Here is a 115,343-nt window from a genome sequence, read left to right as displayed (position 1 = left end):
GTCATGAACGCGTTGAAACCGGATGCCATGACCGGCCACTGGGAATTCACCTACGGCGAGGACCGGGTTCAGGAGATCATCGACGACCTTCCTTTCGCGTTCCTTGGTTCCAACATTTACGACAATGAATGGGACGAGCCGGCGTTCGAAGCCTGGAAAATGTTCGAACGCGGCGGCTCCAAAGTTGCGGTCATCGGTCAGGCCTTCCCCTACACGCCGATCGCCAATCCTCGCTGGATGATACCGGGCTGGTCCTTCGGCATCCGCGAAGAAGACATCGTCAAGCATGTCGAGGAGGCCCGCGGCGAAGGGGCTGAGGTTATTGTCCTTCTCTCTCACAACGGTTTTGACGTTGACCGGAAACTTGCTTCAAATGTCAGTGGCATTGATGTCATCCTGACCGGACACACCCACGACGCCTTGCCCGAGCCCGTGATTGTGAATGACACATTGGTTATCGCGTCAGGTTCCAACGGCAAGTTTGTCTCCCGCGTCGATCTGGATGTCAAAGATGGCGCAGTCGTCGGATACAATTACCGTCTGATCCCAATCTTCTCCGATGTGATCACTCCCGATGCTGAGATGGCAGCGCTTATCGACGAGGTACGCGCGCCCTACGAGGCAGATCTCTCGCGGGTTCTCGGCAAGACCGAAAGCCTCCTTTACCGGCGCGGTAACTTCAACGGAACCTTCGATGACCTGATTTGTCAGGCGCTTCTAGAGGAACGCGACGCCCAGATTGCACTGTCCCCCGGCTTCCGCTGGGGCACCAGCCTCCTGCCCGGTCAAGACATAACCTTTGAAGACCTCCACAACGCCTGTGCCATGACCTATCCGGCCGCTTATCGCTCCACCATGAACGGCCAGATGCTGAAAGACATTCTCGAAGACGTTGGCGACAACCTCTTCAACAAGGACCCGTATTACCAACAAGGCGGTGACATGGTCCGCGTTGGCGGTATGGGCTACACAATCGATCCCAAGATGGAGATCGGCGAACGCATCTCCGGCATGACGCTTCTGGCAACCGGCGAGCCGATCGACCCGGCGAAAGACTACGTCGTTGCCGGCTGGGCTTCGGTCAATGAAGATACCGAGGGCCCGGCAATCTGGGACGTCGTTGAAAACCACATCACCAAAAATCCGACCGTGAAGCTTCCGGACAATGAGTCCGTGAAGGTGATCGGTGTCTAAATTTGTTTAAGACCTGAGGACAGAAACATGACTGAGACAAAGGACAAGGGCACTCCCTCCCTCTCTCGGCGGTCCCTTCTCAAGGCCGGCCTCACAAGCGGTGTTGCCGCAGGTGTCGCCGGAGCTGCAGGTGCAGCACGCGCAGCAGGTGACCCGCTGATCACGGAAATTCAGGACTGGAACCGGTATCTCGGCGACGGCGTCGATGCAGCACCGTACGGTCTGCCATCGGAATTTGAATCGGAAGTCGTCCGGCGCAACGTGCCCTGGCTGACTGCTGATGCCGTCGCCTCAATCAATTTCACGCCACTCCATGAACTCGACGGGATCATCACGCCGAACGGGCTGTGTTTTGAGCGCCACCATGGCGGCGTCGCGCAGATCCGGCCGCAGGATCACCGTCTGATGATCAACGGCTTGGTCGACACACCTCTGGTCTTCACCATGGAAGACCTCAAGCGCTTCCCGCGCGAAAACCACGTCTACTTCCTGGAATGCGCGGCCAATGGCGGCATGGAATGGCGCGGGTCTCAGCTGAACGGCTGCCAGTTCACCCATGGCATGGTGCACAACGTGATGTACACCGGCGTGAAACTGAAAACACTTCTGGAAGAAGCAGGCGTCAAGACCAACGGCAAATGGGTGCTTCCGGAAGGCGCAGACGCCGCCCACATGACCCGCTCCATCCCGATGGAAAAGGCGCTGGATGACTGCCTGGTCGCCTGGAAAATGAACGGCGAAGCCCTGCGCGCTGAACAGGGCTACCCGCTGCGTCTCGTGGTTCCAGGCTGGGAAGGCAACATGTGGGTCAAATGGCTGCGCCGCCTGGAAGTCGGCGATCAGCCATGGCACCACCGCGAGGAAACGTCTAAATACACAGATCTCCTGGAAACAGGAAAAGCTAGGCGCTTTACCTGGGTGATGGATCCGAAGTCCGTCATCACCAGCCCAAGCCCGCAAATGCCGGTTTCCCACGGCAAAGGTCCGATGGTGATTTCAGGCCTCGCCTGGTCCGGCAACGGCCGCATCACCCGTGTGGACGTATCTCTGGACGGCGGCCGGAACTGGAAGACGGCGCGGATTGACGGGCCAAGCCTGTCGAAATCTCTGCACCGCTTCTACCTCGACATTGATTGGGACGGATCGGAAATGCTGATCCAGTCCCGCGCAATGGATGAACACGGGTTTTACCAACCAACCAAGAACGAGCTGCGGGCCGCCCGAGGCGAAAACTCCATCTATCACAACAACGGCATTCAGACCTGGTATGTCCAAAAGAACGGGGCGGTTGAAAATGTTGAAGTCTCTTAAAGCGCTTTCGCTCGGCACCGTTCTCGTCGCACTTGCATCAACTGCAACCGCAGGCGATGCGGCAAAGGGCGAGAAGGTTTTCAAGAAATGCCAAGCCTGCCATGCAGTCGGTGACGGGGCCAAAAACAAGGTTGGTCCGCATTTGAATGACCTGTTTGGGCGCTCTGCTGGCGAGATCGATGGCTACAAGTACTCGAACGCCATGGTCAAGGCGGGAGAGGATGGATTGGTTTGGGACATGGAAACCACCCGAACCTATCTGGTCAAACCGAAAGCCATGATCAAAGGCACCAAGATGGCCTTTGCGGGGCTCCGCAAGGATGCGGATCTGGACAACATTCTGGCTTACTTGGCGACTTACTCTGAAAATGCAGACGGCGGCTCAGAACAATCTGAAGCGCCTTCACAAGATAACGGAACTCAAGTCACTGCGGCTCCTGCAGCAACCGAACCCGTTGCCGCCGCTGTCTCGAACACACGAGACGGTGGCGTCTTTGGCCTCGGCCGTGTTGCTTTGGCTGAAGAAGTGGCTTCGTGGGACATTGATATCCGGCCAGATGGACAAGGCCTTCCAGAAGGCTCAGGGACCGTAGCCGACGGTGAAGTTCTTTACACGGACAATTGCGCCATGTGTCACGGTGATTTTGGCGAGGCGGTGGACCGCTGGCCGGTTCTCGCAGGTGGCCATGACACCCTGACCGACGATCGCCCGGAAAAGACAATCGGTTCCTACTGGCCCTACTTGTCGACAGTCTATGACTATGTCCGCCGGGCCATGCCTTTTGGCAATGCTAGGTCCTTGTCCGACGACGAGGTCTACGCCATCACCGCGTATCTGCTTTATCTGAACGACCTGGTGGATGATGAGGAGTTCGAACTCTCCAAGGACAACTTCCTCGATATCCGCCTGCCCAATGAGGAGAACTTCATTGCGGACGACCGGGCCGAAGAAGTGCATTACGCAGAGAAAGGCGAACCGTGCATGACCGACTGCAAGCCCGGTCCTGTGGAGATCACCATGCGGGCGCGCATTCTGGATGTGACGCCGGACGACGGCGGCGATGACAACGCCGGTGTTGGCGCTGTAGACTGATACATACCGGGTCACGGGAGGAACCGGCATGGACCAGACGCAGAAAAACACCGCAGGGTTTTGTGCCGGCTCTCCAGATTGGAAACATGCGGCATGGACACAGGCAACGATCTGGATCGCAGGCGCAATGCTTTTATTGGCGGCGCCGGCCATGGCATCGGACGGCGATCCAATAAAAGGTGAAAAGCTCTTTAGAGCCTGCAAGGCATGCCACCAGGTTGGAACCAACGCGCGAAATGGCGTTGGCCCTCATCTCGACGGGCTTTTTGAACGCCCGGCCGGAACCCTGGAAGGGTTCAAGTATTCCAGTGCGATGAAGAAACTCGGCAGTGAAGGCATGGTCTGGAACGAGTTCTCGTTGGACCTTTATCTCGAGAAGCCGCGTGAATATGTGCCCGGAACCCGTATGTCCTATCGCGGCATGCCGGGCCGTCAGGATCGCACACACATTATCGCCTACTTGAGAGAGCTTTCCAAAGCTGAGCCGGCGTCAAAACCAGAGCTGGAAACTGTTACGCCGGAAATGGGTGCTGTTGCCATGCAGATCAACGGCGACATGGCCTATGGCGAATATCTTTCTAGTGAATGTGTCACCTGTCATCAGGTCTCCGGCCGGGCCGATGGCATCCCGTCCATTATCGGCTGGCCTAAGAAACCATTCATCCGGGCGCTCTTTGAGTACAAGACAAATGTCCGCAGTCATCAGGTCATGCAGAACATGACAGTCAACCTCGGCAACGAGGAAATCGCAGCCTTGGCCGCCTATTTCGGGTCCATCGACCCGCAATGAGGTTTAGTCAATAGCAGAGGCCAAACTGCTTACTTGGGAGGAAATGACATGCCAAATCTCACACGCCGTAGTTTTGGGCTTCTGGTTGGCGCTGGGGCGACATCCCTGGCCCTGCCGTACTACGCCCGGGCGCAAGGGAAACCGAAAGCCGTCGTTATCGGCGGCGGCGCCGGAGGCGCAACGGCCGCCCGGTACATGGCCAAGGATGCCGGTGAGGATCTTGACGTCACTCTGATCGAAGCCAACCCGGCCTACACCACCTGCTTCTTTTCCAACCTATATCTCGGCGGTTTCCGCGACTTCGACTCCATAACGCACGGCTACGACACACTTGCTTCGAACTACGGCATCACGGTTGTAAACGGCATGGCAGATGCGGTTGATCGGGATGCCAAGATGGTCGTTATGGCGGACGGTTCCAAAGTGCCCTATGACCGACTGGTCGTGTCCCCGGGCATTGATCTCATCTACGACAGTGTGCCTGGCTATTCAGAAGAAGCGGCTGAAATCATGCCGCATTCCTGGAAGGCTGGTCCTCAGACCCAGCTTCTGAAAGCCAAACTGGATGCTATCGAAAACGGCCAGCAAATCGTGATGGTGGCCCCGCCGAACCCGTATCGGTGCCCACCGGGACCGTATGAGCGCGTGTCGATGATGGCGCATATTCTTAAATCCAAGGGGCTGAACGACAGCAAGATCGTCATCATTGATCCCAAGCCGAAGTTCTCCAAACAGGCGCTTTTCCAGGAAGGCTGGGACAAGCACTATCCCGGCATGATCGAATGGTATGGACCGGATGTGCATGGCGGCATCGTCAAGGTCGATGCGTCAACCGGGGAGGTCGAAACGGACCTGGACACCTTCCAGGGCGATTTGGTGAACGTCATCCCGGCGCAAAAGGCGGGCATGATCGCTTCCAAGGCCGCACTTGCCAATGACAGCGGGTTCTGTGCCATTGATCCGGCATCCATGCGCTCCAAGGAAGACGATTCCATCTTTGTTATCGGAGATGCCTGCATCGCCGGCGACATGCCAAAGTCCGGCTTCTCGGCGAACAGCCAGGCCAAGGTGGCAGCCATGACCATTCGCGGTGACCTCACCGGGTCCCGTGTTTTCCCGGCAAAATACTCCAATACCTGCTGGAGCCTGATCGAGACCAACGACGGCGTAAAAGTCGGCGCACAATATGCCCCGGCAGAAGAAAAAATCGCGTCCACCTCGAAATTCATCAGCCAGACCGGTGAAGATGCAGGTCTCCGTCAAGCGACCTATGAAGAGTCGATCGGCTGGTACAAAGGCATCACCACCGACATGTTCGGCGCCTAATTCCTCCCCCACCTTGCTTGCGGCAGCGCAGCCTGCCGCAAGCCTCTTTTTCATCAGCACTTCAGTCCATACTTCACATCACCTGCCTTTAGTGCGAAGACAGCGTCCCCCTCCATCGACATTCCGAAACAGTGTTGCTTGGAAAAAACCAGCCAAATGGAGACGCAATGACCTGGACCGCATCGCCCGACCGTTACACCAGCATGGACTACCGCCGCTGTGGTAGGTCCGGATTGAAACTGCCGCTCATTTCTCTGGGGCTTTGGCACAATTTTGGCGATGACACCCCGCACCAGCGCAAACAGGAAATCGCGCGGACCGCTTTTGATCTCGGCATCACCCACTTCGACCTTGCCAACAATTATGGTCCGGCAAAGGGCTCCGCGGAAAGCGCATTCGGCGAACTCCTGCGCACCGACTTTGCGCCGTATCGGGACGAGATGATCATTTCGTCCAAGGCCGGCTACGACATGTGGCCTGGGCCTTATGGCGAATGGGGCAGCCGAAAATACCTGATTGCGTCCTGCGACCAATCCCTTAAGCGCATGGGTCTCGACTATGTCGACATCTTCTATTCACACAGGTTCGACCCGGACACGCCATTGGAAGAAACCATGATGGCATTGGACCACATTGTCCGCTCCGGACGAGCGCTATATGTCGGCATCTCCTCCTACAACACCAAACGGACACAAGAGGCAGCGGCAATCCTGAAGGAGCTCGGCACTCCATGTCTGATCCATCAGCCGAGCTATTCCATGATCAACCGATGGGTGGAAGAAGACGGGCTTCTGGACACCTTGGACGATCTCGGCATTGGTTCCATTGCCTTTTCCCCACTCGCCCAAGGCATGCTGACAAACAAGTATCTGAAGGACATTCCTGAAGGCAGCCGGGCCACGCAGGGCAAATCCCTGCAGGACCAATTCCTCAGCGATGAGAACCTTGCGACCATCCGGACACTCAACGCCATCGCCGAGCGGCGCGGGCAGACACTGGCGCAGATGGCACTCGCCTGGGTTTTGAGAGGCGGCCGCGTCACGACAGCCCTGATTGGGGCAAGCCGTGCAGCCCAAGTGATTGACTGTGTCGGCGCGCTTAACAATCTCGAATTCACTGAGGCCGAGCTTCAGGAAATCGATGCGACAGCCAAAGACGCCAACATCAATCTTTGGGCGGCCTCGTCTGAGCGCGAAGGCCCCTCGCGGAAGAAATAGATCCGGACACCGGGCGGTTTCGGCCGCCCGTTTTTTCTTTGAATTTTTAATAGAGCCAGCGAGGCAGCCAGGTCGCGATGATCGGGAACATCCAAAGAATCGCAACAGCGGCGATTTGCAGTCCGATAAACGGAACAACACCACGATAGATCTGTCCGGTGGTGATTTCCTTCGGCGCAGCGCCGCGCAGATAGAATAGCGAGAATCCGAAAGGCGGCGTCAGGAAAGACGTTTGCAGATTGATTGCGATCAGAACCGTGAGCCAGATCGGATCAATACCCATCAGGATGAGCGGCGGGATCAAGACGGGCAGCAGGATCACCGAGATCTCGACAAAGTCTAGGAAGAAGCCCAACACGAAGACGAACAGCATGGCGAAGATCAGCGCGCCCGTGGCGCCGCCAGGCATTTCCTTCAAAAGCTCATGAACCCGGTCTTCCCCGCCCAGGCCGACAAATACCAGACTGAAAAAGCTCGCCATCAGGATGGTTGCAAAGATCATCGATGTTACGGTCAGGGTCGACAGCAATGACGACTTCAAAAGCCCGTCGGCAAATGCCGCGCGCAAGATTTTGAGGACGACGCCCAGCGAAAAGAGGGCGAGCCCGGCATAGATCGCGGCAAGCACATAGCCACCAATCGTCACGTCTGATCTTTGAAGGCGAACGGGAAAGGCCGCAGCCGAAACTGCAAGTACCAGCAAGGCAAACGTCGCCAGAACGATGAGTTTGACCGGCACGCCCAACCGCCGGCCAGCCAGCAAGATAGCTCCAACGGCGCCGACAGAAGCGGCTTCATTCGGAGATGCTACACCGCCAAGGATCGAGCCCAAGACAGCAATAATTAGTAGGATCGGCGGCACGATTGCGGATGCGATTTCAACGCCGCTTGGTGGCTCAACACTCTCCTTCATTGCAGGAGCGTCGCCCGGAAAAAGCTTCGCCCGACCAATGATATAGACGCAATAGACTGCTACGAGCAAAAGTCCGGGTACCATCGCAGCGGCAAAGGTCTGACCAACAGAGATGGTTTCGATCGTGAACTTGCCTTGCGCATATTGCGCCTGCTGGAAGGCATTCGACATGACATCGGCAAGGATGATCAAAAGGGTCGAGGGCGGGATGATCTGACCAAGTGTACCGGCTGTGCAAACCATGCCGGAGGCCAATTTCGGATCATACCCGTTGCGCAACATGGTCGGCAGGGCGATCAAACCCATTGCAACGACCGTTGCGCCGACAATACCGGTCGAGGCGGCCAGCAGAGCGCCAACCAGAACGACGGAGACACCAAGGCCGCCATTCATCTTGCCGAACAGTCGGCCCATCGTTTCAAGAAGATCCTCGGCAATCCGGCTTTTTTCAAGTATCACCCCCATCAACACGAACAGTGGGATGGCGGTGAGCACAGGGTTGGTCAGAACTCCAAAGAACCGCTGACCCATGGCGCCCATAAGCTGAATGTTGAAGTCCCCAAGCATCCAGCCAAGAAGCGCGAAGCCGGTTGCAACGCCGGCAATCGTGAAGGCCACCGGATAGCCCAAAAGAATAAAGGCGATCAGCGCCCCGAACATCATCAAGTCAAGAGGAAGGCTCATGCAGCGGTGGCTTTCAGACGGGAGATATCACGGATCAGGGCAGCTGCGCCTTGAACGAGCAAAAGAATACAGTAGGCCGGAATGAGGGTCTTCAACAGGAAGGAGGCCGGGATCCCGCCAACAGAAATCGGCCCCTCGAGTATTGCCCAGCTGCTGCGCACAGTCGGCCAAGAGAACCACAACAGAATAAGCAACGCTGGCGTCAGCAGGAACAGATGGCCAAAGATGTCGATCCAGGCCTGTGTGCGCTCGCTTGCCTTGGCATAGAAAATATCCACCCGTACATGGGCATTGACCAGGAACGTGTACCCTGCGCCGAGCATGAAGATGGCTGCATGGAAATACAAAACGCCTTCGTCGAGAAAGATAAAGCTGTAGCCAAAAACATAGCGCAGAAGCACAATCACGAACTGCAACATCAGCATGCCCAGCGCGGCCCAGCACAGGGTGTTGCCTATAAACGAGTTCAAGCGCTCCAGCACACCCGCAAACTTTTCCATCGCGGTTGGTTCCTGTTTTTCTTACTTGGTCACCCCTCATCGTGAGGAGCCGGACCAGATGGTCAAGTCATGCTGTAGCGACCGGAGAGGGTTTCCACTTCTCCGATCGCTGAAGGCAAGGCTGTGCCTTACATTGCCGACGATCAGTCGTACTTGTAGTCCAGCAGACGCGCGTTCATCTGGCCATTGTCAGCGTAGGGCATGTAATCGCGCATCAGTTTGCGATAGCCGAGGAAGCTCTCCGTGATCTGCTTGACCAGATCGTCGCTGTCTGCACGCAGGTCCGCGATCACTTCACCAGCTGCATTCCCCATCGCCACGATCACATCGTCCGGGAGCTTACGCACCATCACGCCATGATCGTTGACGAGACCCGTCAAAGCCTGTGCGTGCTTGGTGTTGTACTCGGTCAGGACATCGTTGTAGAGGCTGGAACACGCTTGCGTGACGACCTCTTTGAGATCATCCGGCAGTTCGTTGTAAGCATCCAGATTGACCGCGCATTCTTCAGCGGAAGACGGTTCACCAACCCCAGGCCAATAGTAGTTCTTGGCGATCTGGTAGTAACCGAGCGCGCTGTCCGTCCACGGGCCGATGAACTCGCCAGCATCAAGGGCGCCAGACTGAAGTGCCTGGAACATAGCCGGGCCGCTCATGGCCTGTACAGCCATGCCGAGCTTGGAGCACATTTCTGACGCAAGACCCGTTGAGCGGAACTTCAAGCCTTTGAGATCGTCAACACTGTTGATCTCGTTGCGGAACCAGCCAGCCCATTGCGGACCGGAGTTGCCGCACAAGAACGGCTTCAGATTGAAGCGTCCGTACATTTCATCATAAAGCGCCTGGCCACCACCATGGATCAACCAGCCGGCTTGTTCGGGAGCCGTAAGACCAAACGGCTGGGACCCAAACAGCAGGATGCCCTTGGACTTGGAACCCCAGTAGGCCGGGACCGCATGATAAAGCTCAGCAGTTCCCTGCCCGACGGCATCGAAAACGCCATTGCCCGGAACGATTTCCCCGGCGGCAAACAGCTTAACCTCGATGCGCCCGCTTGAAAGCGTCGTGATACGGTCCGCAAGCATCTGCGCAGCAACGCCTGGTCCTGGCAGGTTCTTCGGCCAGGCTGTAACCATGCGCCACTGGCGGACATCTTGAGCAATGGCAGGTGCTGCGAGCGTAGTCGCTGCTGCACCTGTTGCGCCGATTGCACCGGCTTTCAGAAAATCACGTCTTTTCATCTTGTCCTCTTTGTCAAAGGTGATTGGAGGGCTGTCCGCCGTTGTTTTTATCTCTCAAGGATACCCGGCAGGTTCAATCCCTGTTCTTTTGCGCAATCCAGCGCAATTTCGTAACCCGCATCGGCATGCCGCATCACACCGGTCGCCGGATCATTCCAAAGCACACGCTCAATCCGGCGCGCGGCATCATCCGTTCCATCACAGCAAATGACCATGCCCGAATGCTGCGAGAACCCCATGCCGACACCACCACCATGGTGCAAAGACACCCAGGTTGCGCCAGACGCAGTGTTCAAAAGTGCGTTCAAAAGCGGCCAATCTGACACCGCGTCTGAGCCATCTTTCATGGATTCAGTTTCCCGGTTCGGAGACGCCACGGACCCACTGTCCAGATGATCGCGGCCAATGACGACCGGGGCCTTCAGCTCACCGTTGCGGACCATTTCGTTAAAGGCAAGACCCAACCGGTGGCGTTGGCCAAGACCAACCCAGCAAATCCGGGCTGGCAGTCCCTGGAACGAAATCCGTTCCCTGGCCATGTCGAGCCAATTGTGAAGATGCTCATCATCCGGAATGAGTTCCTTCACCTTGGCGTCGGTCTTGTAGATATCCTCAGGATCGCCGGAAAGCGCACACCAACGGAACGGACCAATCCCGCGGCAGAAGAGCGGCCGAATGTAGGCAGGCACAAAGCCCGGGAACGCGAATGCGTTTTCAAATCCCTCTTCCAAGGCGACCTGGCGGATGTTGTTGCCGTAATCCAGCGTTGGCACACCGGCATTCCAGAAATCGACCATCGCCTGAACATGGACCTTCATCGAGGCGCGGGCGGCTTTCTCGACGGATTTTGGATCTGTCTCTGCTTTTGAGCGCCATTCGGCAACGGTCCAGCCTTGCGGCAGGTACCCATTGACCGGGTCATGCGCAGACGTTTGATCGGTGACGATATCCGGTTTGACACCGCGTCTGACGAGCTCTGAGTAAACGTCTGCAGCGTTGCCGATCAACGCAACGGATTTCGCGTCGCCCGCCTTCGTCCAGCGCTCGATCATTTCCAGCGCTTCGTCGAGGGAATGCGTTTTTTCATCGACATATTTTGTGCGAAGGCGGAAATCAGCGCTCTTTTCATCGCACTCGACCGCAAGACAGCAGGCTCCGGCCATGACCGCAGCAAGCGGTTGCGCACCGCCCATGCCGCCAAGTCCACCGGTGAGAATCCAGCGGCCTTTCAGGTTGCCCTCATAATGCTGGCGGCCGGCTTCCATGAAGGTCTCATAAGTGCCCTGAACGATGCCCTGCGTGCCAATGTAGATCCAGGAGCCCGCAGTCATCTGGCCGTACATAGCCAGGCCCTTTTTATCGAGTTCGTGGAAGTGGTCCCAGTTCGCCCAGTTCGGCACCAAGTTGGAATTCGCGATCAGAACGCGCGGCGCATCCTTATGGGTCTTGAACACACCAACCGGTTTGCCGGATTGAACCATCAAGGTTTCATCATCTTCCAGAGACTTCAAGCTCGCGACGATCTGGTCGAAATCATCCCATGTGCGCGCAGCACGGCCGATCCCGCCATAAACGACCAGCTCGTGGGGATTTTCAGCAACATCTGGATGCAGGTTGTTCATGAGCATCCGCAACGGAGCTTCCGTCAACCAGGACTTGGTATTGAGCTCCGTCCCCGTCGGCGGGAAAACGTCATGTGCATTGTGGCGGCGGTCAACCATGGTTGGCTCCCTCGGAATTTTTGCTGTGTTGGACGAGCGCAGGCGCGAGATCAGCCAATGCGCTGAGAATTTCTTTGAGATGGACCCGCAAACGCCCGGCTTTCACCTCGTCATAAGCAAAGGGCGTGTCTTCGCTCACAAGATGCGTGGATTGAGCCAGCTCCATCTGGATGGCATGGAAGCCGCGTGCCGGCTGGCCATAGTGGCGGGTGGTCCAGCCGCCCTTGAAGCGGCCGTTCAGGATAGACGAGTAGCCTTCAGCCTTCGAAGTGAGATCGACAACGGCTTTTTCGATTGTCGGTGCGCATGTTGCGCCACCATTGGTTCCGGTGTTGAAATCCGGCAGCGTGCCCTTGAACAGGTAGGGCACAACGGAGCGGATCGAGTGGCAATCGTAGAGAATTGCGATGCCATGTTTCGCGTATACCCGATCCAGTTCGGCCTTCAGTGCAGCATGATAAGGCGCATGCCAGGCCAGCCGCCGCTTTTCGATCTCTTCTGGATCCGGCTCGCTGCCGTCCAGATAAATCGGGCGTCCGTCAAAGTCCGTTGTTGGACAGAGCGTTGTCGTGTTCTGTCCAGGATAAAGGCTGACGCCTTCCGGGTCCCGGTTGGCATCGATGACATAGCGGTGAAAATTTGCCTTCACCATCGTCGCGCCTGGCAGGAGGTCAGAATAGAGTTGGTCAACGTGCCAATCAGTATCGGCAAGCTTTTGGCCGACTTCGTTCAGGTCGGACCAAATCTCAGGCGGCACGTACGTTCCGGCATGAGGCACCCCAAGCACCACCGGTCCGTCACCTTGAAAGACCTCAACCGGCTGCATAGGCACCTCCAAGAACCAAGGTGGCATTGTCATCAAGAAACGCAACCAGACTCCGGGACTCGATCAACTCTGCCGCGGTCTCCAGGTCCGGTGCCAGGTACCGGTCCTTCTCCAGTGCAGGGATTTTTTGCCGAAGCTGTTCCAACGCGTTTTGCAGCGGTGCACTCGTCTTGAGCGGCGCGCGATGTTCGATCCCTTCGGCAGCACAAAGCAGTTCAACACCCAGGATATGAGCCAAGTTCGCGTTCATGCGTGCCAATCGGCGTGCGCCGTGCGCAGCCATCGACACATGATCTTCCTGATTGGCACTGGTGGGCGTGGAATCTGTTGAGCATGGATTTGCGAGATGTTTGTTTTCGCTCATCAATGCAGCAGTCGTCACCTCGGCGATCATAAGCCCGGAATTCAAACCTGGATCGCGCGCAAGAAACGGAGGCAAATCGAAAGACAGAGCAGGATCTACCATCAAGGCAATGCGCCGCTGGGCAATTGCCCCGAGTTCAGCTATCGCAAGCGCAATCTGGTCTGCGGCAAAAGCAACAGGCTCTGCGTGAAAGTTGCCACCGGAAACAATCCGGTCTTCCTCTATCAAAACCAGAGGGTTGTCGGTTGCCGCATTGGCTTCAATCTCAAGTGTGTTGGCCGCCGTCCGTAGAAGATCAATACAGGCACCTGTCACCTGCGGCTGGCAGCGGATGCAGTAGGGATCCTGAACACGGATATCGCCTTCCCGGTGGCTCTCACGGATTTCGGACCCCTCCATGACTGCGCGCATTGCGGCAGCCACTTCGATCTGACCACGATGGCCACGCAATTCATGGATTTCTGGAAGAAGCGGCGCCGTGGACCCCATAATGGCATCGGTTGACATGCTTGCGGTCAGGACCGTTGCTTCGGCAAGACGCCAGGCTTCAAAGAGACCGACAAGCGCGCACGCTGTCGAAAACTGTGTACCGTTGATAAGGCCGAGGCCTTCCTTGGGGCCCAAAACGACCGGCTTGAGCCCGGCCCTTTCGAGCGCGGCCCCACCCGGCATTCGCTCGCCGCCGAATTCTGCTTCGCCTTCGCCAATGAGAACGGCGGCCATGTGGGCCAAGGGTGCCAAATCACCGGAAGCTCCAACAGAGCCTTGAGATGGCGTGACAGGCGTAACACCCTTTTCAAGGCAAGCTTCGATCAGCTCCAACACTTCAAGCCGAACCCCGGACGCACCGCGTCCGAGGGAGAGAAGCTTTAGGACCATCATCAAACGGGTTGTGGCCGTGTCAAGCGGCTCTCCAACGCCGCAGCAATGCGACAGGATCAGATTACGCTGAAGTGTCTCTGTGTCTTCAGCGGCAATCTTTACACTCGCCAGCTTCCCGAACCCTGTGTTGACGCCATAGACGGCCTCTTCACCGCGTGCGGCTTTACCAACCCGCTCCGCAGCCAACCGGATTGCAGCTTCTGCAGCCCGGTCGACCCGGACGGGAAGGCTTTCACGGTAGACGCGTTCCAGATCGGCAAGGCGAACAGCGCCCGGAGACACAACAAGAGCACTCATGCGGCTCCTCCAAAAATTCGTTTTTCAAGGGCGTTAAAGCCGATGCGATAGCTGAGTTCTGCCGGGTGTTGAACGTTCCAGATGGCGAGATCGGCTCGTTTTCCGGCCTTCAACGTACCGCGGTCCGTAAGACCCAGCGCCTTGGCCGCCTCGCGGGTGACACCGGCAAGTGCTTCTTCCGGTGTCATACGGAACAATGTGCACCCCATATTCATGGTGAGAAGCAGCGAAGCGAGCGGCGAGGACCCAGGATTGCAGTCGGTCGCAAGCGCCATGGGCACTTCATGCCGACGCAGAAGTTCAACCGGCGGGGCTTGCGTTTCGCGCAGGGTGTAGAATGCTCCCGGCAGGATGACAGCAACCGTGCCGCTGCTGGCCATAGCCTTGACGCCAGCTTTATCCAGGTATTCCAAATGATCTGCCGACAGAGCCCCATAAGAAGCCGCAAGGGCGGTTCCGCCAAGGTTTGACAGCTGCTCGGCGTGGAGTTTGATCGGCAGGCCCAGCTCGACCGCCTTATCGAACACTTTCGCGATCTGGGCCGGGGAGAAGGCAATGCCTTCACAAAAACCATCGACCGCATCGACCAAACCTTCGGCTTGGGCAGCTTCAAGCGCCGGCAGGCAAACCTCCGAGAGGTAAGCGTCCGCCCTGTCCTTATAGTCTGCCGGAACAGCATGGGCACCGAGGAACGTCGTGCGTATTGTGATCGGGCGCAAGCTGCCGACCTTGCGGGCAACTCTGAGCATCTTAAGTTCGGTCTCCTGATCGAGGCCATAACCCGATTTGATCTCGATCCCGGTAACACCTTCGGCAATCAGCGCATCCACGCGGGACAGTGCGCCTTTAAGCAATTCGCCTTCACTGGCTGAACGCGTTGCTTTGACGGTCGAGACAATGCCCCCGCCCGCCCGGGCGACTTGCTCGTAGGATGCCCCTTCGAGCCGCATTTCGAATTCACGGGCCCGGTCGCCGCCAAAGACAACATGGGTGTGGCAATCGATGAGACCCGGCGTGACCAGACGCCCGTTCAAGTTCTCATTTGGAAAATCAGCGAATGATTCCGGCAGATTTGCAGCTGGGCCAGCATAGCCGATTGTCTCGCCGTCGATGGCAAGCATACCGTCTTCAATCAAGCCGTACGAATCTCCCGTCTCGGTGAGTGTTACCAGTTTGGCATTTGTAAGCAGGCGCTGTGGCACCGGACATCTCCCGCTTGATTAGATTGCGATAAAAGATAATATGCATGCACATATTAACGTGTCAACGAGGGAAAGAGACCGGCATGCCCACGGCGCAAGACAGCACCATTTTTGCAGACAAGGCGCTGCTTCCCACTGGCTGGGCGGAAAACGTCCGCGTTTACTTCTCGGCTAACGGCGAGATTTCTGCGGTCGAAACAAATGCCCCTTCACTAGCTGGAGAGGGGCACCGGGTCGCGATCCTGTTACCTGCGCCGTCCAACCTGCACAGCCATGCCTTTCAGCGCGCGATGGCCGGAATGAGCGAACGCCGGGGTCAGGAGAGCCACGACAGCTTCTGGACCTGGCGGCAAATCATGTTCCGGTTTCTCGACACGCTCACACCAGATGATGTCGAAGAAATTGCCGCCTTCGTCCAGATGGAAATGCTTGAGGCCGGCTATGCGGCTGTTGGGGAATTCCATTACCTTCATCATCAGCCTGGCGGCGCGCCTTATGGCAATCTTGGCGAAATGTCCGAGCGGATTGCAGCGGCTGCGAGCGAGACCGGCATTGGGTTGACCTTGTTGCCGGTGCTTTACACGTATGGTGGCTGCGACCGGCGCCCGTTGGCGCCGGGACAAATCCGCTTCGGCAATGATTTCGAGCAGTTCCAAAAACTCCATGAACAGGCGGGCGACACCCTGCGGTCCCTCGATAACGACAGCGTATTGGGCGTCGCTCCCCATTCGCTGCGCGCAGTCGATTCAGATGCGTTGAAAAACGCTATCGTACTCGCGGGGCAAAAACCCTTGCACATGCATCTGGCGGAACAAGCCGCCGAAGTCGAAGAAGTTCTTGAAGCGACCGGTAAGCGGCCAGTCGGCTGGCTTTTGGACAACCACGATGTATCGAAAAACTGGTGCCTGATTCACTGCACGCAGATGACGCCTGAAGAGACCGTTGGACTGGCGCGGACCGGCGCAGTTGCCGGGCTTTGTCCAATCACCGAATCGAGCCTCGGAGACGGGATCTTCGACGGCGTCCGGTATTTGGATACCGGCGGCCGGTTCGGAGTTGGATCTGATTCCAACATTCGAATTTCATTGTCAGAAGAATTGCGCACACTCGAATATTCGCAGCGCCTTCGCGACGAATGCCGCGCGTCGGTGGCAAATCCCGAAAATTCGACGGGCCGCGTGTTGTTTGATGGTGCTGTTGCCGGAGGTGCGCAAGCGTGTGGACGCAGTGCTGGACAGATCGCTTCCGGTCACCTTGCCGACATGGTCGCCCTGGATGCAAATGCCATCGACCTTGAAGACCGCGAGGGCGATGAGATTCTGGATGCCTACATCTTCGCGGGCGATGACAGGATGGTCCAGGATGTCTGGTGTGCAGGCCGCCATGTTGTTACCGGTGGAATCCATGTAAAAGGCGAGAAAATCCGGGCGCGCTACCGAGCGACGATGAAGGCGTTGCGCAGCCGCATCTAAACAAGGAACTGATCGTCTGTGGCCCTTACTGATACGAACTCCTGGACTGGCATTCGCGAAGAGCTTCTTCGCCGGATACACGACCGCGTCTGGGAACCGGGTGCGCAGATCCCGCACGAAGCGGACCTGGCAGAGGAATTCGGCTGTGCACGCACGACCGTCAACCGGGCACTCAGGGATCTGGCTGAAAGCGGGTTGGTTATCCGCAAACGCCGCGCGGGCACGCGTGTTGCGCTTAATCCGCCGCAGCGGGCAACACTCACGATTCCGATCATCCGGGAAGAGGTGGAAGCGCTCGGCAAGACCTACCGGCACAGTCTTCTGGAACGGGACTATCAGCCGGTTCCACCAATGCTCCACGGGGTATTTTACGCATCGCTCGGCGATGACGTGCTTTATCTGAAAACGCTTCACTTTGCGGACGACCGTCCTTATGCGTTTGAAGAGCGTTACATCAATCTTGATACCGTTCCCGAAGCTCGGCAGCGCAAGTTCGAGGTCTCCAGCGCGAACGAATGGCTGGTCCACAATGCACCGTATAGCCGGGGCGACCTTTCTTTTTCAGCCCTCAATGCCAATGAAGAAACCGCCCGGATCCTTGATTGCACACCGGGGACAGCACTGTTTGCCATGGAGCGCATCACTTGGACCGGCGATGCGCCGATCACAAATGTGAAACTCATCTTTGCTCCAGGCTACCGAATGCGCAGCCACATATAAAAGCTGGACGTATTCTTTGAGGCAAAGGCACCTTCATTCTTACGAAAAAACCCTGTGCAAGAAGCATGTCGCGGTTTATTGACTCAACGTTCCAGAACCTCTTTGAAAGACGCGAATTCCAGATGGTGACCTCGTTCGACATCGGCGGCAGCTTCATTCGGTACGCGCATCCGAGTGCTCGTGGTCCGGTGGAAGAAACTGGGCGGGTTCCAACGCCGTTGCACTCCTGGTCTGAGTTTGTCGAGGCACTGCGCAAGTGTCTACCGGAGACTCGCGGCCCGGCTGTTATCTCGCTTGCAGGGGCGTTCGATGCACAAACTGGCATCGCAGACGTCGCCAACATTCCCTGTCTGAACGGCCGCCCGATCGCTTCGGATCTGACGAAGGAACTCGGCACCCCGGTCGAAATCATCAATGATGCCGATGCCTTCGCTCTGGCAGAAGCTGTTGAGGGATCAGGCGCTGGCAAAGAGACTGTCTTCGCCATCATTCTTGGCTCAGGAGTCGGCGGTGGCTTGGTTCACAACGGCAGTCTTGTCTCAGGACGTGGTGGGATCGCCGGAGAGTGGGGGCACGGTCCGGTTGTCGATCCAACCGCGGGCGGGACGATTTCAGGCATTCCGCATTTCCTATGCGGGTGCGGTCAAATCGGTTGCCTGGATGCTTACGGTTCGGCGCGAGGTCTGGAGAAAATACACGCCGCTCTTCACAACACATTATGCTCAAGCATTGAAATTACGACCGCTTGGCACGCCGGAGAGCCACAAGCGGCAAGGACCATCGACGCCTTTACAACTATTCTGGCCCGAGCGCTCAGCATGGTGATCAATCTCCTCGGCCCCGACGTGATCCCTGTCAGTGGAGGTTTGAGCGCCGACGCCCGGCTTCTGGCAGAAATCGATCGCAAGACCCGCGCAATAACACTTGCGAATTACAGCGAACCTCTTCTGGTGCGTGGTGTTTTTTCCAGGACCGGCGGCCTGCAAGGTGCAAGTATTCACGCCCGTCGCGCGTTTCCAAATAAATTTTCGAGTTGATTTCCTGCTTTCACGGTCCAGGAAAAGTCACGCGCCAGCGTTTCAAGAAAGTCTCCCGAGTCAGCTGATCCCGCGCAACCATGAGCGCCGGAGACAAACCGATCGGGCGAAGCGCTGTCGAACTTAATGTCTCCCCTTCGGCCCCCTCTTCCGTCTCGAGGAGCGGACTGATAAGCAATGCCTGACGCAAGATCCTGCGCCCATCTGGCGACAACAAGAAGTCCAGAAAATCAGCAGCCGCAGCACCGTTGTTTGCCCCTTTCGGGATCATCAGGGCACGGGACAGAACCAATGTATAATCAGTCGGCAACACAATTCCGATCCGGTCATCTTGCTGCTGGTATCCTTGAGCATAAGATCCCAATACGTTGTAGGCGATCAGATAGCGGCCATCGGCCACGCTCCGGATGATATCGGAGGAGCAGCACGACCGGACGGCTTGGGTGCGCACAAAGGCTTCCTGCAATGCGCCAAAGGTCGATGCCTCTTGTGCGTCGACAAAAGCAAAAAGATACCCGAGGCCGGAGCGCTCGATGTCATAGGTGGCAACGCGTCCTGCGTAAGGGGTATTGGCTGGCCGGAGCAAATCGAGAAGATCAAACCGCGACTTGGGCACCTCAGCGGGCGGAACCAAGTCCTGATTATAGATTACGACAGCGGGTTCTCTGGAAATGCCCCACAATTCGTCGCGCCACCGCAGCGCAGCTGGCAACTGCTCGGTTTCCCGCGACACATGGCTTTGGGCACAGGCTTCGTTGACCAGCTTGACCATTTGATGAACGCCGGAACTGATCACGACATCGGCAACCGGTGCCCCTTCCCTGCACTCTGCGCGGGATTGGGTGTAGAGATCGTTCGATCCCCACTGCTCATAGATAAGTGTCAGACCGGAGCGCGTTTCCAGGAAAGCTTCAACAACAGGCGCAAAAACCGAAATGTCGGCAGTCGAGCGCACAATGAGGGTCTGCTCGGCAGCGGCAGCCCCATATTGTTCGACCAACTCAGGTTCGGCCGCTGTTACAGGGACATCGAAGGCTGCCAACATCCAAAGACCAAAAGCAACTGACTTGCACTGAGTATCCTTCATGCAGCCTCCGCCTTGATTTCCGGAAAACATAGAGCTGCGCGAAAGGTCCTGTCGCCGTGTGTGTCCAAAACCAACTGTCCTTCAAAAGACCGGGCAACAGCGTGCGCTATGGCTAGCCCTAAACCGGAACTGTTCTGACGAGACAAACCAGACTGATTGAAGCGTGTTCCCAGAGCGGAAAGGATTTCCGGATCGGGCCCGCCGCCAACATCTTCCACCCAGATTGAGGCAACACCGTTTTCGGTCGTAGCACCAATGCGCACCGGTGCCCGTCCATATTTCAGAGCATTGCTCAGAAGGTTCTTTACCGCTTCTTGAAGGGAAGTCGTATCCGCAAGCACATAAACCGGTTGGTCTGCCAATTGCGGAACGACAGCAATATCCGGCCGCAGAACTGCATGGTCGCCCTCCTCGAAAACGTCCAGCACAACATCCCGAAGATCGATTTTTTCCCGGCGGACACTGTCTCCGCGATGGATCACCAACGCCTGGCTCAACATTTGATCGAGCAGCCGGCCGAGACTTGCGGACCGGGTCTGAATACGTTCAACAATGCGATCCTTGCGCTCAGGATCCTCCTCATCTGAAAAGAGATCTGCCTGTGCCCTGAGCGCCGCGACGGGTGTCCTCAATTGGTGAGCCGTGTCCGAAATCAGATGCCGCATTGAATTCATCTGCCGGTCCAGCCGCCCCATAAAGGCATTCAACGCCTGGATCATCACGGCGGTTTCCCGCGGCACATCTGTATCAAGCGGTGTCAGGTCATGAGGATCACGTTCTGCCAATCCACCCGCGATCCGCTTCAGTGGATTGAAAACAGCACGCACCACCAGAACAGCCAACAGCATCATCGCCAAACCGGACGCCGCCAACACGTAGAGCGCTTTGCGCGTAATATCCACGGCCATGGCGTTGCGCGCCTGCAGGGTTTGGCCGACCGCGACCCGGATGGTCCCGCTCCAAGTGCGTTCGGCAAATCGCCGGGAGACAACAACATATCTGGCCGCTTCGCCAAAAAATGCGCCGTCAAAGAAAACGTCGCTGTACCCAGAAAGCCCAGCAGGCAAGGCAATGTCATCGTAACCGGTCAGGGTTTGGCCGTTAGGACCAACGATCCGGTACCCAATTCGGTCATCAGGCGCGAGCGCCAGAAGCTCAAATGCAGAATGCGGTAACTCAAGGACGGGATTGCCATCAACGACAGTAATCGCCGAAGCAATGTCATTGGCCGCCCCTACCAGCAAGCGGTCATAAGCCGAGCGGGCAGCTTCGCGGCCATATGCAAAGGCCGCGATCGAGACGATAATCCCACCAAACGTCAAAAGGAACGTTACGCCCAAAGCCACACGCGCTGTGAGAGATGTCGCACCAAACCGGCTGAGCAAGCTAGTCATGGACCTCAAGCTTGTAACCAAGCCCTCTTTGCGTCTCGATCACTACAGAACTTCCGGAGAGTTTTTTACGCAGGCGCGCAACATAAAGCTCCAGCGCATTCATGCTGACATCCGTGTCCTGAAAGCTGAAAATGCCTTCAAAAAGCCGTTCCTTGCTCAGAACCTTTCCGCGATTGCGAATGAACAATTCCAGCAGCGAGAATTCTCGCCGTGTCAGGTTGACCGGTGTCTCTTTCAACCGGACAACGCGGGCTGTCGCATTAAAGGTCAGATCCCCGATCGCCAGTTCTTCCGCTTTGTCTCCTTGCTCACGTCTGTAGAGCGCCTGTATGCGCGCTTCCAGCTCGCGATGATCAAAGGGCTTCACCAGATAATCGTCAGCACCGGAGTTGAGCGTCGATACGCGATCATCCACGGAGAACTCTGCGGTCAGCACCAAAACCGGCGTGCGATCGGATTTTAGCCGCAACTCTTTCAAGAGATCGGTTCCAAGCCCGTCCGGTAAATTCAGGTCCAGAACAATGACATCATACCGCTGAACATCCAAAAGAGAACGGGCTTCCTCTAGTGTCTTCGCAAGATCACAGGCTATACCGCTCCGGTCCAGCCGGATCATGATGGCTTCAGCCATGTCAAAGGTGTCTTCAACGAGCAATAGCCGCAAATCTAGATCCTCCTGCCCTCACTCTTGCCCCGCCTCATAACTTGTTGCAAGCGCATAGACAGCTGGTGACAGGTTGGTGACAGGGTTTGCCGCTAGGTTCAATTCAAGCCCAAAGGGAGGCTCCGCAATGCGGACCTGAGGCTGAATAGGCTCATGCAATGAGCCAGTTTATGTGGAGGAAAACATGACACTCATGAAAATGACCCGCCGGGTCGTTCTAGCTGCGGCTGCAGCTTCTATGACATTCGCAACTCCGGCCTTGTCCTCGGACCAGGCGGTTGAATCCATCCATTTCCTAATCCCGGGCGGCGCTGGCGGCGGCTGGGATGGCACGGCACGCGGCACCGGCGAAGCCCTCACCAAAGCAGGACTGGTCGGTACGGCATCTTACGAAAACATGTCCGGCGGCGGCGGCGGCAAAGCGATCGGTTACCTAATTGAAAATGCTGCGTCGAACCACGGCACGCTGATGGTCAACTCGACCCCGATCGTAATCCGTTCCTTGACCGGCGTCTTCCCGCAAAACTTCCGTGACCTGACGCTCGTCGCAGGAACCATCGGCGACTATGCGGCCCTGGTGGTTGGCAAGGACAGCCCGATCAACTCCATGACCGACCTCATCGCAGCCTACAAGGCTGATCCGTCCGGCACAGCGATTGGTGGCGGTTCGGTTCCAGGCGGTATGGATCACCTCGTTGCGGCCATGGCAATGGAAGCTGCTGGCGAAGATCCGACGGCATTCAAGTACATTCCGTATGATGCTGGCGGCAAAGCAATGGCCGCGCTGCTGTCCGGCGAAATTGCTGCTCTGTCCACCGGGTTCTCCGAAGCTGTGGATCTTGCCAACGCTGGCGAAGTCAAGATCATCGGCGTGACTTCTGATGAGCGCGTGGATGCCTATAAAGACGCCCCAACCATGAAGGAACAGGGCATCGACACCACCTTCGTCAACTGGCGCGGTTTCTTCGCAGCACCGGGCCTGCCGGAAGAGCAGCTGGCCGCTTATCAAGCTGCTCTGACTGCAATGTATGAAACCCCGGAGTGGGAGGAAGTTCGTGCCCGCAACGGCTGGGTCAACATCCACAACAATGGTGATGACTTCCGCTCCTTCCTGGAAAACCAGGAGCAGGTTATCGGCGATCTGATGAAGAAGCTGGGCTTCCTCTAATTTGAGCGGCATGACGGCGCAGACCCAGTCTGCGCCGTCTCTGCATATGAAGATGATCTGAACTGCCGCACGAGCGGACATCTAACGAAACAAATCAAGACTTGGGGAGGAGGCCATGGCGCTCGATCGATGGATCGCCATGATCATTTTGTTGATCTGTCTCGCATATGGCTATGCGGCATTCTTTACGATGGACGATACGCTTGCGCCTTTCATGCGGCGCAATCCAATCTGGCCGTCGACCTTTCCCAAAATCCTCTCGGTCATGGCGATCATATGTTCTTTGCTGATCCTTCTTGGATTTGAGAAGAGCAGCGGCGAACCCAAGCCGACCGAAATCAACTATCGGCGTTTGACCGATTACAAACTCGGACAGGCAATCGCCTTGTTGGGGTTGATGGTGGCTTATGCGCTGCTACTGCGGCCGGCAGGTTTCCTGTTTTCCACGTTCGGCTTTTTGTTCATCGGGTCGTTCATCCTTGGTGAGCGCAAATTCATTGTCATGGCACTTACATCGGCTATCGCCGCAGGTGTCGTCTGGTATCTGGTCGATCGGGTCCTCGGGATCTTCCTGAGCCCGCTGCCATTCTTCATGGCTAACGGAGGCTGATATGCTCGAAGGAATCCTGATCGGGCTGAGCACAGCCTTTTCTGTCACCAATTTGCTGATGGTTGTCGGCGGCTGTTTGATCGGCACATTCATTGGCATGCTCCCGGGCCTAGGGCCGATGTCGATCATTGCCATCATGATCCCGGTTGCAATTTCGATTGGCGATCCATCCGCCGCCCTCATTCTGCTTGCCGGTGTTTACTACGGGGCGATTTTCGGCGGCTCGACGTCCTCAATCCTCATCAATGCGCCCGGTGTAGCTTCGACTGTTGCGACGAGTTTTGACGGCTACCCCCTTGCAAGACAGGGCAAGGCCGGTAAGGCGTTGACCGTTGCAGCCATCTCGTCTTTTGCAGGCGGCTCCATCGGTGCAGTTCTTCTGATGATCTTCGCTCCGGCTCTTGCAACCGTCGCACTTCTATTCCATTCGGCCGAATATTTCGCGCTGATGGTCGTTGGTCTTTCTGCGATCGCAGCTTTTGCCGGAACTGGCCAGGTTATCAAGGCACTTCTGATGACCATCCTGGGCGTGATCATGGCGACGGTCGGCGAAGGTGCGCTTTTTAATATGCCGCGCTTCACCATGGGGATGATGGACCTGCAATCCGGTTTCGGCTTCATCACCCTGGCCATGGCCATGTTTGCCTTGCCGGAAGCCCTCTATCTCGTCCTCGATCCAAACCGTTCGAAAACTGAGAGTGGCAGCAACGAGATCAAGGATCTCAGGATCACCAAGGAGGAAGCCAAGGCGATCGCACCGGTTATTGGACGCCAATCCATCCAGGGCTTCCTGATCGGCGTCTTGCCGGGTGCAGGGGCAACAATCGCATCTTTCCTCGGCTACGCGGTGGAACGCAACATCGCAACCAAGGAAGAACAAGAGCAGTTCGGTAAAGGCTCAGTCAAAGGATTGGCAGCGCCGGAAAGCGCCAACAACGCCGCCTGCACAGGCTCCTTCGTTCCGCTCCTGACCCTTGGTATTCCCGGATCCGGCACAACAGCCATTTTGCTTGGTGCACTGATCGCCCTCAACGTATCTCCAGGCCCACGTTTGATGGTCGATCAGCCGGAGATCTTCTGGGCGGTGATTATCTCCATGTATCTCGGCAACGTGATCCTTCTGATCCTGAACCTGCCGTTGATCCCGTATATTGCGAAGATCCTCGCAGTCCCGCGCAACTTCCTGATCCCCTTCATTTTGTTCTTCACCTTGATGGGCGCCTACATCGGGCAGAACAATTCGACCGAACTTCTGATCCTGGTAGGCTTCGGAATTTGCGCGACCGTCCTCCGCTTCGCCGACTACCCGCTGGCGCCGCTGCTGATCGGTTTCATCTTGGGCCGGATGCTGGAGGACAACTTCTCCCGCTCCATGCAGCTTTATGACGGGATCGGCTTCATCTTTGCGCGGCCAATGACGATGGGCCTCTTGATCCTGGCCGTCATCCTCGTCGTCCTGCCGAGCTATCGTGCCCGCCGGGCGCGTGCGCGGGCGGAAGGCGTGGCCGACGGCGATTGAGAATGACCGCAACGAGGACCCGGATATGACAAAACCCCTTCATGGAATCCGGGTTCTCGACCTGACGAATGTGCTTGCTGGTCCTTTCGCCTGCCACCAGCTGGCCCATCTCGGCGCGGAAGTCATCAAGGTTGAAGCTGTAGGGCGCGGTGATCTTGCGCGCAATCTCGGCGCCGATCCGGAGCTCTCGGCTAAGGGCATGGGCATTAGCTTCCTCGCCCAGAATGCCGGCAAGAAATCCCTCACCCTCAATCTCAAGGACCCGCGCGGTAAAGACGTTCTGAAGCGTCTTGTTGCCGGAGCGGATGTGCTCGTGGAGAACTTTCGCCCGAGGGTCATGGATCGTCTGGGGCTCGGTTATGAAGTTCTGAAAGCGGAGACCCCGCATCTTATATACTGTGCGATCTCCGGGTTTGGGCAAGATGGGCCATGGGCTCACCGCCCCGCCTATGATCAGATTGTCCAAGGGGCTTCGGGCGTCATGTCGATCACCGGCGATGCTGACAGTGCACCTCTGCGCGTCGGGTATCCGCTGGCAGATACTGTGGGTGGTCTGACAGCTGCGATGGCGATCTGCGCATCCCTCAATGCCGAAAAGCGCGGCGCCTTCATTGACGTGTCCATGCTGGAGTCTGTTCTTGCCACCATGGGCTGGGTCGTCTCAAATCACCTGATCGGCGGCGTTAACCCGACGCCCAATGGCAATGAAAATCCGACGTCTGCGCCATCCGGTGCGTTTCAATGCTCGGACGGCTTGATCAACATCGCGGCCAATAAGGACGAGCAATGGGAACTTCTGGCGACACATCTTGGCCGGGAAGATCTTGTTGGACACGCTGATTTTGCCTCTCGGGAAGACCGGAAACGCAACAGAATGCGGTTGAAGGCAGAATTGGAAACCGTTCTCACCACAAGACCTGCGCGGGAATGGGCACGCGAACTCAACAAGCTGGGCGTACCGGCCGGCGCGGTCCTGAGCGTGCCTGAAGTCCTTGACCATCCCCAGATCAGAGACCGCGATTTTTTGGCGCGCTTCGACGAAACGCCAGGGGTTGGAAAACCCGTCGATCTCTTGCGGATCGGTGCCATGATTGACGGCACACGCCCATCTGTGGACACCCCGCCTCCGGCCCTTGGTGCTGACACCGACCGTATTTTGACAGCCCTTGGATACGCTGCAGAAGACATTGAGACCTTGCACAAGGAGAACGTGGTGTGAGCGAGAACACGGATGTCGCCGATTGGTGGCGCACGTCGATCATTGACATGGAACCCGGCCGCATCGCTCTTCGAGGACACCCGGTCGAAGAGCTGATCGGCAACCGGGGCTTTGCTCAGATGATATGGCTGATGGTCACCGGCAAGGAAATATCCGGGCAACGAGCCAGTCTTTTTGAAGCAGCACTCGTTGCTGCCGTTGATCATGGACCTCAAGCCCCATCGATCGCGGCAGCACGGATGGCGACAACCTGCGGCATCGGTCTCCAGTCCGCTATGGCTACGGGCCTCAACATGCTCGGCGATGTTCATGGCGGTGCCGGCGAACAGGCGGTGGAGCTTTACCGTGCGATAGAGACCGCCGGACTTGATGAACTCGGTACAACGCTTGATACTTGGCGGCAAGCCAATGGGCGTTTCATTCCAGGCTTTGGACATCGCTTCCACAAACCCGTCGACCCGCGGGCACCGCGCCTGCTCGGGCTGGTCGATGAAGCCGCAGCCGCTGGCGAGGTCTCCGGGGCGTACGCTGAGATCGGTCGGGCCATCGAGGCGCATCTGGCCAATGAACGCGGCAAGCCGGTGCCGATGAACATCGATGGCGCGACCGCGGTGATTTATGCCGAACTTGGCTGTCCAGCTCCCCTTGCCCGCGGGTTCTTCGGATTGTCCCGATCTGTCGGGATTTTGGCCCACGCGTGGGAACAGACTGAACAGGGCGGGCGCAACAAAGGTCCGACCCCACCGCATTACCGCTGGACCTACAACGAAGGCTCCAGCTCCGACTGACAGGCGTCCCTTTGGCCGGACCGCTTTACCTACTCCGGCCAACCTTAGAGCCCTGCTGAATCCGAAGCAGGGCTCTTTTTTGACAAACCTGGAATTGAATGGCCGTCGCCCTCCGACCGGCAACAATTTCGAACTATGCGCTTTTATGTTTTTTGTGTTATTTTCTCCGAAAGCTGGGAGGAAAAGCGCATATGGACAGTTTCTGGAACGTGCTGGCAAGTGCCATTGGCCTTGTTTTCGCGTTTGATCCAGACCTCATGGAGATTGTTGGCCTGTCAATGCAGGTCACCTTGAGTGCTGTCGCAATCGCATGCCTGATCGGCTTTCCACTCGGTGCAATCGCAGGCGCCTTCCGATTCCCCGGCCGAACCTTATTGTCGATTGTCCTCAATGCCTTGATGGGTCTACCACCTGTCGTCGTCGGGCTTTTGGTATACCTCATGCTGTCGGCCTCTGGCCCGCTCGGACCACTGGGACTCCTCTACACCCCAACTGCCATGATCATCGCCCAGACGGTTCTGGTAACCCCGATCGTTGCGGCATTGACGAAGCAGGTGGTGGAGGACCTCTACCGGGAATATGGCGAGCAGTTCACTTCGCTCGGCGTCGGACCACTCGACCGCGTCATGGCACTCCTTTGGGATGCCCGTTACAGCCTGCTCACCGTCGCGTTAGCCGGGTTTGGCCGTGCAGTCGCTGAAGTTGGCGCAGTGATCATTGTCGGCGGCAACATCAACCATGTCACTCGTGTCATGACCACAACGATTGCTCTGGAAACTTCCAAGGGCAATCTTGAGCTTGCTTTGGCGCTCGGGGTGATCCTTCTGGCGATTGCATTTGCGGTCAATGCTCTTGTCATGACCCTGCGCGCGTCCGCTGTGAGAGCTGCTTATGCGTAATCTTGTGCAAGACACCCCGTCCGCTCCATCCATAACAGCAATGCCCGATGCGCGAGAGGTCCTTCTTGAGACCCGCGGGCTCGGATTTGAAACCAATGGGCACCGCTTGCTCTTTGATGTTGATCTCAAGATCCGGCGCGGCTCCCGCACCGTGATCATGGGGCCGAACGGCGCCGGTAAAAGCCTGCTTCTGCGGCTGATGCACGGACTGATTTCTCCAACGCACGGTGACGTTTTATGGCGTGGCCACGCGCTGAACAAAACTGGCCGGAAAGACCAGGCAATGGTCTTCCAACGGCCCGTGCTACTCCGGCGGTCTGCGAAGGCAAACCTGAAGTTTGCACTCGGGGTTCGCGGCGAAAAGGGCGAAAAACGTAACGGGTTGATCCAGAAGGCCTTGGCGGCAGCCGGGCTCAGCCATCTTGCGAACCGTCCCGCCCGCGTCCTGTCAGGCGGCGAACAGCAGCGCCTAGCAACCGTCCGCGCGCTCGCTTGCCAACCGGACATTCTGTTTCTGGATGAGCCGACCGCAAGCCTCGATCCGACCTCGACCGCCGCCATTGAGCAACTCATCCTGGAAGCAAATGCAAATGGTATCACCATCGTACTTGTGACCCACGATGCAGGACAGGCGAGCCGCCTGGGGCAGGAATTGATTTTCCTACAAGATGGAGAAATCGCTGAAACCGGCCCTGCGCAACGGGTGTTAAAGATCCCTCGAAGCGCGCCTGCACGTGCGCTGCGTGATGGCCAGCTTTACGTAAAGAATTAAAACAAAAGCACTTTTGGAGGAAAACATGATCAGACGAACAATCTTAAAACTCATTGCCGCCACGTTGCTGTCAACCGTCGTTATTCATTCTGCCCAGGCGGAAAACCCGTTTATCATCGTTCAATCAACCACCTCGACCCAGAATTCCGGCCTGTTTGACGACTTGCTGCCAAAGTTCACCGCCAAGACAGGCATTGACGTCCGCGTGGTTGCAGTCGGGACCGGACAAGCCATCCGCAACGCAGCAAATGGCGACGGCGATGTCCTGTTTGTGCACTCCAAACCATCTGAAGAAAAATTCGTGGCAGACGGGTTAGGCGTCTCCCGCGCTGATGTCATGTACAACGATTTTGTGATTGTTGGACCAGCCAACGATCCGGCCGGCGTCGCCGGCACCAACAACGTTGCAAAAGCTCTCACCAAAATCGCCTCAAGCAAATCGATCTTCGCGTCCCGCGGGGATGACAGCGGCACCCACAAAGCAGAGCTCCGCCTTTGGAAGGCCTCAGGGATCGACCCGTCAGAAGACTCAGGAACCTGGTACCGCGAAACCGGCTCCGGGATGGGGGCAACCCTTAATACGGGAACCGGTATGGGCGCTTACGTGATGACCGACCGGGCAACCTGGATCGCCTTCGGCAACAAAGGCACGCATCAAATCGTTGTTGAGGGAGATCCCAACATGTTCAACCAGTATGGTGTCATCCTGGTGAATCCTGAAGCTCATCCCCACGTCAGGGCCGACATGGCTCAGAGGTTTATCGACTGGCTTCTCTCTTCTGAAGGTCAGGCGGCAATCGCAGACTATCAGGTGGACGGGCAGCAACTGTTCTTCCCCAATGCCGGATCCGGCCCAAGCTAAGCCGCAAAGATGCGCAAAATTACATCGCGGCCTTGAAGAAATCCGAAACCATAGTCCCTACGCAGAATTGACATGATCACCCGCTTCCGGGCACCTTGACTGCAGAAACACAGGAAAGGAGACAGACCGTGGAGGCCCGGGGTCCAGAGACGAAAGGCTCTACGAACCCCATTGAGCCAAACGGGGACGTGAGAGCGAAACGAATACTGTTGTTCGGCGCAACAGGAACCATCGGACGCGCCACGCTAAACGAGTTGCTGCGCCAAGGTCATTATGTCGTTTGTTTCGTCCGGCCACAGGCAGCTGCAAAGATACAGCGGTTCGCGCCAGAGACAGTTGTTCGAACTGGTTATGTGACCAATCCACAGTCCATCCGCCAGGATGCTTTCCGCGGCGATGAGTTCGACGCGGTCATTTCCTGCCTGTCCTCGCGAACGGGTATTCCCGACGACGCCTGGAAAATCGATCATCAGGCGAACAGCGATATCCTTAAAATCGCGAAAGAAACCGGAAAGCCACACTTCATTTTACTGTCGGCAATATGCGTGCAAAGACCAAGACTTGCATTTCAGCACGCCAAACTCGCATTCGAAGCGGAGCTCCAAGCGTCAGGCCTACCGTATTCGATCATTCGGCCTACCGCTTTCTTCAAGTCGCTTTCCGGCCAAGTGGAACGTGTTAAAGCCGGCAAACCATTCCTGATCTTTGGCGATGGAACGCTAACGTCCTGCAAGCCGATCAGCGATCATGATGTCGCGTCCTTCATTGCCGAATGCTTCGAGAATCCGGCGATGAAAAACAAGGTCCTGCCGGTTGGCGGCCCGGGTGAGGCGATAACGCCCCGGGCACAGGGAACGTACTTGTTTCAAAGCTTGGGGCTAGAACCGCGGTTCCGGAAAGTGCCGGTCGCGCTGATGGACTGGATCATCAGGGCACTTGAGTTTGCGGGCCGGTTTGGGCCGAAATACCGGGACAAGGCGGAGCTTGCCCGCATCGGCCGCTATTACGCAACCGAATCCATGCTGGTGCTCAATCCGAAGACCGGACTGTATGACGCCGACGCGACGCCTTCGTTCGGAAAAGAAACGCTTTTCGAGTTTTATAAGAAACTTGCGAACGGAGACGAAACCCCGTCCTTGGGAGACCACGCAGTTTTCGACCGGAAGTCACGCGTCTGAAACCGGCCTTTAACTGCCGCTAGCCTCAATCTCCAAGGCGTACAGATGAGCTGCTGCCCTGCTCAGCACTTGAGAAACCTGCCCTATCCAGAACTTGGCTTGCGCCGATGGTCAACACGATCAGGGCCGCAAAGGCCGTCAGCATGGCTTTCATTGTTGTCCTCCCTCCGCTTCTTTTGGCGCGGTTGCCACCTTAAGATAGTCAACTAGATCTTTCCGGTTTTCCGGCAAGGCAATGACCTGCATCGGCATTTTGGAGCCAGGAATATAATGGTCCGGACCGTCCAGAAACAATTGGTCGATCGTCTCTTCTGACCAGATGATATCAGATCCGTCCAGGGTTGCAGAATAGCTGTAACCCGGCAGGGTGCCAGCCTTTCGCCCAAACACCTTGTAGAGAGTCGGCCCCGCGCGCCGCACACCATCATCGGTCAACGAATGGCAAATGGAGCACTTGCGCGCGAACTGCCGCTCGCCGTTGGACATTTCTTCTGGTTTGCGCAGGAACGCGGGTGTTTGGGTTGCCATCGGATCAAAACTCGAAAGGTCGGCAACCGGCCAAGAGTATACAATATTCTCAATACCGGCGGCATGCAAAACCGATCCGTCATTTGAGAAAGCCAATGCCCAGATGGGTCCTTTGAGCGCGGCGCGGAAATCAGTCTCAATCCCCCAAGACCCGGTCTCGAACACAGTGATGTAACCTTGACCATCTCCGCTCGCGAGCCGCGTACCATCGGGGCTGACATCAAGTCCTAATATCGGCCGGCGTTCGAGTGAAAACTCGTAAAGCCTGTCCCCTGTCTCAAGATCGAGGATCCGAGTCACGCCATCTTGTGCCCCGTAGGCAAGCCATGTATCGGGTCCGTCTGCCGGGCCACCAAGCTTCAGAACATTGATGCCGAACCCGTTGCGATCGACAACCCGCTTTTCCGCGCGTTCTTCAACATCCCAGAGAATGATCGAGCCATCCATAGAGGCCGAATAAAGTGATTTACCGTCTTTTGTAAAAGCAACCGCATTGACACCCGCATTATGCCCGCTCAGGAAAATCGGCTCACCGCCGTCAACTGGCCAGAGCCCGACCCGAGCATCCCAGCTCGCGCTGGCGATCAGGCTTTTGTCCGGCGAAACGGCAAGCCCCTGAACTTTGGCGGTATGCCCTTCCAGCCTCTGCTGCGTTCCCGAAACACGATCCCAGAGGATGAGATCATTGTCGTCTCCGGCCGAAACAAGACGGCCGGTATCGATGAACTCGACCACTTTTACAGCAGCTTCATGACCATCCAGCCATGCCGGGTCTCTCCCCGTCCAAAGACCTACAGAATTGTCGAAACTCGCTGTAGCGACGACACCGGTCTCGCGTTCCACCGCAATATCCATCACAGGGCCGCCATGCCCTTTAAGGGTCTGGAATTCAGTCGCGAGAGCCGCTGAAACTGCCCACACCGAGCAGCACACGTAAATCGCAATTGCCACGACGGTGTTTTGTCCAACCGCCGCGAATGACCTTTGGATGAGGGACGCGCACATCGAACTGATCGCCTGAACGACTATTCAGCAGGAACAGCGTTTTTGGCTTGCCGGTCTTTCTCGGCGGCTTCGACTTCCGCAACCCAAAGTCCGTGGTGCTCCTTCGCCCACTGCAGCTCGACCTCTCCGGACCCCATTGCGTCGTAGGCGCCTTCCATGCCAACCGATCCGATATAGATGTGGGCCAGAATGATTGCCATCATCAGGAATGCGACAATGGAGTGCCAAAGCTGGGCGTACTGCATTTCCTCATGCGGCGCGAGCTGGGTCGGCAACTCTCCGAATCCAATGAGCTGTGGCAATCCCGTCGAGTTCAGCACGTTGAATGTCGCCGCAAACATTGGGTATTCAAACGGGAAAAGAAGCGAAATACCGGACGCGGAAATAGACGCACCGAGAACAATCACGCTCCAGAAGATCATCTTCTGACCGAAATTGAATTTTTTCGCCGGCGGGTGCACACCTTTTTTGAGGAGCCCGCCCCCAACAGCAATCCATTTCAGATCAGTTTTGTTGGGGATGTTGTGGACCGCCCACATCACGAACACCATCACCAGCGCGATCATGAATGCCCAGGACACATTGTTATGGATCCACTTTGAGGCCTGCGCGATCGGGGCAAATGCGTCGTGACCGATCAGCGGGATAATGGCCATCCGGCCGAACAAGGTTATCAGACCGGTAATACCAAGCAGAATGAACGAACCGGCAAGCAGCCAGTGACCAAACCGCTCGACCGCCTTGAAACGGGTAATAGTCCTGCCGGTTTTCTCACCATCGATGCGGATCCGGCCCCGCAACAAATAAAACAGCACTAGAAAACCGAGAGTTCCAAGCAGAAGATAGCCGCCATAGGTGGCGAGCGGCCCCTGGCGGAACAGCAGCCACCGCATGCCACCGTCCTGCATGAGAACGGATGCCACCTGCCCGCCAGATGAAACGGTTACATCGGCAGACCCAAAACGAAGCGCCCGCCAAAGCTCCGGGTCGGATGCTCCGCCGAGTGTGCCAAGTTGAGAACTCATGTTTGCGGCTGAATCCGGATCGCCGGTCGCGTTCCTGCGGAAATCGTAATCGACCTTCTCACCGCGCTGGCGTTTCAGGATGTCTTCCAGAGTTTGTGCGCCACCTGTCGCGGAGCGATCGACGTCAGCGCTTGGTGCCGCCAAATCCTGCGCAAAGGCCTGCAACATGAAAGCAAACAGAACGGCAAATGCCAGCACGAAGCGATTCATCTCTGGTTCCTCACCCAATTGTTCCGGTAGAGACGGGTGAGGCGGCAAACAGCCGCCCCACTCTTTTTTCTTTTGTCAGAAGGGCGTTTGATCGGCCGGCCCAGAGCGCCTCTGAGCCGACGTTGACCAACGTATCCTTAACCGCCGTTTTGGCCGTATGCAGAGCCCCAGCCCCAGGCGCCGGAGCCGAAACCGCGGGCAACCACACGCTCACGGTAGATGTTGGCGACAACATCGCCATCACCTGCGAGCAGGGCTTTGGTTGAACACATTTCCGCGCAGATCGGCAACTTGCCTTCCGCAATACGGTTGCGGCCGTATTTCGCGAATTCCGCTGTGGAATGGTTCTCTTCAGGGCCACCAGCGCAGAAGGTACATTTGTCCATCTTGCCGCGCGATCCGAAGTTGCCCGCTTGCGGGAACTGCGGTGCGCCGAACGGACAGGCATAGAAGCAATAGCCGCAGCCAATGCACAGGTCTTTCGAGTGAAGGACCACACCTTCTTCATTCTGGTAGAAGCAGTCGACCGGGCACACCGCCATACAGGGTGCGTCCGAACAGTGCATGCAGGCGACGGAGATCGACCGTTCCCCAGGCTTGCCATCATTGATGGTAACAACCCGGCGGCGGTTGATGCCCCACGGCACCTCATGCTCGTTTTTACAGGCGGTCACACAGGCATTGCATTCAATACAACGCTCAGCGTCACAGAGGAACTTAGCCCTCGCTTGTCCACCAAGTGCCATTGCGTTTCCTCCTTACGCTGCCGAGATCTTGCAGAGAGTGGCTTTGGTCTCCTGCATCTGGGTAACGGAGTCGTAGCCGTAGGTTTGAGCCGTATTCGTGCTCTCGCCGAGAACATACGGATCGGCCCCTTTTGGATATTTCGACCGCTGGTCTTCACCTTGATAATGACCACCGAAGTGGAACGGCATGAAGGCAACGCCTTCGCCGACCCGTTCGGTCACCATTGCCATGACCTTGACCTTGCCGCCTTCCGGGCCTTCGACCCAGACCTGTGCGCCGTCCCGAATACCAATGTTGTTGGCATCACGCGGATTTATTTCGACGAACATGTCCTGCTGAAGTTCGGCAAGCCACGGGTTTGACCGTGTCTCGTCACCACCGCCTTCATACTCGACCAGACGACCGGAGGTCAGGATGATCGGGTAATCGCGGGAGAAGTCCTGCTTCTGGATCGACGCGTAAAGCGTCGGCAGACGGTAGAACTTGCGGTCTTCGTAGGTCGGGTAATCCGCCACGAGGTCCCGGCGATTGGTGTAGAGCGGCTCGCGGTGAAGCGGAACCGGATCCGGGAAGGTCCATACAACAGCACGAGCCTTCGCGTTACCGAACGGTGAGCAGCCATGCTTGATAGCCACCCGCTGGATGCCGCCGGAAAGGTCGGTTTTCCAGTTGGTTTTAGGCCCAGCGACAGCATCAATCGCTGCACGCTCTTCGTCGGTCAGGTCACCGTCCCATCCAAGATCCATCAGCATCTGCATGGTGAATTCCGGATAGCCATCCTGAATTTCCGCACCCGGATTGGAGACACCCTCGGCCAGGAGGTTCTGACCATCGCGCTCGACACCAAAACGTGCCCGGAAGCTCAAGCCCCCTTCGGCGACCGGCTTGGACATGTCGTAAAGGTTCGGTGTGCCCGGATGCTTCATATCCGCAGTGCCCCAGCACGGCCATGGCATACCGTAGTAGTCGCCATCCGCGGGACCGCCATTTGCCTGCAGCGTCGTCCTGTCGAACGTGTGCTGGTTGGCCATGTGCAGCTTGATCCGCTCCGGTGACTGACCGGTGTAGCCAACCGTCCACATACCGCGGTTGAACTCGCGGGTTGTGTCCTCGATGTTCGGCGTGATGCCGTCATCCTCAAGGTCAATGTTGCGGAAGATCCGGTCATGGAAACCGAACTTCTTGGCAAACAGGCCAATGATTTCGTGGTCGGTCTTGGATTCGAACAACGGCTCAATCACCTGATCGCGCCACTGGATGGAGCGGTTTGAGGCGGTGACAGATCCATGGGTTTCGAACTGGGTCGTTGCCGGGAGAAGGTAGACACCGTCCGTCCGGTCATGAAGCACGGCAGAGACTGTCGGGAACGGGTCGATGACGACCAGCGTGTCCAGTTTCTCCATCGCGGTTTTCATTTCCGTCATACGGGTCTGGGAGTTCGGAGCGTGGCCCCAAAGAACCATGGCCCGAACTTCGGCCGGCTGATCAGTGTTCGCCGGATCTTCAAGAACCCCGTCGATCCAGCGGCTGACTGGAATACCGGTGAGGTTCATGAGGTTCTTTTCTTTGCCGTCAGCGCCGGTCGTCTTAGCGAACTGCCCTTTCAGCCAATCAAGATCCTCACCCCAGACACGGGACCAGTGCCCCCAAGCACCTGCGCTCAGGCCGTAGTAGCCAGGCAGAGTATGGGACAGAACGCCAAGGTCGGTTGCACCCTGGACGTTGTCGTGGCCGCGGAAGATGTTGGTGCCGCCGCCGGTTGTGCCCATGTTGCCAAGAGCCAACTGCAGCACGCAATAAGCGCGCGTGTTGTTGTTACCGTTGGTGTGCTGTGTGCCACCCATGCACCAGATCACGGTGCCAGGACGGTTGTTTGCAAGCGTCCGCGCTACGCGTTTCAGCTGGCTGCCCGGAGTGCCGGTAACACGCTCGACTTCGTCCGGCGTCCACCTGGCGACTTCTTCCTTGATCTGGTCCATGCCCCAGACACGGGTGCGGATGAACTCTTTGTCCTCCCAACCATTGTCGAAGATATGCCAGAGGATGCCCCAAATGAGCGCCACGTCCGACCCTGGACGGAAACGGACATATTCGTCTGCATGAGCAGCGGTTCGCGTGAAGCGCGGATCACAAACGATCAGCGGTGCGTTGTTCTGCTCCTTGGCGCGCAAGACGTGCAGCAAAGACACAGGGTGCGCCTCAGCCGGGTTACCGCCAATGATGAAGATCGCACGGGAATTGTGGATGTCGTTGTAGCTGTTCGTCATGGCGCCGTAGCCCCATGTGTTTGCTACGCCGGCAACCGTGGTCGAGTGACAGATACGCGCCTGGTGGTCAACGTTGTTGGTTCCCCAATAGGCCGCGAATTTCCGGAACAGATAAGCCTGCTCATTGTTGTGCTTGGCCGAACCGAGCCAATAAACACTGTCCGGGCCGCTTTCTTCGCGGATTTGCATCATCTGGTCGCCGATCTCGTTGATCGCCTGCTCCCAGCTGATTTTCCTCCACTCGCCGCCCTCCTTTTTCATCGGATATTTCAGGCGGCGTTCACCGTGCGCATGCTCACGAACGGCAGCACCCTTGGCGCAGTGCGCACCGAGGTTGAATGGGCTGTCCCAACCCGGTTCCTGGCCGACCCAGACCCCGTTGGAAACTTCAGCCACAACTGTACAACCGACGGAACAGTGGGTGCAGACCGTTTTCACGTTCTTCACGGCACCGGCGCCAGCTTGTGCTTTGGCTTGTGTTACAGAACCGCCCATGGCGGAAATGGCGGCCAATCCGCCAGCTGCGACACCGGAACCCTTAAGGAATGTCCGGCGGTCTACAGATTTATGTGCAGTGTCTCTAAGGATACTTGCACCTTGGGGGCGTCGCGCAACCCCATTGGTCTTTTTCCTAAGCATTTTGCCCTACCTTGCTGATACCCCATTTGGGTACGGCTGGGTGTGTCAGTGAACCGGCCATCGGGCGTCACGCAACCATCGGCCGGTATGTTCACAGGGTCCAGTTAGAACCGGGCGCTGTCGTAATACGCGCGGGTGTGCACCGTGTCCTGCATCTTCTCAGAAGCAAGATCCGGCTCGGCAGCTTGCGCAGCTGTACCCGTCGCGACCACAGCAGCTGCGGCCGGGGCCGAAATGGCTGCCAGTTTCAGGAAGTCACGGCGTCCGGCCTCAAGGCCTGCGCCCGACTGTTCGGGTCGTTTCATCGTTGCAATCCTCCTCTCATTCCAGGCGGCGGCGCCGCCTTAATTGTCAACGTGAATGTTAGATTTCCCGGCATCGCGTCATGCCGGAAAATCTAATTGGGCAACATCTCGAATGCTTCTGCTTCGATCTCCATAAACTGCCGCCCGAGCGACCCGACGGCCGAATAAAGGACCGACGTCCTTGAGGCCTCCAAGTCACTGAAGAAGTGCACGGCCCAGGGGCCCACATGTGCGTTGAAAAAGGCCTTCTGGTCCGCGACCGAAGTGACCTTGCCGAAACGTCCAACGATAAGCCCGCCCATGATTTCCATCAGCGATGCGATGTTGTCCTCCGGCTCCTTTTTGCCCTCCGCGCGCTGGATACCGCGCTCAGCCATCTCCTGCCGCAGGTTGGCAAGAGGCTTTTCGTTCAAGAAGCCTGTCAGGTAATGGCTTGCATAGGGTAAGAGCTCACCGCGCCCGAGGCCGATGAACAACGCGTTGAATTCGCGCTCGGCGTCCTGCTCTGATGTTACTGAAGCAAGTTTTGCAAGGGTTTTGAGGGTCGTGCCCAGCGGGGTGTCGTCGCCTGAAAGCGCAGCAATTTGCTTCAGGAGGTCACCGTCCGCTGGCTTTGCCAGCAACACCCCCAAGAAATTATATAAGTCAGCTCTCGCCTGGTCTTCCGGGTCGATCACATATTCCGTCACAACAGCGGCCATGCGCCGTCACCTCCCTCAAACGCAAAGAGTTTAGCTCCCACAAGTCGGGTTCGATATTCACGAATAGTCGAACCTCATTCGGCGAGGGCGTTGAGGCGGCTCTGCCTCGACATTGATTGTATCACCCACCGAAGACTCAAACTCGTCACGTATTGGCATATCTTGCAACAAGGCTTCTCCTTGCGTCAATTGCACAAGTGCTTCTTCATTTTCGCCGCAATTATGCTGCTCTGCAGTATTTTGCTCATCTTGCACTGCAGCATTTCTTTCGTTTTCTTCAACCGGGTCTGAAATTTCGTCAGCGAATTCTTCGACGGCTTCCTCTTCCGCACCCTCAACAAACCGTTCCACCATACCTCTGCCGACCTGATAAACGGTTTGCATGTTGGAAACGACTGTTGCAGCGTCGGTGAAGTCATCTGCGTAGTCCACCAACCCATCCAGATTGGCAAGAACCGGATTGAGGCCCCATAACCTGCGCAGCGCACGCCGTTTCAGCCGCTCGGGAACCGCAGCCGACAAGAACTGGCTAAAGTCATCGTTTTCGGTGAGCGTATCGGGGTCCGGAAGGTTGAGTTCCTCGAGGATCTCAGCATCGCTTTTAGTTTCAAGCTCGGCCCGTTCCTTGGCGACCTCTGCTTCTTCTACCAGAACACGTTCCAGCTCTTCGGACCGCTGCACTGCCGCTTTTCGCCGCGACCAGAAATCCATCCCCGATTTTTCATCGCCGGTCATTGCAAGGTGTCCTTCGACTTGCGCCGCGGAGTGCGGTAGACATCCGCCATCTGGCGAATGCGGGGGTCGCCAATTCCTTCTTCTTGCAAATCAACACGCTTCTTGTCGCGGCGGCGTTTGATAAAGATTTCGTCTTCGTGGTGCGTTTCGGCAAACTCCCGCACCCATGCGATCAGGCCCGGCGGCATCGGAACCTTTTCAACGAGAACGTCGCTCGTATCCGCATAGTCTTGCCCCTCATAAGCTGACGCAGTAATCAGCATCACCTCCATAGGGACGTCCCGGTCCAGCTCTTCGGCGGGCCGCATCACGACATAAAGTGAGGGTGTTTTGTCAGAGAGCGCAGTGAGGTAGGCCTCGGTTTCGGCGCGGTGCAGCTCGAGAGGAAGAGTGGCCGCATGGTACTCAACTGCGTCTCCTTCCTTGCGCAGCACCTGCCAATCTGCATCACCTGCGCCCGGCAAAAGCGACACAGCGCGCCAGGACCACTTCTGCCAGCGTGTCACGCCGGGCAAGCGGCGCACGACAACCCCAACCGGCATCGAACGGCTTCTTTCCGTATTCACAGGCGCGCATCCTCCAGATATCCGGTCAGGCCGGAAATTTTATTTTTGCCCATGCTGACGCAACGTCTGGAAATTACAAGTCCTTACAAAGGCCACTTGACGGAAAGACACCTTCGCCCTTGATTAGATACTGATGAGCCAATTTCCTGCGCGGGAGACGCTGAAATGGCATCATGGGGGAGAGGACGCGCGCTAGATGACAGAAGCCAAGCTGCTGCTGTGCGACTGCTTGAAAAGCCAGTCGATTAACGCAGAAGAGATTGAAAAACATACCCGACTAGCTTGTTCGAAAGTCCATACAGCCCTGTGTCACACGGAAGCTGCAGTGGCCGAATCAGCGTTGCAGAGCGGCGACGTCGTCATTGCCTGCGCACAAGAGCGGACGTTCTTCGAAGAGCTCGCAGGGGATCTCGAAGTCAATGAACCGCATTTTATCGACATCCGCGATCGTGCGGGGTGGACCTCGAGCGATGTTGAACCAACGGCGAAAATGGCGGCGCTCATCGCTGAAGCCATGTTGCCGGCCCCGGGTGAGCGAGTCGTCGACGTTTCCTCTGAAGGAACTTGCCTGCTGCTTGGTGAACCGGACATCGCGTTCGATGCGGCCAAGCTTCTTTGTGAAACTCTGAGTGTAACTGTGCTGGTCGCCCCTGATGCCGAGATGCCGGTTACAGACGATCGCCGCTTCGATGTCGTGCGCGGTCACATTAAATCTGCAACCGGCGCTCTTGGCGGATTTCAGGTCGCTTTCGACGCACTGCGGGAACGTATTCCAGGTGGTCGGGGCGCATTCAACTGGACCGAGCCGAAGGGCGGCGGCCGGAGCGCGTGTGACATCATCGTAGACCTGCGCCGGGATACTCCGCTGTTTCCCGCCGCGGATAAACGCGAAGGATATCTTCGCGCTGATCCCGGCAACAAGGATGCTTATTCGAAGGTTATCCTGGAAGCATCTCAACTTATCGGGACGTTTGAAAAACCAATTTACGTAAAGGTCAACGAAGACCTTTGTGCACACTCCAGAGCGCAGAAAACAGGCTGTAACCGCTGCCTGGACCTTTGCCCAACCGGTGCAATTACTCCCGCTGGAGATCACATTACCATCGACCCAATGGTCTGCGCAGGATGCGGGATGTGTTCAGCGGCGTGTCCGTCTGGCGCTGTTTCTTATGACGCCCCAACACCGCAACATGTCTTCAAGCGAATAGAGACGCTGGCAACGACCTGGCGCAAGGCGGCAAACGAGCCTCCGCGCCTGCTGGTCCATGATGCAGCCTACGGCCTTGAGATAATCCAACTGTCTGCGCGGTATGGCAAAGGTCTGCCAACAGACGTCATTCCGCTGGAAGTGTCGGCATTGGCTGCATTTGGCCACGCGGAAGCCCTTGCAGCCCTTGGATGCGGATTTTCCACTGTCGACATCCTTGTGTCACCCCAGACAGAACAGGAAGGCCTCCACTTCCAGGTCGAACTCGCAAATGCCATTTCTGGAAACGGCCAGGTTCGGTTGCTCGAACCAACGGACCCAGATGATTTGGAAGCCGCGCTCTATGAAGAGGCGGACCGGACAGCAAACGAAACCCCAATTCTTCCTCTTGGATCCCGCAGGCAGGTGACGCGCCTTGCCGCGAAAACCTTGAATGCACCAGACGTACTGCTGGATCTTCCTGCCGGAGCCCCCTACGGCGCTGTTGCCATGAACGAAGACGCTTGCACATTGTGTCTTTCGTGCGTGTCCTTGTGCCCCTCCGGCGCCCTTAAGGAAAATCCTGATCAACCGCAACTTCGCTTCCAGGAAGACGCCTGCTTGCAATGCGGCATCTGCACTAACATCTGCCCGGAAAGCGCTCTTTCCCTGGTTCCCCAGCTGAACTTGAGCGACGCGGCGTTGACACCGATTGTCCTGAAAGAGGAAGAACCGTTTGAGTGCATCGAATGCGGTAAGCCGTTTGGGGTTCGTTCAACAGTCGAACGGATCATGGGGCAACTCGCCGGCAAGCATTCCATGTTCAAAGATGGCGGCGCCGCCCGGATGATTCAGATGTGTGACGACTGCCGGGTCAATGCGGCTTACCACAGCGAGAACAATCCGTTTGCATCCAACGAACGTCCACGGGTTCGGACCACCGACGACTATATCAGGCGCGACCATTGACCGTGCCTGATCAGGATCACTGGTACTGGAGCGGCGCGCCCAAATCGGCCGGCGGGATTCGTGAAACAAAGGCGAGGATGGCATCCAGATCTTCCAGTGTCATTTCGACCGGAACGATGGGAGGCGGCCGTGTTTCATCGAACGGCTCCGTGACGTCTTCGATCAGTGTAAATGACGGATGCGGATTGAGCGCGAAAAAGGCCTCGAACCGCGGCTTCCAGTCGGCGAGCGTTCGAAGAATCGCGAAGGAAGGTGTAGAGCCGATGCCGGCCATCCGCGTTGCGGCGTTGACCCGGTGGCACCGTCCACAATGCACCACAGCAAGCTTCTCGCCTTTTCCCGCATCTCCAGCGATCAGTCCGTCGTCAACTTCCTTCGCGACAGGGGCTGCAGCGGTAAACGCAATGCCATCCTTCGCCGGAAATCCATCAATGGTGCGGCGGCCAACATCGCCAGTAAGCCACTCCAAAAATCTTTTGGTACCGCCCGTTTCCTGTTCAACAGATGCGTACCAGGTTCGATCCAGCCCGTCGAAAACCGGTGTTCCGCCTTGTTCATCCAATAACCGTACCTCGGCCAGATCCTCAGGTGAAACCAGTTCGATCCGCGTATTCGTTTTCAGGGAAAAGCGGGGCAGCAGGTATTTCAGGAAACCGCTGTCGTTGAGATCTTGCGGCACGCTGAGCCGAAACGGCTCCGCAGAACGCACAGCATTAACAGACGCGCTCATCCAGATGCACGCAAACACGAATATCAAAAGTTTCCGGCAGGCCACGCGCTCCTCCTTCACGCAGCTGACATCAGTCTGTAAGCGTAGAAGCGAAAATGCCGATACGTCAATGCATGTCAAAACAACGGGGAGGTCCAAATGAACGACGACTTTAACATGTCCATGCGCAAATTCCTGAAACAGGTCGGGGTCACATCCCAACAAGCCATTGAAAACGCAGTTCGCGAAGCTGGCGCACCGGAGGGCAAAAGCTTCAACGTAAAGGCCGTGATTGTGATCGAGGAACTCGGCCTTGAGCATGTCGTTGAAGGCGAAATCAAGGGGTAAGGCAGACGTGTCCCTTTCACGCGAAACTGTTATTGAAACACTGAAGGCAGTCGTGGATCCGGTGACCGGGGAAGACCTCCCGGCAACAGGCATGATCCGCGGCCTCAAGGTTGCAGATAGGACTGTTCGTTTCGTCCTTCAGATCGATCAAACCCGTGTTGATGAGATGGAACGGCTCCGGGAGGACGCCGTCCAGCGGCTCGAAGCATTGCCGGACTGCACGTCTGCTCAAGTGATCCTGACATCGCACTCCGACCAATCCACCGCGCACGCCCTGGCAGCACCTGCCGCTCCGGTTCCGCAGGCAGGTCCTGGAGAGCTGAAGCCGATCAAACCGATCCCGGCAGCACCGGGCACCTCCGGACCTCAACATGTTGCCGGCATCAAGAAGATTATCGCCATAGCGTCCGGCAAGGGCGGCGTCGGAAAATCGACCGTTGCCTCGAACCTTGCCTGTGCTCTGGCGGCACAAGGCTTGAAGGTCGGTCTTCTGGATGCGGACGTTTACGGTCCGTCGCAACCGGAAATGCTCGGTATTAAGGGTCGGCCGTCTTCACCGGATGGCCAAACCATTTTGCCACTGCGGAACCACGGCGTGACACTGATGTCGATCGGTCTGATGACATCCGGCGACAAGGCCGTTGTTTGGCGGGGCCCGATGCTGATGGGCGCTTTGCAGCAGATGATGACCCAGGTTCAATGGGGTGCCCTGGATGTCCTGATTGTCGATCTGCCACCGGGAACCGGCGACGTGCAGATGACATTGTCGCAGAAGTTCATTGTCGACGGAGCGGTGATTGTGTCCACCCCGCAGGACATCGCCTTGCTGGATGCGCGCAAGGGCATCGACATGTTCCAGGAAATGAAAGTGCCGATCCTTGGCATGGTGGAGAACATGTCGACGCATATCTGTTCGAAATGCGGAAACGAAGAACATATCTTCGGCCATGGTGGCGTTGCCAAGGAGGCCGCAAGCCTGAGAGTTCCAGTCCTTGCTGAAATACCGCTGCACCTCAACATCCGCACCGCGGCCGATGGCGACACACCGGCCGTTATCAAGGCGCCGGATGCGCCGGAAACGGCTGCGTTTAAGAAGCTTGCGACAGCAGTGACAGAACAGCTTGCCGCGCAGGAGAGCTTGGTGTGAACGATCTCCAATTCCCGCCGCTCTTCCAGGGAGAAGCGGTCACCGGCACTGCCGACCCGTTCGACCGGGCGGTCGCCCTTGCTGTTGCAGGTACAGACCCCGGTACTGTTGTTTACAACCTTGGAGGTGGCACGTTACGGGCAAGCCTGATCTTCGCTCCGGAAGTCCCACTGGAAGAAGCGATGAGCATGCTGCCAGTCTGCGGCCTCGGTTTTCAGGCAGCTCTTGGCGCCCTCGCCCCGCCCGAGGTCGCGGTTCATTTGGATTGGGCCGGCGGCATTCGCGTAAATGGGGCCACCTGCGGACGTTTTCGCGCACGCGCTTCAGGAGCGAACCCGAACGAAACGCCGGACTGGTTGATCATCGGCCTGGAGCTCAATGTTCAAACTCTTGAGGGAAATCCGGGCAACGATCCAGATAGGACATCTCTGATTGAAGAGGGTTGCGGCGAAGTTGAACCTGAACGCCTTGTGGAAAGCTGGGTTCGCCACACGCTTTACTGGATCAACCGATGGCAGGAAGACGGGCCTCGACCGGTGCATGCAGAATGGCGGGGCCTTGCAAAAAACCTCGGTGAAGACATCACTTTCAACGGCGAAACCGGGACATTTGTTGGTGTTGATGAGTTTTTCGGTATGCTGATGCGGATGGATGGTGAAACAAAGCTTATTCCGCTGTCTACCCAACTTGAGGGATCACAATGAAGCTTGCCCGCGCGATCCATCTCGATGAGAGCGACCAGAACGTTTATTTTTCGCCAGCAAGGACTGGCGAATGGTGCCTATCCGGCGGTTTTGAATTCTCGGATTGGACAGAGGCGGAGCTGACCGGCAAGGCCAGACAGGCCTTCGTCAACGGCTGGCTCGGATTGGAAACCTTCGGCCGGGTGACCTTTGTGGCAGTTACTCCGATTGAGGAGCCGGAGTTCAACCAACTGGTGGACCGGCTGGCACAACACTTTGTCGACATCTATGGCGCCCCGTCTGTCGAGGCAGCAAGGGGCGTTGCGTCCGAAGAGCTGTCCTACATGGCCTCCATGTGCGCAGAGCACGACGATAACACGCTCCTCGCCGTCCAGCGTGAACTCTCGGACGAAGGCCTCCGGGAGGGCTTCTCGGCAATCAAGCCCCAGGCGGCAGAGCTCGACATGGTCGCCGTGCATGGAGACATGGGCGGGCACTAAGTTCTCTACAGTTCAAAAATAGTAAAGGGCGCCGGTTGGCGCCCTTTACGTGCTGATCGTTCGCTTATGTTGAGATCACATGATCTCTTCGAAAAGCGCTCGCGTGTTTTCGGCGGTCATCTCGATCGGATTACCACCAGTGCTCGGGTCACGAAGAGCCGCCGCGGTCAGTTCCTCGATATTCGGATCCTTGACGCCGAGTTCGGTCAAGGTTTTCGGAATGTTCATCGAAGCGTTGAACTCGTCCACGAACGCGCAGAAGCCTTCAAAACCGCCTGAAATACCGAGATAGCCTGCTGCCTTGTCGAACCGGTCCGCAATTGCGGACTTGTTGAACTGGAGGACTGCCGGCATGCACACGGCGTTGGTTGTGCCGTGGTGGGTGTGGTGCACCGCACCGATCGGATGGCTGAGTGCGTGAATGGCACCGAGACCTTTCTGGAACGCGGTCGCGCCCATGGCCGCAGCAGACATCATGTGGCCGCGTGCTTCCAGATCCGTGCCATCAGCGTAGGCCCGCGGCAGATAGTCCACGACCAGTCGCATGCCTTCCAGCGCAATCCCCTGGCTCATTGGATGGTAGTGCGGGCTGGAATAGGCTTCCACGCAGTGGGCAAAGGCATCAAGGCCGGTTCCGGCGGTCAGGAACTTCGGCATTCCGACCGTCAGTTCCGGATCGCAGATCACCACGGACGGCAGCATCTTCGGGTGGAAGATGATTTTCTTTTCCGCCGTATCGACCTTGGTGATGATACTGGCCCGGCCGACTTCGGATCCGGTTCCGGCGGTTGTCGGAACCGCAACGATAGGCGCAATCGCATCGGCGTTTGCCCGGGTCCACCAGTCCCCTATGTCTTCAAAATCCCAAAGCGGACGGGTCTGCCCCGCCATGAAGGCAATCACCTTAGCGAGGTCCAGCCCGGAGCCGCCGCCAAAAGCAACAACCCCGTCATAACCGCCTTCCTGGTAGACCTTGACGCCTTCTCCGGCGTTCAGATCCGTTGGGTTCGGGTCGACTTCGGAAAACAGGCCCCGGCCCAGACCAGCTGCATCCAGCAGGTCCAGGGTCTTGGTGGTGATGTCCATGCTTGCCAGACCTTTGTCCGTGACAAGCAGGGGCTTGGAGATACCGGACGCCTTACAGGCATCGGCGATTTCCGAAATGCGACCTGCGCCGAAGCGCATGGCGGTTGGATATGACCAATTGGCAGTCAGCACCATCTTATTGAGCTTTCTTGAGGTGATAGGATTTCGGACGTGTCAGGTTGTGATAGCCGATAATGGATAGACCGCCGCCGCGGCCGGTGTCCTTGCAACCTGTCCAGCACAGCGCCGGGTCGAGGTAATCTGCACGATTGAGGAAGACGGTTCCCGTCTCAATCTGATCACCGATGGCTTCCGCACGGGCAACATCCCGGGTCCAGAGCGATGCTGTCAGACCGAAATTGCTGTCGTTCATCAGCTGGATAGCTTCCGCATCGTCTTTGACCTTCATGATGCCGACAACGGGGCCGAAGCTCTCATCGCGCATAACGCGCATGGAATGATCCACATCGACGAGGATTTGCGGCATCAGGTAAGCGCCGCCATCATCTTCAGGGAACTTTGCAGGATCGATCAGGGCTTTGGCCCCATCTGCAATGGCTTCTTGCGTCTGGGCACGGACTTCTGCCGCGAAACGGGCATGGGCCATCGGACCGAGGGTCGTTTCGGGGTCAAGCGGATTGCCGAGCTTGTAGCCTTCGACAATCTTTACCGCCTTTTCGACAAAGGCGTCATAGAGGCTCTCCACCACATAGATCCGCTCAATACCGCAGCAGCATTGACCGGCATTGAACATCGCCCCATCGATCAGTGTATCGACTGCCGCATCAAGATCCGCATCTTCCATGACATAGCCGGGGTCTTTGCCGCCGAGCTCAAGACCAACGCCGGTGAACGTTCCGGCTGCGGCCTTTTCCATCGCCTGACCGCCCCCTACTGAGCCCGTGAAATTCACGAAACCAAAGGACTTTTCAGCAATCAGCGCAGAGGTTGTCGCGTGATCCAGAAATACATTCTGGAATACGTCTTCCGGAACGCCTGCTTCGTGGAAAGCCTTCGCCATGCGCTCGCCAACCAACAGCGTTTGAGAGGCATGTTTCAGAACAACAGAGTTCCCTGCGATCAACGCGGGTGCGACCGTATTAATCGCGGTCATGTAGGGGTAATTCCAAGGAGCTACGACAAGCACCACGCCATGGGGCACGCGCTTGATCATCCGCTTGAATGCCGCATCATCGGCAACTTCGATCGGCGCCAGTGCCTCGGCAGCAATCTCCGCCATGTAAGAGGCACGCTCTGTAAAGCCGCCAAACTCACCACCATACCGGACCGGCCGGCCCATCTGATGGGCGAGTTCGGGAACGATCTCATCGTTCATCTCACCGATCTTGGCAACTCCGGCGAGAACAAGAGAGATCCGGTCTTCCAATGAGCGCTCTTGCCAGGCGAGCTGAGCGGTTTTTGCCCGCGCGACAGCCTCTCGGGCTTCATCTGCGGACAAGACAGGGCGCTCCGCATAGACCGAACCGTCGATCGGAGAAATACAGATTACTTTGCTTGTCATGTTTAGGCTCTTTCAAAACCCCGGGCGATTTCATAATCGGTGACAGCCCGGTCGAACTCTTCGATTTCCCATTCCGCTGCGCGGGCATAATGGTCAATGACCGCGTCGGAGAAAGCTTCCCGCAGGAATTTTGATCTGCGCAGTGTTTCGCGCGCATCCCGCAAGGTGTGCGGGATTTCCTTCGCTTTCTTTGCTTCATAGACGTCGCCTGATGTCGGCTTGTCGAGTGGCAGTTCGTCTTCAATTCCCTTGAGACCCGCTGCGATCTGGACCGCAAGCGCCAGATAGGGGTTCAGATCCGAACCGCCAATGCGGCACTCGATGCGCAGCGCTTTGGTCCCCTCGCCGCACAGCCGGAACCCGGCGGTGCGGTTGTCGACAGACCAGACCATTTTGGTCGGCGCGAAAGTGCCTTTTTGAAAGCGTTTGTAGCTGTTGATGTAAGGCGCCAGGAAGTAGGTGTAGTCGGGCGCATATTTGATGAGGCCAGCCAGATAATGCTGCATCAACGCCGACATTCCGTATTCACCGTCAGGATCGCAAAAGACGTTATTGCCGTCCTTGTCGAACAGCGACTGATGCACGTGAGACGAGGAGCCAACCTTGTCGCTCGCCCATTTCGGCAGGAACGTCGCTGAGCGCCCCTTCGCCCAGGCAATTTCCTTCACCGCGTGCTTGGAGATCGTATGATACTCGGCAGTATCAAGAGCCGGTGCGTATTTGATGTTCAGCTCTTCCTGACCGGCTTCGGCCTCACCCTTGGTATTCTCGACCGGAATTCCAGCAGCATAGAGACCGTTGCGGATCGGCCGCATCACGTCCTCTTCCTTCGTTGTTTGAAGGATGTGGTAGTCTTCGTTGTAGCCGGAGATCGGCTCCATATCCCGGTAACCGCTCTTGCGCAGCTCATCGAAGCTCTTCTCGAAAAGGAAGAACTCAAGTTCGGTTGCCATGATCGGTGTCAGGCCCAGGGCGTTCATGCGCGCAACCTGGGTCTTGAGCATCGCGCGCGGCGAGTGCGGAACTTCCTTGTGAGTGTGGTGATCGAGGACATCACAGACCACCATGGCCGTGCCTTCGAGCCACGGAATACGGCGGATCGTGGATAGATCCGGTTTCATGACGTAGTCGCCATAGCCGCCCGACCAACTGGTCGCGGCATAGCCCTCCACGGTGTACATCTCAAGGTCCGTTGCCAGCAGGTAATTGCAGCAATGGGTTTCTTCGTAAGCGCTGTCCACGAAATGCTGGGCCAGAAAGCGTTTGCCCATCAACCGTCCCTGCATATCGACGATGCAAACAAGTACTGTGTCGATCTCGCCCGATGTAACGAGTGATTTCAGGGCATCAAAGGTCAGATTTCCTGGCATGTTGTCTGGTCCCTATTTGGCGGTTTACGAGCGCTCTTATTCGAAAAAATTCCCGGTCCGGAGGGTTCTAATTTTCCGGACCGGTAGTTGCAAGAACCGGCCACCCCGAAGGGTGAGATGGCCGGCTCCAGGGCTTGCATTAGGTGTAGCGGTAAGGACGTCCAGCTTTCTGCATGTCCTGATTGTACTTCTTGAAGATCTCGACAACTTTCGCCTTTGTCGGAGACTCTGCGGCGATCTCATCCCAGAAGACCATGGCAGCAGCTTCAACCTTTGCCCACTCTTCATCCGGAATGGATGTCAGTTCCATCTTGGTGCCGTTGACGCGCAGGTTCGCTTCGCCGCCCCAATACCACCACTGACGGTAGTAGTGCGATGCATCCATTGCGAGCTGGAGCATCGTTTTCAGGTGATCCGGAAGCTCGTTCCAACGCTCCTGGTTGGCAAAGAAGGACCCTGCCCAAGCGCCAGAGATGTTGTTGGTCAGGAAGTAGTTGGTTACGTCAGCCCAACCGACCGTGTAGTCCTCGGTGATGCCGGACCAGGCAATACCGTCGAGCTCACCGGTCTGAACCGCAACCTCAATGTCTTCCCAAGGCAGGGTTACCGGAACAACGCCGAACTGCGCCATGAAGCGGCCGGCAGTTGGGAATGTGAAGACACGCTTGCCTTTCAGGTCTTCCAGCGAGCGGATCGGGTCTTTGGTGGCGAAGTGGCATGGATCCCAAGCACCAGCAGAGATGTGCTTCACGCCAACCTTGGCGTATTCCTCTTCCCAGATCTCCTTCAGGCCGTACTGGTTGAACAGCACAGGCACATCCAGGGAATACCGGGACGCAAACGGGAAGTAACCGCCGAAGACAGTGACTTCGGTCGGAGATGCCATCGAGTCATCGTCAGACTGCACCGCATCGATTGTTCCCTGTTGCATGGCACGGAAGAGCTCACCCGTCGGGACCAGCTGATCAGCGGTGTAGAGCTCGATCTCCATTTCACCGTTTGCTGCCTTGTTGAAGGCGTCGATGTGCGGCTTGATCACATGCTCGGCCAGTGCCGGGCCTGCATAGGTTTGAAGGCGCCACTTGATTGGCGTCTGGCCGTGAACGGCCGGTGCGGCAAGTGTTACGGCACCCGCGGCTGCAACAGTACCGGTCCCGGCTTTTTTGAGAAAATCACGTCTGTTCGTCATTACTGTTCCCCTAATTTTCGGTTCCAAGGTCAAGCGGTCCGTCCGTTTGCCGGATCTCATTTAACCGCACATTCAAATCCGTTTCCTCCGGATATATTGTTTTTGTCCCGCTCCGCGCGTCATCGGCTGTAAACCAGTTCAGGCAGCCAAAGAGCGATTTGCGGGAAAGCCATGACAAGAGCCAGCGCAAGAGCCATCACCAGGACAAACGGCGTAATCGACCCGTAAATGTCCCGCATGGTGATGTCCTTGGGCGCCATTGCCCGCATCAGGAAGAGGTTGTAGCCAAACGGTGGCGTCATGTAGGCAATCTGCGTCGTGATCGTGTAAAGCACTCCGTACCAGATCAGCACTTGCCCAACCGGCATGCCCAGATCCAGCGTTGCCACCAGAGGCACATAAAGCGGCGCCACGATCACCAGCATTGCCGTGTCGTCCAGAAATGTCCCCATGACCAGGAACGACAGCTGCATCAGGATCAGGATCATCCAGGGAGACAGGCCAAGCTGTTCCGTGAAGAGGTTCTCGATCGCTTTCACTGCGCCGAGCCCGTCAAAAACGGCACCAAAGCCGAGAGCCGCCAGAATGATCCACATGAACATGCAAGAGATGCCGAGCGTGTTTCGCAGGCAGAGGATCAGGATGTCCATGGTCATGCGGCGTTTGATGATCGCTGCAACCAAAGCCGCCAGAGCCCCGATCGCAGAGCTTTCGACAAGGCTGGTCCAGCCGTTGACGAACGGCACCATCATTACCGCGAAAATAATCAGCGGAAGCAGCCCGGCAAGTAACAGCCGGTACTTTTCTTCCTTGGAGGCTTCCCGCTCTTCTATCGTAAGGGCGGGGCCAAGATTTGGTTGAAGCTTACAGCGGACTGCGATGTAGACGATGAACATGGCCGCCATCATCAGGCCCGGGATGATACCGGCAAGCCAGAGCTGTCCGACAGGTGCCCGTGCGATCATCGCATAAAGCACGAGGACAACGGAGGGCGGCACCAGAATGCCCAACGATGCCCCTGCCTGGATCACACCCGTGACCATGCGTTTGTCATACCCGCGCTTCAAAAGCTCCGGCAGCGCGATTGTCGCGCCGATCGCCATTCCGGCAACCGACAAACCGTTCATGGCTGAAATCAAAACCATGAGCAGGATCGTACCGATGGCCAGCCCGCCGTTGAGTGGGCCCATCCAGACATGGAACATTTTGTAAAGATCGTCGGCGATCTTTGTTTCCGACAGGATGTAGCCCATGAAAATGAACATCGGCAGCGTGAGCAGCGGATACCATTTCATAAGCTTCATCGCCGCGGAAAACGGAATATCCTGTCCGCCGACACCCCACAGGCTGATGGCTGCAATGGCTGCAATACCGCCGATGGCTCCAAATACCCGCTGCCCGGTCAGCAGCATGAGCATCATCGACGAGAACATCAAAAGGGCGATCATCTCGTAAGACATCAGATGGTCTCTCCCCGGATGGTCGCAATATCCTTGATCAGCTCAGAAATGGTCTGCAGAAGCATCAGGAAAAAGCCGATACACATGGTCACCTTGATTGGCCAGAGAACCGGCCGCCACGCCGTCGGGCTTCGCTCGATATAGCCCATGACCTCTCCGGCGGCGACAGGCCCGCCTGTAAAGAAGGCCATGATCAGCTCCCAGTAGAACTCCGGAAACTCCCGACCGAAATAACCGAGGGAATAGGCCATAGACCCAAGCGCCCCATAAAGGAGAACGCCAAGATAAAACATCAGGAGCAGGACAGTGAAGGCATCGAACCATGCCTTTTTCTTGATGCTCCATTCCGCATAAAACAAGTCCATGCGGACATTTGACCCGAGCTGTACCGAGTAGGGTCCGCCGAGGACGTAGTAGGCAACCATTGCAAACTGCGCCACTTCCAGGGTCCACAGTGAAGGATTGAAAAAGGTCTTGGAGATCGAGGACCACAACAGGATCCCCGCCATGACAAAGACACCCCACATGATGACTTTGCCAAGACCGCGATTGAAACCGTCAACCGCGTGAACATACCAATGGGCGATCCTAGGCATGATCCGCAACCTCCTTCCGCAACACCGTTTTGGCGGCGGATTTCAAAAGAGGTCCCAAGATGTCAGCCCAGTGGAGCTCCTCATTTGGAGTGCGCACTTCGTCGTTCCGGATCTCGATCATCAGGCACGGCAGCAACTTGTCTTCACCATGCCGCCTGACGGTGTAGTAAACCCCATCGGAGGGGGCATAAGGCTCATTGTCGCCAACGGTCAGATCGCCACGTGCATTCAACCCCGTGAGCACAGGATCGGCCAGGCGGCGGTCGTTTTCGGAAATCAAACCGATTTCCCAGGGCCGAGCTTTGCCTTTGTAGACCGGTGTATAGGTGTGGATGGACACCACTGCAGATGGCAGCCCCTTGTCCGCCCGAAGCGCAAGCACTTTGTCGATCGCATCGTGAAAGGGGCGATGAACCAGATTGATCCGGAATGTCCGCTCTTCGTCGGATAAATTCCTGTTTCCGGAGATCTCTGTCAGCTCACTCAAGCACGGCGTCAGATCTTCGCGGGTCTCTTCGCGATTGCAGTCAATGACCAAACGGGAAACCGTCGTATAGATTAACGGGGCATCAAGCGCCTCTGACAGTGCCATCGCGACGCCAAGTGCACCCGGGTCCCATGAAATGTGCGCGGATTTCTCTTCATCCGACACTCCAAGACACTGATCATAGGGGGGAGGAAAATGATTCGAGGCGTGATCACACAAAAGGACCAGCTCACCGGCACCTTCTGCGTTTACAACCTCTACAGCACGGGACATTCCGCCGTTTTGGTGGTTTGATCCCATTCATCCCCCCGGAAAAGCGCCCGCTTGTTTCTGTAATGTTTGTTACAGTATTGCCGACCAACTCAAACTCTGTAATATTTGATACACGAAATGCGGTTCTGTCAAACAGTTTTGATACCTCCGCCAAAAATTGAGGCAGCAGCCCATGGAACGCCCGCTTTTGGACGACATACGTGATCGGCTCGACGAGTTTACAGCGACCGAAAAGAAAGCGGCGCATGCCCTGATGGCCAATTATCCGGTGCAGGGATTGGGAACTGTTGCAGAGTTTGCAAAAGCAGCCGGTGTAAGTGCTCCAACCATTCTCAGGTTTGTGGCCCGGCTGGGTTTTCCAGGCTTCGCGGAGTTTCAGAAAAAACTGCGCAGCGAGCTCGCCAATCAGCTGAACTCCCCGCTCGCACGAAGCACCAGTCTTGCAAAGGATACAACCGGCGACCCGCATGTCGGGCAACTGATCGAGAACATCCGTGAGACATTCGACCACCTGCCAAAAGGCGAGCTGGACGGTCTTGTCAAACTATTGGCAGACGACCGCAAGACGGTTCACCTGATCGGCGGGCGGTTCACCGATGGCCTTGCAAGGTACATGGCAGCGCACTTGCGTATCGTCCGGCCAAACGTTGTTCATGTTGCTGGACAGCACGGGAACTGGCTCGACCAATTGCTTGGGATTGGCCCCAAAGATGTTGTGCTGGTCTTCGACATCCGCCGGTACCAGGCAGAGATCATTCAATTTGCTGAAGCTGCGGCCAAACAAGGGGCGACCGTTGCGTTGGTCACCGACAGCTGGATGTCACCTATTGGCCGTATAGCTTCCTACGTCCTGCCAGCCCGTGTTGCAGTCCCCTCGCCCTGGGATTCATCCCTGGCGCTGATGGCCATAGCTGAAGTGCTGATTGCCGGGGTGACACGGGAAAACCAGGACAAAGCAGAAGAGCGGATGCGCGCCCTGGAGGCACTTCGAAATTCCCATGACCCTGCAACCGAAAGCCGGACCAATTCACCGGATATTTAAAGTCTAAGCCGTAGACAGCCTTCCGGCCCAATCGAGGAAAAATGCCTGTGCTTTCGTGAGGTTGGCGGCAGCCTGATCTGAAAGGCCTTCCTTCACCTCACCGTATTCCACACCGGATATCCCAAGCACGAAGGCGGTCGGTGCCACGCCATAAAGGGTTTCGCACAAGGACAGAACGGTTTCAGGAACGAGGCTGTGGCTGCCCAGAACTTCCGGCGCACCGGGTTTGATCTCGCGGAACGAAAAAGGCTCCGCGCTCCCAATCTCTGCGTCTGCAAACACGACAAGCTCATGCCCCGACACATCAAAGGCATGCTCTGCGACGAGCTGGTAATCGGTATCGATCGTCCAGGACGTCAAGTCGCGAGCTGCCATGCTTTCAGAAAACGCAGGCCCAAGCCCATCGTCTCCCCGCCCCGGATTGCCGTACCCAATCAGCAACATTTTTCGAGTTCTTTCTGATTGCGATGGGCATCAGCAGCGTTTTCCCGGCCAAGTGCAGCGCGCGCCGGGACCGGGTCCCGAATCTCCGTTTCTTGTCGTCCAGGACAGCAGATCGCAGCCGTTCTTTTCAGCAATCCAGGTATCAACCGAGCAGACTTCATACCGACTGGGCCTTGCTGTCTACCAACTCCCCCTCGGCGTTGAACAGCTCCACCTGTAACGGCATCTGGCCCAGCGCATGAGTGGCACAGGAGAGGCATGGATCATAAGCCCGGATCGCAACTTCGACATGGTTAAGCATGCCCTCGGTAATCTGATCATGACCACTTAAATGTTTGACGGCGACGTCCTTGACTGCCCGGTTCATGCCTTCGTTGTTGTGGGTCGTTGACACGATCAGATTACAGTAGGTGACCTGGTCGTTCTCATCGACCTGATAGTGATGGATGAGATTGCCGCGCGGCGCTTCAATAACGCCGATCCCCTCGCCGCGCCGCTCTCCGGTCATCACTAGATCGTTGCCCTGAAGGTCCGGATCGTTGAGCAGTTCGCGGATCTTTTCAACGCAATGGACAACTTCGATCATCCGGGCCCAGTGGTTGGCCAAGGTTGAATTGTTGGGATGGCCATCCGTGACGGCTTTGAGCTCCTTATGGGCCGCATCGGCTATCGGCGTGTCTATGAAACTTGCCGTGTTCATGCGGGCCAAAGGGCCAACCCGGTACCAGCCGACTTCGGGCCCGAGCTCCTTGATGAAAGGAAACTTCATGTAGGACCAGGATCGGACATCCTCGATCAGGCGTTCATGATATTGCGGGTAAGGCAACTGGTCGAAGATCACATTACCCGTCGAGCTCAAGGCTCTGAGATTGCCATGGTAGAGATCAAGCGCACCATCTTCCTCCCGCACGAGAGACATGTAGTTCGATGGAAAAGACCCGAATTCGGCGACAAGGTCTTCGTGTTCGAGGGTGTAATCTCTGGCAAGTTTGACTGCATCCTGAGCCCAGGCCAGCATCTCATCGATAGAGCTCAGGAAATGATCGCGTCTCTCGATTGGAAGATTGCGGTTGATACCGCCCGGGACCGCTCCGGTGCCGTGGATTTTTTTGCCCGCTGTCGCCTCAATAATTTCCTGGCCATACTTGCGCATAAGGACGGCGCGTTTGCCAAGTTCCGGCTGTTCCTTGATTACTTCAAAAATGTTGCGTTTTTCTGCCGGCGCACCGAAGCCGAAAAGGAGATCAGGTGCGGCCAAATGAAAGAAATGCAGCACGTGGCTCTGCATCACTTGCCCGTAGTGCATCAGCCGCCGCATCTTTTCAGCTGTCGGGGTGAGCTGATCGACACCGGCGATCATGTCCATGGCCTTTGCAGCGGCCAGGTGATGACTGACAGGGCAAATGCCGCAAAGCCGCTGGACTATAACCGGCACTTCCCACATGAGGCGTCCGCGGATGAAGCGCTCAAAACCTCGGAATTCGACAATATGCAGCCGGGCCTCATCGACCTCGTTTTCCGAATTTAGGTGAATGGTGACCTTCCCGTGGCCTTCGACACGGGTGACCGGCGAGATCTCAATCAGTCTGGGTTCGCCCATTGTCTCGCTCCTGGTCAATCGAACTTGATCATTTCACGTTCAAAGCCCCGGAATTTGCCGGTCAAAAGCTTTGAGAGCGTGTCGAAAATTATGTCCCCCTCCGGTGCGCATCCGGGGATCTGATAATCGATCTCCACCACCTGCGCGCACGGATAGACTTCATCGAGCAGCAGTGGAAGAGCAGGATCATTCGGGACATTGTGGGTCGTGTTACGGATGTAGCGGCCGGTGATGTAGGCCTCGTCCAGGCATTCGCGTAAGGGTTCGTCGGAGTGCATGATCGCGTTGCGCATGGCCGGAAGTCCGCCCATGATCGCGCATTGCCCAAGCGCAATCAGAACATCGCAGTTACGGCGGAAATCTTGCAGGACATGAACGTTTTCCTCGTTGCAGCAGCCGCCTTCGATGATACCGATGTCGCAGCGCTGGGTGAAACGCTTCTTGTCGGTCAAGGGAGACCGGTCGACTTCGACAAGTTTCATCAAATCCATCAGGCGTTCATCGATATCGAGGATTGCCATGTGACAGCCGAAACAACCGGCCAGTGAAGCTGTCGCGATCCGGGCCTTGGGATGCTCTGCCTGAGATCTCTCACTCATTTGCGCTTCTCCTCAATGTCATGACCGATCAGCCCCTTGTCGAACTCCCGCTCGCCGATCGGAGTTACAAAACCGACCCGTTTGCGGATAATGCAGCCGACCGGACAGACTTCCGCCGAAATCGCATTGTCGGTCACAGCAGCATCCGTGTCGGCGAGGTTCTCGCCGTTCACAGCGACACGCCGGTGAATGCCCCGGCCGACATAACCAAAGACGCCTTTGCCGTCGACATCCTGAGACGCCCGGATACACCGGCCACAACTGATGCAGCGGTTGGTGTCGAGCGCAATATCCGGGTGAGAGGCATCAAGAGCCCGGCAAGGTTCCAGATACGGAAATTTCGTCGCCTCAGTCATATCGAGCCGGTAGGCCATCGCCTGAAGCTCGCAATTGCCACTGGCCTCGCAGATTGGACACAAATGATTGCCCTCGTGAAACAGCATTTCCACGAGATCACGGCGCATCTTGTTGAGGTGCGGCGTTTCGTTTTCAACCGCCTGGCCCGGCGCCGCCGGCTGTGTGCAGGCCGATACGCTGCGCCCGCCCGCCTTGACGGTGCACACCCGGCAACTGCCTTGGTGGCGCAGGCCTTCATGATCGCACAAGCGCGGGATGTAAATACCGGCGTCGTCGGCAGCTTCCATGATGGTCTGACCAGCGTAGGCCGTCACTTCGATACCATCGATGGTGAAACTGAAACCTGTTTCTTTCTTCGTACCGCTCATTGTGTAAAATCCCTATCGAAGATGTAAGAGCGGCGCTTGGCGATCTTTCGGGCCCCATCAATGGCCGATTGAATATCGAATGTGGCTCGGATGCCATCCTTGCTCGGCTGGGTCATCGCTGAATAGACCAGCGGGAAATTCGCAAGGGTCGACAACACCGGGTTCGGTGATGTCATGCCAAGACCGCAGCGGCTGGTCTCAATAATCGTGCCGGAGAGGTCCTTGAGGTAGTCAATGTCTTCGGGATTGGCGAGCCCTTTGCGGAACTTCTCAATTGCCTTTTGCAAAAAGACATTGCCAACCCGGCAAGGTGTGCAATAGCCGCAGCTCTCATGCACAAAGAACGACATGTAGTAGTCGACGATTTCAAGAATGTTCCGCTGGCCGTTAAAGACGATGATCGCTCCACCGGTCGCGAGATCATCGAATGTGAGCTTTCGGTGAAAACTGTCCCGGGCAATCATTGCACCGCTCGGTCCGCCAACCTGAACCGCCGCGGCATCCTGACCGCCTACCATTTCCAGAAGCTCCCAGACCGAATGACCGTAAGGAAGCTCATAAATCCCAGGGTTTAGGCAGTCGCCGCAGACCGAGAACAGCTTGGTTCCATGACTGCCTTCAGTGCCAATGTCATGGAACCACTTGGCACCCTGGTCCAGAATGCGTGCTGCATGGCAGAAGGTCTCCACATTGTTGACCACGGTCGGATAGCCGAGATACCCCCGATTGACCGGGAACGGCGGGCGGGTTTTCGGTTCACCCGGCAACCCTTCACAAGAACTGATCAGGGCCCCCTCTTCGCCGCAGATATAGGCACCCGCGCCCATCTGGATACGGATATCAAAGTCGAAGCGCTTGGTGCCAAGGATCGCTTTCCCAAGCAGTCCGCGCCGGCGGCGCTCCTCTAGCACTTGTTCCAAAAGTTCGCGCAGGTAGACATACTCGCCGCGCAGATAAAGGATCCCTTCCTTCGCCCCAACCGCACGGGCGGCTATTGTCATACCCTCGATCAGAAGATGCGGCCGCTCTGTGAGAAGAACGCGGTCCTTGAAGGTGCCAGGTTCGCCCTCATCTGCATTGCAGATCACAAAGGACCGCTCAGTGCGCTCAGCTGCCGCAAACCGCCATTTGCGCCCCGTAGTAAAACCAGCGCCTCCACAGCCGCGCAGGCCGCTTTCTTCAATCATCGAGATAATTTGGGACGAGGTGATGCTGACCGCTTTGGAAAGGCCCGCATCTTCCGGCACCGGCCCAAGAAGCACCGCACCGGCATGGCGGATGTTATTGTCCACCATGCGCACTGCACGGTCGTGCGGTGAAAGCGTGGCAAAGCGGTCGCTGACAAGATCTTCAGGTCGTTTACCGGCTATGATCGCTTCGGCCACTTCCCGCGCAGATTGAGCTGTCAGATTGGTCAGGACAATATCGTTGACCATCGCTGCAGGCGCTTGGTCGCACATACCAATGCAGGGAGTGTATTCAAGGGACACGGCCCCATCTGCGGATGTTTCGCCAATCTTGATGCCGAGCGCATCTTCGAAAGCTGCTGTGACGGCTTCAAGTCCGGCATACCGATCGACAATATCGTCGCACAGACGGATAGTAATCCGGCCTTTCGGCTGTAGGGACAGGAAAGAATAAAAGCTCGCGACCCCTTCGACCTCAATCCGGGTCAGGCCAGTTTCTTCAGCGATCTGGTCCATGGTCGCTGGTGCAATGCATTGGAAACGGTCCTGAACCTCGCGCAGGATATCCAGCATCCGATGCTTGTCATTGCCGAACCGTTCGCAGATATCGGCAACCGCACCGTCCGGTACCGGGGTCACGCTGCAAGCTGTCTTCGATACTCCGTTGCCAGCCTGCTGACCGTTATCCATGATTTTCTCCCAAGGTCCGGCAGGACCCGGATGCAGGCCTTTTTGCTTCGTAAGGCGACACACCCGGACCTGAGGTTCGCCGCATCACTGGCAAAACTCCGTAGCCCACACCGTTCCAGAGATGGCCTGACACGTCTTTGAGCAATATCAACGGACCGCGACCAAACGGCCCGGCCTGAGCCCGAATACAGCGCCAACAAAAAAGCCCAGGCAATGTGCCCGGGCTTTTGATAACCGTTGATGGCCGGTCTTACATGCTGCACTCGCCAGCGTAGGCATCCGCATGGTCGCTCAAGCCGGTGGCAATGATCTTGTTGGTATAGACATCGCCTTCCTTAATCACTTCGCGGACATAGATGTCCTGGATCGGGTGGTGATTGTCGCCGAACTTGAAGTCACCACGGGTCGACGCGAAATCAGCTTCTTTGAGCGCCGCGCGGAATGCATCTGCATCCTTCACATCCGCCTTGGCCATCGCCGACAGCAGAAGATTCGCGGTGTCAAAGCCTTGGGACGCATAGAGCGACGGCAGGCGGCCATATTCAGCCTGGAAGCTTTCAACGAAGGCGTTGTTGGCCGGATTGTCGATGTCCTTTGACCACTGGCTGGTGTTTTTCACACCCATCGCCGCATCACCGACAGCTTGCAGAATGCCTTGGTCGAATGAGAACGCCGGTCCGACGACCGGAAGGTCGATTCCGCTGTCCGCGTACTGCTTCAGGAAGGAAATCCCCATGCCACCCGGCAGGAAAAAGAACACGCTATCAGCACCGGAGGCCCGGATCTGAGCAAGCTCTGCGGCGTAATCAGTCTGGCCGAGCTTGGTATAAAGCTCGCCAGCCAACTCACCACCATAAAAACGCTTGTAACCTGTCAGCGCGTCTTTGCCGGCCGGATAGTTCGGCGCCAGAATGAAGCTGTTCTTGTAGCCTTGATCTTTGGCATAAGCACCGGCTGCTTCGTGCAAATTGTCGTTCTGCCAGGCCACATTGAAATAGTTCGGGTGGCAGCCTTTACCTGCCAGAGCTGATGGCCCTGCATTCGGCGACAGATAGAATTTGCCCTGGGCGGTCACAGATGGCACGACGGCCATAGCAAGGTTCGACCAGATGATGCCGGTCAGAACGTCAACGTTTTCCGACTGCACCAGCTTGTCCGCTAGCTTCACAGCCACGTCCGGCTTGCGCTGATCGTCTTCAACGATCACTTCCAGGTCGGAGTTGCCTGCCTGTTTCACTGCAAGCAGGAAACCGTCCCGCACATCAATACCAAGCCCGGCACCACCACCGGACAACGTGGTGATCATGCCAACTTTGACCGGCTCCGCCACGGCGGCACCGCTCAGCATGGCCAGCACACTTGCTGTTGCCGCAAGTCTCTTCAACATCAGAACTTCCCCTCTGTTCAACTGCTCCCGGACCTTGTTTTTCAGGCCCTTGATCAGCAGCTTAACTCGAGGATTGGAATTGGCAATGCTTCTTCTGTTTGACCGTCCTTCTCGCCAGGTGCGCTCAGAGTTCCGTCCGGACATGCCAGAGTTCAGGGAACAGTTCCACCTCCAGCATTCGCTTCAGATAGGTCACACCTCCCGTACCGCCGGTGCCTCGCTTGAAACCGATCACACGTTCCACCGTGGTGACGTGATTGAACCGCCAACGCCGGAAATAATCTTCCAGGTCGACCAGTTTTTCACCCACTTCATAAAGCGCCCAGTATTGTGCAGGGTCCCGGTAGACCTTCTGCCAAAGATCCATGATTTCTGGCACTTCACCATGCGGTTTGTCCGATGGGTCTGCAATCACATGATCAGGAACGTCCAGCCCTTGCCGCTGCGCGAATGACAGGACCACCTGATAAAGGCTTGGCTTGGCAAGTTCCTGATGCAGAAGATCGACGTTTTCGGGGACATGCTCATGCGGGCGGATCATCGCAAGATTTCGGTTTCCAAGGGCATATTCTATCAGGCGGTACTGCAGGGACTGAAACCCGGACGACAAACCGAGCGAATCCCGGAACTGGGTGTAATCACTTGGCGTCATGGTCCGGAGCACGTCCCACGCAGAATTCAGTTGCTCCATGATCCGGCTTACGCGTGCAAGCAGCTTCATCGCCTCTGGCATGTGATCTTCGGCAATGGCTGTCCGTGCCCCTTCCAGCTCGTGAAGCATCAGCTTCATCCAGAGTTCGGACGTTTGGTGTTGAATAATAAACAACAGCTCATCCGGAGCATCCGAAAGCGGAGCTTGCGAGCTCAGGATCGTTTCAAGTCCGAGGTAGTCGCCGTACGACATTTTGCCGGAGAACGCCATTTCCGCGCCTTCAGCCTCAGGATCGTAGCCGCTTTGCTGAGTTTCGTTTTTATTGTTCATGAAACACCTCACCTCCAGAATCATCCGGGAAGGTTTCAGTTTCACTCAATCAAGGCAAGAACAAACGACCCGCGGCATTTGAGTCCCTAAACTCACGCTGCGTCTTCAATTCTTTGCAGCATTCAAGATCGCAGTTGCTGAAAAATCATACTGCGCCAGACCGGTCATAACCTGACTGAAACCGAGAAAATCGATCTTGGCCCAATTCTGATCACCAAGTCGTTCCAGAAAGAGATTGACGTTATCCCGAGTGATCGCGGACATCTGGAAAGACACATTATCCAATGCACTCTTGGGTGCGGGCCGGTTGTGGTAATCATAGAGCATCACGATGACCCAGGCTCCTGCGAAGAAATGACCGCCATGCGTCATGGTCAACTGTCCGTTTTTGACCGCCTCCATCCCCGCTTTTGACCAATTCAACCCGGCGAACGCAATATTCTCTCCTGGTTTCATGCCGAGCTCAATTGCAGCCCGTTTTGCTCCGAGGGCAATGGCATCATTCGCGCCCCAGATGGCATCAACCTTCGTCCGATTCAAAAACGTCTTTGCCCTTTCATAAGCGATGTCTTCGTTCCAATTGACCGGAACTGCACCGAGCAGATCGACGCCGCTGTCAGCCGCAGCCTGCTCCATGCCCCTCTGCCGGTCGAGTGCCGCTGGCGTACTGTCATCCCCGGTCAGAGCCAGCATCCTTAACCCGCTTCCGTCTGCGCCACCGGATTTTCCGAAGGAAATCAGGGACTCAGCCATCTCATAACCAGCCCACTCATTGTTCGGTGTAATGGACCCGATAATTGTGGACTGAACGCGCTCGTTCAAAACTCCGTACTGGGACTTGGTCAACGTGTTTAGAAGAAATACTGTCTGAACCGACTGCCCATCGAGCAGCTGCATCAACCGGGCACCTTCCTGCAATTCATTCACCAGAATAAAGTAGTCTGGCAGATCTCCCCGGCTGAGCCTCTCCTGAAGAAGTTGTTCCATGAAGTATGGACGGCGGTCAGCGTTCAGGATTTCAAGATCGACATCAAAATCCGCGGCTGCCGCCTGCATGGTCTTTGAAACATGGCCCCAAAAGCCACTGTCGCCACCTGGATTGATGAATGTGACACGGAAACTAGCGGCATGAACATTGGCCACGCAAGCACTCACAAGAACACCGAAAGCCAGTAGGATGCTACGCAGGATAGTCATCGTAAGCACCACCTCCTTCACAATCGAAGTGTTCGCGACCGATGCTTTACCCTATAACCGATATTCCGCGTTGTATACGCTGTAAAAACACCTCATGAGCCAGTGCGTATCGCTCGGTCGTCCTTGTCAAAGAAGTGCATCCGGCTTTCATCAAACTTCAGTCCGATGCGCGTCCCTTCTGCGAAATCTTCACTGCCGCTGATCCGTACAAGGACAGTATCAAGGCCATTAAGCGCGACATAAAGGAACGTGTCAGCCCCGAGATATTCGGCAACCTCAACGGTCCCTGAACAATGTCCCTCTTCCGGTGCAACGACCAGCATATGTTCCGGCCGGATACCAAGTTTGACAGGAGCTCCCGATGCACCCCCATGCGGGTAATGGCCACCGCCATGTCCGTCGAGCGAGAACGAACCTCCTGTTACTGAACAGGGCAGAACATTCATCTTCGGAGAGCCGATAAACTGGGCAACGAAAAGATTGTCGGGCTGCTCATAGAGTTCGCGCGGAGAGCCGACTTGCTCGATCTCGCCAGCCTGCAGGACAACGATTTTGTCCGCAAGTGTCATCGCCTCGACCTGATCATGGGTCACGTAAATCATGGTCGTTCCAAGGCTCTTGTGAAGCCGGGCAACTTCGAACCGCATTTCAACACGCAGCGCGGCATCCAGGTTGGATAACGGCTCATCAAACAAGAAGGCGCTTGGTTCGCGAACAATGGCCCGGCCGATGGCAACACGTTGCCGCTGACCGCCGGAAAGCGCTTTGGGCCGGCGCTCGAGGTAGTCGTCAAGCTTCAGGATTTCGGCGGCCGCATTGACCTTCTGGTCGATCTCCGCTTTTGGCACGCCTGCGGTCTTAAGCCCGAAGCCCACATTTTCCCGAACGGACATGTGCGGATAAAGCGCATAGGACTGAAACACCATTGAAAGACCGCGACCGGAGGGTGGCAACGCGGTGACGTCCTTGCCGTCAATTTCGATTGCGCCGCGGTTCGATTCTTCAAGTCCCGAAATCAGACGCAGCAAAGTCGACTTTCCGCACCCGGATGGGCCGACAAAGATAACGAATTCTCCGTCCTGGATATCGAGATCAATTCCCTTGATGACTTGCAGGTCACCGAACCACTTCTCGATACTCTTGAGCTGGATAGCACCCATGTCTATTGCCCCCTTAAGCCGCTTGATCTGCTTGCGATGGTCTTGCCCAGGCAAGCCAAATCGCCGCTGTCCAAGAGAATGATCCACCACCGGCGGCTTCTGCCGTTTCCGGGCTGAAGTATTCCGCAAAACCGCCGGTTTGAATGAGCGCCGCCGTGTCACGCCGAAGCCTGTCAGATCGGCCTGGATCACCAGCTTCCGCGAAACCGCGAGCAATCATGAAATTGACCATCGCCCAGACGGGGCCGCGCCAGTACCGCAAATGCTCATAGGCTTGGTGCTCCGGGTCGTAGGACGGCATCAGATATCGCACTTTTGCGCTGATCCGGTCGAAGTGCTCCCGAAGCGGCTTTAACACCTCAGGGTCAGTGAGGCCTGCATAGGGCGCAAGGAACGATGCACTTGAAACACCGTCTGACTGTTTCCCGGTTCGCAGGTTCATGGCGACGTGAGCCTTGAGCTCTGAATTCCACAGGCGCGCAGCGCCCGTTTCCATCCGGCTGATCCACCCCTCAACTTCCGGCTGCGCGGCAGTTTCTCCAAGACGGTCTGCGAGTGCCAGGAGATCGCGGCAAGCCCTCAAGAGGATGAAGGTGATACCGGGGTCAGCTACAAAAAACGGACAGGTTCGGGCAACCTTCTCAGGCTCCCAACCCACTTTCCGGCAAGCCGCAACGATAGAAAGGTAGCGGTCATAGTCCTCTTTGTGCGGGCGCATGGCCGGGTCGACATGAGAGGTGTCTTTCCGCTCGTAGGGAGCGACATCCTTGATTTCGACACCGCGTAAGGCGTCATCCCAGTCCGGAAGATTGTCCCGCCCCGATTCCCATGGATGAATAACAGCAATCACACCGAGGTTGTCTGGATCCCGGTAAGCCATGAACCAACGGTGCCATTGAAGGATTTTTGGGAAAAGCAACTTCGCCCGATCCAGAGCGGCGTCAGAGGCATCCAGTTCCAGCAAGTCCCGGACGATTGTTGCCGCAACAGGAGGCTGTGAGTGTCCTGAACTTGGAATGGGTCCGCCATCTGTTCCCCAAACGGATGGACCGGGGAAATAGCTCGGGTCGTCCTTCCGGAACAGGATATGCGGGACCATCCCGTCCCGCCATTGCCCTTCGAAGAGCAGCTCTATCTCCCGCCAGGCCCGGTCGGTATCGAAGGTCGCGAAACCGCGGGCAACAAAGACCGAATCCCAGTTCCATTGGTAGGGGTAAAGCCCCTTTGTCGGCACCGTGTATCCGCCCTGGTCGTTGTCCGTCAGGATTTTCCGGGCGACTTGGTCTAACTCAATCTGTGACACGAATATCTCCTTGAGCTTCTTGTGAGCTCTTTGATGAGTTGGTTAGCCCTTCACACTGCCGGCCGTCAGGCCCTGGACAAGGAAGCGTTCGAACCAAAGAAAGATGAAGAGAACTGGAACGGTCGCGATCACCGCCCCCGCCATCAAGTGCTGGCGTGGGACTTCCGAAGAGTTCAGCGAAACCACACCGCGGGAAAGGGTGAAAATGTCCGGATCATCGAGGAACATGAAAGCAAACAGGAACTCGTTCCAGGCAATCATGAACACATAGAGCGATACGGAGGCCAGTGCCGGCAATGACAACGGCAGCGTGATCTTCATGATCACCCCAAGCCTGGACAATCCGTCCATCAGGCCAGCTTCTTCTAATTCGGACGGAAGACCCCGGAAGTAGCCCTGCAACATGTAGAGCGCGACCGGAATTGTTGTTGCTGGATAGACAATCAGCAAACCGGTCAACGTGTTGCGCAGGCCCAACTGTGAGAACACGGCATATAGCGGGATTACCAGAACAATCGCCGGAACCATGTAGATCAAGAGCACCGAACGGGACAAAAGCGCTTGCCCCGGAAACCGCAAACGGGAAACCGCGTAGGCGCCGGGCACCGAGAACAGCAGCGTCAGGATCACGGTCCCCACCGACACGATGGCCGAGACCATCAGATAGCGGCCGAAATTGAACTGCGTGAAGAGCTCGACATAGGACCGGAAGAGACCGTCAAGTCCTTGCGATAGGTCGATCGACAGATCAAGCGGATTGGCAAGCAACGCCTGCTGACTTTTCAGCGACGTCATCACCATCACGTAAAAAGGCAGTGCGACGATAATCGTGAAGACGACAAAACCAATTCCCTTGAAGATCCGGATGTAGATAACCTCACGTTCGTACCGGGACATCGACCCGAGAGTTGCGCCGTTGAGGCTCACATGGTTGGCCGCCGTGACGCTGGCAACGAACGCGAGCAGTCCGGCCAATTGCCAAAAGGGAACGTTGTTTAAAGGCAAAGTGAAAGGTGCTGCGAACGTACCCAACAGCAGAACCAGCGTTAGGACGACCGCGGACAGCACCCAGGCAGGTATCCCTTTTATGTCCGCAGTCTGCCGCCAAACCAGAACCAGCGCTCCGATCAAGCCCGCCACTCCGGCGGCCGTCGCCTGAGGCAGAGCAACTTCGCCAGTGATAAGGGTCAAGGTGACCCCAATCACCACCATGGCGGTCACGCCCCAGATAAGGCCCGTGATGGCTATCAGAAGAATGCTGCCGGGTCTCATAGGCCTTCCTCCTTGGGTGAGAAGTGCAGGAAGAGTGTCGCGAAGGTAACGAGGACGACAAAGATCACCACGGCTACCGCAGCCCCTGCTCCAAGGTTGGACAGGGCAAACCCTTGTTCATACACATCAACTGTCAACGTTCTCGTTCCGGCATTGCCGCCAGTCAGAAGGAAGATGTCATCGAACTTGTTGAAGGTCCAAATGAAACGGAGAAGGAACAGGACCGACAAGATGCCCATCAACTGCGGCAAGGACAGGTACCAGAACTGCTGCAACGGCGTTGCACCATCCATTTCAGCCGCTTCATAGATATCTGTGTTGAGCGATTGCATGCGCGCGAGAATGAACAGGAAAGACAAGGGAAAATAGCGCCAAGCCTCAAACGCGATCACGGTCGAAAGCGCCAGAGGAAACTCCATCTGGATCCCGAAGAATGAAAACTCCACGGCCCGCTGACCGAAGAAATTGATCGGGTCCGCAACGACACCCATTTTGGTCAAAAGCGCGTTTATGGTTCCGGAAAACGGGTCAAACAGAACCACCCAGGTGAAGGCAACGGCAATCACCGGCGAGACGTAGGGAAAAAGGAACAGTCCGCGCAGAAACCCGCGACCCTTGAACGTCGTATTCAAAAGTTGCGCAGCGAACAGCCCGAGCACCAATGCTCCGGCAGTCCCGAAAATCGTGTAATAGAATGTCACTCGCAGCACCGACCAAAACTCATCTGCATCAAAGATCCGGACGAAGTTATCGAAGGTGAAGTCGAGGTTTGTAAGGACATTGTCTGCATCGCCCGACACCTCGGGGGTGCTGGCCCGCTCGGGACGGTCGGCTGCCAAATAGGCCGCGGTTACAGTCCCCTCAAAGCGCAACCGCTCACGCCATTTTGGCGGAACAGTGCCGATGTCACATGTGATCGACGCGCCCTGAAGCGCGCAAACCTCGGGCACGTTCGTTACGTCGAACCCGTCAGGTAGGGTATCCCGCAAAACTACATCGCGGATTTCCTTGTCCTGCGAGGAGTTGCGCATCCGGTATTCGAGTGTCGCCACATCGCCTGCACTTTCCGGATTGCCGCGCATGCGTTCGTTTACCAAAACGCTCGGAGACCGGAGATCAGCGAGTTGAACCGGCTTGAAGCTGATCCAGAAATTAGCAAACAAAGGACCTGCAACAATGGCGAGAATGATCAGGAATGTTGGCGCCAACATCAGGTAGGCGAGCCGCATCTCCCGTCGTTGCATCGGTCCGATGCCTTTCGGCGGCCGGCGCTCGGCGATGGTCTTGTCCTGCGCGGTCATGGTTTCCTGCTCAAGTTTCAAACGGACAGAGATAGGGCAAGAAGTCCCTGTGCCCCGACGGTTCAACCCGTCGAGACTTCATAGTGCAAAAGCCCTCTTTTCATGAGGGTTGGTGGCCGATGGGGTTGGCCTGTGTTTAAACAACACAGGCCATTATGGAGTTACTGGATCTTTGCCAGTTCTTCGTTCATCCGAGCAACGGTCTGTGCCGCGTCCCGTTCGCCATCAATATATTCCCGGACAAGCCGGTTGATCGCCTGGCTGTTGATGATCTTGGAGGCCAGAGACAACTGCCCTTCCTTGACGCCCCAACGCGCAGCCGTGTCGAGACCAGAAACAATCGTGCTGATGGTCTCCGCATCATAAAGATCGGTCAACGGCGCCTTGCGGTCCACACCAACCGGCAGCTTGGACCAGCCTTCAACAAACGCTGTCGGATTGTCATTGGTGCCTCGGCGGATCGGGAACTTGCCTTCCGGTGCGATCGACAGGGTCGACATGTAACCGTCATCCATAGAAAACTCGACGAACTGCATGGCAGCGTCCGTGTCCGCATCGTTGGTGATGCCGAAGTAACGCACATCCCCCCAAGCAGCGCCATCCGGATTTGACGGCCCCTTCAAGGTTGTCACGATACCGGTTTTTGAGGCCAGTTCTTTGGAAGTCGGGTCATCGGATATGGTTGGCGGGGCGCTGTCACGAAGACCGGCGAGCTCATCGAGAATGAACGGAGACCAGATGATCATCGCTGCTTTGCCAGCAAAGTATAGCTCCCGAGACTGCTTCCAGAAGAGATCTCCTGGTGGAGACGCCTCGGCAATTGCCTTATAGAACTCGAGTGCTTCGATCGTCTTTTTCTCGTCCAGCGGCTTGAAGCCATCACTGCCGACCGGGCTGACGCCATTGGCCAATAGAACATGCTCGAGCACCTGGCTCATAAAGTTCTCATCAACCTTGGTGGCTGCGACAAATGCAAACATTTCCGGCGGGTTATGAAGTTTCTCAACCGCTGCCAAAATGTTCTCGTAGCTGTCAGGAGCCGCGAGGCCATTCGCATCGAAAAGGTCCTTGCGATAGACGACCATTTGCGTCCAGCCATCAACCGGCACAGAAGCAATCCCACCTTCGACTGCGGCCATTGCCACCGCGCCAGGCGCAAATGTATCGGTTCCAAGGTTTTCCAGAACCTCTGTAGCCGCTTCGGTGTCTAGGATACCGGCCTCTGCCCAAGGCAGCGCATACTGCAGGGTGTGATAAATCACGTCCGGCAGGTCACCGGCAGCGAAAGCCGCAGTGGCACGGGTTCCAAGGTCAGATTCCGTGACTGGAATGACATCAACCTCGATGCCGGTTTTGTCTTTAAAGGCCGCGGCCAGTTCTTCCTGTTTCGCCAGCCGTTCCGGCTGCTCTTCCGTGGTCCAAAAACGCAGGGTTTGCGCCTGAGCCACCGTAATACCCAATGCGAGTACACCCGCAATGGTCGAGGTCAGGAAAGTGCTCCTCCCAATCATGTCAGTCTCCCTTACTGCCAGGTCATGGCTGTTGGTTCAGCCGGGACCGGAGCACTTCTGCCAGTGCCTCCGGTGTTTTAAGCGGCGCACCGTCTGATGCACGCCGGATCAAAGTTGCTTCTGAAAGTGCTTTGAGGGTCTTCGGATCTTTGCCATCCAGAACGTCAATCAACATGCGGGCAACACGACTGCCTGCTTCCGACGCACTTTGCGAAAAGGTGGTGAGCGGGGGCTCGAGATAGTCACCAAATGGCAGCCCGTCATAGCCGATGATCGTAACGTCCGAACCGACGGTCAGACCATGTTTCCGGCAATATTGAATAGCGCCAATCGCAAGTGCGTCTGTCACGCACAACAAGGCGGTGGGCGGCAGATCGTTGCCCGCAAGAAGCCGTTCTGCTCCAGCCAGCCCGCCTTCTTCGTCAAGGTCCACGATCGTTTCAAGAGCGGGATCAAAAGGCACGCCCAGCGCCTCGAGACCGGCACGGTAGCCATCCCGCCGCTGGAGCGCGAAATTCAGCTCTAGCGATCCGCCGATAAAACCAATGCGGCTGTGTCCGAGGCTGTAGACGTGCCGCACGCCATCGGCGAAGGTCTTTTCATTGTCGATGTCGAACCACGCGTGGGTATCCGGAAGATGCGACCGGCCATGCGTGACAAAGGGAAAGCCCTGCTCACTCAAAAACGCAATGCGCGGATCTTCAACTTCGGTTCTCGTGAGAATAAAACCATCGACCTTCCGCCGGGCAATGAGCCGCTGAAGTGTCTCGATCATGTGATCCCGGGAGTGGGCGGTTGTCACCAGGAGATCTATCCCGAGTTCATCCAAAGCTCGTGCGATCCCATCGATAAATTCAGACAGGAATGGATCAGCGCCATTGCCATGTCCTACCGGAATGACAATGCCGAGCGTATCCTGCCGGCCGCGTTTCAAGTTACGGGCAGTCGCCGAAGGCTGATAGCCAAGATCCTTGACGGCTTTGAGGATGCGTTCGCGGGTGGCCTCGGAAATGTCGGTGTAGTTGTTCAGGACCCGCGAAACGGTTCCCTTTGCGACACCCACATGGCGCGCAACGTCGTCAATCGTCACTGACCCGCGGTGACCCGACATATTTCCTCCCAAAGGCCAACAGGCCCGAATTCATTCTTGCCTACGGTTCAAATAACCGAAGGCGTATTATTTCGATTATGGTTCCAAAACCGATTTCGGAAGTCAACAAAATCGGTTTCGGAAACTCGAAAATTCGTTTTTGCAGAACGGGAAGGCTCTGGTAAACAAACGAAACTTTGATTGGAAAGGTTTCGGAACAGATCCAAACGGCACCCGCCACGCCAACTCGACAGCGTTACCACGCATACACTCGCCTGCAGCTGTTCGACCAGCACTTCAAACAAAACAAAAAAAGCCCGCGCTGATAAGGCGCGGGCTCGATGTTGGCAAATCTGTATATTAGGCTGTTAGAAAGGTACACCCGAGACAAGAATGACATTCGCATAAGGCGTGCATTCGCCCGTGCGAATAACAGCGCGGGCCTGCTTCGTCCGAGTTTTGAAGTCCTCGTGAGGCACCCGGTCATGCTCGATCGGCTTGCCGGTTTCCGCGGCCCAATGGGCCAACCGGACTTCGATTTCGGTCGCGAGTTCCGCACTTGCCTCTTCGGCAAAAACAGCTTTCTCAACCACCAATTCGCTCGTCAGAACATCCAGGACATCAAAGAAGCCGGGCACCCCAGGCGACACGGCAATGTCAATGACATAGACGCCTGGCGGCACCGGCAGACCAGCGTCAGCAATAACGATTTCATCCATGTGCCCGAGGGAGGCGATCAGCGTACTCATGTGCCGATTCAGCATCGGGGTCCGTTTCATGGGCGTTTCCTTCGCATCCTTTATCGGTCAAGTCAGGGACACCAGCGCTTCGCAGAGCGGCACTGGGTCGTAATAAGGATCTGATTTGCTGGATATCAGATCCAGCCGCAAAACGGTAATGCCAAGTTGCTCCACTGCCGCGATATCATCTTCTTCCGTACCTTGATCCGTTACGACAAAATTCAACAGCCGCTCTACCGGGCAATCGCTACCGGCATCTTTTCGAAGATAAGCAAGCAATACTTGAACGCGATCTTCAAGCGTCATTCCAGGCGCTTCCGGATCATGACCCAAACTGGGCACATACACTTTGGGAACGGTGCGGCTAGCAACAGCGCGGCCAACACCCCGAGGCAACAGGCTGGCAATCAGGCTTGTGTAAAGGCTGCCTGGAGAATAGCAAATGAGATCCGCAGACTGCACCAAAGCCGTATTGCGCTCCGGGAACACGGATACCGCCGGCTCCCGGGTCTGCAAGCTTCTGTTCAGAAAAATCTCCTCAATCGGCGACGTCAGCGGCGCTTGTTCTTTGCCTGTCAGAAGGTGCTGTCCGACGACAATGTCGCCAGTCGCGAGCTTGGCTGCCAGATGCAGATTGTCATCAGAAACGGCCTTAACATGGCCGAGGACGCCAACAAGTTTTGCGACCAGGAAAATAATTGGTTCCAGCTGTTTGTTTTGGTTGAGATAGCCACCGGCAAGAATAAGATTGCCGATGCTTGCGCCGCGCAAATCAAACGTTGGCGGGCACCCCTCCTGAAACGTCCGCAGCTGATTTTGAATAAGCGTCCGCATTGGTTGTTCAACGACTGCAACGAGCGGATGAATGCCGGCAATCATCGCCTCCAGATCACCTGCCAATTCCTCTTGCCCAGACTCTTTGGAAAACCGATGTGTGAATAGCCGGAACACATCAGGCTGACCAAGAACGGTCTCATCCGCAAGAGCCATCAAACGGCTTCTGAGATCACCGATCGCTGGCATGTTGAATGCAAGCCGCAACCCTTGTGAACTGCCTCCGGAATCAAAAGGCGTCACAAGGTGTATGGAGTTGTGCGTGTACCGTTTCAGGCACCTCGAAACATCATTCAGCGCGGAGCCGCCGCTGAAGAACAAAAGCCGCGGACCCAGCTTCGGATTGGACAAAAACCGCGCGATGCGGAATTGGTCCGGCATTCGCACTGCCCGAGTAATTGTAACTTCAGACACGCGGCCTCCTTTTCACCCAGTCTTTCGAGATGTTTTACACCTTGTCCCGCCTGAATAGCAAAAAGGAGTTACCTCTCTGTGACTTAGAAGGAGATTGGCGATCCAGCGTTTCCATCAGCCACAGAAAATATCGGCCACGAGAATGCCGTTTGCACCACCTTCGCAAGCAGCGATCAACATTGCGGCGGCCTTTTGATGATCAGGATGCGGCGCATAGTCGGCAAGAACAGCTTCACTGCTAACCGTGACAATGAATCCATATTGAAACGGTTTCGATTTGCCCTCCAGATCCAGGTTCGGACCATGTGTAACTGAAAGCACTCCAGACAGCTTATCAACTAGCCCTGAAATCAGCGCCATCGGTTCATCCAGCACTGACAGATTGTCCGGATCCTTCAGCGACAACAGAACACAGTGTTGCAGCATGCCTCACACTCCATCGATGTAAATTGCACGGAAATCATTCACATTCGTCAGTGTTGGCCCGGTCACAACCTGATTACCAATTGCTCTGAAAAACTCATGGGCATCATTCCGTTCAAGCGCGTCGCTCATCGACACGCCAGTCGCCGCGGCTTCGGAAGGGGTATCAGGGCCAATAATCGCACCGGCCACTTCGGCCGCACCGTCGACACCGTCCGTATCGCAAGCAATCGCATGGACACCTGCCGCGCCTGTAAGCGAATTTGCCAAGGCAAGTGCGTATTCTGCATTGGGACCTCCGATCCCGTCGCCGCGCCGCGTAACAGTCAATTCTCCTCCCGACAACAGGATCAACGGCCGCTCTGATGCTCCACGTTCCTTTTGCCTTTGCAGGGCAAGGTCCGCATGTGTTGCGGCGACATCTCGTGCCTCGCCTTCCAAGGCATCACCAAGGATCTCGACATCGCATCCAGCTTTCTCTGCAAGGCTACTCGCAGCTTCCAAGGACTGCGAGGGCGCGGCAAAAATAGTATTCGTCACTCGGCCTAGACTTTCATGGTCCGGCGGCAAAACTCCGGTCTTCCCGGAGAGGACCTCAGAAACAGAAACCGGTACTTCTATGTTCCATCGGGCAAGAATTTGGCGGGCATCTTCTGGAGTACTTCCATCCCCGACCGTTGGCCCGGACCCGATCTCGGCTGGGTCATCTCCTGGAACATCGGACAGAAGCATCGCTACCATCTTTGCTGGATAAGCAGCTGCAGCAAGCTGCCCCCCCTTTACCCGGCTCAGGTGCTTGCGAACAACGTTCATTTGACCAATAGGTGCGCCGGATGCGAGCAGCGCCTGATTCACCGCCTGTTTCTCTTCAAGACTGATGGCTCCTGCCGGTGCGGTCAAAAGAGCAGATGCACCACCGGAAATGAGGGCAAGAACGAAATCATCCCCGTCAAGATCGGATAGCAACTCCAGCATGCGTTTCGTCGCGTCCTGCCCGGCCTTGTCAGGCACCGGGTGCGCAGCCTCGACAATCTCAATGCCCCTTGTGGGGCGCCCATAGCCATAGCGAGTGATGACCAACCCTTCACACGCCCCCCATTCTGCTTCAACGGCCTCTGCCATCCGTGCGGACGCTTTTCCAGCACCGATCACAACAACCCTGCCATCAGGTTTATCAGGCAACTCGCTCGCAAGGCTCTTCATCGGATCAGCAACCTCAACGGCGCGCTCAAAGAGAGCACGTAACAACTCCTGGGGGTTGGCAGCCATATTCTGTCTCCAAGGCGAAAAGGTCGGGAGCTCTTTTGAGCGCAAAAGCTGAATGAATTGCAAGCTGTGCTTGGCTGGAAAAGGACCACTTCGGATCTAGTGGTGGTATAGATTGGAGGAAAACCAGAGTTTCGATCGTTATTGCAACCACCCAAGGCACCGCCACATACCCCTCTATCGCAGGATTGATCATGACAGTGGATCCAGTACTTCAATCACCTGCCTTTGTGGATGCCATTCGAAATCCGGAAGATCCCAACCATCTGATGGTCATCAAACCGGTCATGCGGAAGATACGCGTGTTTGCAGGCGAAACCCTGCTTGCCGATACAACAAATGCCATTCGTGTGATGGAGGTCGGTAGAGGCGTTTATGATCCGGTCATCTATGTGCCGGAAACCAGCCTCCAATCGCCCTTCTCTGAGCTTAGCAAATCGACCCATTGCCCGATTAAAGGAGATGCGAGCTACGTGGCCATTGGCGGAGATGAGATTGGCTGGGTCTATAAGACACCGCTTGAGATGAGCCTCCAGCTGAAAAACCACTACGCGTTTTGGCCTGACAAAGTGAGGATCGTCGAAGGCAATTAATGCCGGCGCCTCAGAACAAGTCTTGAGCAAATGCCGTACTGAGGCCACGACAAAGCGTATTGAGAGTTTTGGGCGACAGATCGGCAGACAAAAACCGGTCACGGTCAATTGTAGTTACACGCATCGTGCTGACAGACTTGCGAGTATTGGCACTCTTCGGAACAAGACTGCAACAAACGGTCGAATTCCGACATGAATCTCGCGTAACGCTTATCCAGATAATGGTAGACTTTAACGAGACTGATTTTGAGCGCCAACTCTGGGCGTTCAGATAGTTTCTCACTTTTCATGAGCTCATCAATCGTCAATGACGCGCCGAGAAAACCGTCGAGATGACCAGCGCTGTAGTCACGCCGCATGTCACTTGCCGCTGAATACTCCACAAAGCGATACTGCCCGCTGTTGTGTTCTGCGAACTCCTCCTGCCATCTGCGGCCGATGACATAGCCGATCAGATCACCATTTTCTAGGAAATGCGTAGGTGCGACCCACACTCCCTGTTGCGTCTGCAACAGAGGATATTGTGAGCGGACAAATGCAGTCTGATAAAGCTTTTCAATAATCGTAACGCGAAACAACTCACCATCAACTCTGCCTGAATTGAACGCCAAAATACCACGCCGTCCGGGCAGTTTAACTAGCTTTAGTTCACATCCGAGGTGCTGATAAATAGCTTGAGTCTTGGGAATGACTGCAGCGTTCAATTCTGCGTCTGAAATCGCGGCAACATTGCCCGGACAATCCATCGCTTCTGCAGGCTGCATTCCCAGAAAAAGCATCAGGATCACTACGATGCTGTACGGCATAGGCGAACTCCTCGAGGCCGTAATCGTAAACTCCGCCAATTGCCGTTGGGTTAATTGGCATATCACCCGCGCGCTATTTGGATTTCTGTCCCACAAAAAATCAGGCAGAGTTTGCGGCGTTCTCCCGTTTCCGATCGAAAGAAATTGTCACTGGAAACTGTGTGTGGTAGCTAGCGATCTCTCGTCGGCGGCTAGACTGGCCGCCACCAGTATTTTGCTTTCACTGCGAAAATGGCTTTCCGAGAAAACGCAAAAATGCGGCCGGCAAAATGAATTATCCGTTTCGCGATCAATACCACCGCTTAAGAAAACCATTGCTCCGGCTGTGCGACTCACTCTTGCCGGCACGTCCCCGTTCAGATTTTCTACAGCCTTTACTTGAGCGCACAAGTGACCCTTTCTGTTTTGAAACGGTCGCCCCAATGCCTGAACAAGCAAGAGCGTGGGCAGAAGAACGAAAAGGCGCGACAGAAAGGGAAGGCCTTTACAAAGCGCTGGCCCCCTGTTCAGTCGACCCCAAGATTGGTGTCCTGTTTCACCAAGGGCGCGTGATCTGGAAAACCAGTGATTTGCCGGAACGCGAGCGCAGTCCGCTCTTTTTTGCCCATAGGAAATCACCCGGTCGCCAACTTCCAGAAGCTATCGTGCTTCATCACGTATTCGGCGATAACTATTTCCACTTTTTCATGTTCATCATGAACAAGGTTTGGCTGGTGGAACAGTTCGGCTTGCCGCGCTCGATCCCCTTTCTTGTAAATGCAACATCAGCCAACACCCCGTTTTTTCGTCAGGCTCAGGAACTCGGCGCGTTCTTTGGACGCGATGTTGTCGTTCAAGGTCGGCGTGAGATCGTAAAGGTCGATCAGGCATATCTGGCGCTGCCATTTTTCTGTAACGCGGACACGATGACGTGGATTGCCGGCGCGTTCAGGGATGAAATCGATGAAACCTCTGAACAGTCTGACAGGCCAGTCTTCACGATACGGAGCAGCACGGCCCCCAATGGCCGGTTGTTTCGAAATCAGGACGAGGTCTCACGCCTTGCCGAGAAAGCTGGTTTTGAGGTGCTCGACCCGGCAACGATGACCCTTAAGGAACAGGCAAACAGGTTTGCGAAGGCGCCCATTATTGCCGGTGCTCACGGGGCTGCCTTGACCAATATGATTTTCCGCGCCGGAAAACCAACAGGCGTTATCGAGCTCTTCAGTCCGAGCATGGGCTCTCCGCATTATGCAATGATGGCTCGCGAGTTTGGCTTCTGTTATCGCTCGACGCTTACGAAGAACCCGGAAGGCCGGACGTTCACCGCCAGCACCGAAGTCGATCTGGTCGAACTGGAAAAAATGTTCGACGACATGCTGGCACAGGTTCAAACATAAGAAATCATGGTCCAGATACACGGATACTTGCTGAGCTTTGCCGCGTCCGGGATCACCTGGAAAGAAGTGTAAACAAATCTGATGGCGTCACCGCGAGACCTCACGACAGTCACACGTTTGATTGTGACCTTTAACAGCGCGGACGTGCTTGAGTACTCACGTATCCCGGCGGATGAGCTCGTGACACTCGCCGTCGACAATGCCAGCAGCGACGACACTCCCGCCAACGCTCAAGCTCTTGGCTATGAGGTACTGAACCTCGACCAGAACGTCGGATACGCCAACGCGATTATGGCAGGTCTTGATAGGATCAATACCGAGTTCGTATTGATCGCCAATCCGGATGTGCAGATTTCAACCAAGGCCATTCAGGTCCTCTTGGACGCAGCTGATCGACAAACTGATTGCAGTCTTTTCATTCCGAGAATTTTCAAACCGGACGGCAGCGAGTTCTTTCGCTACGAAACACGGTTTGATCCGCGGGTGAAAAACCGCGTTCCCCCATCAACAGATCAGAACGTGGATACCGTCAGCGGCGCTGTGTTGCTGGTGCGGAGAAAGCCATTCATTCAACATGGCGGCTTCGACACAAATATCTTCTTATATTTTGAAGATGATGAGCTTTCGCTCCGATTCCGAAAACTAAACCAACCAATGCGCTTTGTGGCTGACGCCAGCGCCAAGCACATCGGAGATGGGTCTTCAGGAAATACCGTCTCGGCCAACCGGATCAAGGACATTTCCTTCGGCTGGTCGTGGGGCTATTTGATGGACAAAATGCGGCTTGGAAACCGGTGGATTACGTTCCTGAAAATACTCGGCAAACTGCTGGTCTATGTTGCCAGCTTCCGGTCAGGCAAAGCGCGGCGGCAAATGGGAATAGCCAACGGGTTCCTCAAGAACCTTGCGGGTCAACCCGCGCCGTTCTTGAGAAATTCCAAGTAGATTCCATGTCGACTAAAAAACAGGTCCTGAGATCAGGCGACTGCCCGTGCCAGAGCGCACTGTGACCAAAGATCGTTGATCGCATTTACAAGACGCTCTATGTCATCTGCAGTGTGCAGTGGCGTCGGCGTAAAACGCAGGCGCTCCGTGCCGACCGGCACGGTCGGATAGTTGATCGGCTGGACATAGATACCGTAGCTATCCAGCAAGATGTCCGAGATCCATTTGCACTTCTTCGCATCGCCCACCATCACCGGGACAATATGGCTAGGGTTGTCCATATGCGGAATGCCGCTTTTGTCGAGCGCTGCGCGAACTTGAGCGACCCGGTCCTTGTGCGCCTTGCGCTCGAACGGGCTTGCTTTCAGGTGTTTGATCGAAGCAGCGGCCCCAGCTGCAAGAGCCGGCGGCAAAGCAGTCGTAAAGATGAAACCGGATGCAAACGAGCGAATAAAGTCAACCACGGTCTTGGAACCGGTGATGTAACCACCCATTACGCCGAAAGCCTTACCAAGTGTTCCCTCGATGATGGTCAACCGGTCCATGAGGCCTTCTTGTTCTGCAACGCCACCACCGCGCGGACCGTACATGCCGACGGCATGAACTTCATCAAGGTAGGTCATGGCCCCGAACTTGTCGGCGACGTCACAGATTTTCTTGATCGGTGCAATGTCACCATCCATGGAATAAACGCTCTCGAATGCCACCAGCTTCGGTGCATTCGGATCATCAGCCGCCATGAGACGCTCAAGGTCGGCGACATCATTGTGCTTGAAGATCCGCTTTTCGCAGCGGGCGTGGCGAATGCCTTCGATCATGGACGCATGATTGAGCGCGTCGGAATAGACGATCATTCCCGGAACTTCTGATGCAAGCGTTCCAAGCGCTGCCCAATTCGACACATAGCCGGAAGTAAAGATAAGCGCCGCGTCCTTTGCATGGAGGTCCGCCAGCTCTTTTTCCAAGAGGACGTGATAGTGATTGGTGCCGGAAATGTTGCGTGTCCCACCTGCGCCAGCGCCGCACTTTGAAAGCACGTCCTGCATGGCGTTTGTCACCTTCTCGTGCTGCCCCATGCCAAGGTAGTCATTTGAGCACCAGACGGTCACTTCTTGGGTTGATCCATCTTCGCGGTAACGCGTTGCCTTCGGGAAATCGCCTGAATGTCGCTCCAGATCCGCAAACACGCGGTAATTGCCATTAACATGGAGTTTGCTCAGTCGATCTTCCAGGTACGCATTCACGTCCATGGTGCGGCTCCCTCAATCCGCCAGGTCCAGCCCCGGCTGCTCATTCATTTCCACATCAGCCTGCGTCTGGGCTGCGCGGACGTTCTTCAAAAAGGCGATCCGGCTCGTTTGGGCCAGAGGCTCACCTTATATTCATTCAAAACTGAATATCAAACTTAGTTCCATGACAAAAATCAAAAACGACTCTGCGGCGATACGCCATAGGCTGAAGATTGCCGACGAGTCCAACCCACGTATCCGTAGTCCCTGAGATTATCGCTTGCAGATTACTGCAAAACATGAATACTGGTTCATGTTTTAAGCAGCCGGAATTGATCCATGGGAAACACCGCCGCACCGAATAAGCAAGCGTCCGTGAAAACGAGCGCAAAAGCTGCGAACCCGCAGCCTAAAACCGCACGCGGTGAAGCCACCAGGCGCGCCATCCTGGCAGCGGCAGAACGGGTCATTGGAGAGAAGGGATACAACGACGCCTCCATCGGTCACATTACCAGCGAGGCTGGTGTCGCCCAAGGGACCTTTTACATCTATTTTAAAACCAAGGAGCAGGTCTTCTCGGAATTGGTCTTGGAAATGGGCCGGCTCGTACGTCACTCGATTTCCGAATCGACATCAACGCTGACGGACCATCTGAACGTTGAAAAAGCCGGCCTGACCGCATTCTTGAGATTCGTGCGGGCACATCCAAACCTCTATAAAATCGTCCAGGAAGCCCTGTTCGTTGATCCAGCCGCATACCGCGAGTATTACGCGAAATTCGCCTCCGGATATCGGGTTGGCCTGACAGCCGCCGTCAAAAAGGGTCAGATTTCGGAGGGTGATGCGGAAACCCGGGCGTGGGCTCTTATGGGAATTGCCCGGGCGCTCGGAGAGCAACTGGTGGTCTTCAACACTCAGAAAACCATTCCTGAGCTTGTCGACAGCGCCCATGATCTGATCGCCAACGGCCTTAAGCCATGACCTTGGTAGATACCGAGCACAAAGATGGTGCCATATGGCTCTACCTGAACAGGCCTGCGCGCCACAACGCACTCACCCAGCCGCTGTTGGATGAGCTTTTTGCAGAAATCAGACTGGCTGAAGCAAAGAAACCCGCAGCGCTCGTGCTCTCAGCAAGAGGCCGCAGTTTTTCGACTGGCGGCGACATCAACGGCTTCCTCGACCATGCTGGATCACAAGACCAGCTGGTGTCTTATGCGGATAAACTGGTCGGCTCCCTGCATGATATAATCCTGTCTCTTATTGCTTTTTCATCACCGGTTCTGGCAGCCGTGGGCGGCCCGGTCACTGGCGGTTCAACCGGCTTGGTGCTGGCGGCGGACATGGTGGCGCTGTCGAAAACTGCATTCATTCAGCCATACTATTCTGAAGTTGGTTTTGCCCCGGATGGCGGCTGGACGGCTTTGATGCCCGAAAAGATCGGCACTGCCAAAGCACTGGAAATTCAGTACCTCAACACGCGGATCTCAGCAGAAGAAGCACAGCGTTTTGGACTGGCGACCAATGTTTGTGCCCCATCCGATGTCGAACCGAAGATCGCAGAATGGGTCACCGGGATTTCTCGCCGGTTCCCTCAGACCCATGTCGCGACGCGCCAAAACGTTTGGGATGAACCGCGCCGGCAACTCGTGAAAGAACGGCTTGATCGGGAAAAGGCCAGGTTTCTCGTCCTGATCGCCAGACCGGAAACGCTCGCCGGCATGCAAGAGTTTACAAAACAAAGCGCCTGAGTTTCAGCTCCAATGCTGACCAGGATCCAAGTGTTGGGAGGACACATGGAGTTCTTGACCGATATGGCCGCCAAGCGGGCGGAACTGACGCCTGACGCATTGGCCTTTACAGATCATGACAGCGGGCTCGCCTACACATTTTCCGATATCAATGTTCGCGCAAATCAGCTGGCCAACCGCCTGCTCGAAAATGGCTTGTCACGTGGCGATCGGATGGCGGTGCTTTGTCACAATCATCCCGATTTCTTTGTTCTGCTGTTTGCCGCTCAGAAGTCCGGAGTATTGTTGGTGCCGCTCAACTGGCGCCAGCCCGTCGCCGAACTCCAACAAGTTTTACATGCCTCCAAGTCCAAGGTTCTGTTTCACGACGACGCCTTCGCCGTGGCCGCACAAGGCCTTGCAGCTAACACTGGTCTGGAGCTGGTTCCGGTCGGCGCGAATGACGATGGCAAGAGCGCGCTCAATCAATATCTTGAGGGCACTACACCTTCCGCACCCAACGAAGCCGCCATCAAGGCAAGCGCGCCCTGGTATCTGCTGTACACGTCCGGAACCACAGGTCTGCCCAAGGCGGTTATCCAAACTTCCGGCATGGCCACCGCCAACATGATCAACTACTGCCAGGCGACCGGCCTCAGCACGCACGAAACAGGCGTCAACTTCCTGCCGCTGTTTCATACGGCCGGGATCAATCTGCCGACGTTGCCGATCTTTCTGAATGGTGGGTCTTCGACGGTGCTGCGCAAGTTTGACCCCGATGTTGTGCTTGACCTGGTGAATACGGGCAAGGTTACCGCGTTCTTCGGCGTTCCGGCAATTTACCAGGCCCTTGCACTGGCCAACACCGTCGCCAGTTCGGATTTTTCAAAAGTGCGCTCACTCGGCTGCGGCGGCGCACCCGTTCCAAAGCACCTTCTGGTCGACTTTCAAAAACGTGGTGTCACGATCTGCAACGGCATGGGCATGACAGAAACCGGTCCAACCGTCTTCCTGATGGATAAGGGCAAAGCTGCAGACAAGATCGGCTCCGTTGGCAAGGCCCAGATTATGACCGATGTCCGCCTGCAGTCTTCAGATGGCACTGTCATTAACGGTGCGGGCGAAGGCGAGGTTCAATTTCGCGGTCCCAATATCACACCCGGCTACATGGACAATAAGGAAGCAACCCTTGCGACCTTCACCGTTGATGGCTGGCTGAAGTCCGGTGACATCGCCCGCAGGGATGATGACGGCTACTACTACATCGTCGACCGGATCAAGGACATGTACATCTCCGGCGGCGAGAATGTTTACCCGGCCGAGGTCGAAAAGGTTCTGGATGCTCATCCGGCCATTCTGGAAGCTGTCGTTATCGGCGTTCCGGACGAGAAATGGGGCGAGGTTGGCGCGGCTTTCCTGGTGCCCCGTCCGGGCGAGGAGATCGACACCACAGCCCTACCCGGCTGGTGCCGGGATCATCTTGCCCCTTACAAAATCCCGAAAACCTTCACCGTTTCTGACGATTTGCCACGCACGGCCGCTGGCAAGGTCCGCAAAAACATACTCAAAGACAGTTTTCTTCAAAAATAATCCGAGGAGGCCTGAGCGATGAGCCTGATTGACAAAGCACCGGTAACGGCAACCTTCACCTGGACGCCAACCCAGGCCGAATTCGATGCCTTTGCAAAACTCTCTGGCGACGACAATCCGATCCATGTTGATCCGGACTTCTCGGCGCGCACGCGGTTCGGCAGAACGGTCTCGCACGGTATGCTGCTCTACACCCGGGTCTTCGGGCATTTGCAGGAGCTCTACCCAGGTCGCGCGCATGCGGTGCAAAACCTGATGTTCCCCAACCCGTCCTATGCCGGTGAAGAACTGACGCTGCAGTTTTCCGAAACTGCCGAAATGCCTGGAGAGATCCAGATTGAAATCTCAAGAACAGCAGATGGGGCTGTCACCCTGTCCGGAAGCTGCGAACTGACGGAGGCGCGTGATGTTTGAAGTCGGTCAACGCGACGAGATCAAACGGTCCTACACGGTTACCGACATGGCGGATTTTGCTGCCCTTGCCGGCCCAAAATCAGTTGCGCCCGAGACTGTTCCCGGCCCACTGATCGGTGGTCTCTTTTCCTATCTCCTCGGCGTCAAATTGCCCGGCCGAGGCACGAATTATCTCAAGCAGAGCCTTGAGTTCCTGATGCCCGCGCCGGTTGGTGAAGAACTCACAGCTTCGGTCACCATCACCCGCCTTCGACCTGAGAAACATCTGGTGGACCTTGAAACCGTTTGCGAGACCGCCAACGGCACCCGCATCTGCCAGGGCCGCGCCCTGGTCTATGTCGAGGATGTGGGTAAGGGGTGATAGCCACGTTTCTCTCCTTTATGCCAATGCTTTGACACAAGCAGTCCGGCTGCGGGCTCAAACTTTCCTATGCCGATACGGATCGCTGGATTGGATCCCCGTACACGGCGGGGATGACCGCGGAAGGAGAAGGCACGAAATTGCCAAGCCCACAATCGTCACCCCGGACGTGTTCCGAGGCCTACTTGTTTCAAGAGCACCGGGCAAGAGTCGCAGCCAAAGCCACGCCAACAGGCCTTAACCCCGTGCCATACGGGAATGGCCGAAGATGCCGCGTTACCGATTCAATTCACCCAAAACCAAGGCCTGGAACTTCTCCGGCTCTTCCAGATGCGGCGCGTGGCCGGAGTGGTCGAACAGGGTGAGCTGAAAGTCCGGGACGTTTTCGCGATGCCACCGATGAACCTCCGGACTGTAAAGCTGGCTTTTTGCCCCGGCCGCCAGGTGAAACGGGACGGGAAAGGTTCTGAGCAGCCCCCGGAAATCGAGGGCCGTCAGCGACATCCACATGTCCTTCAGCAAAACCGGATTGGCTTTTGCGATTTCTCCGCTCGCATAGTCCAACAAGCCCGGGCACGGTTCGCTGTCAGCTGCAAACATGCGCCGTGCGATCCGGCGCGGTAGACGCTGCCAGTCGGCGGTGATCGTGTTGATAAAATGGGTATTCTGGCCGGCGGTCAAACCGCTGCGTGTTCCGTTATGCCAGCCCGCATCGTTCAAAACCTTCGGTGACATATCGATGGCAATCATGGAGCCGATCCGGTCCGCGCCGTGCCGCTCGATGAGCGCATAGGAAACGAGCGCCCCCATGGACCAGCCGCATAGGACAACGTCTTGAAGATCCTGTTCGCTCAAATAGGTGTGGATGGCGTCTGCCGCCGCCTCGATGGTGCACGGCACACGATCCCCGGTGGCCCCATGCCCTGGAAGATCGGGAACAATGCAGCGGGCCCGCGCCTTCAGGTCAGCAACCTGCCGATTGAAGAACATGCCGGGGCACGACCAGCCATGAACAAAAACAATCGGCCGACCGGCACCTTCATCGCGAATAAAAAGTCCTGATTCCGTCACGTACGCCCTGCCCTCAAGCGCCCCACAATTCCGGACGGGAAGAAATAGACGGAAAGAATGAACAAAACACCGAGCCACAACAACCACCGTTCTGGAGCGACGAGTGTGGAAACAAGGGGAATGGCGCTGGTGGCCTCTGCAGCGACACCCATAAGATTCTGCAAATAGGTCTGAGCCAGAATGAAGATCGTAGCTCCAATGACGGCCCCATATAGCGTTCCCATACCGCCGATCACAACCATCAGCAGGATGTCGATCATGATTTCCATCGACAGCGTCGTCGCCGGGCCTGTGTACCGCAACCAAATTGCGAGCAAAGACCCAGCCAGTGCGGCCATAACCGCCGACAAGACCGTTGCGGTGGTCCGGTACCAAACGACACGATAGCCGATGGCTTCCGCCCGGAAAGCATTGTCACGCACAGCCTTGAGCGTCCGGCCAAAAGGTGAATTCACAATCCGCAGCATAGTCAAAAAAAGGATCAGCGAGGCGAAGAAAACAAGATAGTAGAGCAGCAGCTTGCCATTGATGCGCACGTCGAAAATCTTTTCATCGACAAGTTTGAAGGCCGGTTTGAACTCACGTGGAATGCTGTAATTCAAACCGTCTTCACCGCCGGTCAACCAGGAAAGTTGCGACACCAGAACGGCGAAGGCGCTGGCAATGGCAAGAGTGACCATGGCGAAGAAAATCGCTTTGACCCGCAGGGAAAACAGACCGATCGCGAGTGCAAAAACTGCTGCAACAATGGCCCCTGCGGCCGTGCCCCAGATCATGGACCCGTAGGTCGGGCCGGTCGTCGACAAGGCCAGTGCCGTACCGTAGGCGCCGATCCCAAAGAACATGGTATGTGCGAAAGAGACGATGCCGGCATAGCCCAGAAGCAGGTCATAGCTCGCCACCAAGACGATGAAGATGCAGATTTTTGCGGCCGTTTCCAGCGAGCGGGTGCCGGGAAACAGAAACGGAGCAAAGGCCAGCGAAATCAGGATGACAAGCAGAAGCACGGCAAGCAGACCGCTGCGCGGCGTATCGCCGGAAAGAAGTTTGATCAGCATCTGCAGTTCCTCACTTCGCCTTGACGACCGGATAAAGCCCTTGCGGCCGCCACATGAGCACCGCCACCATCAACGCAATGGTTGAAATGAGCGCGACCTTAGGCGCCAGAAACGCCGTGTAGTTGGCCAGCAACCCGACGAGCAGCGCGCCGATGAAGCAGCCTTCGACGGACCCCAGCCCGCCGATGATCACCACGATGAAAACAAGCACCATGATTTCAGAGCCCATATGCGCGGTGATGGTCTCCTGGTAGAGGCCCCACATGACACCGCCAAGACCTGCGAGCGCAGAGCCCGTCATGAAGACGATCAGGAACAGACGCCGGACCCGGTAGCCGAGCGCTTCGACCATCTCACCGTTCTCGACACCCGCGCGGACCAGCAGGCCGATTTTCGTGTTTTTCAAGATGTGGCGCATAGCGAGAAACAACGCGAGGCCGATGGCAACCGCGACAAGGCGGTACTTTTCAATCGCCGCATCGCCGAGGACAATCGAGCCCTGCAGCGCTTCGGGGCGCGACAGGTGCATCTCGTCCGGCCCCCAGACCACATGGATCATCTGCTGGGCCACAATCAGCCCGCCCATGGTGACAAGGATCTGCTTCAGATGCTCACCGTAGACGGGCTTCACGATCACCCGCTCGAAAGCATAGCCGAGACCGCCGGTGATCAGCATCGCGGCCAGAATGGCAACCAGCAGAGCGCTCAGGTTGAGCAGCACACTTGGCGAGGCGGTCCAGCCGGCGAGCCACGCAAGGACGGTAAATCCGACAAAGGCGCCGACGGTCACAAACGCCCCGTGACCGAAATTGATCACGTCCATCAGACCGAAAACGACGGTCAGTCCGGACGCCATGATGAAGATCATCATGCCCATCGCGAGACCGGCCACGGTCAGGGTCAGCCAGGTGGACGGATTGCCGATCGCAAGCAGCCCGGCCAGCGCCAGAACCGGCACAAGCAGGACCGGCAGCTTCTGCACCAGCTGCTCAGTGGCTGGAACCCTCTCGATGCGCGGTTTGATTGTCGTGTCGCTCATTGGTGCGCCTCCAGGCTCAATCCCATCAACCGTTCCTGCATTTCGGAATTGGCGGCCAGCTCCGCCATGCCGCCGGAGTGAATGATCCGGCCATCATCCATGACAGCGACGGTGTCGCCGATGTTTGAGGCCATTGAGAAGTTCTGTTCCACCAGCAAGATTGTGGTGTCGGTGTTCTTCAGCTGGCGCAAGGCATCTGTCATCGCATTGATTATTGCCGGCGCAAGTCCCTTGGTTGGCTCATCGATCAGGATCAGGCGGCGCGGCTCGATAATGGCACGGGCAACAGACAGCATCTGTTTTTGCCCGCCCGAGAGCGTTCCGGCGGACGAATTCCAGAAACTGCCGATCGGGGGAAAGAGCTCCTTGATCCAGGACAGCCGCTTAGGGTCCATTGTCCCATTCGCCGCCGCCAGGATCATGTTCTCCTCCACCGTCAGATCGGTGAAGATCCCCATGTCTTCGGGAACAAAGGCAATGCCCCGGCCCGCGATGGCCGGTGTATCCAGCCTGGTGATGTTGTGATCGGCGAAATGGATCTCGCCCTGACTGGCCGTCCAGAGCCCAATGATGGTGCGCAAGGTCGTGGTCTTGCCGGCACCGTTGCGGCCGAGCAGAACGGTAACGCCCCCCTCCGGAACAATCAGGTCAACACCTTGGAGGATATGATAGGGACCGATATGCGTATGCACGCCGGACAGGGACAAAAGCGTGTCTGGCATCACGCGGCCTCCGGTGTCTTGCCGAGATAAGCTTCCTGCACCACCGGCAGGGCAATCACCTCGGCCGGGTCGCCATCTGCCACCAGCGCCCCGTTGTGCAGGACAATGATCCGGTCGGCGAGCGAGCGGATGACATCCATCTTGTGCTCGACAAGCAGGATGGTGCGGTCCATGTCGGCCTTCAGCTTGCCGATCAACTCCAGAATGACCGGCACTTCATCGACGCTCATGCCGGCTGTCGGCTCGTCAAACATCAGAACCTGCGGCCCGAGCGCGATCAACATGGCGACTTCCAGCTTCCGCTGGTCACCATGCGGCAGAGCGGACACTGTCTGGTCGGCCTGATCAATCAGCCGGACCTCGTTCAAAACATGATCGGCGCGCTCGATGAGGTCTACATGACTTTCGGCAATGGACAACAGATCGAACCCCTGGCGCGCCTTGGCCTGCGCCACCAGACGTACATTTTCGCGAACGGTCAGCGTTGGAAACAGGTTGGTCAGCTGGAACGCCCGGCCGATCCCCTTGTCCGTCCGCTCGGGAACCGGCATACGGGTGATGTTCTCGCCGTTCAACAGGACCGTCCCGCCGGTCGCAGTGAGCTGACCCGACATCAGATTGAAATACGTGGTCTTGCCCGCTCCGTTCGGCCCGACAATGGCAGTCAGAGTGCCACGGTCAAAAGCACAAGACACATGATCGACAGCAACGTGCCCGCCAAAGCGAATGGTCAGATCTTTCGTTTCCAGAATGGGATGTTCTTTGGTCACGGTTCGAGGACTTCCGGGCTCAAGGACAAAGGGTTCCGGCCAACTGAAACGTTCCGGTTTCAGCTATCAGAATTTCAGCAGCAAATGAAAGGGAAACAGGGATCAAGGCAGGGCGCAACCCGCCTTGATCCGATACGATCACTGGTTGCGGATCGGAATGTTCATGTCTTCGATCGTCAACTCGCGGACCAGCTCCGGAATGCCCCATTCAACATCCGGATCCACCTTGATCTTGAAGTGGTACATAGACTGCAGCGCCTGATGGTCTTCCGGGCGGAACATCATCTTGCCCTTCGGCGTTTCGAATTCCATGCCTTCCATTGCCGCAATCAGGTCTTCGGTGTCCGTGGATCCTGCCTTTTTGATCGCTTCAACAATTGCAAGGCCAGCTGTCATACCGCCCGCGGTGAAGAAATCCGGCGGTGAGTTGAAACGCTTCTGGTGCTCAGCCACCAGCCAGTCATTCACCGGGTTTTGCGGGATTTCATGGTAGTAATAGGTCGCGCCTTCCATGCCCGGCAGTTCCTTGTAGGCTTTCATCGCCGCCAGGATGTTGCCACCGGTTGCGATCTCGACCCCAAAACGCTCCGGCTCCATCGCCTTGATTTTGGAGATCGGATTGCCGCCACCGGCCCAGATGACAAAAAGGAACTTTCGGCCCGGCTCGTCTTTCAAGGCATCGAAGATCCGCTGTGCATTGGCGGTGAAATCCTTGGTATCGGTCGGCGCATATTCCTCAAAAACCAGATTTGCGCCAGTACCCTCAAGGGCTTCCTTGAACGCTGCAACGCCATCACGGCCGAAGGCATAGTCTTGTGCAAGAGTTGCGATGGAGACGCCTTCCTGACCAAGAGCAACTGCATTGGCAATTGCATCCTGGGACGAGTTCCGGGAAGTCCGGAAAATGTAGCGGTTCCAGTTTGCGCCAGTGATGGAATCGGCAACAGCCGGTTCCACGATCAGAATCTTCTCGTACTCTTCAGCAACCGGCAACATGGCGAGCGCCACACCAGAAGACACCGGACCAACAGCGACGTCCACCTCATCGTCGCCATAAGCTTCAGCCAAGGCACCTTTTGCGATGTCTGGCTTCAGCTGAGTGTCCTTCTCGATCACCACGATCTTGCGGCCATCAATTTCCATAGTGCCGTCAGTGGCGTACTCAAGACCCATCATAAGCCCTGTATGCGACTGCTTGGCATAGGCCTCAAGAGCCCCGGTTTTGCCATAGACATGAGCGATTTTAATATCTTCGGCTGACGCACCAAGCGTACTGGCCGCCATAAGCCCAAGCCCGGCCGCAAGCGGGGCGGCCCAGCGTGAAAAGCGGATCGTCATAAAATTTCCTCCCGTTTGCGCAGTATCGGACACCGAACGGGGCTGGTGCTAGTCTCACAGCCAGTTCGCGAAGGTCCGTTCTGCGGCTGCAATATATGAAACCTGAATCAGTATTCATGTCAAGAACCAATCCCGAGAACAGTGCCTCAAGCTGGATTTCCGGAACCTCTCTCCTTTTCGCCAGATAGGCAGAAGAGAAAGGCACATTCGGTCGTTTTTTGTTGGACAGAAATGGTTGATAACTGTCCCGGTTACCGCAATGCGACGGAGCAAGCATGTCGGCTCTCAAACTTACAAATCCATTCCGTATATTCGCAAGGCTTCGCGAGCTGCGGGACGAAGAACGCAAGCAGGCACAGTCCAACCTGTTCTTGTCTCAGGCGCTTGAAAAGGAAAAAATGGAGGGTCACCGCCTTGCCGTTATTGCCCGAACCGTCGCGCTTGGTCTGGTCGTTCTCCTGATCCCATTTTTGAACCCCACGCTCAGCGCCCTTTATTACCAGGCTTGGGTCTTGGTTTTCATTGCACTTGGTTGGTTGCAGCTTCGCCTGGCGAGCGTCGGATACTCCAGAGCGGAACTCCTGCTGATTTTCCTGGACCTGTTTCTACTCACTGCACTCTTTACGACAGCCAATCCCTTCGTCAGCGAGGACATGCCAACCGCAATCACCTACCGGTTCGACAACTTCATCTATTTCTTCATTATTTTGGCCGTGGGCACACTCGCCTATTCATGGCGCACGGTTTGGGCAATCGGAACTTGGGTTGCCATTCTCTGGATGCTCGGCATGATCCGTGTTTCATTGTTCGGCCATGAGGTGCCGGAACTCAGCACGCTGGCCGCTCAAGCGTTTTCAGCAAATCCCATAGTCTTGGGCGAACTGGACCCAAACAGCGTGCAGCCCGGTGTCAGAATCCAAGAAATCGTCGTCTTTTTCATGGTCGCAGCGATACTGGCGCTGAAGGGATGGCGGTCAAATCAGCTCCTCATGCGGCAAGCGGATATCGCAGCAGAACGAGCCAACCTGTCTCGTTATTTTCCCTCAAGCCTTGTGGATGTTCTCGCCTCATCAGACCGCGATATCGGCGCTGTCCGAACACAGGACGTCGCAGTTCTTTTCACGGATATCGTCGGCTTTACCGAATTCGCCGAACGGCACAAACCTGAACAGGTGATGACCTTGCTCAGGCGGTACCATGCCATGGTTGAGCGTGTGATATTCCAGAACGGAGGCACGCTGGACAAGTATCTTGGCGACGGGGTGATGGCCACCTTTGGAACACCGGAGACAAAACCAAGCGACGCAGCGAACGCCCTCAAGGCAACAACCCAGCTTCTCGAAGAAAACGAAGCCTTCAACAAAGGACAGGCGGACCTTGGCCTGGACCCGATCCAGATTTCGGTTGGAGTTCATTTCGGCCCGGTGATCCTTGGGGACATCGGGCCGTCACGACGGCTGGAGTTTGCCGTTGTTGGTGACACAGTGAATGTCGCAAGCCGCCTTGAGGCAGCCACGCGCGACCTTGGGTGCAGATGCGTTGTCAGCGAAGACCTGATGAGGAAAGCTGGATACTCTAATGAAGCCCTGCAGCCCGGTCTCGCCGAGTTCTCCGAACAACAGGCCATCAAACTTCGTGGGCGCAAAACGCCGATCAACGTCTGCACGATTTGAGGCTGCATGGTGCCAACAGTGATCAGGTTTTGTTATGTCAGGCGGCTTCACCCTCGACCAGCTGCTTCAAAATAGCTGCATAGTTGTCAACGCCTTGGGCACCGGTGATCAGGTGCCGCCGGTCGAACACAACGGCCGGAACACCTTGAACCCCATTTTGTATCCAAAACTTCTCTTCTTGTTTTACCGGACCGGCGTACCGCCCATCTTCCAGGACCTTCAACGCCTCAGTTTCATCCAGGCCAACACTGCCGGCAATCTTTACCAGAACAGCATTGTCGTTCAGATCTTTCCCGTCCCGGAAGTAAGCTTCAAAAAGGGCCATTTTCAAAGGATGTTCTTGTCCCTGCGGGCCTGCCCAATGGATCAACTGATGCGCCTTGAACGTGTTGACCATCCGGCTTTCGTCGGAAAACCGAAACTCAAACCCAAGCTCCTTTCCAAGCTCTGTCAATCTGTCCCGTGCGGCCTGTGACTGCTCAACCGTTGACCCATATTTCCGCATGATGTGCTCACGCAGATTTTCACCTTCGACGGCCATATCCGGGTTGAGTTCAAACGGGTGCCACTTGATGGCAACAGAAACCCCGGTTTTTTCGATCGCTTGTTCCAGTTGTTTGAAGCCGACGATGCACCATGGGCATACAACATCAGACACGATGTCGATCTGGAGCAGTTCTTCCATGTCGAGATCTGTCATGTCGGTCATTGGCTTGGTCCTTTCTGCCCCGAGCACAGCGGGTATTTATAGTGTGGCATCGCCCTTTGGCGGCGGGGTCCACCCCCGCTCCGTGCGCTCGTGTTTTTCATCACCGTGATCAGTCCGCATGATTTCAAACAGAGTTTGCGAGTGCGCGCGCATCGCATCAATATAAGACTTGTCGACGCCGCCGTCGTTATAGTTTTCCCGAAGGTCGTCCAGCATCGCACGATCGTGATGCCAAAAGTCTTTTGCTTTGCTGCGCGCCCGGAACGGGTGCATGCCAAGATCAATCAGGGCGCGGCGCCCCATCGTCATCGCGCCTTCAAAGACTTCCCGTTCGGCATGATGAGCCCCCGCTTGTTCAAGTTCGTAGACATGGTGGCGATCCCGTGCTCGCGCAAGGATCCGAACCTTCGTGTATGTCTTCGCGACATGCTCAACAACCATTGTCTGCTTGTCCCGGTCATCTAATGCCGCAATGAAGAGGTCTGCATCTTGCAAACCAGCTCCGTGCAGCAAATCCGGCCGCGTCGCATCACCATAAAAAGTCTTAAGGCCCACTTTCCCAAGATTTTCAACTGTCTGCGGGTCGTGATCGAGGATCACGACATCGTAACCGCTTGTAATCAGGAGTCGCCCGACGATCTGGCCGAACCGGCCCATCCCCGCAATAACAATGCGCCCTTTACGGTCGATTTCGTCAGCCGGTCTGTTCGATTGGGTTACGGCTCTGGGCGCGATGACCTTTTCATAAAGAATGAATAGGGCCGGCGTGAGCAACATGGAAATTGCAACAACCAGGGTTAATGTCTGAAGCAGGGCTGGCTCCAGAACACCGGCGCTCAAGGCAAACCCGAATAGGACAAAGGCGAACTCCCCCGCTTGGGCAAGCCCCAGAGCAAAAAGCCATTTGTCAGCCCCCTTCAGGTTAAAGATTGTCCCCAATCCGAAAAGCAGGGCGAACTTGGTGACGATCAAGCCGATCGCCAGACCAAAAATGGTGACCGGCGCGCCGAACAAGAGGTTGAAGTCGATCCCGGCCCCAACCGTCAGGAAAAACAGCCCCAGAAGCAGGCCCTTGAAAGGTTCAATGTCACTTTCAAGCTCGTGCCTGTAGTCGCTGTCGGACAGGACCACGCCGGCAAGAAAGGTCCCAAGGGCAGGCGACAGACCAACGAAGTCCATCAAAAGGGCGATGCCGATCACCAAAAGCAGGGCGGTTGCTGTGAAAATTTCCCGCAAGTGCGATTCGGCGATGAACCGGAAAACGGGCCGCATCAAATGACGTCCGGCCACGATGATGGCCGCAATCACAGCGAGGATGACCACTGCCTGCAGCCAGCCGGGTAGGCTCGCCAACGCCTCGCCGCCATGCCCGGCACCGTGGGAATCCCCCTGGCTGCCACCGCCGTGACCAACCGCGAGAAGCGGCAGGACGGCTAGCATGGGAATGACCGCGATGTCCTGGGTTAAGAGAACCGAGAAAGAACTCTGCCCGCCTTCCGTCTTCAGCCAGCCTTTTTCATTGAGGGTTTGCAGCACGATTGCAGTTGAAGACAGCGCGAGGATCATGCCCAGTGCGACTGCGCTTTGCCAGACAAGGCCGAATGCCAACCCCGCACCTGCAAAGACGGCTGTGGTTCCAAGAACCTGAAGCCCGCCCAGCCCGATGAGCTGCTTGCGCATTTTCCAAAGCATGGCCGGCTGCAGCTCAAGGCCAACCAGAAACAGCATCATCACCACGCCAAACTCGGCGAAATGCTGCACTTCGGTCGTCTCAGACCCGACGATACCAAGAACGGGACCAATCACAACGCCAGCGATGAGATAACCTAGAACGGATCCAAGCCCCAGACGGTTCGCAATCGGCACCGCAATCACAGCCGCGCAGAGATAAACAAAGGCGTCACTGAGAAGTTCCATCAGACCGCCTCCCCTTTGAGAATGAAGTCGTCGAGAACATCCGAGATCTGTTTTGCCTTCGCAGCTTTTTCAAGATCGAACCGGTCCGCGACCATCGCCTTCAAAAGATCATCATAGGCATTACGGTGCACATTCAGCCGGTTTTCTTCCAACGCTCTCCCGGCGCCGAACATGATAAAAGGTGCCAGAAACCGCATGCCGCATAGGTCCGCTGTCTTCTCGAACGGGGCGAGCAAACTGCGAATATCGGAATGGTTCAGACCGTCGGCTGAATAGGCTTCCGGTTTGGCACCGGCTGTCGTCACATTAATGAAGCTTTTGCCGACCAGCGCTTTGCCATGAAGGCCATAGGCGAAGCCATGCTCAAGCACCAGATCCTGCCACTCCTTCATGATCGACGGCGCCGAATACCAATAGAAGGGATGTTGGAAGATGATGATGTCATGGTTCCGCAGCCGCTCTTGCTCCACGTCGACGCGAATGTCGAAGTCCGGGTATTCGGCATAAAGATCAACCGCTGTCACCCCTTGGACGCCCTTGGCGGTTTCAAACAGGGGCTGATTGATCTCCGACCGGTCGGGCCGGGGATGGGCGTAAAGAACAAGAACTTTGGCCAAAAGACACTCCGGTAAGCGAGGAAGGCGGCCAGCCGTTAAAGACCGCCCGCCAACACATTGAGCTCAAGCTGCTACGGCTGAACCAAATTTTTGAAATGCTACGCTTTCTTTACGTCAGCTGCAAAACGCGCCGCATTTTCCTTCAGAAATGCGCTTTCATCTGCATAGCCCCAGAAAGCTGGTTGAGCTTTCGGGATCGTCAGGGCTTTTTGAACCGCTGGACGGGCGTCGATCCGGTCGAACCAGGCCTTTAGATGGTCCAGTCCATCTATCGAAACCTTTGCCCAAGGGTATGCCCGTGCCCAGGGGTAAGTGGCGATATCGGCGATTGTATACTCATCACCGGCGAGCCAGTTGCGGCCATCAAGCCTCGTGTTCAAAACCGCCAGAAGACGGCGCGTTTCATCGACATAGCGCTTGATGGAAAAAGGTTCTACATGCCCGTTCGGCGCGGCGATGCGCTGGAAATACATGGCTTGCCCCATCATGGGGCCAACACCGGCCATCTGGAACATTAGCCACTGGTGTGTTTCTGAACGGGCCTTAGGCTCGTGGGGCAGAAACACACCGTATTTCTCAGCCAGATACCACAGGATCGCGCCGCTTTCGAAAACGGCGAAGTCGCCATTGCTGCGATCAACAATGGTCGGGATCCGGCCGTTCGGATTAAGCTTCACATAATCCGGAGCTTTCTGCCCCTTATTGGAAAAATCAATAAAAGTCAGATCATACGGGATCCCAGCCTCTTCCAAAAAGATGACCGGCTTGTAACCGTTCATGGTTGCCGCGGTATAGAGATGGATATCAGGCTGCGGCATGGGACGTGTCCTCTTTGAACATTTTGGTCAGATGCGCATCGAAGCGGACAAAATCGTTTTCGATATCCGGGTTTTTCATGACGTCGTAGGCAGCAAACGTCGGCAGTTTCTCAAGGCCGAAAAAGCGGGCATTCATATGCATCGGCATCATCAAGTCATCGACAGACCGCCCCTGGAAAAGGAATTCCTGAGCGTCATCGAAAGCCTCGCGCGGCGCGTTGAATGTAAGGGACAACATGTATGTCTTACCGGTGAGACTGCCGCCCGCGCCGTAGTGTTCCTTTGGTGCCTCGACGGTGCGCCCATCGCCGGCGCAAAGACGCCCATCCATTCCGGCTGTGTAGACATCATCCTGATACTTCTTGAAAGACCATGGCACACCCATCCAGTTGACTGGGAACTGCATGACAATCGTGTCGGCCCACTGGTGATTTCCCACCTCGACTTCCGTGTCATAGTTCTTTGCGGTCTCAACAACCCGGACTTCATCGCCGCGATCTTCAAAAAACGCCTTGGCACGCTCGACCAGTGCAGCGTTTAGCCTCCCCTCGGCAAATGGATAGGGCTGATGCCCGTTGATGATCAGAATTCGTGCCATGTGCAAACACCTCTTGAGCTGACGTACCGCCGGACCACGACGGTGCGACTTGATTTCAGCCCTGAGATGAGCGATTAAGTTACAAAGATCAACCAGTATACTTTTTGTAACCTAAAAAATCAGGTGAGGATCACGGAATGGCCGGTCGGCTGGAGACTGTTGGCAAACGGCGGGTCGTGCTGGAAGCCTGCACGGACCCCTGTCCCATTGAGCGCGGTATGCGCATTCTCGGCGGTAAATGGACAGGCTCGCTTCTTTGGCACTTGAAAGACGGCCCCGTCCGCTTCAACGACTTATCGCGGATGCTGGGAGGTGCCAGCAAAAAAATGATCGCGGAACGTCTCAAACAACTGGAAGAGCGCGGCCTTGTCACCCGGACAGTTCTTCAAACCGCGCCGGTCTCAGTCGAATACGAAATCACCGAGTTCGGCGCGACGGCTTTGAAGTTTCTGGATGAACTCCGGATCTGGTCAGAGAACCTGCCCCAAGACCACTTGGTCTATAGCTGAATCCGGCTACCTGTTTTGCCGGACTTGGCATTTACATAAATCACGGCTTCGAAATGCAGCGCGCCAATAAACGATGGCACAGCTGGGCGGTCTAATCAGGCCGCCAAGAGTATGTGATCGTGCGGTAGTGCGTCAGCGAATTCTACGCCGCAACCAGCGCCAGTATGCCGGACAACAGTGCCCTGCAGGCGGCTTCCATCTAGGAAATCCAGGACCAATTTCTCACCAAGTGCCAGTTCAGACATGTCCATGATTTGAGCGCCAGTTGTGCTGACATCAATAAGCTGGACCGTTCTCTTTTTGCCCTGCCCGAAAGTTATCGTGACATCTTCTGAGATTGCCTTTCGAGCAGCCTTCCTCCGATCTTCAACGTCCTTGGTGACGCCTTCGAGGAACTGCTCAACTTCACCAGCCAAGCTATTGCTTGCTTCAGAGACGAGGTCAGCAGCCGAGTTTACAGCCGTGGCTTCCTCTGAAGTCTGCAGAACTGCTCCGGAAACTGTCGTCATGCTGCCAGCCGCATTGGCAGTGCTATCGCTCGCCGACTTGGCCGAACGCGCGATTTCCTGGTTGGCTGCGCGTTGTTCTTCGATTGCCCCAGCAACAGACCCAGTCAAATCACGGATCTCTGACACTTTTTCGGCAATGTTTCCAATCGCACCAGCCGCATCGCGGACGGAGTTTTGAATACCTGTGATCCGGCCTGAGATTTCGTCCGTCGCCTTGGAGGTTTGTTCCGCCAACTCCTTAACCTCTGAAGCCACCACAGCAAACCCGCGCCCGGCTTCGCCGGCGCGTGCCGCTTCGATGGTCGCATTCAGTGCGAGCAGATTGGTTTGCTCGGCGATATCCCGGATCAAATTCACGACACTGCCAATATGTTCGGCAGCCTCAGACAACGTTTGAACGTTGTCGTTGGTCGCTTCCGCAGCTGCCACTGTTTCTGCTACAATCCGGATTGTCGCTTCGGTCTGATTGGCAATCTCTTGCACTGTTGCCGTCATCTCCTCCGTCGCGGCTGCAACGGCAGCGACATTTTCAGAAGCACTGTTTGAAGCATAGCCAGCTTGATCGGACTCCGATTTAGCATTTGAGGCCAAATCTTCGAGTGTCGTTGCTGCCTGCTGCATTCTCGCCATTTGATCCCCGACCGTGGCAAGACGGTCTGTCATGATGGATTTGAAATCGCGAATGAGGTTTTCCAGAAGGGCTTGACGCTGACGCTCTCGATCCCGCTCACCGCGCGCATGAGCTTCAAGCTCCAACCTCTGGATAGCATTGTCACGAAACACATCGACCGATTTGATCATCTCTCCAATTTCATCAGCACGGCCGGAATCGTCGAGTTCAATCTTTGTATCACCGGTCGCAAGTCTGTTCATCGCGACAACCAGATTGTTTATTGGCTGTGTGATGGACCGTGCTGCAACGAAACCGGCAAGCGCAGCGATTCCGAGCAGAACCACCCCCAACAACAGCATTCTATTGCGCATTGCAATAACCGGCTCATAAGCTTCGGAGTAGGCTTGCATGGCGACGATGGCAAAGGATTGCCCCTGATACTCGAAGCGCATGGCTTCAATGTCGAGCCGTTCTCCGCGATGGAGGGAATCGTACCCAAATGCCTGTCCGTTTACGAACGCCTCTTCGATGATCGGGCTTTCCAACCGAGTTGCAAGAATATCGTTCTGATCCGGGGTATATTCTGTGTCATTGCGCATCAATCGATCTTCGCCGATCAAAGCTAGCTCACCGGTCTCGCCGAGCCCTAGGTTGTGGCGCATCAACTCATTAATCTTGTCGATCGGCATTTGGAAAGCGAGTACTCCGATTGCCTCACCATCTGCCTTCACTGGATAGGCCATGAAGCTGGCTGGCGCATCATAGCTCGGCCCATAAGGCGCGAAGTCCTCAAAGGCAACGACGTGATGCTCCGTGATTTGCATTGCTTTCCGGAACACCTCTCCCAGATCGGACGACGCCCATTCCCCGCCACCAGACTGAAAGTTGGTCGCGTAATCCAATTCCTTAAAAACCGAATAGATCAGGTTGCCATCAGCGTCGAACAGAAAAACATCGTAGTACCCCTCATCCTGTTGCAGCTCGTGAAACCAAGGATGGTACTTTGCGTGTATTACATCGTACAGGCTGCCTGTTTTGGCATCGTAGAGCTTATCCTTCTCCCCCGTGGGGTGCGGATTTTCCGTAATGTATGCCCGCTGCAGCTCGGATTTCATATCAATGCCGGAATCGGCCATTTCTTGCCAAGCGGTTGAAAAGTCTTGAACCGCCGAAACAGTTCCAGGGTTTTCAGCAATCAGGTTGAGTTGCCGTTCGATGGTTTGAAGGTAATTCAGCGTCTCATCTGCACCGACCTGCGCCGCTGCTGACAAACGAGCTTCAGTAAGCTCCTGTACGGCTGCACTCGACGTCAAATAACTGGAGACCCCAATGCCAATACCGACCGCTGCAGCGCACCCGACCACTAGAGCTGGAATTTTCTTCGAAAGTTTCAGTCCAGACAGCATCACACCCCCAAAAACACACAAGATGATTCGACAGTTGACGCTAAGGTAGATTTACAAATAAAACTTTAAATACTTAACATGATAAAATTATCAATGAATACGTATTTATGACAGCATTCATCGCAGGGTTATGACTGTGGATTGCTTGCAATTTTTAAAATTTCTCTCGTCAGGCGAGTTCGCGACATTCCAACAATGCACCCCGATGCTGGATAACAGTTCCGGCGAGACGAGCACCCGCCGCCACGCTTGCGTCAACATCACCCGATACGAGATATTCAGCAAGAAAGGCGGCATTGAAACTGTCGCCGGCGGCGGTTGTGTCGACCACATTGCGGACCGGGTCCGGCCTGAACGATCTACGGTCGTTTTCCGACGCAACGATCACCTCTTGTGGCCCATTCTTGACGACTATCATTTTTGCACCGGCCGCAAGATAGCGATCCGCGCTCTCGGATGGGATCTTGTCGCCAAAATGTGCTTCCTCGTCCTCAAAGGACGGCATCACAAAATCACACAGGCCCGCTGCCTCGGTAACGCAATCCCGCATGGTCTGCGCATCTTCCCAAAGACGCGACCGGAGATTGGGATCGAAGGCAGCCCTGGCCCCTTTTTGGCGTGCGGCTGCAAGTGACGATAGGAATGTCTGGCGGCCTTCCGGTGAAAGGATGCCGAGCGTAATACCGCTGAAATAGATCAGCCCTGCCGTATCCATCGCCGTCGACAGAGCAACAGCATCATCTGCAAGACATCGGGCGGCAGACTGCGACCGCCAGTAGGCAAAGCTGCGCTCGCCTTCCTTCAGCTGGATCAAGTAGAGACCGATGGTGCGGTCATTCAGCCGCTGAATGTGATCGGTTGCAAGCCCCGCCCCATCAAGAAACGCAATCATTTCTTCGGAGATCTGATCATTGCCAACCGCGGTGAGATAGGAAACGGCCCAGTCCTGGCTCAAGGATTTGCGCACATACCAGGCGGTGTTCAACGTATCTCCGGCAAAACCCTTTGCGAAAGTTCCCTCACCGGTCGGCGCCATTTCCACCATGCACTCACCGATTGCCAGAAATGTTGACGGCACGAACCTTCCTCCGGGGCAGCATATAAACACGAAAAAACCGCAGAAGTCTGCGGCTTAAATCCATTAGCACGAAACAAGTCACTTTCGGAAGGGGGATATGAGCAGGCACGGCAGCCTGCTCGCCATCGTGATAGCTTGGTGGTGCTCCAATCCGGCGGCTATTACTTGATCCCGGCGCGCATGAAGCTCTGCACAAACTGGCGCTGAAACAGCAGGAACGCGATCAAAAGAGGCCCGGATGTCATGAGCGTTGCTGCATTGATCACCGACCATTCGATCCCGCTGTCGATCGCGGAAAACACGCTAAGACCAACGGTCACCGGGCGTGTTTCGACCGAGTTCGTTACAATCAAGGGCCAGAGAAAGTTGTTCCAGTGGTGGCTGACGGACACCAGCCCGTAAGCAAGATAGGTGGGTTTTGCGAGCGGAATGTAGACTTTCCAGAGAACACCCAGAACCGACGCCCCTTCAATCCGGGCTGCCTCGTCCAGCTCCTTCGGAATGGTCATGAAGGTCTGGCGTAACAGGAAGATCCCGAAGCCGGATGCGATGTAAGGCAGCGCGATTGCTGGAATGGTGTCGACCAGGTTCAGCAACCGCATGGTCTGATAGTTCTCCACCATCAGGATGTCCGGCATCACCAGCAACTGAAGCAACACTAAAGCAAACAATATGTTCCGGCCGGGAAATTCGAACCGTGCGAAGGCGAAGGCGGCCAAGGTACACAGGAAGAATTGACCCACCAGGATCATCGACACCAGAATGAAGGTGTTGAGAAAGTAGCGATGAAAGGGCGCAGCGTCCCAAGCCTTTACAAAGTTCTCCGTCGTCAGCGGCGCAAACAAATCGAAGTTGGCTTCATAAGCCGATGGATGGATGGCGGTCCAGACGGCGTAGGCCAGCGGCAGGATCCACAGAAGCGCCAGCGCCCAGGCAGCAAATGTATTCAAAAAGCGGTCAAACATGTCGGAGGCGCGGGTCATTTGTAATGCACCTTGCGGTCAAAAAAGAAGAACTGGCCGATGGCAAGGAGCGACAGCAATACCAACAGGGCGACGGTGAGTGTCGCACCGTAGGCGGTCTCCCAGAACCGGAAGGCAACCTCATAGATGTAGAAGAGCAGCAGCGCCGAGGCATTGTCCGGACCACCGTCAGTCAGAATGAAGATGTGATCGACGAGCCGGAACGAGTTGATCACCGCATTGACACAAACGAACAGGGTCGTCGGCATCAACAGAGGGAACGTGATCCGCCAGAAGATGGTCCAGCGCCCCGCCCCTTCAATCTGCGCCGCTTCTTTCAAGGAAACGGGGATTGCCTGAAGCGCCGCCAGATAAAAGATCATGAAGAACCCGGCTTCTTTCCAGACAGTCACCACGATGATGGCGTTGAGAGCTGTTTCGGGATTGCCGAGGTAGTTGGATGCCGGCCAGCCGAACAGAAAGCCAGTGATTTGATCGAACAGGCCAAAGCCGGGCGTATAGAAAAACAGCCAGATGTTTGCCACGGCAATGAGCGGCAGAACGGTTGGTGTGAAATAGGCCATGCGGACAAAGCTTCGGCCGGCGAGCTTGTCGTTGACCCAAAGAGCCATGACAATTGCCAGCGCCACGGAGACCGGGATGGTGCCAATTGCGAACCAGAGATTGTTCCAGAGCACTTTCCAGAAGACCGCGTCATTAATCATGCGATCGTAGTTGTCGAGCCCGATGAACTTCGCCGGGCGACGGCCACGCGGCGTGGAAAAAAAGCTGTTCAAGAGCGTCGTGACAGCCGGGATATGCGTAAAAGCAAACAGGAACACGAGTGCAGGCAACAACAAGAGCCAGCCATAGATCCAGTCACGTTTCAGTCTCAACGTCTGCATGCGCGTCACAACCCGGTGATCTCTTCCCAGCCCGATCTAGGGTAACGACCTATTAATTTGATTGAATTGGCGCAGCAAACGGCGATGAGCTGCAAGGAAACGCGCGATAAGCGGGCTTCCTGCCCGATTGAGCGGTTTGACGTAGCGGATCGAAGCCGTTTTTGCGTTCCGGAGGAATAGAGTGAATTTGTCCGGCAACGTTGTTGCAATCCTTTGAAAACCGGGCGGTTTCCTGCAGCATTGCGCCTCGTATCCGAACAAATTCATCCCTACCAAATCATCCAAATTAATGGGTCCTGACCCTAGAAAGGGCGTCAACAAAAATGAGAAGCAGCGCACCGGGCCGTGGTCCGGTGCGCTGCTCCCCGACCCTCCTTAGCGGTATTCCGCCAGGATCTCGTCAGATTGTGCCTGCGCTTCTTTCAAAGCCATCTCGGCGTCTTTCTGGCCAGTGATGACAGCTGCCAGGGCATCGTTGAAGATGCCGGTGACGCGCTGGTTCTGATATGTGGACAGCTCGGCCTTGGCGAACTCAAGCTGATCACGGGCCACCAGAGCCGGAGCGAAGTCAGCCGTGTAGGCTTTCATCTCTTCGGTTTCCCAGGTCTCGGCGCGCGGAGCGACATACCCGGTTGCGATGGTCCACTTTGCAGACTGTTCTGGCGCAGTGATCCACTGAACAAACTCGACGGCGGCCTTGTTCTGCTCATCGGAAGCGCCCTTGAACAGATAGAAGTTGCCGCCACCTGTCGGAGCGCCGCGTGTCACTTTTGCCGGAAGCATTGCAACACCGAAATCAAACGGCGCATTGTCCCGCACGTTGGTCAGGTTGCCGGTGGAGGTCCACATCATGGCTGTCTGGCCCTCGAAGAAAGCCTTCGGTGTCGCGCCCCACTCAATGATGCCCGGAGCCATCACTTCGTGCTTGGTGCTCAGGTCAACGAGGTATTGCAGAGCCTCAACAACCTTCGGGTCATCGAAGTTTGTTTTGTTGCCGTCCGCATTCACAAGCTCTGCGCCATTGGCAATGGCGAGGCCCTGGAACAGCCAGTACGGGAAACCGGAAGACGGGATGCGCACACCCCATTGCGTCGCGTTACCGGACGCGTCTTTTTTGGTCAGCTTCTTGCCGAACTCGACCATTTCTTCCCAAGTCTCAGGTGCAACTTCCGGGTCAAGACCAGCTTCCTTGAAAGCTTCCTTGTTCCAGTAAAGCACCGGCGTGGAACGCTGAAACGGGATGCCGTAGGTCTTGCCGCCGGTCTGACTGTTTTCCATGAACGCCGGGTAGAAACCTTCGAGCCATTTCTTGTCTTCCTCAGAGGTGAGGTAATCGTCGAACGGCACGATGAGGTCTTCGTCGATCAGCGTATACATGTCGACCGACAGGATCACGCTGAGTTGAGGCGGGTTACCACCGCGCGAAGCGGTGATCGCCTTGGCAACGGTGTCCTGATAGGAACCTGCGTAAACCGCATCAATGTTCACATCCGGGTTTTGAGCGACGTATTCAGCGGTCAACTCTTGAATGGTGTCAGCAGCTTTACCGCCAACAGCAACCGGGAAATAGAACTGAAGATCAACAGCCTGAGCAGACGCCCAGGTGCTGAATGTCAAAGCCGTTGCAGCAACGGCCTTTAGGAAAGTGGACTTCAACATTCGTTTTCTTCCTAAGGCTAAGGACTTCCTAGGGTTTGAACATCCGCACAGGGCGGGGTTTCCACGCGGGCCCACGTAGATTGTCAGGAGCGCAACTGCGCCCCAATTTCAGAAACAAGATCATCCCGGCGCGCACCGGACTGCGCATCAAAGACGTGCAAGGCATCCGGCTCAAATCCGAGCTCAATGGACTGACCGGGTGTAACCGGATCTGCGGTCGCCAGCCGGACTTGAAACGCCGTATCTGCAACGATGCAGTCGGCGAGAATGTCTGCTCCAAGATATTCGATCGTGCGGATCGTCGCCTCTAGCGGACCACCTGCCTGGCGGCGCATGGCTTCGGGGCGGACACCCAACTTGTGCGATGGCGCATTTTGAAATCTTCGAAAGGCCGCTGCCGGGAACAAGTTCATCGGCGGCGTGCCGATAAACCGAGCAGCAAAGGGTGTGGCCGGCCGATCATAAAGCGTGCGCGGGCCTGCGGCCTGAACCAATTGCCCCTTGTTTAACAGGACAACCTGGTCCGCCATTGTGATAGCTTCAACCTGATCATGGGTGACATAGACCATGGTGAAACCGAGTTGCCGTTGTAGCGCACGGATCTCCACCCGCATCTCATGGCGCAGTTTGGCATCAAGGTTGGACAATGGCTCATCCATCAGGCAGATCGGTTTTTCGCCGATGATCGCCCGCCCAAGCGCGACGCGCTGCTGCTGCCCGCCGGAGAGCTGACCGGGCTTCCGCTCGAGAAGTTGAGACAAGCCCAAAAGATCGGCGACTTTCCGCAAGCGCTCATCCCGTTCCGCACGGCCAACGCGGCGCACCTTCAATCCAAAGATGATGTTCTCTGCGACCGACAAATGCGGGAACAGTGCATAGGACTGAAACACCATAGACAAATCGCGCTTGGACGACGGCGTGTGGGTCACATCGCTTTCACCAATCCGGATACTCCCCGACGAAACGCTTTCCAGTCCGGCGATCATCCTCAAGGTCGTGGATTTGCCACAACCGGATGGTCCCAGCAGAGCTGTAAAAGACCCCGCGGGCATTGTGATGCTTAGATTATCGACGGCCACCGTCTCCCCCCAGACGCGGGAGATGTTCTCCAGAACGATCGGTTTACCGGCGCTGGACAGGTTCACGTCTGTCATTGTTCACCCTCCTCCGATCCCGGGAGGTGAACAATGGTCTGCGCATCTTTCAAACTTTCCAGAAAAGCCTGAGGCACAGGCTTATCGGTGAATATATCTGTGACGTCGCTCAAGTGCCCGCCCCGAACGTGGGCACTCCGGCCAAACTTGCTGTTGTCGAGAACGAGATAAGAAGTCCGGCAATTGGCCAGAATAGCCTGACGGGCCGCGACCTCGTCTTCATGGAAGTCAAGCAGCGTGCCGTCTTCATCGACCCCGGCGACACCAAAAATGCCGATATCCACCTTGTAGTTCGCAAAAAATGACTGGGCAGAAGACCCAAGAACATCCCTGTCGCCGTAGCGCAGCCGGCCACCCGCAATCGTGACCTGAAAGGAAGGATTGCTTGATGCACTGAACGCTACGTTCAAATTGTTGGTGAAGACCGCCAGATTCTCATGGCCAGTCAAAGCCTGCATTACAATTTCCGGCGTCGTGCCGATCGAAAAGGCAATGGACTGATTGTTCTCAACCAGAGCCGCGACTTGGCGAGCGATATCTTGCTTGCCCGGAAGGTTCAGAATCTGCCGAGTGGAGTAGTGAATGTTGGCAGCGCGCGCCGGTGGCTCGACGCCACCATGGGTCCGGCGCAGAATTCCAAGTTCACAAAGTCCGTTTACATCGCGGCGGATTGTCTGGGTCGTCACTTCGAACCGCTCGGCCAATTCCTCAACTGAGGCAAATCCGGCTTTTTGAACCAGATCAGCAATCTCCGCCTGCCGTTTTGTGATATCAATTTGCCCTAGCATGCGACGCACCCAATATTCCTGCCGCCTCATCCATGCCTTGTCCGACCGGGTAAGAACAAATCCGGATCGAACCGCTTCGCGGCCGTTTCCAACAATCAATCATTTTCATATGAACCTTATTCGACGCTCATATGAAAATGCTATGACAGTTTCAGCCGTGAGTTTGAAAATTGCTGCAAAACACCGAGCGAGGGTCTGGCTACCGCCGCCTCTGAAAAACGGAAGTCAGTTTTGATCTAATGGCTTCCCCGCAAGCCAGCGGTACCCGTTTTGTCGAAACTGGATCCGTGCCGGTAACCGTTTCAATCAATGAAAAAAGTTTTTGCTATAGACAAGCTGCTTGACCAGATCACAATTGCGAAACGCCGCTGCGTTCGAAAACAGATTTCAGTGCTTGCAGGGCATTCAATCTATGAGCTTGGGCGATTTCGCTTGCTGCATTCTCATTGCCGCCTGAGATCGCATCTATCAAAGCACGATGATCTGCATCCGCCTCAACAGGAACACCGTTCATTCGCGCGAGAACACGGACCGCCCGATGGATCTGATCCAGATTCAAACCTATTTCCCGCTCAAGGCGTGCATTGCTATGTTTGGCAATTATCCTGTGAAAGCAGTCGTCTTGATCAACCCAACCGTTTAGATCGTTCTGTTCCCGTGCAAGCAACGCGGCAGTCGACGCACACTCCAGTTCCGCAAGCACATCGGCTTTATTTTCAAGTCGAGCAAGGGTTGAGGCCGCCAGCCCTTCAAGAGCTGCGAGGATTTCCATCACCTCTATCAGGTCCTGAAGCTGGATGGACAACACCTTCGCCCCCCGCCGCGGGATCAACGAAACCAACCCTTCTGCCTCCAAACGGATCAACGCTTCGCGGACTGGCGTACGGCTCATTTCAAGACGGGCAGCTATCTCTGGTTCGGGTGCCTGAAATCCGGGCGCAAGTTCACCGCTAAGTATATCTGTTTTAAGTTTTTCATATGCGTTGTTGACGCGGGTCTCTTTGACACGAGCGAGCATTGGCGGGCGAACCTGGTTCTTGTGGCACGGCACGAAACCCACTTTTGACAGACGCTACCGCTCTTGGCCGTCACATTGGCATACCAGAAGCAGCAGAATTACATCAAACGAGTTTGTTGAGGGACGGTTCTGAGGCCAAATTCATTCTGGCCTATAAATTTTATCATTAAGATTTTATTTAAACACGTTACGTAACGGAATAAACAGCGCCATATTCAGATTAAGTAGCTGTTATAAATAAATAAATTAGAAAAACGCTCAACATAAAATAATTCGTAAAACTGCCAATATGTAGTGACGCATATAAGAGACGACAGGTGGGTTCCTACCACCTTGGAAAGGTTTACTCGGCCTTTGGAGACACTCTCCCCCAAATCAGGATCACCGAGGGAGCCTTTTGTGAACACCTTTCGGGAAGCGACCTATCGTTGACGCTTGGTCACCAAATTTAATATCGCCCACAAGCGCCTGCAGCGCACCGAATTTCATGCCCTAAAAATGTATATACGAAATTATTACAATAGACAAAAAGACAATATTATAGATTTACATAAAAACTGTTTGTTATTACTTTTGAATTAACCTCTCACGGAGTGCGTGGGGGCCTATATGAACTTGGCGACAGCTTTAATATCGTCAAACTACAATTCTGTTCTTTTGATTTTTTCGCTTGCGCTTTGCATCGCCGGAGCGATCTTCTCTGTTCAACTCATCGGAAGATTAAACAAGAGCGCCGGGAAAGCGCAGTTCATTCGATTGATCTGGGTCTCGTTGGTGCTTGGCACTTCGCTTTGGGCTGCCGGAGTGTTTGCCGCAGCCGCACCTACGCCATCGTCGCAGACAGGCTTTCAATTTGCGACGCTCATGGCCGCCTTGTTTGTGGCAACTGCCGGGATCTATGTGAGCATTTGGCTCTCCCAATTGGCTAACAACCTAATGATACGGGTCGTCAGCGGCATCGTTTTTGGAGCAGGTGTTGCTACAACCTTTTTGATGATTGGTTTTTCCTACAAGGTTGCCGGCATGCAATCAGGAACCGGACTTTCAGTCGTCTGGCCAATCATCCTTGGCACCGTGTTCGGAGCCGCGCTTTTTCCTGTGGCACTTGAAGCAGCCGCCAAGACCAAACTGGTTCAGGGTGTCTGCTTTATCTCTCTTCCGGCAATCGTGTGCCTCCTTGCCTCACCAGTCTCCGTTCCACCTGAAGTCCCATATTGGTTTCCACCGGGAATGAACTTGTTGCCGGTGTCCCAGACCCTGGTTGTTTCTGTTTTGCTACCCGCTCTCTGTGCTGTTTTCGCGGCATCTGGAGACGTTCTGGAACATCATTACAAACACTTGTCCCGCAGAACCTACCAGCATTTGGCCTTGCAGGATCCCCTCACCCATCTTCCAAACCGGCATTATGTTGAGAACATTGCTGAGCAACTGCTCAAGGAAGCCAACCAAAACCAAAAATTCTGCGTGGTGGTTCTTGTCAGCCTTGACCAGTTCAAAACAGTGAACGAGCTGCACGGCTACGCGACAGGCGACGCAGTTCTTAACCAAATGGCCAAGACTTTTCAGGAAAAATTCCCAGATCCCGTTGTAATTTCAAGATTCTATGGCGATGAGTTTCTGATCGTCCACCCATCAATAAAGTCCTTGGACGAGGCAACAGGCCTTGCACGCCAGGTCCGGGATATCACCAGGCGCCCCATTCAGACGGCCACATACCGCCTCTCTGTCCAATGCAGCATTGGCGTTGCTGTGTCACCGCGGGATGGAGATAACTTGGCACACTTGGTCCAGCGGGCAAACCTGGCCGCCAAAAAAGCGAAAGCAATTGGCGGCAACTCCATTCAGCCCTACGTCACCGGCATGGAGGAAAACAATCGTTGGGAAGCCGCCCTGGCAGCGGATCTCCGTTACGCCACACTGGACAATCAGCTCAATCTTCTGTTCCAAAAGCAAAACCGGACCAAAACTGGTGAACTTGTCGGCTATGAAGCACTTGTACGTTGGCGCCACGCTGAAAAGGGACAAATTCCACCGGAAGACTTCATTCCGATTGCCGAACGCTCAGGCATCATACTGGACATTGGCGCATGGGTGCTCCGTGAAGCCTGCCGAGCAGCAGCCGATTGGCAGGATCCTGTCACAGTTTCAGTCAATGCATCACCCTCCCAGTTTACCCGAAGCGATTTCAGCGGCCTGGTTTCGACAGTGCTTATGGAAACAGGACTGAATGCACATCGCCTTGAAATCGAACTGACTGAAAGCACTCCGATTGAGGACCATGATCGGGTCCTGCATACGATCGTCGCATTGCGAGAAATGGGCGTCCGAGTTGCGATGGATGATTACGGAACAGGTTACTCGTCACTCAATACCTTGCAGGCATTTCCATTCGACAAGTTAAAAGTCGACCGCGTTTTCACCAAGTCACTTGAAGCCAGCCCCCAAGCCAGGGCAGTCCTGCGTTCCGCTGTATTGCTCGGCCACAGTTTTGGCATTCCCGTTATTGCCGAAGGCGTGGAAACGGAAAAACAGTTGGAATTTCTGAAAGAAATGGGCTGCCAGGAAGTACAAGGCTTCCTTTTCGGAAAGCACTTACTGCCATCCCAAATTAAGTCGTGTCGCGAAAACGAAAAAAAGCGGGCCGGATAACAAAAACCGCCCCGAAAGGTTCTTTGGGACATCCAAACATTAACAAATATATTCGAAAATTAACATCATGGAGAATTGTTACAATATAAAATCTATCATTTTATTTATAAACATTAACCATAAACAATTGATTACAATTACCTTTGATTAACTATAAAACTTTACCTTAGCACCAGATAACGAAAATGGTGCTGCTATGACAAACCCGAACGCATCTTCGAAAACCGAAAAAGGTAGTCGCAACGACCGGCAAACGCTCTCGCGCTTGCTGGTGGCAAGCGCTTCTTTGGTCAGCGTTATGATGTCAGGCAGTCCTTTGTACGCCCAATCCCTCGAAGAAGCGATGGGCGCGGCATATGCGTTGAACCCCGGCCTGAAAGCAGAACGCTCCAGATACGAGGCTACTAATCAAGGTGTCTGGACTGCGCGTTCAGAATTTCTGCCCACGGTGACCGGCAGCTATATCGGTGAACACAATGCGTTTCGGAACACTCGGGACACACTGTCCAGTGACCGGGCATATTTCCACGAACTTGGTGTCTCAATGTCGCAGACGCTCTTCCAAGGTTTCGCGGGTGTAAACCGGCTCAACCAAGCCCATGAAGAAGCTCAATCCGGCCGCAACCAGCTCATCGGTGCAGAACAGACGCTATTGTTCAACACAGCCGACGCCTATTTGCGTGTTGTCCGCGACCGCGGTGTACTGGCTTACCTGAAGTCCTACACAAATGTTGTACAACGCGAGGTAAATGCGGCACGAGCACGCTACAAGTCTGGAGATGCCACGCGCACCGACATCGAACAGGCTCTTGCCCGCCTTGCTGAAGCTCAAGGAAACAAAGAGCAGGCTGTTGGCGATTTGGAAGCATCTGAAGCGCTGTATGAACGCCTAACGGGCCAAAAACCGGGAAAAATCGGCTGGCCGGGCATCCCCAAAACCATTGAACCTGCCGGTCTTGATGATGCCATCACAGTTGCTTTCCAGAACAACCCGTCCATCCGCGCCGCGATGAATGATGCCCGCGCTGCACGATATGCTGCCCGCGCCTCAGTGGGCGACATGCTGCCGCGTGTCTCCTTGGAAGGAGAATGGTCCAATGGGTACCGCCGGGATTTCAGCGACCGTGATCGGGAAGACTACCGGCTTGGCATTCGGGTCACGGCTCCTTTCTTTACCGGCGGCCGGAATATCGCGTCTGTAAAGCGCGCCAAGTACACAGCCGCCCAGGAAGAGTATGAACTGGACGATACGCAGCAAATCATCCGCGAGAACGTCATTCGGGCCATGAAGCAACGCGCGGCGGCGCGCCTCCGGGCAAAAGCCGGTGTCCGCGCGATCGAAGCCAACAAGCGCGCTGTCAAAGGTCTTCAAGTCGAGTTTGAAAGCGGCCAACGCACATTGCTCAACGTGCTGGACGGTGAACGCGAGCTGCTGTTGAGCCAAGTCGACTACGTCCGGGCCCAGTATGACGCGAAAATTGCGGACTTTTTCCTGCTGGCAAATATCGGCCGGCTGGCACCGCAGCACTTTGCCATTATCGAAGAGCGCCCTGCGCCGCCGTCCCGGATTATCCCTGAATTCAATACTTGGGATTTGCGTCTTGGACCGACGGAGAATGATCCGTTCCAGTCTGGCGTCATTGAGATTGCAGAGACCGAACCGGTGATAATCCAAGCAGAAGCGCTTCCGCCGATCCAATAGAAGCTCCAGTTGTTGGACAATAAAAAAGCGGGCTGCAAGGCCCGCTTTTTCGTGTTGTAGAGGCTGTCCGGATCAGGAGTATTGGATACCCTCGATCTCGGCAAAGTCGACGCGGCCACCGTCTGCAAGATCGATGTGGCCACCGGAGTCTTGAGACAATGACACTTCACCGTTGAGTGGATCGACCTTGTCGATGCTGCCATCGGTCACGGTCACCGACCAGTCGGTCCCATATTCACCGATTTGCGTGCCGTTGGTGCCGTCACCGAGATCAATGATATCAATCCAGTTTTCACCGGCTCCGCCGTAGATGGAGTCGTTGCCGTCGCCCAGCATGTAGGCAAAGACGTCGGAGCCGTCACCACCATTCATGCTGTCGTCACCCGGACCACCATCAAGCGTGTCATCGCCCGGGCCGCCGAAGAGAGCGTCGCTGCCTCCCTCACCGCTCAAGGTGTCGTCACCCCCCTTGCCGAACAAGGCGTCATTGGCACCTTCACCAACCAGCGCATCGTCATCTTCCGTGCCGACCTGGAATGTCGGGAGCTCGATGACATTGCTGCCCTCGTCATCGCTCTCGTCATCATCATCGCCATCATTGCTGAAGCGGCTAGCCGAGGAGGCTGCGAGCTCATTGTCATCGTCCCGCTCATCATCATCGTCATCACCTGCGACTGGCGGCATATCATCTTCTGTATCGTCAACATCAACGACATCAAAGGTGATGGTTTCAGTGTCTGAAAGACCCTCGCCATCGGTTGCCGTCACATCAAGTGTGATGCTTTGCTCTTCTTCGTAATCGAGTTCGACCCCATCTTTCAGTTTCAACATGTATCCGTTGCCATCCGGCACGACCTCAAAGCGGTCATCAGATACTGTGAACGTATGGGTGTCCCCGACGTCCGGGTCGACAACAGAAAGTGCCACCACTCCCGCGCCAGCCGAATTTTCGGTCACATTGAGCGGATTTCCAACGATGAGATCCGGGGCAGCGTTGCTACCTGCAACAACGTCAATCGGGAAAGTTCCGGAAGACTCGGACCCATCACTGGACGTTGCCGTTATGACGACGTCAATGGTTTCACCCGGTGTTAGCGTTGCGCCATCGGCCACGGTCACAACACCGGTGAACTCATCTATGTCGAACCGGCTGTCATCGATCGTGTAGGTCACCGTGTCTCCGGCATCGGCATCCTCTGCAATCGCGGTCAATCCAACCAAGGCGCCAGCGGCAACTGATGCGGCCACAAGGTTTTTGGCTGTATCGGCATCCCGAACCGGACCGACGTCGAACTTGGAGACTGCCGGACCTTCATCGTATCCATTGACCGTGATCTTTAGATTTGCAGTGTCCGTGTTACCACCACTGTCGGTGACGGTGTACGTGAACACCTCGACATCGGATTCACCTTGGCCAAGCGCCTGCGCCGCCGGACTGTCGGGATCAAGGATGTAGGTGTAGGTGCCATCCGAATTGATAAGCAGCGATCCGTAGTCACCCGGGATGGTCGAGCCCGGCGCATAGTCCTGGCCGTCGAAGGAGACATTCGTGACCGTCAGAGCACCTTCTGCATCCGTGTCATTGGTAAGGACATTGCCTTCCACTTTTGCCGTCTGACCAGAAGAGTCGGCCGTCTCCGTTGCGCCCCAACCACTGTCGTTCATGACATAGGCATCCGGGACGGAGACAGTTCCGGTCTCCGGGTCGATCTGATAAACGCGGCCGCCATTGGTGAAGGCATAGAGCTGGCCACCTTCGTCGCCGACCAAACCAAAGGCATTGGACACCGGCAAGGTCGCGACAACATCGATGGTCGCTCCGCTATCCGGATCGATTTCGACGATTTTGCCGTTTGACGCCGACAGATAGAGCTTGTCGCCAGAGAAGGCCAAGTCACCTGCAGAGCCATACTCCATCTTACCGATTTTGGTCAGGCTGCCGTCACTGACATCCACGGTATACAACTTGCCGGAGCTGTCAGCCGCATAAAGGGTGCCGTCCGGACCAAACTCCAGTGCATTCATCGACGTTCCGAACCGCGACGAGGAAATCTTTGTTGCCTCGCCAGTATCTGGATCAATGGAGTAGAGCTTGTTGAAGGTGATACCGTAAAGGTTTCCGGAATTATCCAGCGCGATATCCGTCATCGCACCAACACCCGTCGACCCGATTACGACATCGGAGCCATCCGAACTGATCAGGTGAATTTCACCGTCATCGTCGCTGTAATAGAAGGACGTCTTGGTCAGGCCGACTGTTGCGCCATCGTCTTTGGCAACTGGAAGCTCGTCAAACTCCGTGACATCAATCCGGAATGTCTCAGTGACACTGGACCCATCTGTAGAGGTTGCCGTGACGTCCAGATCGATAAACGGCGTTTGCTCCGCATCAAAGCTGGCATTGTCCGCAACGGTCACCACACCGGTGTCCGGGTCAATCTCAAAACGCGGATCAGTGATTGCGTAGGTCACGCTGTCCCCGGCATCCGGCTCATTTGCGAACGCCGTCAAACCAACAACAGTGCCTGCCGTCGCGCCCTCGGCGATCACATTATCCGATGTGTCGCTGTCGATGAGATCTGTGAGCGGTGTGTTGGTCTCATCGACGTCAATGACATCAATCACCACCACTTCCGTATCAGACAAACCGCCCTGATCAGTCGCAGTTACTTCCAGGGTAACCTGCGTTTCAGTCTCATAATCCAGCGCCTGATTGTCCTTCAGCTTAAGCATGTACTTGTCGCCGGAGACAACAACTTCAAACCGGTCGTCAGACACCGTGAAGGTGTGGGTGTCGCCTATATCAGGATCGATGACCGACAACGGGGCGATTTCCGCGCCGAAGAACTCTTCAACAACAGCTGTGCGGTTGTCGGAGACGATGGAAACGCTGTCGATCAGTGCACCGCCGTTGTTATCAGACCCGATTTCGACAAAGGTCAGCGTGTTGGAGCCGTCACCGGATCCACCGACAATGTTGAAGTTGTAAGTCTGCCAACCGGCTCCAGTGGTTGCCGGATCAATCGTGTCGATCAGCTCTCCATTCCAGTAAACCTCGGCAACACTCTGACCGGCGCCGCCACGAGACTTCATGTCGAACTGAAGCTCGTAGACCTGGCCTTCCATCTGGCCTTCGATCTGTTGTGATGCCCAACCATTCGTGACCGAAGCGAGATCCAGGTGGTGATTGCCGTCAGTGGCACCGAAGTTGTTGTGGCCCGCCTGATGGACATCAACATTATCGTAGGACCAGCCTTCAATCGAATTCGGATCCTGGTACCAGCCGGATCCATCCGAGCCGCCTAACTGTCCGTCAAAGTTCTCAAAGCTGCCGTTGATGATGAACTGCTGCGAACCACTTTCCAGCTCCACGATGAGATCCGGCGGCTCGTTGCCGTCCGTAATGCCGATCGGGAACGTCTGGCTGGACGAAGATCCATCCGTCGAGGTCGCCTTTACAGTCACATCGACAGTTGGCTCGGTCTCGGCATCGAACTGAGCGCCGTCTTTGACAGTGATAACACCCGAGGTCTCATCAATCTCAAAGCGATCACTACCACCTGTCAATTCATAGGTGACAGTGTCAGTTGCATCTTCGTCCTCGGCAAAAGCCGTGATGCCGGTGTTCTCGCCACTATCTGAAGTTTCAGAGATCGTGTTGTCGCTTGTGTCGACATCCGCAACCGGGCCGATGTCGAACTCGTTTTCATCACCCACTTCAACCGTGAAGGTCTTCGTTGTGGACGTACCGTCTGTGGACGTCGCCTCGACCGTGACGTCAATCGTCGGCGTTGTTTCACGGTCGATATCCGCACCCGGAGCGACCGAGATCACACCAGAAGTCGGGTCGATAACGAACGGAGAGTTCTGATCAACGATCTCATAAGTGACGTCGTCAGACGTATCAGGATCGGTCGCAAAGGCTGTCACACCAACAAAGGTGCCAGCATCGGAATTTTCCGCAACGAGGTTCGCAGTCGTATCGCTGTCGGTCAGCGGGCCGATTGGTTCCGCACCCTCGTCAATGTCGATGACGTCGATCACCACTGTTTCCGTATCGGACAAACCACCGGTGTCGGTTGCCGTGATCTGGACGGTCACCTGTTGCTCGGTCTCATAATCGAGCGCCTGATCGTCTTTCAGCTTCAGTAGATACTTGCCGTCGGCGGCAACCACCTCGAAGCGGTCATCGGACACTGTGAAAGTATGCGTGTCGCCCACATCGGGATCGATGACGGAAAGCGGAACTACCTTGGCACCTTCCAATTCTTCATAGACGCCGATCCGGTTAGTGCCGGTCAGTTCGACGTTATCAATGAACGCACCATAGGTGTTGTTGTCTTCACTGGTTTCCCGGAATTCAAGGACATCATTACCGCCTGTTCCGACTACCTGGACCTCAAGCGTTTCCCAGTTGCCGAAAGCTGGATCGACAGTGGAAACCAGTTCACCGTTCCAATAAACCTCAACGGTGTTGGAGGCATCATCCCTGCGCGCCTGGACATCGAAGGAGAGGTCATAAACCTGCCCCACCGACGTTTCGACGGTTTGGGAAATCGAATTGACGTTCTTTTCAGAATCCAACTCGAGATGTTGGTCGCCTTCGGTGGCTTTAATACCACCGAAGTTGTCCCAGACCTCCAT

General features: G+C 56.0%; 103 protein-coding genes (2 of these 103 running past the window's edge). 36 read left to right on the top strand and 67 right to left on the bottom strand.

All coding sequences use genetic code 11. The features are described 5' to 3' along the window. The 6 genes from soxB to mgrA all read left to right on the top strand — a co-directional run. A protein-coding gene (soxB, locus tag SADFL11_RS21825) for a thiosulfohydrolase SoxB (protein ID WP_008194011.1) crosses the window boundary here: on the top strand, positions 1 to 1,194 show its 3' portion. 504 nt of this gene lie to the left of the window's left edge; the window shows 1,194 of its 1,698 coding nt (coding positions 505-1,698); its start codon lies beyond the left edge, outside the window; the stop codon is at positions 1,192 to 1,194. Positions 1,195 to 1,221: 27 nt separating this feature from the next. Then, positions 1,222 to 2,505, top strand: a complete 1,284-nt coding sequence (soxC, locus tag SADFL11_RS21820; RefSeq protein WP_008195948.1) for a sulfite dehydrogenase — start codon at positions 1,222 to 1,224, stop codon at positions 2,503 to 2,505. Then, the gene (locus SADFL11_RS21815; RefSeq protein ID WP_040450979.1) at positions 2,489 to 3,598 is read left to right on the top strand and encodes a c-type cytochrome; all 1,110 of its coding nucleotides are present in this window, start codon (positions 2,489 to 2,491) and stop codon (positions 3,596 to 3,598) included. The genes soxC and SADFL11_RS21815 overlap by 17 nt, the downstream gene beginning before the upstream one ends. A 28-nt stretch (positions 3,599 to 3,626) precedes the next feature. Further along, a complete protein-coding gene (locus tag SADFL11_RS21810) occupies positions 3,627 to 4,388 on the top strand; it encodes a c-type cytochrome (protein WP_008196221.1) in 762 nt (253 codons plus the stop codon). Between the two features lie 48 nt (positions 4,389 to 4,436). Then, on the top strand, positions 4,437 to 5,714 hold the full coding sequence (locus SADFL11_RS21805) for an NAD(P)/FAD-dependent oxidoreductase (RefSeq protein ID WP_040450980.1): 1,278 nt from the start codon (positions 4,437 to 4,439) through the stop codon (positions 5,712 to 5,714). A 167-nt stretch (positions 5,715 to 5,881) separates the two neighbouring features. Beyond that, positions 5,882 to 6,931: an L-glyceraldehyde 3-phosphate reductase gene (mgrA, locus tag SADFL11_RS21800; RefSeq protein ID WP_040450981.1), complete on the top strand. Its 1,050-nt coding sequence runs from the start codon at positions 5,882 to 5,884 to the stop codon at positions 6,929 to 6,931. Between the two features lie 46 nt (positions 6,932 to 6,977). On the opposite strand, the gene SADFL11_RS21795 is transcribed toward mgrA, so the two are convergent. From SADFL11_RS21795 to hutI, 7 genes are all read right to left on the bottom strand, one after another. Next, the gene (locus SADFL11_RS21795) at positions 6,978 to 8,528 is read right to left on the bottom strand and encodes a TRAP transporter large permease (protein ID WP_040450982.1); all 1,551 of its coding nucleotides are present in this window, start codon (positions 8,526 to 8,528) and stop codon (positions 6,978 to 6,980) included. Beyond that, entirely contained in the window at positions 8,525 to 9,028 is a 504-nt protein-coding gene (locus tag SADFL11_RS21790) for a TRAP transporter small permease subunit (RefSeq protein WP_008196430.1), read from the bottom strand. The genes SADFL11_RS21795 and SADFL11_RS21790 overlap by 4 nt, the downstream gene beginning before the upstream one ends. Before the next feature lie 143 nt (positions 9,029 to 9,171). Continuing rightward, the gene (locus SADFL11_RS21785; RefSeq protein WP_008197117.1) at positions 9,172 to 10,269 is read right to left on the bottom strand and encodes a TRAP transporter substrate-binding protein; all 1,098 of its coding nucleotides are present in this window, start codon (positions 10,267 to 10,269) and stop codon (positions 9,172 to 9,174) included. Positions 10,270 to 10,316: 47 nt separating this feature from the next. Next, positions 10,317 to 11,990 carry a urocanate hydratase gene (gene hutU, locus SADFL11_RS21780; RefSeq protein WP_008195564.1) on the bottom strand — a complete coding sequence of 558 codons (1,674 nt, stop codon included), beginning with the start codon at positions 11,988 to 11,990 and terminating at the stop codon, positions 10,317 to 10,319. Next, the gene (gene hutG, locus SADFL11_RS21775) at positions 11,983 to 12,816 is read right to left on the bottom strand and encodes an N-formylglutamate deformylase (protein ID WP_008194876.1); all 834 of its coding nucleotides are present in this window, start codon (positions 12,814 to 12,816) and stop codon (positions 11,983 to 11,985) included. The genes hutU and hutG overlap by 8 nt, the downstream gene beginning before the upstream one ends. After that, entirely contained in the window at positions 12,803 to 14,359 is a 1,557-nt protein-coding gene (gene hutH / locus SADFL11_RS21770) for a histidine ammonia-lyase (RefSeq protein WP_008190996.1), read from the bottom strand. Before hutH ends, hutG begins: the two co-directional genes overlap by 14 nt. Further along, positions 14,356 to 15,561 carry an imidazolonepropionase gene (gene hutI / locus SADFL11_RS21765; RefSeq protein ID WP_040450983.1) on the bottom strand — a complete coding sequence of 402 codons (1,206 nt, stop codon included), beginning with the start codon at positions 15,559 to 15,561 and terminating at the stop codon, positions 14,356 to 14,358. Before hutI ends, hutH begins: the two co-directional genes overlap by 4 nt. 83 nt (positions 15,562 to 15,644) lie before the next feature. Here hutI and SADFL11_RS21760 point away from each other — a divergent pair, with 83 nt between their 5' ends. From SADFL11_RS21760 to SADFL11_RS21750, 3 genes are all read left to right on the top strand, one after another. Further along, positions 15,645 to 17,033, top strand: a complete 1,389-nt coding sequence (locus tag SADFL11_RS21760; protein WP_008191051.1) for a formimidoylglutamate deiminase — start codon at positions 15,645 to 15,647, stop codon at positions 17,031 to 17,033. 18 nt (positions 17,034 to 17,051) lie between these two features. Further along, positions 17,052 to 17,753 carry a GntR family transcriptional regulator gene (locus tag SADFL11_RS21755; protein ID WP_008196807.1) on the top strand — a complete coding sequence of 234 codons (702 nt, stop codon included), beginning with the start codon at positions 17,052 to 17,054 and terminating at the stop codon, positions 17,751 to 17,753. A gap of 65 nt (positions 17,754 to 17,818) precedes the next feature. Beyond that, a complete protein-coding gene (locus SADFL11_RS21750; RefSeq protein WP_008194923.1) occupies positions 17,819 to 18,790 on the top strand; it encodes an ROK family protein in 972 nt (323 codons plus the stop codon). A 10-nt stretch (positions 18,791 to 18,800) separates the two neighbouring features. Here SADFL11_RS21750 and SADFL11_RS21745 read toward each other — a convergent pair whose 3' ends face one another. From SADFL11_RS21745 to SADFL11_RS21735, 3 genes are read right to left on the bottom strand one after another with little or no spacing between them, the layout of a single operon-like run. Beyond that, positions 18,801 to 19,877: an ABC transporter substrate-binding protein gene (locus SADFL11_RS21745; RefSeq protein ID WP_228198230.1), complete on the bottom strand. Its 1,077-nt coding sequence runs from the start codon at positions 19,875 to 19,877 to the stop codon at positions 18,801 to 18,803. Next, positions 19,874 to 21,271 carry a sensor histidine kinase gene (locus tag SADFL11_RS21740; RefSeq protein ID WP_040450984.1) on the bottom strand — a complete coding sequence of 466 codons (1,398 nt, stop codon included), beginning with the start codon at positions 21,269 to 21,271 and terminating at the stop codon, positions 19,874 to 19,876. Before SADFL11_RS21740 ends, SADFL11_RS21745 begins: the two co-directional genes overlap by 4 nt. Continuing rightward, complete coding sequence (locus SADFL11_RS21735) at positions 21,264 to 21,926, bottom strand: response regulator (protein ID WP_008195828.1); 663 nt, start codon at positions 21,924 to 21,926, stop codon at positions 21,264 to 21,266. The genes SADFL11_RS21740 and SADFL11_RS21735 overlap by 8 nt, the downstream gene beginning before the upstream one ends. 193 nt (positions 21,927 to 22,119) lie before the next feature. Between SADFL11_RS21735 and SADFL11_RS21730 the strand changes: the two genes are divergently transcribed. The 9 genes from SADFL11_RS21730 (at position 22,120) to SADFL11_RS21690 (ending at position 30,950) form a co-directional block, all read left to right on the top strand. Next, positions 22,120 to 23,103, top strand: a complete 984-nt coding sequence (locus tag SADFL11_RS21730) for a tripartite tricarboxylate transporter substrate binding protein (RefSeq protein WP_040452521.1) — start codon at positions 22,120 to 22,122, stop codon at positions 23,101 to 23,103. Between the two features lie 115 nt (positions 23,104 to 23,218). Further along, positions 23,219 to 23,713: a tripartite tricarboxylate transporter TctB family protein gene (locus tag SADFL11_RS21725; protein WP_008196290.1), complete on the top strand. Its 495-nt coding sequence runs from the start codon at positions 23,219 to 23,221 to the stop codon at positions 23,711 to 23,713. Between the two features lies 1 nt (position 23,714). Next, positions 23,715 to 25,232 carry a tripartite tricarboxylate transporter permease gene (locus tag SADFL11_RS21720; protein ID WP_008190870.1) on the top strand — a complete coding sequence of 506 codons (1,518 nt, stop codon included), beginning with the start codon at positions 23,715 to 23,717 and terminating at the stop codon, positions 25,230 to 25,232. 25 nt (positions 25,233 to 25,257) lie between these two features. Further along, complete coding sequence (locus tag SADFL11_RS21715) at positions 25,258 to 26,451, top strand: CaiB/BaiF CoA transferase family protein (protein WP_008196294.1); 1,194 nt, start codon at positions 25,258 to 25,260, stop codon at positions 26,449 to 26,451. Continuing rightward, the gene (locus tag SADFL11_RS21710; RefSeq protein ID WP_008190454.1) at positions 26,448 to 27,239 is read left to right on the top strand and encodes a citryl-CoA lyase; all 792 of its coding nucleotides are present in this window, start codon (positions 26,448 to 26,450) and stop codon (positions 27,237 to 27,239) included. Before SADFL11_RS21715 ends, SADFL11_RS21710 begins: the two co-directional genes overlap by 4 nt. A gap of 191 nt (positions 27,240 to 27,430) precedes the next feature. Beyond that, a complete protein-coding gene (locus SADFL11_RS21705; RefSeq protein WP_008194786.1) occupies positions 27,431 to 28,138 on the top strand; it encodes an ABC transporter permease in 708 nt (235 codons plus the stop codon). After that, on the top strand, positions 28,131 to 28,910 hold the full coding sequence (locus SADFL11_RS21700; protein WP_040450986.1) for an ATP-binding cassette domain-containing protein: 780 nt from the start codon (positions 28,131 to 28,133) through the stop codon (positions 28,908 to 28,910). The genes SADFL11_RS21705 and SADFL11_RS21700 overlap by 8 nt, the downstream gene beginning before the upstream one ends. Before the next feature lie 25 nt (positions 28,911 to 28,935). Beyond that, complete coding sequence (locus SADFL11_RS21695) at positions 28,936 to 29,772, top strand: ABC transporter substrate-binding protein (RefSeq protein WP_008195584.1); 837 nt, start codon at positions 28,936 to 28,938, stop codon at positions 29,770 to 29,772. Between the two features lie 209 nt (positions 29,773 to 29,981). Further along, entirely contained in the window at positions 29,982 to 30,950 is a 969-nt protein-coding gene (locus SADFL11_RS21690; protein ID WP_008191018.1) for an NAD(P)H-binding protein, read from the top strand. Between the two features lie 25 nt (positions 30,951 to 30,975). On the opposite strand, the gene SADFL11_RS25725 is transcribed toward SADFL11_RS21690, so the two are convergent. From SADFL11_RS25725 to SADFL11_RS21650, 9 genes are all read right to left on the bottom strand, one after another. After that, positions 30,976 to 31,104 carry a hypothetical protein gene (locus SADFL11_RS25725; protein WP_008194840.1) on the bottom strand — a complete coding sequence of 43 codons (129 nt, stop codon included), beginning with the start codon at positions 31,102 to 31,104 and terminating at the stop codon, positions 30,976 to 30,978. Beyond that, on the bottom strand, positions 31,101 to 32,429 hold the full coding sequence (locus SADFL11_RS21685; RefSeq protein ID WP_209002682.1) for a c-type cytochrome: 1,329 nt from the start codon (positions 32,427 to 32,429) through the stop codon (positions 31,101 to 31,103). The genes SADFL11_RS25725 and SADFL11_RS21685 overlap by 4 nt, the downstream gene beginning before the upstream one ends. 74 nt (positions 32,430 to 32,503) lie before the next feature. Continuing rightward, the gene (locus SADFL11_RS21680; protein WP_008191894.1) at positions 32,504 to 33,718 is read right to left on the bottom strand and encodes a formate dehydrogenase subunit gamma; all 1,215 of its coding nucleotides are present in this window, start codon (positions 33,716 to 33,718) and stop codon (positions 32,504 to 32,506) included. A 137-nt stretch (positions 33,719 to 33,855) separates the two neighbouring features. After that, positions 33,856 to 34,464 carry a formate dehydrogenase FDH3 subunit beta gene (gene fdh3B, locus SADFL11_RS21675; RefSeq protein ID WP_040450988.1) on the bottom strand — a complete coding sequence of 203 codons (609 nt, stop codon included), beginning with the start codon at positions 34,462 to 34,464 and terminating at the stop codon, positions 33,856 to 33,858. Between the two features lie 12 nt (positions 34,465 to 34,476). Further along, complete coding sequence (locus SADFL11_RS21670; RefSeq protein WP_040450989.1) at positions 34,477 to 37,371, bottom strand: molybdopterin-dependent oxidoreductase; 2,895 nt, start codon at positions 37,369 to 37,371, stop codon at positions 34,477 to 34,479. 104 nt (positions 37,372 to 37,475) lie between these two features. Next, positions 37,476 to 37,676 carry a hypothetical protein gene (locus SADFL11_RS21665; RefSeq protein ID WP_008190930.1) on the bottom strand — a complete coding sequence of 67 codons (201 nt, stop codon included), beginning with the start codon at positions 37,674 to 37,676 and terminating at the stop codon, positions 37,476 to 37,478. A 92-nt stretch (positions 37,677 to 37,768) separates the two neighbouring features. Further along, entirely contained in the window at positions 37,769 to 38,377 is a 609-nt protein-coding gene (locus tag SADFL11_RS21660) for a TorD/DmsD family molecular chaperone (RefSeq protein WP_008190347.1), read from the bottom strand. A gap of 57 nt (positions 38,378 to 38,434) precedes the next feature. Continuing rightward, positions 38,435 to 39,112, bottom strand: coding sequence for a DUF3306 domain-containing protein (locus tag SADFL11_RS21655; RefSeq protein WP_008191253.1), 678 nt, complete (start codon positions 39,110 to 39,112; stop codon positions 38,435 to 38,437). Then, positions 39,109 to 39,654 carry a DUF3305 domain-containing protein gene (locus SADFL11_RS21650; protein ID WP_040450990.1) on the bottom strand — a complete coding sequence of 182 codons (546 nt, stop codon included), beginning with the start codon at positions 39,652 to 39,654 and terminating at the stop codon, positions 39,109 to 39,111. The genes SADFL11_RS21655 and SADFL11_RS21650 overlap by 4 nt, the downstream gene beginning before the upstream one ends. A gap of 220 nt (positions 39,655 to 39,874) precedes the next feature. Between SADFL11_RS21650 and SADFL11_RS21645 the strand changes: the two genes are divergently transcribed. Next, the gene (locus tag SADFL11_RS21645) at positions 39,875 to 41,833 is read left to right on the top strand and encodes a 4Fe-4S binding protein (RefSeq protein WP_008194460.1); all 1,959 of its coding nucleotides are present in this window, start codon (positions 39,875 to 39,877) and stop codon (positions 41,831 to 41,833) included. A gap of 16 nt (positions 41,834 to 41,849) precedes the next feature. Here SADFL11_RS21645 and SADFL11_RS21640 read toward each other — a convergent pair whose 3' ends face one another. Then, positions 41,850 to 42,563 (bottom strand): c-type cytochrome, encoded by a 714-nt coding sequence (locus tag SADFL11_RS21640; protein ID WP_209002680.1) that lies wholly within the window; start codon positions 42,561 to 42,563, stop codon positions 41,850 to 41,852. Positions 42,564 to 42,701: 138 nt separating this feature from the next. Between SADFL11_RS21640 and SADFL11_RS21635 the strand changes: the two genes are divergently transcribed. The 4 genes from SADFL11_RS21635 to SADFL11_RS21620 are packed head-to-tail and all read left to right on the top strand — an operon-like array spanning position 42,702 to position 45,220. After that, positions 42,702 to 42,890, top strand: coding sequence for a DUF6494 family protein (locus SADFL11_RS21635; RefSeq protein WP_008193496.1), 189 nt, complete (start codon positions 42,702 to 42,704; stop codon positions 42,888 to 42,890). 7 nt (positions 42,891 to 42,897) lie between these two features. After that, entirely contained in the window at positions 42,898 to 44,037 is a 1,140-nt protein-coding gene (locus SADFL11_RS21630; protein ID WP_008196648.1) for an Mrp/NBP35 family ATP-binding protein, read from the top strand. Beyond that, entirely contained in the window at positions 44,034 to 44,741 is a 708-nt protein-coding gene (locus SADFL11_RS21625) for a biotin/lipoate--protein ligase family protein (RefSeq protein WP_008191867.1), read from the top strand. The genes SADFL11_RS21630 and SADFL11_RS21625 overlap by 4 nt, the downstream gene beginning before the upstream one ends. Next, positions 44,738 to 45,220 (top strand): DUF6505 family protein, encoded by a 483-nt coding sequence (locus SADFL11_RS21620; protein WP_008193811.1) that lies wholly within the window; start codon positions 44,738 to 44,740, stop codon positions 45,218 to 45,220. Before SADFL11_RS21625 ends, SADFL11_RS21620 begins: the two co-directional genes overlap by 4 nt. A 75-nt stretch (positions 45,221 to 45,295) precedes the next feature. Here the strand turns inward: SADFL11_RS21620 and SADFL11_RS21615 are convergent, their stop codons facing one another. From SADFL11_RS21615 to SADFL11_RS21585, 7 genes are all read right to left on the bottom strand, one after another. After that, positions 45,296 to 46,441 carry an iron-containing alcohol dehydrogenase gene (locus SADFL11_RS21615; RefSeq protein ID WP_040450991.1) on the bottom strand — a complete coding sequence of 382 codons (1,146 nt, stop codon included), beginning with the start codon at positions 46,439 to 46,441 and terminating at the stop codon, positions 45,296 to 45,298. Between the two features lies 1 nt (position 46,442). Next, positions 46,443 to 47,828, bottom strand: a complete 1,386-nt coding sequence (locus SADFL11_RS21610; protein ID WP_008194247.1) for an aldehyde dehydrogenase family protein — start codon at positions 47,826 to 47,828, stop codon at positions 46,443 to 46,445. Positions 47,829 to 47,830: 2 nt separating this feature from the next. After that, positions 47,831 to 49,198: a glutamine synthetase family protein gene (locus SADFL11_RS21605; RefSeq protein WP_008197211.1), complete on the bottom strand. Its 1,368-nt coding sequence runs from the start codon at positions 49,196 to 49,198 to the stop codon at positions 47,831 to 47,833. Between the two features lie 139 nt (positions 49,199 to 49,337). Continuing rightward, the gene (locus SADFL11_RS21600) at positions 49,338 to 50,387 is read right to left on the bottom strand and encodes a TRAP transporter substrate-binding protein (protein WP_040452526.1); all 1,050 of its coding nucleotides are present in this window, start codon (positions 50,385 to 50,387) and stop codon (positions 49,338 to 49,340) included. Between the two features lie 119 nt (positions 50,388 to 50,506). After that, complete coding sequence (locus SADFL11_RS21595) at positions 50,507 to 51,847, bottom strand: TRAP transporter large permease (protein ID WP_040450992.1); 1,341 nt, start codon at positions 51,845 to 51,847, stop codon at positions 50,507 to 50,509. Beyond that, complete coding sequence (locus tag SADFL11_RS21590) at positions 51,847 to 52,443, bottom strand: TRAP transporter small permease subunit (protein WP_008192345.1); 597 nt, start codon at positions 52,441 to 52,443, stop codon at positions 51,847 to 51,849. Before SADFL11_RS21590 ends, SADFL11_RS21595 begins: the two co-directional genes overlap by 1 nt. Continuing rightward, positions 52,436 to 53,230 carry an N-formylglutamate amidohydrolase gene (locus SADFL11_RS21585; RefSeq protein WP_209002678.1) on the bottom strand — a complete coding sequence of 265 codons (795 nt, stop codon included), beginning with the start codon at positions 53,228 to 53,230 and terminating at the stop codon, positions 52,436 to 52,438. The genes SADFL11_RS21590 and SADFL11_RS21585 overlap by 8 nt, the downstream gene beginning before the upstream one ends. Positions 53,231 to 53,375: 145 nt before the next feature. On the opposite strand from SADFL11_RS21585, the gene SADFL11_RS21580 reads away from it, so the two are divergent. Continuing rightward, positions 53,376 to 54,245: a MurR/RpiR family transcriptional regulator gene (locus SADFL11_RS21580; RefSeq protein WP_008195938.1), complete on the top strand. Its 870-nt coding sequence runs from the start codon at positions 53,376 to 53,378 to the stop codon at positions 54,243 to 54,245. Positions 54,246 to 54,248: 3 nt separating this feature from the next. On the opposite strand, the gene SADFL11_RS21575 is transcribed toward SADFL11_RS21580, so the two are convergent. From SADFL11_RS21575 to SADFL11_RS21490, 18 genes are all read right to left on the bottom strand, one after another. Then, positions 54,249 to 54,689 (bottom strand): hydrogenase maturation protease, encoded by a 441-nt coding sequence (locus SADFL11_RS21575; RefSeq protein WP_008188551.1) that lies wholly within the window; start codon positions 54,687 to 54,689, stop codon positions 54,249 to 54,251. A gap of 157 nt (positions 54,690 to 54,846) precedes the next feature. Next, positions 54,847 to 56,289, bottom strand: a complete 1,443-nt coding sequence (locus SADFL11_RS21570; RefSeq protein WP_008193041.1) for a Ni/Fe hydrogenase subunit alpha — start codon at positions 56,287 to 56,289, stop codon at positions 54,847 to 54,849. A 14-nt stretch (positions 56,290 to 56,303) separates the two neighbouring features. After that, positions 56,304 to 56,888, bottom strand: coding sequence for an NADH-quinone oxidoreductase subunit B family protein (locus tag SADFL11_RS21565; protein WP_040450993.1), 585 nt, complete (start codon positions 56,886 to 56,888; stop codon positions 56,304 to 56,306). Further along, the gene (locus tag SADFL11_RS21560; RefSeq protein ID WP_008190432.1) at positions 56,885 to 57,613 is read right to left on the bottom strand and encodes a 2Fe-2S iron-sulfur cluster-binding protein; all 729 of its coding nucleotides are present in this window, start codon (positions 57,611 to 57,613) and stop codon (positions 56,885 to 56,887) included. Before SADFL11_RS21560 ends, SADFL11_RS21565 begins: the two co-directional genes overlap by 4 nt. Further along, entirely contained in the window at positions 57,610 to 59,490 is a 1,881-nt protein-coding gene (locus SADFL11_RS21555) for an NAD(P)H-dependent oxidoreductase subunit E (RefSeq protein WP_008195302.1), read from the bottom strand. The genes SADFL11_RS21560 and SADFL11_RS21555 overlap by 4 nt, the downstream gene beginning before the upstream one ends. A gap of 250 nt (positions 59,491 to 59,740) precedes the next feature. Beyond that, entirely contained in the window at positions 59,741 to 60,877 is a 1,137-nt protein-coding gene (locus SADFL11_RS21550) for an ABC transporter substrate-binding protein (protein WP_040452532.1), read from the bottom strand. A gap of 124 nt (positions 60,878 to 61,001) precedes the next feature. Then, complete coding sequence (kynA, locus tag SADFL11_RS21545) at positions 61,002 to 61,859, bottom strand: tryptophan 2,3-dioxygenase (RefSeq protein WP_040452534.1); 858 nt, start codon at positions 61,857 to 61,859, stop codon at positions 61,002 to 61,004. A 105-nt stretch (positions 61,860 to 61,964) separates the two neighbouring features. Continuing rightward, positions 61,965 to 63,056, bottom strand: a complete 1,092-nt coding sequence (locus SADFL11_RS21540; RefSeq protein WP_134853106.1) for an ABC transporter substrate-binding protein — start codon at positions 63,054 to 63,056, stop codon at positions 61,965 to 61,967. A gap of 92 nt (positions 63,057 to 63,148) precedes the next feature. Then, entirely contained in the window at positions 63,149 to 64,216 is a 1,068-nt protein-coding gene (locus SADFL11_RS21535) for an ABC transporter ATP-binding protein (RefSeq protein ID WP_008195294.1), read from the bottom strand. A gap of 13 nt (positions 64,217 to 64,229) precedes the next feature. Beyond that, complete coding sequence (locus tag SADFL11_RS21530) at positions 64,230 to 65,519, bottom strand: MGH1-like glycoside hydrolase domain-containing protein (RefSeq protein ID WP_008197092.1); 1,290 nt, start codon at positions 65,517 to 65,519, stop codon at positions 64,230 to 64,232. Between the two features lie 42 nt (positions 65,520 to 65,561). After that, positions 65,562 to 66,791: a carbohydrate ABC transporter permease gene (locus tag SADFL11_RS21525; protein ID WP_008191737.1), complete on the bottom strand. Its 1,230-nt coding sequence runs from the start codon at positions 66,789 to 66,791 to the stop codon at positions 65,562 to 65,564. Then, positions 66,788 to 68,092: a carbohydrate ABC transporter permease gene (locus tag SADFL11_RS21520; RefSeq protein ID WP_209002676.1), complete on the bottom strand. Its 1,305-nt coding sequence runs from the start codon at positions 68,090 to 68,092 to the stop codon at positions 66,788 to 66,790. Before SADFL11_RS21520 ends, SADFL11_RS21525 begins: the two co-directional genes overlap by 4 nt. A gap of 161 nt (positions 68,093 to 68,253) precedes the next feature. Beyond that, positions 68,254 to 69,603 carry an ABC transporter substrate-binding protein gene (locus tag SADFL11_RS21515; protein WP_008191966.1) on the bottom strand — a complete coding sequence of 450 codons (1,350 nt, stop codon included), beginning with the start codon at positions 69,601 to 69,603 and terminating at the stop codon, positions 68,254 to 68,256. A gap of 22 nt (positions 69,604 to 69,625) precedes the next feature. Further along, positions 69,626 to 70,714, bottom strand: a complete 1,089-nt coding sequence (locus SADFL11_RS21510) for a LacI family DNA-binding transcriptional regulator (protein WP_008195607.1) — start codon at positions 70,712 to 70,714, stop codon at positions 69,626 to 69,628. Between the two features lie 347 nt (positions 70,715 to 71,061). Further along, positions 71,062 to 71,472, bottom strand: coding sequence for a D-ribose pyranase (rbsD, locus tag SADFL11_RS21505; protein WP_040450994.1), 411 nt, complete (start codon positions 71,470 to 71,472; stop codon positions 71,062 to 71,064). 27 nt (positions 71,473 to 71,499) lie between these two features. Continuing rightward, positions 71,500 to 72,681: a GAK system CofD-like protein gene (locus SADFL11_RS21500; protein WP_040450995.1), complete on the bottom strand. Its 1,182-nt coding sequence runs from the start codon at positions 72,679 to 72,681 to the stop codon at positions 71,500 to 71,502. Positions 72,682 to 72,795: 114 nt separating this feature from the next. Then, positions 72,796 to 73,107: a Dabb family protein gene (locus SADFL11_RS21495; protein ID WP_008194043.1), complete on the bottom strand. Its 312-nt coding sequence runs from the start codon at positions 73,105 to 73,107 to the stop codon at positions 72,796 to 72,798. Positions 73,108 to 73,110: 3 nt separating this feature from the next. Beyond that, entirely contained in the window at positions 73,111 to 74,373 is a 1,263-nt protein-coding gene (locus SADFL11_RS21490) for a glycerate kinase type-2 family protein (protein ID WP_040450996.1), read from the bottom strand. A 191-nt stretch (positions 74,374 to 74,564) separates the two neighbouring features. On the opposite strand from SADFL11_RS21490, the gene SADFL11_RS21485 reads away from it, so the two are divergent. Beyond that, a complete protein-coding gene (locus tag SADFL11_RS21485; protein ID WP_134853105.1) occupies positions 74,565 to 74,963 on the top strand; it encodes a DUF427 domain-containing protein in 399 nt (132 codons plus the stop codon). Between the two features lie 104 nt (positions 74,964 to 75,067). Here the strand turns inward: SADFL11_RS21485 and SADFL11_RS21480 are convergent, their stop codons facing one another. Beyond that, a complete protein-coding gene (locus SADFL11_RS21480) occupies positions 75,068 to 75,769 on the bottom strand; it encodes an ABC transporter substrate-binding protein (RefSeq protein ID WP_040450997.1) in 702 nt (233 codons plus the stop codon). A gap of 422 nt (positions 75,770 to 76,191) precedes the next feature. Here SADFL11_RS21480 and SADFL11_RS21475 point away from each other — a divergent pair, with 422 nt between their 5' ends. Both SADFL11_RS21475 and SADFL11_RS21470 read left to right on the top strand, forming a co-directional pair. Beyond that, positions 76,192 to 77,148: a glycosyltransferase family 61 protein gene (locus tag SADFL11_RS21475; RefSeq protein WP_008193770.1), complete on the top strand. Its 957-nt coding sequence runs from the start codon at positions 76,192 to 76,194 to the stop codon at positions 77,146 to 77,148. 81 nt (positions 77,149 to 77,229) lie between these two features. Further along, positions 77,230 to 78,093, top strand: a complete 864-nt coding sequence (locus tag SADFL11_RS21470) for a glycosyltransferase family 2 protein (protein WP_040450999.1) — start codon at positions 77,230 to 77,232, stop codon at positions 78,091 to 78,093. A 32-nt stretch (positions 78,094 to 78,125) separates the two neighbouring features. Here SADFL11_RS21470 and hemA read toward each other — a convergent pair whose 3' ends face one another. Further along, positions 78,126 to 79,343 carry a 5-aminolevulinate synthase gene (gene hemA, locus SADFL11_RS21465; protein WP_008188948.1) on the bottom strand — a complete coding sequence of 406 codons (1,218 nt, stop codon included), beginning with the start codon at positions 79,341 to 79,343 and terminating at the stop codon, positions 78,126 to 78,128. 354 nt (positions 79,344 to 79,697) lie between these two features. On the opposite strand from hemA, the gene SADFL11_RS21460 reads away from it, so the two are divergent. From SADFL11_RS21460 to SADFL11_RS21440, 5 genes are read left to right on the top strand one after another with little or no spacing between them, the layout of a single operon-like run. After that, a complete protein-coding gene (locus SADFL11_RS21460; protein WP_040452539.1) occupies positions 79,698 to 80,303 on the top strand; it encodes a TetR/AcrR family transcriptional regulator in 606 nt (201 codons plus the stop codon). After that, positions 80,300 to 81,073 carry an enoyl-CoA hydratase/isomerase family protein gene (locus SADFL11_RS21455; RefSeq protein WP_008194767.1) on the top strand — a complete coding sequence of 258 codons (774 nt, stop codon included), beginning with the start codon at positions 80,300 to 80,302 and terminating at the stop codon, positions 81,071 to 81,073. Before SADFL11_RS21460 ends, SADFL11_RS21455 begins: the two co-directional genes overlap by 4 nt. A 45-nt stretch (positions 81,074 to 81,118) precedes the next feature. Further along, positions 81,119 to 82,642: an AMP-binding protein gene (locus SADFL11_RS21450; RefSeq protein ID WP_040451000.1), complete on the top strand. Its 1,524-nt coding sequence runs from the start codon at positions 81,119 to 81,121 to the stop codon at positions 82,640 to 82,642. Positions 82,643 to 82,660: 18 nt separating this feature from the next. Further along, on the top strand, positions 82,661 to 83,056 hold the full coding sequence (locus SADFL11_RS21445) for a MaoC/PaaZ C-terminal domain-containing protein (protein WP_008196160.1): 396 nt from the start codon (positions 82,661 to 82,663) through the stop codon (positions 83,054 to 83,056). After that, positions 83,049 to 83,417: a hotdog family protein gene (locus tag SADFL11_RS21440; protein ID WP_008193609.1), complete on the top strand. Its 369-nt coding sequence runs from the start codon at positions 83,049 to 83,051 to the stop codon at positions 83,415 to 83,417. Before SADFL11_RS21445 ends, SADFL11_RS21440 begins: the two co-directional genes overlap by 8 nt. A gap of 276 nt (positions 83,418 to 83,693) precedes the next feature. Here the strand turns inward: SADFL11_RS21440 and SADFL11_RS21435 are convergent, their stop codons facing one another. The 6 genes from SADFL11_RS21435 to SADFL11_RS21410 all read right to left on the bottom strand — a co-directional run bounded on the left by SADFL11_RS21435 (position 83,694) and on the right by SADFL11_RS21410 (position 89,361). After that, the gene (locus SADFL11_RS21435) at positions 83,694 to 84,488 is read right to left on the bottom strand and encodes an alpha/beta fold hydrolase (RefSeq protein WP_008191960.1); all 795 of its coding nucleotides are present in this window, start codon (positions 84,486 to 84,488) and stop codon (positions 83,694 to 83,696) included. Continuing rightward, positions 84,485 to 85,546, bottom strand: a complete 1,062-nt coding sequence (locus tag SADFL11_RS21430) for a branched-chain amino acid ABC transporter permease (protein ID WP_008193260.1) — start codon at positions 85,544 to 85,546, stop codon at positions 84,485 to 84,487. The genes SADFL11_RS21435 and SADFL11_RS21430 overlap by 4 nt, the downstream gene beginning before the upstream one ends. A gap of 10 nt (positions 85,547 to 85,556) precedes the next feature. Then, entirely contained in the window at positions 85,557 to 86,585 is a 1,029-nt protein-coding gene (locus SADFL11_RS21425; protein WP_008190747.1) for a branched-chain amino acid ABC transporter permease, read from the bottom strand. Continuing rightward, positions 86,582 to 87,307, bottom strand: a complete 726-nt coding sequence (locus tag SADFL11_RS21420; RefSeq protein WP_008196460.1) for an ABC transporter ATP-binding protein — start codon at positions 87,305 to 87,307, stop codon at positions 86,582 to 86,584. The genes SADFL11_RS21425 and SADFL11_RS21420 overlap by 4 nt, the downstream gene beginning before the upstream one ends. Then, entirely contained in the window at positions 87,307 to 88,077 is a 771-nt protein-coding gene (locus tag SADFL11_RS21415) for an ABC transporter ATP-binding protein (protein ID WP_008190386.1), read from the bottom strand. Before SADFL11_RS21415 ends, SADFL11_RS21420 begins: the two co-directional genes overlap by 1 nt. Positions 88,078 to 88,215: 138 nt before the next feature. Further along, positions 88,216 to 89,361 carry a substrate-binding domain-containing protein gene (locus SADFL11_RS21410; RefSeq protein ID WP_008190005.1) on the bottom strand — a complete coding sequence of 382 codons (1,146 nt, stop codon included), beginning with the start codon at positions 89,359 to 89,361 and terminating at the stop codon, positions 88,216 to 88,218. A 329-nt stretch (positions 89,362 to 89,690) separates the two neighbouring features. Between SADFL11_RS21410 and SADFL11_RS21405 the strand changes: the two genes are divergently transcribed. Further along, entirely contained in the window at positions 89,691 to 91,088 is a 1,398-nt protein-coding gene (locus SADFL11_RS21405) for an adenylate/guanylate cyclase domain-containing protein (RefSeq protein ID WP_008194687.1), read from the top strand. A 37-nt stretch (positions 91,089 to 91,125) separates the two neighbouring features. Here the strand turns inward: SADFL11_RS21405 and SADFL11_RS21400 are convergent, their stop codons facing one another. From SADFL11_RS21400 to SADFL11_RS21380, 5 genes are all read right to left on the bottom strand, one after another. Beyond that, complete coding sequence (locus tag SADFL11_RS21400) at positions 91,126 to 91,797, bottom strand: DsbA family oxidoreductase (RefSeq protein ID WP_008193297.1); 672 nt, start codon at positions 91,795 to 91,797, stop codon at positions 91,126 to 91,128. 36 nt (positions 91,798 to 91,833) lie between these two features. After that, the gene (locus SADFL11_RS21395; RefSeq protein ID WP_008193147.1) at positions 91,834 to 93,714 is read right to left on the bottom strand and encodes a monovalent cation:proton antiporter-2 (CPA2) family protein; all 1,881 of its coding nucleotides are present in this window, start codon (positions 93,712 to 93,714) and stop codon (positions 91,834 to 91,836) included. After that, on the bottom strand, positions 93,714 to 94,331 hold the full coding sequence (locus SADFL11_RS21390; protein WP_008195020.1) for an NAD(P)H-dependent oxidoreductase: 618 nt from the start codon (positions 94,329 to 94,331) through the stop codon (positions 93,714 to 93,716). Before SADFL11_RS21390 ends, SADFL11_RS21395 begins: the two co-directional genes overlap by 1 nt. Positions 94,332 to 94,429: 98 nt before the next feature. After that, positions 94,430 to 95,149, bottom strand: a complete 720-nt coding sequence (locus SADFL11_RS21385) for a glutathione S-transferase family protein (protein WP_008189925.1) — start codon at positions 95,147 to 95,149, stop codon at positions 94,430 to 94,432. Continuing rightward, entirely contained in the window at positions 95,136 to 95,747 is a 612-nt protein-coding gene (locus SADFL11_RS21380) for an NAD(P)H-dependent oxidoreductase (RefSeq protein ID WP_008195441.1), read from the bottom strand. Before SADFL11_RS21380 ends, SADFL11_RS21385 begins: the two co-directional genes overlap by 14 nt. A gap of 137 nt (positions 95,748 to 95,884) precedes the next feature. Between SADFL11_RS21380 and SADFL11_RS21375 the strand changes: the two genes are divergently transcribed. After that, positions 95,885 to 96,256, top strand: coding sequence for a winged helix-turn-helix transcriptional regulator (locus SADFL11_RS21375; RefSeq protein ID WP_008195330.1), 372 nt, complete (start codon positions 95,885 to 95,887; stop codon positions 96,254 to 96,256). 95 nt (positions 96,257 to 96,351) lie between these two features. On the opposite strand, the gene SADFL11_RS21370 is transcribed toward SADFL11_RS21375, so the two are convergent. The 8 genes from SADFL11_RS21370 to SADFL11_RS21335 all read right to left on the bottom strand — a co-directional run bounded on the left by SADFL11_RS21370 (position 96,352) and on the right by SADFL11_RS21335 (position 106,348). Further along, complete coding sequence (locus SADFL11_RS21370) at positions 96,352 to 98,784, bottom strand: methyl-accepting chemotaxis protein (protein WP_008196293.1); 2,433 nt, start codon at positions 98,782 to 98,784, stop codon at positions 96,352 to 96,354. A gap of 169 nt (positions 98,785 to 98,953) precedes the next feature. Next, a complete protein-coding gene (locus tag SADFL11_RS21365) occupies positions 98,954 to 99,862 on the bottom strand; it encodes a sugar kinase (protein WP_081450503.1) in 909 nt (302 codons plus the stop codon). Positions 99,863 to 100,023: 161 nt separating this feature from the next. Beyond that, on the bottom strand, positions 100,024 to 100,845 hold the full coding sequence (locus tag SADFL11_RS21360; protein ID WP_008192730.1) for a carbohydrate ABC transporter permease: 822 nt from the start codon (positions 100,843 to 100,845) through the stop codon (positions 100,024 to 100,026). Next, entirely contained in the window at positions 100,842 to 101,729 is an 888-nt protein-coding gene (locus tag SADFL11_RS21355) for a carbohydrate ABC transporter permease (protein WP_008189224.1), read from the bottom strand. Before SADFL11_RS21355 ends, SADFL11_RS21360 begins: the two co-directional genes overlap by 4 nt. A gap of 375 nt (positions 101,730 to 102,104) precedes the next feature. Then, the gene (locus tag SADFL11_RS21350) at positions 102,105 to 103,388 is read right to left on the bottom strand and encodes an ABC transporter substrate-binding protein (protein WP_008192087.1); all 1,284 of its coding nucleotides are present in this window, start codon (positions 103,386 to 103,388) and stop codon (positions 102,105 to 102,107) included. A gap of 83 nt (positions 103,389 to 103,471) precedes the next feature. Next, positions 103,472 to 104,542: an ABC transporter ATP-binding protein gene (locus SADFL11_RS21345; RefSeq protein ID WP_008196716.1), complete on the bottom strand. Its 1,071-nt coding sequence runs from the start codon at positions 104,540 to 104,542 to the stop codon at positions 103,472 to 103,474. After that, the gene (locus SADFL11_RS21340; protein ID WP_085955896.1) at positions 104,539 to 105,330 is read right to left on the bottom strand and encodes a DeoR/GlpR family DNA-binding transcription regulator; all 792 of its coding nucleotides are present in this window, start codon (positions 105,328 to 105,330) and stop codon (positions 104,539 to 104,541) included. Before SADFL11_RS21340 ends, SADFL11_RS21345 begins: the two co-directional genes overlap by 4 nt. A 349-nt stretch (positions 105,331 to 105,679) precedes the next feature. Next, complete coding sequence (locus tag SADFL11_RS21335; protein WP_050776000.1) at positions 105,680 to 106,348, bottom strand: GntR family transcriptional regulator; 669 nt, start codon at positions 106,346 to 106,348, stop codon at positions 105,680 to 105,682. A gap of 609 nt (positions 106,349 to 106,957) precedes the next feature. Here SADFL11_RS21335 and SADFL11_RS21330 point away from each other — a divergent pair. Both SADFL11_RS21330 and SADFL11_RS21325 read left to right on the top strand, forming a co-directional pair. Continuing rightward, positions 106,958 to 108,997 (top strand): bifunctional diguanylate cyclase/phosphodiesterase, encoded by a 2,040-nt coding sequence (locus SADFL11_RS21330; RefSeq protein WP_050776001.1) that lies wholly within the window; start codon positions 106,958 to 106,960, stop codon positions 108,995 to 108,997. 196 nt (positions 108,998 to 109,193) lie between these two features. After that, entirely contained in the window at positions 109,194 to 110,699 is a 1,506-nt protein-coding gene (locus tag SADFL11_RS21325; RefSeq protein ID WP_008191761.1) for a TolC family outer membrane protein, read from the top strand. 72 nt (positions 110,700 to 110,771) lie between these two features. On the opposite strand, the gene SADFL11_RS21320 is transcribed toward SADFL11_RS21325, so the two are convergent. After that, positions 110,772 to 115,343: the end of a cadherin domain-containing protein gene (locus SADFL11_RS21320; protein WP_008191551.1), read on the bottom strand. It continues 5,520 nt past the right edge of the window; only the last 4,572 of its 10,092 coding nucleotides appear in the window; the start codon falls outside the window, past its right edge — the gene reads right to left on this strand; its stop codon occupies positions 110,772 to 110,774.

Origin of the sequence: Roseibium alexandrii DFL-11 (assembly GCF_000158095.2) — a bacterium.
Lineage (GTDB): Bacteria > Pseudomonadota > Alphaproteobacteria > Rhizobiales > Stappiaceae > Roseibium > Roseibium alexandrii.
This window is presented reverse-complemented; position numbering and strand designations above follow the sequence as displayed.

Excerpts from the sequence above, each read along its gene's own strand:
- soxC (WP_008195948.1), top strand. The coding sequence starts at position 1,222 with ATGACTGAGACAAAGGACAAGGGCACTCCCTCCCTCTCTCGGCGGTCC.
- SADFL11_RS21815 (WP_040450979.1), top strand. The coding sequence starts at position 2,489 with ATGTTGAAGTCTCTTAAAGCGCTTTCGCTCGGCACCGTTCTCGTCGCA.
- SADFL11_RS21810 (WP_008196221.1), top strand. The coding sequence starts at position 3,627 with ATGGACCAGACGCAGAAAAACACCGCAGGGTTTTGTGCCGGCTCTCCA.
- SADFL11_RS21805 (WP_040450980.1), top strand. The coding sequence starts at position 4,437 with ATGCCAAATCTCACACGCCGTAGTTTTGGGCTTCTGGTTGGCGCTGGG.
- mgrA (WP_040450981.1), top strand. The coding sequence starts at position 5,882 with ATGACCTGGACCGCATCGCCCGACCGTTACACCAGCATGGACTACCGC.
- SADFL11_RS21795 (WP_040450982.1), bottom strand. The coding sequence starts at position 8,528 with ATGAGCCTTCCTCTTGACTTGATGATGTTCGGGGCGCTGATCGCCTTT.
- SADFL11_RS21790 (WP_008196430.1), bottom strand. The coding sequence starts at position 9,028 with ATGGAAAAGTTTGCGGGTGTGCTGGAGCGCTTGAACTCGTTTATAGGC.
- SADFL11_RS21785 (WP_008197117.1), bottom strand. The coding sequence starts at position 10,269 with ATGAAAAGACGTGATTTTCTGAAAGCCGGTGCAATCGGCGCAACAGGT.
- hutU (WP_008195564.1), bottom strand. The coding sequence starts at position 11,990 with ATGGTTGACCGCCGCCACAATGCACATGACGTTTTCCCGCCGACGGGG.
- hutG (WP_008194876.1), bottom strand. The coding sequence starts at position 12,816 with ATGCAGCCGGTTGAGGTCTTTCAAGGTGACGGACCGGTGGTGCTTGGG.
- hutH (WP_008190996.1), bottom strand. The coding sequence starts at position 14,359 with ATGAGTGCTCTTGTTGTGTCTCCGGGCGCTGTTCGCCTTGCCGATCTG.
- SADFL11_RS21760 (WP_008191051.1), top strand. The coding sequence starts at position 15,645 with ATGCCCACGGCGCAAGACAGCACCATTTTTGCAGACAAGGCGCTGCTT.
- SADFL11_RS21750 (WP_008194923.1), top strand. The coding sequence starts at position 17,819 with ATGTCGCGGTTTATTGACTCAACGTTCCAGAACCTCTTTGAAAGACGC.
- SADFL11_RS21745 (WP_228198230.1), bottom strand. The coding sequence starts at position 19,877 with ATGAAGGATACTCAGTGCAAGTCAGTTGCTTTTGGTCTTTGGATGTTG.
- SADFL11_RS21740 (WP_040450984.1), bottom strand. The coding sequence starts at position 21,271 with ATGACTAGCTTGCTCAGCCGGTTTGGTGCGACATCTCTCACAGCGCGT.
- SADFL11_RS21730 (WP_040452521.1), top strand. The coding sequence starts at position 22,120 with ATGACACTCATGAAAATGACCCGCCGGGTCGTTCTAGCTGCGGCTGCA.
- SADFL11_RS21725 (WP_008196290.1), top strand. The coding sequence starts at position 23,219 with ATGGCGCTCGATCGATGGATCGCCATGATCATTTTGTTGATCTGTCTC.
- SADFL11_RS21720 (WP_008190870.1), top strand. The coding sequence starts at position 23,715 with ATGCTCGAAGGAATCCTGATCGGGCTGAGCACAGCCTTTTCTGTCACC.
- SADFL11_RS21715 (WP_008196294.1), top strand. The coding sequence starts at position 25,258 with ATGACAAAACCCCTTCATGGAATCCGGGTTCTCGACCTGACGAATGTG.
- SADFL11_RS21705 (WP_008194786.1), top strand. The coding sequence starts at position 27,431 with ATGGACAGTTTCTGGAACGTGCTGGCAAGTGCCATTGGCCTTGTTTTC.
- SADFL11_RS21700 (WP_040450986.1), top strand. The coding sequence starts at position 28,131 with ATGCGTAATCTTGTGCAAGACACCCCGTCCGCTCCATCCATAACAGCA.
- SADFL11_RS21695 (WP_008195584.1), top strand. The coding sequence starts at position 28,936 with ATGATCAGACGAACAATCTTAAAACTCATTGCCGCCACGTTGCTGTCA.
- SADFL11_RS25725 (WP_008194840.1), bottom strand. The coding sequence starts at position 31,104 with ATGAAAGCCATGCTGACGGCCTTTGCGGCCCTGATCGTGTTGACCATC.
- SADFL11_RS21680 (WP_008191894.1), bottom strand. The coding sequence starts at position 33,718 with ATGAATCGCTTCGTGCTGGCATTTGCCGTTCTGTTTGCTTTCATGTTG.
- fdh3B (WP_040450988.1), bottom strand. The coding sequence starts at position 34,464 with ATGGCACTTGGTGGACAAGCGAGGGCTAAGTTCCTCTGTGACGCTGAG.
- SADFL11_RS21670 (WP_040450989.1), bottom strand. The coding sequence starts at position 37,371 with ATGCTTAGGAAAAAGACCAATGGGGTTGCGCGACGCCCCCAAGGTGCA.
- SADFL11_RS21665 (WP_008190930.1), bottom strand. The coding sequence starts at position 37,676 with ATGAAACGACCCGAACAGTCGGGCGCAGGCCTTGAGGCCGGACGCCGT.
- SADFL11_RS21660 (WP_008190347.1), bottom strand. The coding sequence starts at position 38,377 with ATGGCCGCTGTTGTGACGGAATATGTGATCGACCCGGAAGACCAGGCG.
- SADFL11_RS21655 (WP_008191253.1), bottom strand. The coding sequence starts at position 39,112 with ATGACCGGCGATGAAAAATCGGGGATGGATTTCTGGTCGCGGCGAAAA.
- SADFL11_RS21650 (WP_040450990.1), bottom strand. The coding sequence starts at position 39,654 with ATGCCGGTTGGGGTTGTCGTGCGCCGCTTGCCCGGCGTGACACGCTGG.
- SADFL11_RS21645 (WP_008194460.1), top strand. The coding sequence starts at position 39,875 with ATGACAGAAGCCAAGCTGCTGCTGTGCGACTGCTTGAAAAGCCAGTCG.
- SADFL11_RS21640 (WP_209002680.1), bottom strand. The coding sequence starts at position 42,563 with ATGAGCGCGTCTGTTAATGCTGTGCGTTCTGCGGAGCCGTTTCGGCTC.
- SADFL11_RS21635 (WP_008193496.1), top strand. The coding sequence starts at position 42,702 with ATGAACGACGACTTTAACATGTCCATGCGCAAATTCCTGAAACAGGTC.
- SADFL11_RS21620 (WP_008193811.1), top strand. The coding sequence starts at position 44,738 with ATGAAGCTTGCCCGCGCGATCCATCTCGATGAGAGCGACCAGAACGTT.
- SADFL11_RS21615 (WP_040450991.1), bottom strand. The coding sequence starts at position 46,441 with ATGGTGCTGACTGCCAATTGGTCATATCCAACCGCCATGCGCTTCGGC.
- SADFL11_RS21610 (WP_008194247.1), bottom strand. The coding sequence starts at position 47,828 with ATGACAAGCAAAGTAATCTGTATTTCTCCGATCGACGGTTCGGTCTAT.
- SADFL11_RS21605 (WP_008197211.1), bottom strand. The coding sequence starts at position 49,198 with ATGCCAGGAAATCTGACCTTTGATGCCCTGAAATCACTCGTTACATCG.
- SADFL11_RS21600 (WP_040452526.1), bottom strand. The coding sequence starts at position 50,387 with ATGACGAACAGACGTGATTTTCTCAAAAAAGCCGGGACCGGTACTGTT.
- SADFL11_RS21595 (WP_040450992.1), bottom strand. The coding sequence starts at position 51,847 with ATGTCTTACGAGATGATCGCCCTTTTGATGTTCTCGTCGATGATGCTC.
- SADFL11_RS21590 (WP_008192345.1), bottom strand. The coding sequence starts at position 52,443 with ATGCCTAGGATCGCCCATTGGTATGTTCACGCGGTTGACGGTTTCAAT.
- SADFL11_RS21585 (WP_209002678.1), bottom strand. The coding sequence starts at position 53,230 with ATGGGATCAAACCACCAAAACGGCGGAATGTCCCGTGCTGTAGAGGTT.
- SADFL11_RS21580 (WP_008195938.1), top strand. The coding sequence starts at position 53,376 with ATGGAACGCCCGCTTTTGGACGACATACGTGATCGGCTCGACGAGTTT.
- SADFL11_RS21575 (WP_008188551.1), bottom strand. The coding sequence starts at position 54,689 with ATGTTGCTGATTGGGTACGGCAATCCGGGGCGGGGAGACGATGGGCTT.
- SADFL11_RS21570 (WP_008193041.1), bottom strand. The coding sequence starts at position 56,289 with ATGGGCGAACCCAGACTGATTGAGATCTCGCCGGTCACCCGTGTCGAA.
- SADFL11_RS21565 (WP_040450993.1), bottom strand. The coding sequence starts at position 56,888 with ATGAGTGAGAGATCTCAGGCAGAGCATCCCAAGGCCCGGATCGCGACA.
- SADFL11_RS21560 (WP_008190432.1), bottom strand. The coding sequence starts at position 57,613 with ATGAGCGGTACGAAGAAAGAAACAGGTTTCAGTTTCACCATCGATGGT.
- SADFL11_RS21555 (WP_008195302.1), bottom strand. The coding sequence starts at position 59,490 with ATGGATAACGGTCAGCAGGCTGGCAACGGAGTATCGAAGACAGCTTGC.
- SADFL11_RS21550 (WP_040452532.1), bottom strand. The coding sequence starts at position 60,877 with ATGTTGAAGAGACTTGCGGCAACAGCAAGTGTGCTGGCCATGCTGAGC.
- kynA (WP_040452534.1), bottom strand. The coding sequence starts at position 61,859 with ATGAACAATAAAAACGAAACTCAGCAAAGCGGCTACGATCCTGAGGCT.
- SADFL11_RS21540 (WP_134853106.1), bottom strand. The coding sequence starts at position 63,056 with ATGACTATCCTGCGTAGCATCCTACTGGCTTTCGGTGTTCTTGTGAGT.
- SADFL11_RS21535 (WP_008195294.1), bottom strand. The coding sequence starts at position 64,216 with ATGGGTGCTATCCAGCTCAAGAGTATCGAGAAGTGGTTCGGTGACCTG.
- SADFL11_RS21525 (WP_008191737.1), bottom strand. The coding sequence starts at position 66,791 with ATGAGACCCGGCAGCATTCTTCTGATAGCCATCACGGGCCTTATCTGG.
- SADFL11_RS21520 (WP_209002676.1), bottom strand. The coding sequence starts at position 68,092 with ATGACCGCGCAGGACAAGACCATCGCCGAGCGCCGGCCGCCGAAAGGC.
- SADFL11_RS21515 (WP_008191966.1), bottom strand. The coding sequence starts at position 69,603 with ATGATTGGGAGGAGCACTTTCCTGACCTCGACCATTGCGGGTGTACTC.
- SADFL11_RS21510 (WP_008195607.1), bottom strand. The coding sequence starts at position 70,714 with ATGTCGGGTCACCGCGGGTCAGTGACGATTGACGACGTTGCGCGCCAT.
- rbsD (WP_040450994.1), bottom strand. The coding sequence starts at position 71,472 with ATGAAACGGACCCCGATGCTGAATCGGCACATGAGTACGCTGATCGCC.
- SADFL11_RS21495 (WP_008194043.1), bottom strand. The coding sequence starts at position 73,107 with ATGCTGCAACACTGTGTTCTGTTGTCGCTGAAGGATCCGGACAATCTG.
- SADFL11_RS21490 (WP_040450996.1), bottom strand. The coding sequence starts at position 74,373 with ATGGCTGCCAACCCCCAGGAGTTGTTACGTGCTCTCTTTGAGCGCGCC.
- SADFL11_RS21485 (WP_134853105.1), top strand. The coding sequence starts at position 74,565 with ATGACAGTGGATCCAGTACTTCAATCACCTGCCTTTGTGGATGCCATT.
- SADFL11_RS21480 (WP_040450997.1), bottom strand. The coding sequence starts at position 75,769 with ATGCCGTACAGCATCGTAGTGATCCTGATGCTTTTTCTGGGAATGCAG.
- SADFL11_RS21475 (WP_008193770.1), top strand. The coding sequence starts at position 76,192 with ATGCCTGAACAAGCAAGAGCGTGGGCAGAAGAACGAAAAGGCGCGACA.
- SADFL11_RS21470 (WP_040450999.1), top strand. The coding sequence starts at position 77,230 with ATGGCGTCACCGCGAGACCTCACGACAGTCACACGTTTGATTGTGACC.
- hemA (WP_008188948.1), bottom strand. The coding sequence starts at position 79,343 with ATGGACGTGAATGCGTACCTGGAAGATCGACTGAGCAAACTCCATGTT.
- SADFL11_RS21455 (WP_008194767.1), top strand. The coding sequence starts at position 80,300 with ATGACCTTGGTAGATACCGAGCACAAAGATGGTGCCATATGGCTCTAC.
- SADFL11_RS21450 (WP_040451000.1), top strand. The coding sequence starts at position 81,119 with ATGGAGTTCTTGACCGATATGGCCGCCAAGCGGGCGGAACTGACGCCT.
- SADFL11_RS21445 (WP_008196160.1), top strand. The coding sequence starts at position 82,661 with ATGAGCCTGATTGACAAAGCACCGGTAACGGCAACCTTCACCTGGACG.
- SADFL11_RS21440 (WP_008193609.1), top strand. The coding sequence starts at position 83,049 with ATGTTTGAAGTCGGTCAACGCGACGAGATCAAACGGTCCTACACGGTT.
- SADFL11_RS21430 (WP_008193260.1), bottom strand. The coding sequence starts at position 85,546 with ATGCTGATCAAACTTCTTTCCGGCGATACGCCGCGCAGCGGTCTGCTT.
- SADFL11_RS21425 (WP_008190747.1), bottom strand. The coding sequence starts at position 86,585 with ATGAGCGACACGACAATCAAACCGCGCATCGAGAGGGTTCCAGCCACT.
- SADFL11_RS21420 (WP_008196460.1), bottom strand. The coding sequence starts at position 87,307 with ATGCCAGACACGCTTTTGTCCCTGTCCGGCGTGCATACGCATATCGGT.
- SADFL11_RS21410 (WP_008190005.1), bottom strand. The coding sequence starts at position 89,361 with ATGGCGGCCAGTACGCTTGGTGCGTCAGCCGAAGATATTAAAATCGCT.
- SADFL11_RS21405 (WP_008194687.1), top strand. The coding sequence starts at position 89,691 with ATGTCGGCTCTCAAACTTACAAATCCATTCCGTATATTCGCAAGGCTT.
- SADFL11_RS21400 (WP_008193297.1), bottom strand. The coding sequence starts at position 91,797 with ATGACCGACATGACAGATCTCGACATGGAAGAACTGCTCCAGATCGAC.
- SADFL11_RS21395 (WP_008193147.1), bottom strand. The coding sequence starts at position 93,714 with ATGGAACTTCTCAGTGACGCCTTTGTTTATCTCTGCGCGGCTGTGATT.
- SADFL11_RS21385 (WP_008189925.1), bottom strand. The coding sequence starts at position 95,149 with ATGCCGCAGCCTGATATCCATCTCTATACCGCGGCAACCATGAACGGT.
- SADFL11_RS21380 (WP_008195441.1), bottom strand. The coding sequence starts at position 95,747 with ATGGCACGAATTCTGATCATCAACGGGCATCAGCCCTATCCATTTGCC.
- SADFL11_RS21375 (WP_008195330.1), top strand. The coding sequence starts at position 95,885 with ATGGCCGGTCGGCTGGAGACTGTTGGCAAACGGCGGGTCGTGCTGGAA.
- SADFL11_RS21370 (WP_008196293.1), bottom strand. The coding sequence starts at position 98,784 with ATGCTGTCTGGACTGAAACTTTCGAAGAAAATTCCAGCTCTAGTGGTC.
- SADFL11_RS21360 (WP_008192730.1), bottom strand. The coding sequence starts at position 100,845 with ATGACCCGCGCCTCCGACATGTTTGACCGCTTTTTGAATACATTTGCT.
- SADFL11_RS21355 (WP_008189224.1), bottom strand. The coding sequence starts at position 101,729 with ATGCAGACGTTGAGACTGAAACGTGACTGGATCTATGGCTGGCTCTTG.
- SADFL11_RS21350 (WP_008192087.1), bottom strand. The coding sequence starts at position 103,388 with ATGTTGAAGTCCACTTTCCTAAAGGCCGTTGCTGCAACGGCTTTGACA.
- SADFL11_RS21345 (WP_008196716.1), bottom strand. The coding sequence starts at position 104,542 with ATGACAGACGTGAACCTGTCCAGCGCCGGTAAACCGATCGTTCTGGAG.
- SADFL11_RS21340 (WP_085955896.1), bottom strand. The coding sequence starts at position 105,330 with ATGCTAGGGCAAATTGATATCACAAAACGGCAGGCGGAGATTGCTGAT.
- SADFL11_RS21335 (WP_050776000.1), bottom strand. The coding sequence starts at position 106,348 with ATGCTCGCTCGTGTCAAAGAGACCCGCGTCAACAACGCATATGAAAAA.
- SADFL11_RS21330 (WP_050776001.1), top strand. The coding sequence starts at position 106,958 with ATGAACTTGGCGACAGCTTTAATATCGTCAAACTACAATTCTGTTCTT.
- SADFL11_RS21325 (WP_008191761.1), top strand. The coding sequence starts at position 109,194 with ATGACAAACCCGAACGCATCTTCGAAAACCGAAAAAGGTAGTCGCAAC.